General features: G+C 39.9%; 98 protein-coding genes, 2 tRNA genes and 1 riboswitch (1 of these 101 only partly in view). Of the genes, 34 read left to right on the top strand and 66 right to left on the bottom strand.

Translation table 11 applies throughout. The features are described 5' to 3' along the window. Nucleotides 1–226: 226 nt before the first annotated feature. The 4 genes from B4B65_RS17445 to B4B65_RS17460 all read right to left on the bottom strand — a co-directional run bounded on the left by B4B65_RS17445 (nucleotide 227) and on the right by B4B65_RS17460 (nucleotide 5,533). Nucleotides 227–1,729, bottom strand: coding sequence for an alpha-L-fucosidase (locus B4B65_RS17445; protein WP_293917357.1), 1,503 nt, complete (start codon nucleotides 1,727–1,729; stop codon nucleotides 227–229). 8 nt (nucleotides 1,730–1,737) lie between these two features. Further along, nucleotides 1,738–3,345, bottom strand: coding sequence for a beta-N-acetylhexosaminidase (locus tag B4B65_RS17450; RefSeq protein WP_293917360.1), 1,608 nt, complete (start codon nucleotides 3,343–3,345; stop codon nucleotides 1,738–1,740). 214 nt (nucleotides 3,346–3,559) lie between these two features. Next, the gene (locus B4B65_RS17455) at nucleotides 3,560–4,996 is read right to left on the bottom strand and encodes a dicarboxylate/amino acid:cation symporter (RefSeq protein ID WP_293917363.1); all 1,437 of its coding nucleotides are present in this window, start codon (nucleotides 4,994–4,996) and stop codon (nucleotides 3,560–3,562) included. Between the two features lie 186 nt (nucleotides 4,997–5,182). Further along, nucleotides 5,183–5,533 carry a 4Fe-4S dicluster domain-containing protein gene (locus tag B4B65_RS17460; protein WP_201678786.1) on the bottom strand — a complete coding sequence of 117 codons (351 nt, stop codon included), beginning with the start codon at nucleotides 5,531–5,533 and terminating at the stop codon, nucleotides 5,183–5,185. Between the two features lie 161 nt (nucleotides 5,534–5,694). Between B4B65_RS17460 and B4B65_RS17465 the strand changes: the two genes are divergently transcribed. From B4B65_RS17465 to B4B65_RS17505, 9 genes are all read left to right on the top strand, one after another. Beyond that, entirely contained in the window at nucleotides 5,695–6,708 is a 1,014-nt protein-coding gene (locus tag B4B65_RS17465) for an acyl-CoA reductase (protein ID WP_293917368.1), read from the top strand. 62 nt (nucleotides 6,709–6,770) lie between these two features. Beyond that, on the top strand, nucleotides 6,771–6,974 hold the full coding sequence (locus B4B65_RS17470; protein WP_002994039.1) for a hypothetical protein: 204 nt from the start codon (nucleotides 6,771–6,773) through the stop codon (nucleotides 6,972–6,974). Nucleotides 6,975–6,981: 7 nt separating this feature from the next. After that, entirely contained in the window at nucleotides 6,982–7,662 is a 681-nt protein-coding gene (locus tag B4B65_RS17475; RefSeq protein WP_002994038.1) for a cell division ATP-binding protein FtsE, read from the top strand. Between the two features lie 163 nt (nucleotides 7,663–7,825). Then, complete coding sequence (locus tag B4B65_RS17480; protein WP_201678783.1) at nucleotides 7,826–8,371, top strand: nucleotide exchange factor GrpE; 546 nt, start codon at nucleotides 7,826–7,828, stop codon at nucleotides 8,369–8,371. 11 nt (nucleotides 8,372–8,382) lie between these two features. Next, a complete protein-coding gene (gene dnaJ / locus B4B65_RS17485) occupies nucleotides 8,383–9,531 on the top strand; it encodes a molecular chaperone DnaJ (RefSeq protein WP_201678782.1) in 1,149 nt (382 codons plus the stop codon). Between the two features lie 305 nt (nucleotides 9,532–9,836). Then, nucleotides 9,837–12,236 carry an alpha/beta hydrolase family protein gene (locus B4B65_RS17490; RefSeq protein ID WP_293917373.1) on the top strand — a complete coding sequence of 800 codons (2,400 nt, stop codon included), beginning with the start codon at nucleotides 9,837–9,839 and terminating at the stop codon, nucleotides 12,234–12,236. A 127-nt stretch (nucleotides 12,237–12,363) separates the two neighbouring features. Beyond that, nucleotides 12,364–12,588, top strand: a complete 225-nt coding sequence (locus B4B65_RS17495; protein WP_201678780.1) for a DUF2798 domain-containing protein — start codon at nucleotides 12,364–12,366, stop codon at nucleotides 12,586–12,588. Next, nucleotides 12,588–13,247, top strand: coding sequence for a 3,4-dihydroxy-2-butanone-4-phosphate synthase (gene ribB, locus B4B65_RS17500; protein ID WP_293917376.1), 660 nt, complete (start codon nucleotides 12,588–12,590; stop codon nucleotides 13,245–13,247). Before B4B65_RS17495 ends, ribB begins: the two co-directional genes overlap by 1 nt. After that, nucleotides 13,244–13,813 carry a Crp/Fnr family transcriptional regulator gene (locus B4B65_RS17505; RefSeq protein WP_293917378.1) on the top strand — a complete coding sequence of 190 codons (570 nt, stop codon included), beginning with the start codon at nucleotides 13,244–13,246 and terminating at the stop codon, nucleotides 13,811–13,813. Before ribB ends, B4B65_RS17505 begins: the two co-directional genes overlap by 4 nt. Before the next feature lie 13 nt (nucleotides 13,814–13,826). Here the strand turns inward: B4B65_RS17505 and B4B65_RS17510 are convergent, their stop codons facing one another. Together B4B65_RS17510 and B4B65_RS17515 are read right to left on the bottom strand one after the other, a co-directional pair. After that, entirely contained in the window at nucleotides 13,827–14,624 is a 798-nt protein-coding gene (locus tag B4B65_RS17510; RefSeq protein WP_293917381.1) for a hypothetical protein, read from the bottom strand. Between the two features lie 284 nt (nucleotides 14,625–14,908). Next, nucleotides 14,909–16,039: an MBL fold metallo-hydrolase gene (locus B4B65_RS17515; protein WP_293917383.1), complete on the bottom strand. Its 1,131-nt coding sequence runs from the start codon at nucleotides 16,037–16,039 to the stop codon at nucleotides 14,909–14,911. Between the two features lie 366 nt (nucleotides 16,040–16,405). Between B4B65_RS17515 and B4B65_RS17520 the strand changes: the two genes are divergently transcribed. Genes B4B65_RS17520 through B4B65_RS17530 form a run of 3 tightly spaced genes read left to right on the top strand, consistent with a single transcriptional unit; the run spans nucleotide 16,406 to nucleotide 18,582 of the window. After that, nucleotides 16,406–17,263 (top strand): sulfurtransferase, encoded by an 858-nt coding sequence (locus tag B4B65_RS17520; RefSeq protein ID WP_293917385.1) that lies wholly within the window; start codon nucleotides 16,406–16,408, stop codon nucleotides 17,261–17,263. 6 nt (nucleotides 17,264–17,269) lie between these two features. Further along, the gene (locus B4B65_RS17525) at nucleotides 17,270–17,761 is read left to right on the top strand and encodes a GNAT family N-acetyltransferase (RefSeq protein ID WP_293917387.1); all 492 of its coding nucleotides are present in this window, start codon (nucleotides 17,270–17,272) and stop codon (nucleotides 17,759–17,761) included. A 14-nt stretch (nucleotides 17,762–17,775) separates the two neighbouring features. Then, nucleotides 17,776–18,582 carry a class I SAM-dependent methyltransferase gene (locus B4B65_RS17530; protein ID WP_293917389.1) on the top strand — a complete coding sequence of 269 codons (807 nt, stop codon included), beginning with the start codon at nucleotides 17,776–17,778 and terminating at the stop codon, nucleotides 18,580–18,582. 61 nt (nucleotides 18,583–18,643) lie between these two features. On the opposite strand, the gene B4B65_RS17535 is transcribed toward B4B65_RS17530, so the two are convergent. Continuing rightward, nucleotides 18,644–19,882: a PQQ-dependent sugar dehydrogenase gene (locus tag B4B65_RS17535; protein ID WP_293917391.1), complete on the bottom strand. Its 1,239-nt coding sequence runs from the start codon at nucleotides 19,880–19,882 to the stop codon at nucleotides 18,644–18,646. A gap of 211 nt (nucleotides 19,883–20,093) precedes the next feature. On the opposite strand from B4B65_RS17535, the gene B4B65_RS17540 reads away from it, so the two are divergent. Beyond that, nucleotides 20,094–20,279: a hypothetical protein gene (locus B4B65_RS17540; RefSeq protein WP_293917393.1), complete on the top strand. Its 186-nt coding sequence runs from the start codon at nucleotides 20,094–20,096 to the stop codon at nucleotides 20,277–20,279. Here B4B65_RS17540 and B4B65_RS17545 read toward each other — a convergent pair. The 4 genes from B4B65_RS17545 to B4B65_RS17560 form a co-directional block, all read right to left on the bottom strand. Beyond that, nucleotides 20,244–20,319: transfer RNA gene (locus B4B65_RS17545), tRNA-His, on the bottom strand. The genes B4B65_RS17540 and B4B65_RS17545 overlap by 36 nt on opposite strands. 118 nt (nucleotides 20,320–20,437) lie before the next feature. Beyond that, entirely contained in the window at nucleotides 20,438–22,327 is a 1,890-nt protein-coding gene (gene htpG, locus B4B65_RS17550) for a molecular chaperone HtpG (RefSeq protein WP_293917395.1), read from the bottom strand. A 120-nt stretch (nucleotides 22,328–22,447) separates the two neighbouring features. Continuing rightward, a complete protein-coding gene (locus tag B4B65_RS17555; protein ID WP_201678770.1) occupies nucleotides 22,448–24,241 on the bottom strand; it encodes a glycoside hydrolase family 15 protein in 1,794 nt (597 codons plus the stop codon). A gap of 3 nt (nucleotides 24,242–24,244) precedes the next feature. After that, entirely contained in the window at nucleotides 24,245–26,431 is a 2,187-nt protein-coding gene (locus tag B4B65_RS17560; protein ID WP_293917397.1) for a bifunctional alpha,alpha-trehalose-phosphate synthase (UDP-forming)/trehalose-phosphatase, read from the bottom strand. A gap of 288 nt (nucleotides 26,432–26,719) precedes the next feature. Beyond that, nucleotides 26,720–26,813, top strand: a riboswitch (SAM-I-IV-variant riboswitch). A 65-nt stretch (nucleotides 26,814–26,878) separates the two neighbouring features. Between B4B65_RS17560 and B4B65_RS17565 the strand changes: the two genes are divergently transcribed. After that, entirely contained in the window at nucleotides 26,879–27,142 is a 264-nt protein-coding gene (locus B4B65_RS17565; RefSeq protein WP_201678768.1) for a 5-oxoprolinase, read from the top strand. Nucleotides 27,143–27,393: 251 nt separating this feature from the next. On the opposite strand, the gene B4B65_RS17570 is transcribed toward B4B65_RS17565, so the two are convergent. Next, entirely contained in the window at nucleotides 27,394–28,491 is a 1,098-nt protein-coding gene (locus B4B65_RS17570; RefSeq protein ID WP_293917400.1) for a DUF2891 domain-containing protein, read from the bottom strand. A gap of 115 nt (nucleotides 28,492–28,606) precedes the next feature. Here B4B65_RS17570 and B4B65_RS17575 point away from each other — a divergent pair, with 115 nt between their 5' ends. Continuing rightward, the gene (locus B4B65_RS17575; protein WP_293917401.1) at nucleotides 28,607–29,596 is read left to right on the top strand and encodes an aldo/keto reductase; all 990 of its coding nucleotides are present in this window, start codon (nucleotides 28,607–28,609) and stop codon (nucleotides 29,594–29,596) included. Between the two features lie 76 nt (nucleotides 29,597–29,672). Here B4B65_RS17575 and B4B65_RS17580 read toward each other — a convergent pair whose 3' ends face one another. Beyond that, the gene (locus tag B4B65_RS17580) at nucleotides 29,673–30,758 is read right to left on the bottom strand and encodes an L-dopachrome tautomerase-related protein (RefSeq protein ID WP_293917403.1); all 1,086 of its coding nucleotides are present in this window, start codon (nucleotides 30,756–30,758) and stop codon (nucleotides 29,673–29,675) included. A gap of 161 nt (nucleotides 30,759–30,919) precedes the next feature. Between B4B65_RS17580 and B4B65_RS17585 the strand changes: the two genes are divergently transcribed. Next, a complete protein-coding gene (locus tag B4B65_RS17585) occupies nucleotides 30,920–31,522 on the top strand; it encodes a DUF937 domain-containing protein (protein ID WP_293917405.1) in 603 nt (200 codons plus the stop codon). Between the two features lie 77 nt (nucleotides 31,523–31,599). On the opposite strand, the gene B4B65_RS17590 is transcribed toward B4B65_RS17585, so the two are convergent. The 6 genes from B4B65_RS17590 to B4B65_RS17615 form a co-directional block, all read right to left on the bottom strand. Then, a complete protein-coding gene (locus tag B4B65_RS17590; protein WP_293917407.1) occupies nucleotides 31,600–32,319 on the bottom strand; it encodes an HAD family hydrolase in 720 nt (239 codons plus the stop codon). Between the two features lie 70 nt (nucleotides 32,320–32,389). Beyond that, entirely contained in the window at nucleotides 32,390–33,418 is a 1,029-nt protein-coding gene (locus tag B4B65_RS17595) for a lysylphosphatidylglycerol synthase transmembrane domain-containing protein (protein WP_201678758.1), read from the bottom strand. Nucleotides 33,419–33,424: 6 nt separating this feature from the next. After that, entirely contained in the window at nucleotides 33,425–34,372 is a 948-nt protein-coding gene (locus B4B65_RS17600) for a CDP-alcohol phosphatidyltransferase family protein (RefSeq protein ID WP_293917410.1), read from the bottom strand. Next, nucleotides 34,338–35,243, bottom strand: coding sequence for a hypothetical protein (locus B4B65_RS17605; protein WP_201678756.1), 906 nt, complete (start codon nucleotides 35,241–35,243; stop codon nucleotides 34,338–34,340). The genes B4B65_RS17600 and B4B65_RS17605 overlap by 35 nt, the downstream gene beginning before the upstream one ends. Further along, nucleotides 35,236–35,970: a nucleotidyltransferase family protein gene (locus B4B65_RS17610; protein WP_293917412.1), complete on the bottom strand. Its 735-nt coding sequence runs from the start codon at nucleotides 35,968–35,970 to the stop codon at nucleotides 35,236–35,238. The genes B4B65_RS17605 and B4B65_RS17610 overlap by 8 nt, the downstream gene beginning before the upstream one ends. A 91-nt stretch (nucleotides 35,971–36,061) precedes the next feature. Continuing rightward, on the bottom strand, nucleotides 36,062–37,390 hold the full coding sequence (locus B4B65_RS17615) for an inositol-3-phosphate synthase (RefSeq protein WP_201678754.1): 1,329 nt from the start codon (nucleotides 37,388–37,390) through the stop codon (nucleotides 36,062–36,064). Between the two features lie 491 nt (nucleotides 37,391–37,881). On the opposite strand from B4B65_RS17615, the gene B4B65_RS17620 reads away from it, so the two are divergent. The 4 genes from B4B65_RS17620 (at nucleotide 37,882) to gdhA (ending at nucleotide 41,826) form a co-directional block, all read left to right on the top strand. After that, a complete protein-coding gene (locus tag B4B65_RS17620; protein WP_293917415.1) occupies nucleotides 37,882–38,901 on the top strand; it encodes a methionine ABC transporter ATP-binding protein in 1,020 nt (339 codons plus the stop codon). Beyond that, complete coding sequence (gene metI / locus B4B65_RS17625) at nucleotides 38,894–39,547, top strand: methionine ABC transporter permease MetI (RefSeq protein ID WP_201678752.1); 654 nt, start codon at nucleotides 38,894–38,896, stop codon at nucleotides 39,545–39,547. The genes B4B65_RS17620 and metI overlap by 8 nt, the downstream gene beginning before the upstream one ends. Nucleotides 39,548–39,562: 15 nt before the next feature. Continuing rightward, on the top strand, nucleotides 39,563–40,372 hold the full coding sequence (metQ, locus tag B4B65_RS17630; protein ID WP_293917417.1) for a methionine ABC transporter substrate-binding lipoprotein MetQ: 810 nt from the start codon (nucleotides 39,563–39,565) through the stop codon (nucleotides 40,370–40,372). A 122-nt stretch (nucleotides 40,373–40,494) separates the two neighbouring features. Further along, a complete protein-coding gene (gene gdhA, locus B4B65_RS17635; RefSeq protein WP_293917419.1) occupies nucleotides 40,495–41,826 on the top strand; it encodes an NADP-specific glutamate dehydrogenase in 1,332 nt (443 codons plus the stop codon). A 398-nt stretch (nucleotides 41,827–42,224) separates the two neighbouring features. Here gdhA and B4B65_RS17640 read toward each other — a convergent pair whose 3' ends face one another. The 6 genes from B4B65_RS17640 to B4B65_RS17665 all read right to left on the bottom strand — a co-directional run bounded on the left by B4B65_RS17640 (nucleotide 42,225) and on the right by B4B65_RS17665 (nucleotide 51,262). Further along, entirely contained in the window at nucleotides 42,225–44,144 is a 1,920-nt protein-coding gene (locus B4B65_RS17640; RefSeq protein ID WP_293917422.1) for an acetoacetate--CoA ligase, read from the bottom strand. 64 nt (nucleotides 44,145–44,208) lie between these two features. Next, on the bottom strand, nucleotides 44,209–45,255 hold the full coding sequence (locus B4B65_RS17645; RefSeq protein WP_293917425.1) for a ferredoxin--NADP reductase: 1,047 nt from the start codon (nucleotides 45,253–45,255) through the stop codon (nucleotides 44,209–44,211). Nucleotides 45,256–45,474: 219 nt separating this feature from the next. Next, nucleotides 45,475–48,552 carry a translation initiation factor IF-2 gene (infB, locus tag B4B65_RS17650; protein WP_293917427.1) on the bottom strand — a complete coding sequence of 1,026 codons (3,078 nt, stop codon included), beginning with the start codon at nucleotides 48,550–48,552 and terminating at the stop codon, nucleotides 45,475–45,477. Between the two features lie 105 nt (nucleotides 48,553–48,657). After that, the gene (gene nusA / locus B4B65_RS17655) at nucleotides 48,658–49,896 is read right to left on the bottom strand and encodes a transcription termination factor NusA (protein WP_002994057.1); all 1,239 of its coding nucleotides are present in this window, start codon (nucleotides 49,894–49,896) and stop codon (nucleotides 48,658–48,660) included. Between the two features lie 2 nt (nucleotides 49,897–49,898). Then, nucleotides 49,899–50,369, bottom strand: a complete 471-nt coding sequence (gene rimP, locus B4B65_RS17660) for a ribosome assembly cofactor RimP (RefSeq protein ID WP_201678746.1) — start codon at nucleotides 50,367–50,369, stop codon at nucleotides 49,899–49,901. Nucleotides 50,370–50,482: 113 nt separating this feature from the next. Then, nucleotides 50,483–51,262 carry an XRE family transcriptional regulator gene (locus B4B65_RS17665; protein ID WP_201678745.1) on the bottom strand — a complete coding sequence of 260 codons (780 nt, stop codon included), beginning with the start codon at nucleotides 51,260–51,262 and terminating at the stop codon, nucleotides 50,483–50,485. A 114-nt stretch (nucleotides 51,263–51,376) separates the two neighbouring features. On the opposite strand from B4B65_RS17665, the gene B4B65_RS17670 reads away from it, so the two are divergent. Next, nucleotides 51,377–51,709, top strand: a complete 333-nt coding sequence (locus B4B65_RS17670; protein WP_201678744.1) for a hypothetical protein — start codon at nucleotides 51,377–51,379, stop codon at nucleotides 51,707–51,709. A gap of 33 nt (nucleotides 51,710–51,742) precedes the next feature. Here B4B65_RS17670 and B4B65_RS17675 read toward each other — a convergent pair whose 3' ends face one another. Both B4B65_RS17675 and B4B65_RS17680 read right to left on the bottom strand, forming a co-directional pair. After that, the gene (locus B4B65_RS17675) at nucleotides 51,743–54,820 is read right to left on the bottom strand and encodes a DPP IV N-terminal domain-containing protein (protein ID WP_293917433.1); all 3,078 of its coding nucleotides are present in this window, start codon (nucleotides 54,818–54,820) and stop codon (nucleotides 51,743–51,745) included. Nucleotides 54,821–54,932: 112 nt separating this feature from the next. Next, the gene (locus B4B65_RS17680) at nucleotides 54,933–57,290 is read right to left on the bottom strand and encodes a transglycosylase domain-containing protein (protein ID WP_293917435.1); all 2,358 of its coding nucleotides are present in this window, start codon (nucleotides 57,288–57,290) and stop codon (nucleotides 54,933–54,935) included. Between the two features lie 231 nt (nucleotides 57,291–57,521). Here B4B65_RS17680 and rpoN point away from each other — a divergent pair, with 231 nt between their 5' ends. After that, entirely contained in the window at nucleotides 57,522–58,985 is a 1,464-nt protein-coding gene (gene rpoN / locus B4B65_RS17685) for an RNA polymerase factor sigma-54 (protein ID WP_115169077.1), read from the top strand. Nucleotides 58,986–59,067: 82 nt separating this feature from the next. Then, nucleotides 59,068–60,387 (top strand): hemolysin family protein, encoded by a 1,320-nt coding sequence (locus tag B4B65_RS17690; protein ID WP_293917439.1) that lies wholly within the window; start codon nucleotides 59,068–59,070, stop codon nucleotides 60,385–60,387. Between the two features lie 155 nt (nucleotides 60,388–60,542). On the opposite strand, the gene trxA is transcribed toward B4B65_RS17690, so the two are convergent. The 3 genes from trxA to B4B65_RS17705 all read right to left on the bottom strand — a co-directional run bounded on the left by trxA (nucleotide 60,543) and on the right by B4B65_RS17705 (nucleotide 62,487). Then, nucleotides 60,543–60,839, bottom strand: a complete 297-nt coding sequence (gene trxA, locus B4B65_RS17695; protein ID WP_293917441.1) for a thioredoxin — start codon at nucleotides 60,837–60,839, stop codon at nucleotides 60,543–60,545. 11 nt (nucleotides 60,840–60,850) lie between these two features. Continuing rightward, on the bottom strand, nucleotides 60,851–61,546 hold the full coding sequence (locus B4B65_RS17700) for a rhodanese-like domain-containing protein (RefSeq protein WP_293917443.1): 696 nt from the start codon (nucleotides 61,544–61,546) through the stop codon (nucleotides 60,851–60,853). 83 nt (nucleotides 61,547–61,629) lie between these two features. Next, the gene (locus B4B65_RS17705) at nucleotides 61,630–62,487 is read right to left on the bottom strand and encodes a glycoside hydrolase family 25 protein (protein WP_293917445.1); all 858 of its coding nucleotides are present in this window, start codon (nucleotides 62,485–62,487) and stop codon (nucleotides 61,630–61,632) included. A gap of 64 nt (nucleotides 62,488–62,551) precedes the next feature. On the opposite strand from B4B65_RS17705, the gene B4B65_RS17710 reads away from it, so the two are divergent. Together B4B65_RS17710 and B4B65_RS17715 are read left to right on the top strand one after the other, a co-directional pair. Further along, nucleotides 62,552–63,436 (top strand): bestrophin family protein, encoded by an 885-nt coding sequence (locus B4B65_RS17710; RefSeq protein ID WP_201678737.1) that lies wholly within the window; start codon nucleotides 62,552–62,554, stop codon nucleotides 63,434–63,436. A 96-nt stretch (nucleotides 63,437–63,532) separates the two neighbouring features. Then, nucleotides 63,533–63,617: transfer RNA gene (locus B4B65_RS17715), tRNA-Ser, on the top strand. Nucleotides 63,618–63,719: 102 nt separating this feature from the next. On the opposite strand, the gene B4B65_RS17720 is transcribed toward B4B65_RS17715, so the two are convergent. Continuing rightward, complete coding sequence (locus tag B4B65_RS17720) at nucleotides 63,720–64,529, bottom strand: alpha/beta fold hydrolase (protein ID WP_293917448.1); 810 nt, start codon at nucleotides 64,527–64,529, stop codon at nucleotides 63,720–63,722. A gap of 332 nt (nucleotides 64,530–64,861) precedes the next feature. Here B4B65_RS17720 and B4B65_RS17725 point away from each other — a divergent pair, with 332 nt between their 5' ends. The 4 genes from B4B65_RS17725 to B4B65_RS17740 all read left to right on the top strand — a co-directional run bounded on the left by B4B65_RS17725 (nucleotide 64,862) and on the right by B4B65_RS17740 (nucleotide 69,550). Then, nucleotides 64,862–66,007: a TlpA disulfide reductase family protein gene (locus tag B4B65_RS17725; RefSeq protein ID WP_293917450.1), complete on the top strand. Its 1,146-nt coding sequence runs from the start codon at nucleotides 64,862–64,864 to the stop codon at nucleotides 66,005–66,007. Between the two features lie 254 nt (nucleotides 66,008–66,261). Next, entirely contained in the window at nucleotides 66,262–67,290 is a 1,029-nt protein-coding gene (locus B4B65_RS17730; RefSeq protein WP_293917452.1) for a bestrophin family protein, read from the top strand. 66 nt (nucleotides 67,291–67,356) lie between these two features. Then, nucleotides 67,357–68,910: a Na+/H+ antiporter gene (locus B4B65_RS17735; RefSeq protein ID WP_313271043.1), complete on the top strand. Its 1,554-nt coding sequence runs from the start codon at nucleotides 67,357–67,359 to the stop codon at nucleotides 68,908–68,910. 10 nt (nucleotides 68,911–68,920) lie between these two features. Next, nucleotides 68,921–69,550: a hypothetical protein gene (locus B4B65_RS17740; protein ID WP_293917456.1), complete on the top strand. Its 630-nt coding sequence runs from the start codon at nucleotides 68,921–68,923 to the stop codon at nucleotides 69,548–69,550. Nucleotides 69,551–69,651: 101 nt separating this feature from the next. Here B4B65_RS17740 and B4B65_RS17745 read toward each other — a convergent pair whose 3' ends face one another. The 12 genes from B4B65_RS17745 to B4B65_RS17800 form a co-directional block, all read right to left on the bottom strand. Next, complete coding sequence (locus tag B4B65_RS17745) at nucleotides 69,652–70,785, bottom strand: aldo/keto reductase (protein WP_293917458.1); 1,134 nt, start codon at nucleotides 70,783–70,785, stop codon at nucleotides 69,652–69,654. Nucleotides 70,786–71,050: 265 nt separating this feature from the next. Further along, nucleotides 71,051–71,836 carry a YoaK family protein gene (locus B4B65_RS17750; protein WP_201678732.1) on the bottom strand — a complete coding sequence of 262 codons (786 nt, stop codon included), beginning with the start codon at nucleotides 71,834–71,836 and terminating at the stop codon, nucleotides 71,051–71,053. Next, on the bottom strand, nucleotides 71,820–72,356 hold the full coding sequence (locus B4B65_RS17755; protein ID WP_293917462.1) for a hypothetical protein: 537 nt from the start codon (nucleotides 72,354–72,356) through the stop codon (nucleotides 71,820–71,822). The genes B4B65_RS17750 and B4B65_RS17755 overlap by 17 nt, the downstream gene beginning before the upstream one ends. Then, a complete protein-coding gene (locus tag B4B65_RS17760) occupies nucleotides 72,307–72,822 on the bottom strand; it encodes a hypothetical protein (protein WP_201678730.1) in 516 nt (171 codons plus the stop codon). The genes B4B65_RS17755 and B4B65_RS17760 overlap by 50 nt, the downstream gene beginning before the upstream one ends. Nucleotides 72,823–72,949: 127 nt before the next feature. After that, nucleotides 72,950–74,305 (bottom strand): HAMP domain-containing sensor histidine kinase, encoded by a 1,356-nt coding sequence (locus B4B65_RS17765; protein WP_293917465.1) that lies wholly within the window; start codon nucleotides 74,303–74,305, stop codon nucleotides 72,950–72,952. Between the two features lie 8 nt (nucleotides 74,306–74,313). Then, nucleotides 74,314–75,018: a response regulator transcription factor gene (locus B4B65_RS17770; protein ID WP_003001940.1), complete on the bottom strand. Its 705-nt coding sequence runs from the start codon at nucleotides 75,016–75,018 to the stop codon at nucleotides 74,314–74,316. A 163-nt stretch (nucleotides 75,019–75,181) separates the two neighbouring features. Then, on the bottom strand, nucleotides 75,182–76,687 hold the full coding sequence (locus B4B65_RS17775) for a SusD/RagB family nutrient-binding outer membrane lipoprotein (RefSeq protein ID WP_293917470.1): 1,506 nt from the start codon (nucleotides 76,685–76,687) through the stop codon (nucleotides 75,182–75,184). Nucleotides 76,688–76,698: 11 nt separating this feature from the next. Then, nucleotides 76,699–80,055 (bottom strand): SusC/RagA family TonB-linked outer membrane protein, encoded by a 3,357-nt coding sequence (locus B4B65_RS17780; protein WP_293917473.1) that lies wholly within the window; start codon nucleotides 80,053–80,055, stop codon nucleotides 76,699–76,701. Nucleotides 80,056–80,112: 57 nt separating this feature from the next. Beyond that, nucleotides 80,113–81,177, bottom strand: a complete 1,065-nt coding sequence (locus B4B65_RS17785; protein WP_293917475.1) for a FecR family protein — start codon at nucleotides 81,175–81,177, stop codon at nucleotides 80,113–80,115. A 54-nt stretch (nucleotides 81,178–81,231) separates the two neighbouring features. Next, complete coding sequence (locus tag B4B65_RS17790; protein ID WP_201678725.1) at nucleotides 81,232–81,759, bottom strand: sigma-70 family RNA polymerase sigma factor; 528 nt, start codon at nucleotides 81,757–81,759, stop codon at nucleotides 81,232–81,234. 262 nt (nucleotides 81,760–82,021) lie between these two features. Then, entirely contained in the window at nucleotides 82,022–83,758 is a 1,737-nt protein-coding gene (locus B4B65_RS17795) for an ABC transporter ATP-binding protein (protein ID WP_293917477.1), read from the bottom strand. A 78-nt stretch (nucleotides 83,759–83,836) separates the two neighbouring features. Continuing rightward, nucleotides 83,837–85,591: an ABC transporter ATP-binding protein gene (locus B4B65_RS17800; protein ID WP_293917479.1), complete on the bottom strand. Its 1,755-nt coding sequence runs from the start codon at nucleotides 85,589–85,591 to the stop codon at nucleotides 83,837–83,839. Nucleotides 85,592–85,766: 175 nt separating this feature from the next. Between B4B65_RS17800 and B4B65_RS17805 the strand changes: the two genes are divergently transcribed. After that, complete coding sequence (locus B4B65_RS17805) at nucleotides 85,767–86,747, top strand: helix-turn-helix transcriptional regulator (protein WP_293917481.1); 981 nt, start codon at nucleotides 85,767–85,769, stop codon at nucleotides 86,745–86,747. A gap of 86 nt (nucleotides 86,748–86,833) precedes the next feature. Beyond that, the gene (locus B4B65_RS17810) at nucleotides 86,834–87,229 is read left to right on the top strand and encodes a VOC family protein (protein ID WP_293917483.1); all 396 of its coding nucleotides are present in this window, start codon (nucleotides 86,834–86,836) and stop codon (nucleotides 87,227–87,229) included. An 83-nt stretch (nucleotides 87,230–87,312) separates the two neighbouring features. Here the strand turns inward: B4B65_RS17810 and B4B65_RS17815 are convergent, their stop codons facing one another. The 6 genes from B4B65_RS17815 to B4B65_RS17840 form a co-directional block, all read right to left on the bottom strand. Beyond that, complete coding sequence (locus B4B65_RS17815; RefSeq protein ID WP_293917485.1) at nucleotides 87,313–87,528, bottom strand: heavy-metal-associated domain-containing protein; 216 nt, start codon at nucleotides 87,526–87,528, stop codon at nucleotides 87,313–87,315. An 85-nt stretch (nucleotides 87,529–87,613) separates the two neighbouring features. Next, nucleotides 87,614–90,028, bottom strand: coding sequence for a heavy metal translocating P-type ATPase (locus B4B65_RS17820; protein WP_293917487.1), 2,415 nt, complete (start codon nucleotides 90,026–90,028; stop codon nucleotides 87,614–87,616). 216 nt (nucleotides 90,029–90,244) lie between these two features. After that, the gene (locus tag B4B65_RS17825) at nucleotides 90,245–90,769 is read right to left on the bottom strand and encodes a hypothetical protein (protein WP_293917489.1); all 525 of its coding nucleotides are present in this window, start codon (nucleotides 90,767–90,769) and stop codon (nucleotides 90,245–90,247) included. 48 nt (nucleotides 90,770–90,817) lie between these two features. Next, a complete protein-coding gene (locus B4B65_RS17830; protein WP_201678717.1) occupies nucleotides 90,818–91,702 on the bottom strand; it encodes a bifunctional 5,10-methylenetetrahydrofolate dehydrogenase/5,10-methenyltetrahydrofolate cyclohydrolase in 885 nt (294 codons plus the stop codon). A gap of 31 nt (nucleotides 91,703–91,733) precedes the next feature. Further along, a complete protein-coding gene (gene lepA / locus B4B65_RS17835) occupies nucleotides 91,734–93,524 on the bottom strand; it encodes a translation elongation factor 4 (RefSeq protein ID WP_115169131.1) in 1,791 nt (596 codons plus the stop codon). Between the two features lie 127 nt (nucleotides 93,525–93,651). Next, a complete protein-coding gene (locus B4B65_RS17840; RefSeq protein ID WP_293917493.1) occupies nucleotides 93,652–94,644 on the bottom strand; it encodes a cation diffusion facilitator family transporter in 993 nt (330 codons plus the stop codon). Nucleotides 94,645–95,008: 364 nt separating this feature from the next. On the opposite strand from B4B65_RS17840, the gene B4B65_RS17845 reads away from it, so the two are divergent. Then, complete coding sequence (locus tag B4B65_RS17845) at nucleotides 95,009–96,151, top strand: pyridoxal phosphate-dependent aminotransferase (protein WP_201681743.1); 1,143 nt, start codon at nucleotides 95,009–95,011, stop codon at nucleotides 96,149–96,151. A 149-nt stretch (nucleotides 96,152–96,300) separates the two neighbouring features. Here B4B65_RS17845 and B4B65_RS17850 read toward each other — a convergent pair whose 3' ends face one another. From B4B65_RS17850 to B4B65_RS17885, 8 genes are all read right to left on the bottom strand, one after another. Further along, nucleotides 96,301–96,837 (bottom strand): hypothetical protein, encoded by a 537-nt coding sequence (locus B4B65_RS17850; RefSeq protein WP_201678714.1) that lies wholly within the window; start codon nucleotides 96,835–96,837, stop codon nucleotides 96,301–96,303. A gap of 72 nt (nucleotides 96,838–96,909) precedes the next feature. After that, a complete protein-coding gene (locus B4B65_RS17855) occupies nucleotides 96,910–98,181 on the bottom strand; it encodes a glucose-1-phosphate adenylyltransferase (protein WP_293917496.1) in 1,272 nt (423 codons plus the stop codon). Between the two features lie 3 nt (nucleotides 98,182–98,184). Continuing rightward, complete coding sequence (locus B4B65_RS17860; protein WP_293917498.1) at nucleotides 98,185–99,606, bottom strand: glycogen synthase; 1,422 nt, start codon at nucleotides 99,604–99,606, stop codon at nucleotides 98,185–98,187. 21 nt (nucleotides 99,607–99,627) lie between these two features. Next, entirely contained in the window at nucleotides 99,628–101,592 is a 1,965-nt protein-coding gene (glgB, locus tag B4B65_RS17865) for a 1,4-alpha-glucan branching protein GlgB (RefSeq protein ID WP_293917500.1), read from the bottom strand. A 17-nt stretch (nucleotides 101,593–101,609) separates the two neighbouring features. After that, a complete protein-coding gene (locus B4B65_RS17870) occupies nucleotides 101,610–104,066 on the bottom strand; it encodes a glycoside hydrolase family 31 protein (protein WP_293917502.1) in 2,457 nt (818 codons plus the stop codon). 125 nt (nucleotides 104,067–104,191) lie between these two features. Then, nucleotides 104,192–105,112 carry a YARHG domain-containing protein gene (locus tag B4B65_RS17875; RefSeq protein WP_201678709.1) on the bottom strand — a complete coding sequence of 307 codons (921 nt, stop codon included), beginning with the start codon at nucleotides 105,110–105,112 and terminating at the stop codon, nucleotides 104,192–104,194. Nucleotides 105,113–105,165: 53 nt separating this feature from the next. Beyond that, nucleotides 105,166–105,735, bottom strand: a complete 570-nt coding sequence (locus tag B4B65_RS17880; RefSeq protein WP_293917505.1) for a DUF2306 domain-containing protein — start codon at nucleotides 105,733–105,735, stop codon at nucleotides 105,166–105,168. A gap of 124 nt (nucleotides 105,736–105,859) precedes the next feature. Further along, nucleotides 105,860–107,107: an ABC transporter permease gene (locus B4B65_RS17885; RefSeq protein WP_201678707.1), complete on the bottom strand. Its 1,248-nt coding sequence runs from the start codon at nucleotides 107,105–107,107 to the stop codon at nucleotides 105,860–105,862. 182 nt (nucleotides 107,108–107,289) lie between these two features. Between B4B65_RS17885 and queA the strand changes: the two genes are divergently transcribed. Together queA and B4B65_RS17895 are read left to right on the top strand one after the other, a co-directional pair. Then, nucleotides 107,290–108,339, top strand: coding sequence for a tRNA preQ1(34) S-adenosylmethionine ribosyltransferase-isomerase QueA (gene queA, locus B4B65_RS17890; protein WP_003001878.1), 1,050 nt, complete (start codon nucleotides 107,290–107,292; stop codon nucleotides 108,337–108,339). An 87-nt stretch (nucleotides 108,340–108,426) separates the two neighbouring features. After that, nucleotides 108,427–109,134, top strand: a complete 708-nt coding sequence (locus tag B4B65_RS17895; protein ID WP_293917510.1) for a 2-C-methyl-D-erythritol 4-phosphate cytidylyltransferase — start codon at nucleotides 108,427–108,429, stop codon at nucleotides 109,132–109,134. Here the strand turns inward: B4B65_RS17895 and B4B65_RS17900 are convergent. From B4B65_RS17900 to B4B65_RS17940, 9 genes are all read right to left on the bottom strand, one after another. Then, nucleotides 109,131–109,283 (bottom strand): lmo0937 family membrane protein, encoded by a 153-nt coding sequence (locus B4B65_RS17900; RefSeq protein WP_003001870.1) that lies wholly within the window; start codon nucleotides 109,281–109,283, stop codon nucleotides 109,131–109,133. The genes B4B65_RS17895 and B4B65_RS17900 overlap by 4 nt on opposite strands. 99 nt (nucleotides 109,284–109,382) lie before the next feature. Continuing rightward, on the bottom strand, nucleotides 109,383–110,147 hold the full coding sequence (locus B4B65_RS17905) for an MBL fold metallo-hydrolase (RefSeq protein WP_293917513.1): 765 nt from the start codon (nucleotides 110,145–110,147) through the stop codon (nucleotides 109,383–109,385). Then, nucleotides 110,144–110,416, bottom strand: coding sequence for a hypothetical protein (locus tag B4B65_RS17910; protein WP_201678704.1), 273 nt, complete (start codon nucleotides 110,414–110,416; stop codon nucleotides 110,144–110,146). Before B4B65_RS17910 ends, B4B65_RS17905 begins: the two co-directional genes overlap by 4 nt. Before the next feature lie 71 nt (nucleotides 110,417–110,487). Then, a complete protein-coding gene (locus B4B65_RS17915) occupies nucleotides 110,488–111,486 on the bottom strand; it encodes a glycosyltransferase (RefSeq protein ID WP_293917517.1) in 999 nt (332 codons plus the stop codon). Between the two features lie 4 nt (nucleotides 111,487–111,490). After that, nucleotides 111,491–112,441 (bottom strand): glycosyltransferase family 2 protein, encoded by a 951-nt coding sequence (locus B4B65_RS17920; protein ID WP_115169145.1) that lies wholly within the window; start codon nucleotides 112,439–112,441, stop codon nucleotides 111,491–111,493. 34 nt (nucleotides 112,442–112,475) lie between these two features. Then, nucleotides 112,476–113,126, bottom strand: a complete 651-nt coding sequence (locus B4B65_RS17925; RefSeq protein ID WP_293917524.1) for a DUF4199 domain-containing protein — start codon at nucleotides 113,124–113,126, stop codon at nucleotides 112,476–112,478. 3 nt (nucleotides 113,127–113,129) lie between these two features. Then, complete coding sequence (locus tag B4B65_RS17930; RefSeq protein WP_293917526.1) at nucleotides 113,130–113,798, bottom strand: hypothetical protein; 669 nt, start codon at nucleotides 113,796–113,798, stop codon at nucleotides 113,130–113,132. A gap of 6 nt (nucleotides 113,799–113,804) precedes the next feature. Then, nucleotides 113,805–115,070 (bottom strand): dihydroorotase, encoded by a 1,266-nt coding sequence (locus B4B65_RS17935; RefSeq protein WP_293917529.1) that lies wholly within the window; start codon nucleotides 115,068–115,070, stop codon nucleotides 113,805–113,807. Nucleotides 115,071–115,293: 223 nt separating this feature from the next. Beyond that, on the bottom strand, nucleotides 115,294–115,343 hold the 3' end of the coding sequence (locus tag B4B65_RS17940; RefSeq protein ID WP_003001849.1) for a UbiX family flavin prenyltransferase. It continues 517 nt past the right edge of the window; the window shows 50 of its 567 coding nt (coding positions 518–567); its start codon lies beyond the right edge, outside the window; it ends in the stop codon at nucleotides 115,294–115,296.

Consider the following 115,343-nt stretch of genomic DNA (forward strand, 5'->3'; position numbering starts at 1 on the left):
GCAGGGCAGAGAGGTTTGAAGCCAGTAAGATAAAACGAACGAAAGCGTTTGCCGGTGTCCTCACCGGCAACCTATAGAGGCACAAGCAATATGCTTGTGTCAGAAAAAAAGCTAGTAAGTCCTTAGAGAAACCGTCTTATTTCCATAGAAATTTTAAACGAAAGAGCCAGATTTGAACATATTCAAATCTGGCTATCACTATTCAAGAGTTTGGCAAAACGGCCAGTTACATTTTCGCATCCATTAGCTTGTCTGTTTTCACATCGCCCTTTTTAGTGGCAATCTTAATAACAAAAGGCTTCTCTGATTGGAAATCTTTAGGCAGAATAACATCGAAATACGTACTCTTATCTAGATCCAAACCGATATCACTGCGTTTCAATGTTAAAGACTGTCCATTAATTAATAAAGAAGCACTTTCAGGTATTTCTGTAGCTTTCTTATCGATCGCTATGCGCACTATATTATTAACAGGTCTGTTAAACACAGTCAGGTATACTTGGTCATTTTTACGTGTAAAGTATCCATATTTAGATGGTGCAAGTCCTGCATATTTGACACCATAGACCGCTTCAGCATTAATTTTCATCCAATCTCCTAATTCTTTCGCTAATTTATCTTCTCCGGGATGCATTTTACCATTGCCGTCAGGACCAAAGTTTAGCACAAAATTACCGCCCATGGATACAGAATGCATGAGCATATCAATAAGATCATCTGAAGTCTTGGTATATAATCCTGTCCAGTCTTTCATATACCCCCAGCCATTTGGAGGAATGGTCATGACACAATCCCAGTCCCTTCCTTCCAGCCAACTGTATTCTTCAGGCAGTTTCCGCTCCCATCCTTGTTCATAATCACCTAACATATCTCCATTGGAATCAAAATGACGTTTTCCAAATTCATCATTCCGAAAACGGCTTCCGATAATAAGCCCGGGATGTTTTTCACGCAATTCTTTTTCCAGTTTATAAGTAAAATCATAGCTTTTGATCCAGGACTGATCCCATGTACCATCAAACCAGAATCCCTTTATCTGCGGATAGTTTTTCAATAATTCGAGCAATTGATTTTTAGTATAGGTCAGGAACTTCGTATATTTTGCCTTTTCCTCTTCTGTTTTAGGTTCTTTACCCATATAATCAGGGTTATTCCATTCCAGAATAGAAAAATACAGATACACATCAATACCCTCAGCGGTGTAAGCATCCACTACCTGCTTTACAATATCTTTTTTATAAGGTGATTTTGTAATGTTGTAATCCGTATATTTTGTAGGCCATAAGGCAAATCCGTCATGATGTTTGGTAGTGAATATTACATATCGGGCACCCATATCTTTCGCCTGCTTTGCCCATTGTTTGGCGTCAAAGTCTTTCGGATTAAACTGTTTGTAAAGATTATCATATGTATTTCTCCAATCTTTAGGTGCAGTAGTTCCGCTCCATGTGCGTATCCATTCAGAGGCAGCAGCGCCACCTCGTGCACTTACTCCTTCCCATTCATTTCCGGGAATAGCATATAGCCCCCAATGGATAAACTGTCCCAGACCGTACTGACGAAAACGCTCCATATCCTCATCTGTACGATGAGCAGGTGTTAGCGGTCCGTATTTGACTTCGATTCTTTCTTTTGGCTTTTGTTTAGGCCCGGTCCATTGTGCGTGTGCGGAAAGCGTACTAAGCAAACCTGCACCAGCCAGTAAGGCCGTATACAATTTGTTTTTCATATTCATTATTATTCAGGGTTATCGATATAGGCGCGCTGTGTTTTGTAAACAACAGGCTCAGGATTGGTCTTATTAAACGGATCAAAATAATACAGATCTGCGGCTCTGTACAGCCGGAGATGAGCGGGAAGGTAATCGCAAAAGCGTTCAAAATTCTTTACTTTATCTGTACTCCACGCTACTTCAGCCATAGCTGCAAGTCTTGGAAAAATCAAATAATCCAGTCGATTCGTATTGGTTACGGTTTCCGTCCAGAGATTCGCCTGTATTCCCAGTATCTGATCCTTGCGTACTGTCAATGAATCGTATTTGGACGGACGAAAATGATATACATCAGCAAGAGCATTGAAACCTTTTCCCCATTTACGTCCATAACGGTGATTCTCATCCTGTACAAAATCAAAATAAAGCGGAAGACGCGGACATAATATGGTAGGATATCCGTTTTGAAGGACTGTTTTCAACTGGTCCGGTTTGTCATGACGCCACCACATCAGGATAGTCTTATCTTTTGGCAATCCGGCATCAGCCATTTCATCCCATGCTAATACCTTTGCTCCCATATTATAAACGCTATCTGCCATACGGCGCATAAAATAGGTTTCCACCTGTTTATTATCTGTCAGCTGATATTTAGTCTTCAACTCCTTAATTTGTAAATCACTATTCCAGGCTTCACTACCAAAAGAGACCTCATCTCCTCCCAGATGTAACATCCGGGCAGGAAAAAGCACATTTGCTTCTTTGAGGATATGTGTCAGATATCCGTATGTACCCTCCTTACCAGGATGGAATGTAAAATCAGGATGTTTATCATTACCCCCTCCGCTATATTGCGGATAAGCACGGTTAGCCGCTGTGGCATGGCCTGGCATATCTATCTCCGGTATTACTTCAATATTACGGTCTGCCGCATAGCGGACAATCTCTTCTATATCAGACTGTTGATAATACTGAGCAGCAGCAGTAGCATTTGTAAACGACCCTACTCCCCCGACAAGGGTAAGTAAAGGGTAACGCAATATTTCCAGTCGCCATGCAGGTTCATCTGTCAGGTGCCAGTGAAATTTATTCAATTTGTAAAAAGCCATCCAATCGAGTAAGGATTTAACCTTTTGCTTTCCAAAGAAATGCCGGGACTCATCCAGCATAAATCCACGCCAGCCATAAGCAGGCTGATCCTTAATTTCACAATAAGACAATTCCATTGTCTTTGCAGAAGAGGTAAGGATCATCTGAAGTAAACTAACTGCTCCATATAATGCTCCTTTACCTGTAGATGCACGAATTTCTACTTTATCCTTAACAATTCTGATTACATAACCTTCTTCAGATACTTTCGTATCGGACACAAAATGAATAAGTGCTTTATTAGAATCTTCACCTACAAACCAGGTGGCAGATTTATTTTTCAGTACCTCCTGCTGAAGGTACTGCACTGCTCCTGTAAATTGTGTACTTGCCGACCAGATATGTGCAGACTGCTGTAACTTCAAAACACCGTCTCCGATCTCCACGGATTGTGGTTGCGGTATAATCCGTATACTGTTCTTTACCTGTGCAGCACATATGCATGTAAAGCATAAAAGAAAGCTAAGAATCAAATATTTACGCATAGGTACTCACAGTTAGAATTTATAATCAGGTTTAACATTCTTTAAATATATTAATTATGTCCTTGAGTTCGCTTCACACAAACGTTTGCATAATTTCCGAAAACGTTATCGTGTAGCATTTGTTACATTGCTGACAGGTCATTTATTTAAAATATATCCATAAAAAAAGGACTCGTTGTGTACAAGTCCTTCTATATTATCATCAGAATAACGTCTAAAGCGCATCCGGATCATCTGTACGATAAGGTGCTTCTTCATCAAATTCCCCTTCCCACTTTGCAACCACTACGGTAGCCAGACAGTTACCAATCACATTGACAGATGTACGCGCCATATCCATCAACTCATCAATACCTAATATGGCAGCAATGACAAATACCGGAAGACCAAACTGATCAGCTGTAGCAATCAGGATAATCAGTGATGCACGAGGTACTGCTGCTACTCCTTTGGAAGTAATCATCAGGGTAAACGCAATCATCAACTGTTGTCCGAATGATAAGTGCATACCTGCTGCCTGTGCTACGAAAATAGCTGCCAAGGACAGGTAAAGTGAAGTACCATCCAGATTAAAACTATATCCTGTAGGAATGACAAAGGAAACAATACGACGGGGAACCCCAAAACGCTCCATCGCACTCATTGCTTTAGGCAATGCAGCATCTGAACTGGTCGTCGCAAACGCAATAGATACAGGTTCCTTGATCGCATTAATAAACTTAAGAATAGGTATTTTGAGATATAATGCCACTGGAAGTAATACCAAAAGCAGGAAGAATATGAGCGCCAAATACAGTGTTGCCAGCAACATAAACAGATTCTTGAGTATATCGACTCCAAGATGCCCGACAGTATAAGCCATCGCTGCCCCCACTCCAATAGGAGCAAAATACATGATGATATTGGTAAACTTAAACATCGCTTCGGAGAGACTTTCCGTAAAATTGACCAGCGGCTTTCGTTTCTTTTCTTCAACCAGTGCCAGACCTATTCCAAACAGTACCGAGAAAACAACAATCTGTAAAACCTGATTTTCATACACTGACTTTACAATATTTTCCGGAAACAGGTCTCTGAAAAATGCGGTAAACTTAAATACGCCATGTACATTTTCCGGCAAATGATCCAGGGAGTTCTGGTCCGGATTTTCCTTCTTGACGGGAAGTTCTTCATGTGGCATATGCTGTATATCTATACCTACACCTGCATGTGTAATATTGATGGCGGCCAATCCTATAAAAATAGCACAGGTAGTAGCACAAAAGAAATAAAGCATAGATTTCCAGGCCATACGACCTACCTGCTTCAAATCAGAGTGTCCCGCAATTCCGTAGACTAAAGTAGCGAACAGAATAGGACCTACAATTGTTTTCACCAATTTGATAAACCCTTTGCTCAAAGGCTGTAAAGCAATTGCGAAATTAGGGAAATCTATTCCCACAAAAATCCCGAGAATCATACAGGTAAGAATCCATGAAGTGAGATTCTTACGTTGAAAAGCATTAATAACTAAAACAACCCCAACAACCCACCGAACTACCATCATTACATCAGGAGAAATACTCACCCAATTAAACTCGTAAAGAACTGTTAATATAGTGGCTATTGAAAGAACTGCAAAGGTCAAAAGACCCATTTTTGATTTAAACATTCAGTATTTATTAAGGTTATTTAATGAACAAAAATAAAAAATATGGTAGTACCGACAAATTTTATTCGTGGATTATCCTTTTTACCGCACATTGTTTTATCGCAAGTCGATAAAAACAGGACTAAATAAAAAAGGCTTATTCCGTTAGAAACAAGCCTTTTATATACAAATTAGATAAAATCTTTATTATTCGCCGTGAAGCCAGGCTTTCTTAGCCAGTAATTCTTCTTCTGTCTCTCTGATGTCTTCATCATCCACACAACAGTCTACCGGACACACTGCTGCACACTGTGGCTCATCGTGGAAACCTACACATTCTGTACACTTATCAGAGACGATATAATATACCTCATTAGACATGGCATCCTGTGTTTCGTTAGCATCCAATGTAACACCATCTCCAAAATCGATAACTCCGTCCAAAGAAGTTCCTTCCGAAAATTTCCAGCTTACTCCTGCATCATATATTGCATTATTCGGGCACTCCGGTTCACAAGCACCACAATTAATACATTCGTCTGTAATTTTAATTGCCATTTATAACCTCTCAATTATGATAAATAAACTATTTTTGCATTGCAAAGATAATACATTAGATTTTTAATCGTATAGAATTAAAGTAATATTCAGTAAGTGAATCCTTTGCTGCGACAAAGATATGACAATTTGATGTTTTTAACATATAAGAATTAAAGATTTTGACAAAAGAACAACGCATTCATGCATTTGCGGAGCTGGGAAAGCAGCTCCTGCATCCATCTTCAGAATTTACAGAGATAATGACAAGAGCTGAGACCAGAAACCCATGGTATACAGTCTCGAATGTTCAGAATGCGGTGACAGCCCTGGCAAATAATCTGACAACCGAACAACTTAACAACTGGCTCGCTCCTTACCCGGATATTACTTCTGACAAAACGGTGGGTATGGTATTAGCCGGAAATATACCTTTAGTAGGTTTCCATGACATTCTATGTGTACTTATTGCCGGATTCAAAGCTCAGATAAAGGTGTCTTCCGATGATGCCGGACTCACTGCTGCAGTTTTACAACTGCTGACTGCAATCGAGCCCCGTTTCTCCGAAACTGTACATATTGCAGACCGGCTTGCAGACTTCGATCTGGTCATCGCTACAGGAAGTGACAACAGTTCCCGCTATTTTGAGTATTATTTTGGTAAAAAACCACATATTATCCGCAAAAACAGAAACTCAGTAGCCGTAATTTCGGGATCGGAGACGAAAGAGCAGCTGGAAGGTCTGGGACATGACATCTTTGATTATTTCGGATTAGGATGCCGGTCCGTATCTAAGATATTGATCCCGAAAGATTATGATGTAGCACATTTATTTGAAGGAATAGCATCATTTGAAGCTATACAGCATCATTATAAGTATGTAAATAACTATGATTACAACAAATCCTTATATCTCATCAACCGGGATAAACATTATGACAACGGATTTGTTTTGTTGAAGCAAGACCCACGTACGGCCTCGCCTCTTGCAGTTGTTTTCTATGAAGAATATGACAATATTGCAGATGCAGAGAATTATCTGAATCAGCATGCAGAGCAGATTCAATGTGTCACCTCTTCACTTGATCTTCAGATCCATATACCTTTATTCCGGCTAGGTGGAAGTCAGTGTCCTGCTTTGAATGATTATGCTGATGGAGTCAATACGCTGGAGTTTTTATTTGCAAACGCTTAAGTATAGCTTTATTTTAGCATTCATAAGTCAGGTTTATCAAAAAATTCTAACTTTGTATAGATATGTACATCGTTAAAGTAAAAGGAGTCGCTAAAATACCGGATTACGTACAACTCAGAGACGATGAGTTTACGCTGCTGGCTTACTTTAGAGTCGATAGACCCGACAAATCTTTAGAAAAAATTGGTCTTGGGGATAAGGCAGCATATATTATGGAGATTGTGCAGGAGCTTCCCTTTGGTCAGATTAAGAAATTAGAATTATAAGCATAAGATGATAGGAAATACCGTAATTACGCTCAAAAACGTTGATATCTACCAACAAAAACATTTAGTTCTGTCCAATGTCAATCTCAAAATAGATCAGGGGGAATTCCTTTACCTTATCGGTCAGTCCGGTAGTGGTAAAAGTAGTTTGCTGAAGATTATCTACGGAGATCTTTACATTGGCAACGGAGAAGGAATGGTAGCAGGATTCGACCTGAGAAAGCTACATGACAATGATGTACCCTACCTCAGACGTAAATTAGGCATTGTCTTTCAGGATTTTCACCTTCTTAATGATCGTACTATCGAAAAAAATCTGGAATTTGCACTTAAAGCGACTGGCTGGACAGACAAAGGATTGATTCAGGGCAGAATGCTGGATGTACTGGAAAAAGTAGGTCTTCGTTCTAAATTAAAGAAAATGCCGCATGAGCTATCAGGTGGTGAGCAGCAGCGTGTTGTTATTGCAAGAGCACTGCTAAACAATCCTGAGATTATTCTCGCAGATGAGCCTACCGGAAACCTTGACCCAGCTACATCAGAAGAGATTGTGCTCTTATTACGTGACATCGCCTCTTCAGGTACTGCTGTACTGATGGCTACACATGATTACCAGATTATACGCAATATGCCTGCCCGCATCCTTAAGACTTCGGACGGCGCATTGCATGACAATGTGGAAATATAGTCGCACTGACGACATGACATAAAAAGACTGTAATCCGACAGTTTGTTAGTTCATTTTAATTTAAACTGACAAGCTGTCGGATTTTTTTCGTTTGGCAACAACTTTGAGCCAGCATCAGCAGGTATTTTAACAACTTAAAGTATTATTATATTCTATAGCGATCATGAGTGAAAAAGAACATATAAATGGTGAGCAGGAAGCTCCGCAAGAAGAAAATCAACCCATTGAAAACACTTCTGGTGAACAGGCAGAAAACACAGCAAATGAGGTAACATTGGAACAACAGTTAGCAAATGCACAGGATAAATACACTCGTCTGTTTGCTGAATTTGACAACTACAAAAAACGTACTTCAAGAGAGCGTGTAGAACTGATCCAATCAGCAGGTAAAGATGTTATCGCTAAATTACTATCTGTACTGGACGATTTTGACCGTGCACTGAAATCCATGGAAACAGCCCAGGATGTACAATCTGTAAAGGAAGGTATTGAGCTGGTCAATAATAAATTCAGAAAAACACTGGAACAGGAAGGATTAAAAGAGATGGATGTCATCGGACAACCTTTTGATGCAGACCTTCAGGAAGCTATCACATCAATCCCTGCTCCTTCTGCAGACCTCAAAGATAAAGTCGTAGATGTAATTGAGAAAGGTTACTATCTCAACGACAAAGTAATCCGTTATGCAAAAGTGGTAGTAGGAAAATAATAAGGAAGACGATGTCAAAAAGAGATTATTATGATGTATTAGGCGTGGCACGCGGAGCAGATGCTTCGGAGATCAAGTCTGCATACCGTAAACTGGCCATCAAATATCACCCGGATAAAAATCCGGATAATAAAGAGGCGGAAGAAAAATTTAAAGAGGCCGCTGAGGCTTACGAAATATTAAGTAATCCCGAAAAACGTCAACGTTACGACCAATTCGGTCATGCCGGTAATTCGGCTTCCGGATATGGTGGCGGAGGTATGAATATGGATGACATATTCAGCCAGTTTGGTGATATTTTCGGTGGTGGCAACCCTTTTGAAAGTTTCTTCGGAGGTGGTTCACGCGGAGGCGGTGGCAGACGTGTACAGAAAGGTACTAATCTGCGCATCAAAGTAAAACTCACATTGGATGAAATTGCCAAAGGAGTAGAGAAAAAAGTAAAAGTAAACAAACAGGTAAGCTGTACTACATGTAACGGTACGGGAGCTAAAGATAAATCTTCTTATCACACCTGTAATACCTGTGGAGGATCAGGTTCTGTAAGACGTGTCACCAATACAATATTGGGTCAGATGCAGACAACAAGTACCTGTCCGACCTGTAATGGTGAAGGTGTGGAAATTACTGCAAAATGTACAACCTGTAAAGGTGAAGGACTGACAAGAGGTGAAGAAACAATCTCTATCAATATTCCTGCAGGTGTAAGTGAAGGTATGCAGCTTTCCATGAGTGGTAAAGGTAATGCAGCTCCGAGAGGCGGTATACCGGGTGATCTGATTATTCTGGTAGAAGAAGTACCTCATGAGCAACTGAAGCGTGACGGAATAAACGTGATCTATGATCTGTATATCAACTTTGCAGATGCAGCGCTGGGTACATCTGTAGAAATTCCAACTATAGATGGAAAAGCAAAGATCAAAATCGACCCGGGAACACAGGGTGGTAAAATCCTGCGTTTGAAAGGCAAAGGTATTCCTGAAGTAAATTCTTACCACAAAGGAGATCAGCTGATCTACGTCAATGTATGGACTCCAAAGGCAGTCTCTTCAGAAGAAAAAGCACTTTTGGAAAAACTAAGAGAATCGCCGAACTTCAAACCGCAGCCCGGAAGAAGTGAAAAATCATTCTTTGAGCGTATCAAAGAATACTTCGAGTAAGCAGATTACTATATTTTAATTGAAATATAAGAGGGTATCCATTCGGGTATCCTCTTTTTTTGTATGCTCTGACAAAACTATTTCCCTGGCTTTTCTACAGATCCTGATCTGCCAGTAATTCTATTATTTCTTTTTTTTGCAACAATGTTACTTTTATAAATCAAATCAAATCAGTATTTTCGAAGATTACAATAACTCTTTAACTTTTATAATAACCCTTTCACCGGGGATTTTTGAAATACGAACAGATGCGATTCATATCTGCCAGTTGGCGGATAACCATTTGAAAAACAACTTGTATATATATGAAAAAACGTCTTACCTTACTTTTTATAGGCCTGGCGACTTTTAGTTTTGCTCAGGAGAGCATTACTTATCAGAAACCATCCGCTGAAATATTACAGCTTGCTGAATATGACAGACCACCTTCTGTCTCTATGGATAGCAAAAAAGAGTGGATGATCCTCTCCTACCGCCCTACCTATAAAACCCTCGAAGATCTCAGTCAGGAAGAAATGAAACTGGCCGGCCTGCGAGTGAATCCTATTACCAATATCTCGAGTACAGCTGTATATCAATACAATCTGAAGATCAAAAGAATAAAAGACGCAACGGAAACACAAGTACAGGGACTTCCTCAACAGGCAAAAATCACCAATTTATCTTTCTCTCCGGACAGAAAGACAGTAGCCTTTACAAATACCACTGCCAAAGGTGTGGAGCTTTGGATCATCGAACTGGCAACAGCTCAGGCTAAAAAACTGACTTCGGATAATCTCAATGCTAATCTCGGAAGTCCTTACTCCTGGTACAGGGATTCAAAATCGCTGCTAGTAAATGTACTGCCGGCTAACAGACCTGCATTACTGGATGAGAAAAAAGATCTTCCGGCAGGACCTACCGTATCAACAAGTGACGGTAAAGTTTCTCAAAACAGAACCTATCAGGATTTGCTGAAAAACCCTAAAGATGAAACTAATTTTGAAACACTGGCTTCATCAGAACTTTTTAAAGTAGACCTGAATGGCACGACAACCAAATTTAAAAATGCGGCCATCTACACTTCAGCTTCTTTTTCTCCGGATGGCAAATACATCATGCTGACAACGATCAAAAGACCTTACTCCTATATTGTGCCGTTAAATCGCTTTCCTATGGAGAGTATCGTGTATGATATGAACGGTGAGGAAATCAAAAAAGTAAACGATGTACCTCTGACAGAGATCATGCCTAAAGGGTTTTCTTCTGTCCGCACCGGCAAACGTGCAATGGGCTGGAGAGATGATCTGCCCTCAACATTATACTTTGCACAGGCGCTGGATGAAGGAGATCAGGCTAAGAAAGTAGAATATCGTGATCAGGTATTTACCTGGGATGCCCCTTTTACTTCTGAGCCTAAAGCGTTGGCTAAAACAAAAGACAGATATGCTGGTATCCTATGGGGAGATGCTACTCATGCTTTTCTGTATGAAAGCTGGTATGATACCCGTAACCGAAAGACGCATCTGCTGAATCCGCAAACCGGAGAGACGAAACTATTTAATGATCGTAATTTTCAGGATGTGTATAATGATCCGGGAAAAGTACAGACAGAACGCAATCAATATGACAGAAATGTACTTCAGATCAAAGATGGTAAAACCTACTGGATAGGCGACGGATTTACAAAAGAAGGTCAGTTTCCGTTTATAAACGAAATGGATCTTACAAACTTCGCAACAAAACGTTTATATACGTCCAAACTGAAAGATCAGAAAGAAGATATCAACGATATTCTGGATTCAAAAAAAGGCGAAATACTGGTCATGCTCCAGTCTAAAAATGACTATCCGAATTACTTCATCAAAAATATTAAAAACAATAAAGTATCAGCACTGACACAGTTTGCCAATCCTTTTGCGAGTATTAAAGATGTACATAAGGAAGTAATCAACTATAAGCGTAAAGACGGAGTCGATCTTTCAGGTACTCTTTATCTTCCGGCTGGCTACGACAGAACAAAAAAGGAAAAACTGCCTTTACTGATCTGGGCATACCCTGCTGAATATAAAGATAAAAATACAGCAGGTATGAGTACTGCCAACCCCAATGAATTTACATTCCCTTACTATGGATCATTTGTATATTGGGTAACCAAAGGTTATGCTGTTTTGGATGATGCAGCATTCCCGATTATAGGAGAAGGAACGGAAGAACCCAATGACACTTTTATTCCGCAGTTAGTCGCCAATGCAGAGGCAGCTATCGATGCAGTAGACCAACTCGGTTATATAGATCGTAGTCGTGTGGGCGTAGGCGGACACTCTTACGGAGCATTTATGACGGCCAACCTGCTGACTCACTCCAATCTGTTTGCAGTAGGAATAGCACGCAGTGGTGCATACAACAGAACATTGACACCATTCGGATTCCAGAATGAGCAACGCAATTACTGGGACGTACCTCAGGTATACAACGAGATGTCTCCGTTCATGAATGCAAATAAAATGAAAACTCCAATGTTATTGGTGCATGGTGAAGCGGATAACAATCCGGGGACTTTCACCCTTCAAACAGAGCGATACTTCCAGGCATTAAAAAATCTGGGTGCTCCTGTGCGTATGTTGCTGCTTCCGAAAGAATCACACGGATACGCCGCCAAAGAAAACATCCTTCACCTCTTGTGGGAACAGGATCAATTCTTAGAAAAGTATCTTAAAAAATAATCTGATCAACTCCCGGAAGACCTCCGGGAGTTTTTTTATAGCTTCTTTTCATTTATTGACATTTGTCAATGCTTATAAATACAGAGCGCTGCACTTTTGTACCATTCAATATTAAATAATTAACAGAATGAAACAGAAGTATTTTAAATATGTCAACACTTTATTTGTTGTCATTCCAATGACCCTTATTATGGCTATTGTAGGCCTGATGCGAACGTATGGTTTTGGAGAAGAATGGTTTTTCAAATTTTTAAAATCGTGGACAACTATGCTTCCGGTTGCCTACATGGCTGCCTTTATTATTATTCCTAATGCGCGAAAAATTGCTGAAAAACTACTTATTAAAGAATAATGGAGCAAAGAACACTTACCGGTTTTGGAAATAACAGTCAGCAACGGGTAGAGCAGGCACTTACCGATCTTCAAAAAGGAAAAGGTGTGCTGCTTATTGATAATGAAGACAGAGAAAATGAAGGAGACCTTATCTATTCAGCTCAACACATACAACAGGAAGACATGGCTCTGATGATCCGCCATTGCAGCGGAGTCGTTTGTCTGTGTCTGACAGATCATAAAGCAGACGAACTCAATCTCCCTTATATGGTTGCGGAGAATAACAGCCTTTTTCAGACTCCTTTTACCATCAGCATAGAGGCCAGAAAAGGAGTCACGACAGGACTTTCCGCAGCAGATCGTGTTCAAACCATAAAGGCCGCTTCAGCCAGAAATGCAAAACCGGAAGATCTGGCAAGGCCAGGGCATATTTTTCCGTTAAGAGCAAGAAAACGTGGAGTACTGGAACGTAACGGGCATACTGAAGGAAGTATTGATCTTATGCTATTGGCTGGACTAGAACCGCAGGCTGTCCTCTGTGAACTTATGAACGATGATGGTAGCATGGCCAGACTCCCGCAAATCATCCGTTTTGCAATCACTCACGGATTAACGGTCTTATCAATAGAAGATATTATTTTTTACCGTAGTTTTGTCTGTGATTATACAGATAAATGAGAGAACAACTTAGCAGATACATCCAAAATACCATTACTGTAAATACAGACGAACTTCAGACTATATTGTCTTATTTTAAACCCTTAAAACCCAAAAGGAATGAGCTATTGCTTCTTCAGGGTGAGACCAGCCAACGGACATTTTTCGTTGGCAAAGGTTGCTTAAGGATATACTTTATTAATGAAGACGGCCAGGAATCTACCCGCTACTTTGCCTTTGAAGATCAGTTTGCAACAGCACTGACCAGTTTTATTACAGGCGATCCTTCTGATGAATTTATACAGGCGATAGAGCATACTGAGCTTCTTTATATTAATCACAATGACTTCTATCATCTGCTGGACATTATCCCCCAGTGGGAAAAATTCTACCGCAAATACCTGGAGTTTGGATATGTCAACAATACCCGCCGGTTACAGTCTTTTATATCCATGGACGCTTTAGACCGCTACCGTAATCTACTGATCCAAAGCCCGGTGATTGTGCGCCGATTACCTAATAAGATCGTAGCCTCTTACCTCGGTATCTCGCAGGAAACACTAAGCAGACTGAAATCCAAAGTTTAATATCTGGAGTAAACTACCTTTCAGCCAATAGATCCGGAATAATAATATTTTCAGGTTTACCTGCATCATACAGAATATTGATCTCCCCGCTACGCGGAATAAGAGGTAAATCAATAAGACTAATAATCTTCTTGTATGCAGCATGCCGCAACTGACCTTTGGTATCTGTGAAAGAAACCTCAAAGCGTACTTCAGGCTGATCGTTGATCATCAGTCCTGTTTGCCTGACCTGATTAATACGGGCTATAGCCTGTGCTCCTGAATACAACAAATTCCGATCTCCTTTTTTTCCGAATATAAATTTTTTCACCAGTCTTTTATAAAGAAATACCAGCACAAGCATCGAGAATCCTGTCATAACAACGGGATGGGTGAAAGAAACAAAATGCCAGCCGTAACCTTTAGATTCCCGATGGTAGAAATAGATATATAATCCTGCTATATAGGCAATGAAAAGTATCAATATAGCCACCCTGATCAGTATTCCACTTGTATTGTATTGGGTGCGTTGCTCTTCCATAATAAAATAAGGCTCTTTATCAGGCTCATCATTTAAAAGAACTTTAACTTCTTTTCCTTTTTCAAACCGGTATTCATAAGGTTTGGTATCCCAAAACATCTGTTCATCCGATATAGATACTCCATTCCTGTTTTCAAACTGTAGTTTTATGCGCATCAGATTTGACTCCCTTTTATCATCATACTTGACAACAGCACTTTCCGTAACTACAGCTCTTCTCCTGATCCCGGACTGAAAGATTCTGGAAATCTCCTGTTTCGTCCTTACATTTTTGATTAGAAATTGATTCATATAAAAAGAAAGCAGATATATCCATATAACTACCGAAAGGGCCAGAAAAACAGAACTCCACAACACCGAATTACTGGGCAACTGGGAATCATCGTAAATAGCAAGATGCAGACCTATAGGAAAAGGAATACAGAAAAATAACATGTACAGTAGCCAAAAAAGAATCATTCCCTGCTTCATAAGTATATTGTTTTACTTGTAAAATAAGGATTACGGCCTTTTTGTTCTCGGCAAAATGATATTTTTCAAGCTTCAGACCGCATTCTTCTCTGTCAGGCAGTGTATTATTCTACTCCCTCCCACCATTTTTTAAATACCTGATCCGGATCGGTAAGTCTCACCACTTCGCCTATCATCGGTGTTACCAGAGGTATCCCCTTTTCAGCTGCAAGTTTGGACGTACGGGACAAAGGTTCATCCCAGGGGTGCTGTGCCAGCATAAATTTGGATGAATGGACAGGAAACAATCGCTTGGTATGTAGATCTGCGGATGCTTTTATTACTTCTTCCGGCAACATATGAATAGCCTGCCATGCTTTGTTATATTGACCGTTGTCCAGCAACGCCAAGTCTATCTGACCAAATTTATCGCCGATTTCTTTAAAATGTGTATCATAACCACTGTCTCCACCAAGATAAAGGGTCAGACTTGGTGTCTTCAATATAAAAGAGAGCCAAAGCGTATTATTACGTTTGAATCCACGGCCTGAAAAATGCCGGGTTGGCGCTGTATCCAGAGTAAAACCAGGGGCTAAAGAAATATGTTCATACCAATCCTTTTCTATAATGTGATCCACAACGTATCCCCATTTTTCAAAATGAGCGCCGACTCCCAATCCACAGATCACCGTATCCACCTTACCTTTCAATGCAAGTATAGTTTCATAGTCCAGATGATCATAATGGTCATGTGTGATGAGTAAATAATCGATTGCCGGCATATCTTCCGGTTTATAGATATCTGCTCCTTTAAAGGCCGTGTTTGTACCCGGAATAGGCGAAGCATTACCACTGAATACAGGATCTATCAGAAAACGTTTTCCATCCAGCTGGATAAAATAGGAAGAATGACCAAACCAGACTAATACATTGCTATCAGGAGCCAGGGCATGTAGATCTGTCTTAACAGAAGGAAGGCTGTCCACAGGACGTCTTCTTGGAAAGTTCTTAAAGAGCTGGTCACTCATTACGCCAAACATACTGTAGCCTTCAGTCAGTGTAGGGGTATAATGTACATTTTGAAAGGCACCTTCTTTATAATGTGTAGATTTTGTTACTGCCTCAAGGCGTACACCTGAAGGCACCTGTCCGAAAACAGCTTTTTGCATATAAAAATAAACGGCAGCCGATACCAGAGCCACTATTATAATAAAAATAGTCATTGTCTTTTTAATAATTTTAATTGTTCTTTTCATGAAAGGGATTAAAAACCAGCAAGTCCTGTATTTAAGCTGATATGGTGTTAATGTTCATTAGTTTTAATTATCTGTGTCGTTCTATATTGTAATCTGTCATCTAAAAGGAAGACGGTCTACCTGCTGAATTACTTTATCCGGAACCATCTTTTTTTATAATGAGCTTTCTTTATTCATTTCAGGCATTTTTAAGCTCCTTTTTTATCTGGATTATAACTTAAAAAGTCCTTTGAATATTATTTTGAAGGATGAATTAAGGTCATAAAGCTAATGAAAAAAATCACTTTTTGAAATCCGAACATATCCCTTTAAAACTCGTTTATTATTAAAGAATAATACTAATTTAGCGTATCAAACAAAAGCATCATGAAAGTTCCCTTTCCTTTAATCCGTGTTGAAGAATTAAACCAGCTGTATCAGGATAAAAAAGATTTTGTACTGATAGATGCTTCTGCAGGTCCTCAGGCCTTGGATCAATACCGGACCGGACACCTACAGGGAGCACTATTTATGGATCTGGAGACACAACTTGCAGCAGTACCTCAGAATGCAGCTGACGGAGGGCGACATGCTCTGCCAGAACCGAAGATCTTTGCAAATATACTATCAGAATCAGGTATACTCCCTTCACATCGTATTGTGGTATATGATGATAAAAACGGAGCCAATGCTGCTGCCAGACTATGGTGGATGCTCAAAGCAATCGGACATGAACAGGTACAGCTATTGGACGGAGGATTGCAGGCGGCAAAAAATTATGGCATGGCTCTTACCAACAGCTTACCAACTCCGCTACCGGCATCCATATACCCTGCAAGAGACTGGTTGTTACCTATAGCTTCTTTCACTGAAGTACAACAGGCTTCCACAGATGACAGCTATACTATTATAGATGTACGGGATCAGGTACGCTATGATGGTATTTCGGAACCTATAGACCTGATTGCCGGACACATCCCTAACGCGATCAACATTCCGTTCCACTCTAATCTGGATAGTACAGGGATATTTCGTACACCGGAGCAACTGACAGCTCAATATCAGCCTTTACTGGAATCCAAAGGAGCATCTCAACTTATCATTCATTGCGGATCAGGGGTCACGGCTTGTCACAGCCTCCTGGCATTTGCCGCAGCAGGACTGGAAATACCTAAGCTCTATGTAGGCTCGTGGAGCGAATGGTCCAGAAACGATCTGCCCATGATTACTAAAGCCACAAATTAATCTGTTATGCAATTCAGACATGCCATCTTATCTGATCTGATCAGGATCGTTGAAATTTATAACTCTACTGTAGCATCACGTGTCGTCACTGCCGATACCGAACCGGTAAGCACCAATAGCAGAATCCCGTGGTTTGAAAAACATGATCCTGAAAAAAGACCGCTGTGGGTTCTTGAAAATGAAGAAGGTTTTATCATCGGATGGATCAGTTTTCAGTCTTTTTACGGACGTCCGGCTTATCAGGCGACTGTAGAAATCAGCATCTATCTGGATGAAGCTTACCGTGGTCAGGGGCTTGGAAAACTGGCAATTGATTACGCTATACAACAGGCGCCCGCTTATGGCATCAAAACACTTCTCGGATTTATATTCGCACATAATACAGCAAGTCTCCGCCTATTCGAGCACTTCGGCTTTGAAGAATGGGCCATGCTTCCGGATGTTGCTGAACTTGATGGAATAGAACGAAGTCTTAAGATCTTAGGAAAAAAAATCTAATGATTCTCTACAACATGAATAAAGAAAACAACTATATAGAAATAAACAAATCCTCGTGGAATACTAAAACGACGGTACATATCAACTCAGACTTTTATGACGTTGAAAATTTTAAGAAGGGTAAATCTTCTATAAACGATATTGAACTGGAATTGCTAGGCGATATAAAAGGTAAGAAAATACTGCATTTACAGTGTCATTTCGGTCAGGACACACTTTCACTTGCGCGTATGGGTGCAGAGGTCACAGGCATCGATCTGTCAGATAATGCGATACAAGTGGCTCAGGAATTAGCCACCGAATTAGAGCTGACAGCACGCTTTATCTGCAGTGATGTATATGCACTTCCTGAAGTATTAGATGAAGAGTTCGATATCGTATATACCAGCTATGGCACTATTGGTTGGCTTCCGGATCTGGACAAATGGGCTTCTGTCATTTCAAAATTCCTGAAACCTGATGGAAAATTTGTTTTTGTAGAATTCCATCCGTTTATGTGGGTCTGGGATGACGATTTTAAACATGTCCAATATTCTTATTTTAAAGATGGAGCTATTATAGAAAGTATAACGGGCACATATGCTGACCGTGAAGCTGATATTACGCACGAAACAGTATCCTGGAATCATGCGTTAGAAGAAGTTTTCTGCAGCTTAATAGGCCAGCAACTTACTGTTACATCATTTAAGGAATACAAATATTCGCCATATAGCTGTTTTAACAATCTGGTAGAAATAGCTCCTCAGCAATTTCAGGTGAGAGGAATGGAAAATAAAATTCCAATGGTCTATTCTTTAACGGCATCAAAGCCTAAAGTATAAGCATATAAACAGTAAAGCCACGACAAATATCGTGGCTTTGTTATTTCAGATAAGTATCAGCTTATTTTTTAGCAACTTTTACCAGCCATCCGGCATCTGTTACAGCAAAAAGTTCTCCGTTTTTACCTTCAATTACAGCACGGAAACGTTGGCCCTGATCAACCAGCAAACGTTCTTCACCGACTACTTTATTATCTTTGATCACTAATCTGGCGATATGTGTACCACTTAATGCAGCGATAAAGAGATTATTCTTCCATTCCGGAATTGTATTGCTGCTATAGAAGGTGATTCCACTTGGTGAGATCACCGGATCATAATAATATACCGGTTGTTCAAGACCGTCTTTTTGTTGAATAGCCTCTCCTATTTTAGCTCCGCTATACTCCAGTCCGTAGGTAATAGTCGGCCAGCCATAGTTTTTACCCGGCTTCACAATATTTACCTCATCTCCACCCTTCGGTCCGAATTCTGTTTCCCAAAGATCGCCGGTTTCAGGATGCAGCGCCAGCCCCTGTACATTACGATGTCCGTACGAATAGATTTCAGGACGTGCATTCGCATTCCCTTCAAATGGATTGCCAGGAGCGGGCTTACCCTCCGGAGTGATGCGGATAATCTTACCCAGTGCCGATTTCAGATCCTGTGCCTGAGGACGGGTCTCCAAATCAGAACGCTCTCCGGTACTGAAAATAATATTTCCCGTTTTATCAAATAAAATACGTGATCCGTAGTGCAAAGTACCATTATATGCAGGAGTTGCCTGATATATAATCTGTGCATTTTGAATACTTTTTTCGTCATCCGCCAGCTTACCTTTACCCACAGCAGTCAGGTTCTTACCGTCGACTTTATGTGAGAAAGTCCAGTACACCATCCGATTGGAAGAAAAAGACGGATCTAAAGCAATCCCCAAAAGTCCCCCCTGTCCTTTTGCATCTACCGGAGGAAGTCCGGTGATCGGCTCGCTTAGTTTTCCGTCCGCCGTCGCAATACGTAATGTTCCTTCTTTTTCTGTAATCAACAAACGTCCGTCAGGCAAGGAAACAAGACCCCATGGAGATTTCAGATCACGGCTTAATATCTTGACTTCATATGCTGTAGCTGTCTTTACTCCTTTTATACGGGTTTGACCTACAAAAGCAGGTTTATAGTCTGTATTTGCAGGGTTCTTTTCTACAGAAGGATAAGAAGTGGTATCTGTACCGGATACTTCCTCCCCGTTTTTCGCATTCGAATTACAGGATGAGAATAAAGCTATCCCCGAAAGTAAATAAGCTAATGGAAGTTTAGTTTTCATAGTATATGCGTTGTTTAAGTAGTAAATATAAAAATTTTGACGGAAAAACAGGTTTACATCTGTGATGCAGAAATTCCTTTTTGAACGTAACTGATTACTATGTAAACGCAATTCCAACAATTTTGTTTATGCGGAAGGATATTTTGCTACTAGAAGTACCTGAGTGATACCCTAATTGCAACCTCTTAAAGTTAAAAAGGTTTATAGGAAAGTGATTTATCTGCTATTTCTTCAGCAGAAAGATATCCAGCAACCTGTCATTATCGGCTTCATATACAAAAAGACAAGAGTTCAGCGGGAGCAGTTCAGAAAAGTAAAAACTGCATATAACAAAAAAGGCAGAGAATTGATCTCTGCCTTTGGGTGGAATATGGGGCTCGAACCCACGACCTCCTGAACCACAATCAGGCGCTCTAACCGACTGAGCTAAAACCACCGTCTGATTTGATGTCACAAAAGTAGAATAAATAGCGATACTCTCCAAATGTTTTGACAAAAAAAATCCTCATTATTTTCTATCATAATGAGGATTAAGCAATTATTTTTAAATAAATATTATATCAATTCTACGCTTCTTTTCACAAAGGCGGTCAGATCAGCTCCTGTCAGCAATCCTCTTGACAATAATGCCAGATCGAAGGCTTGTTTAGCCAATTGTTCACCTTCTGCTTCAGGAGAAGTAAGAATACGTTTGATCAAAGGATGATTACCATTTACAGTTACTTTATAGTTATCCGGCAGCGTTCCGTAGAATCCCATACCTCCACCAGTCTTTGCCATATCTTTCATACGACGCATAAATTCATCCAGTGTGACAGACACAGGAGCTTCATCAGCAGACATAGCTTCCACTTCAACTTTCATATCCTGACGGCTGATCGCCTTTTCAAATAATCCTGTCGCCTGTTTAGCTTCTTCTTCAGACAAAGCCAATTCCTGTTTTTCATCTTTCTGAATCAGCTTGTCAATTACATCCGCATCTACACGTTTCAATTGTACTTTTTCACCACCTTTTTGTTCCAGATAAGAAACAAAGTGCGTATCCAAAGGACCATCCATCACAAGGACATCATAACCCTTCTGTTTTGCAGCAGAAATAAAACTGTCCTGCTGTGCTTTGTCATGCGTATACAGATAGACGATGTTACCATCTTTGTCTACTTGTATATCTTTTACTTTTTCGTAATATTCCTTGATGGTAAAGTGATCGTTGTCTGTATTTTTCAACAGGCAGAAATCAGCAGCTTTTTCTGCAAATTTCTCATCACTCAGCATACCATATTTGATAAACAGACCGATGTCGTTCCATTTTTCTTCAAAACCTTTACGGTCTGATTTAAATATTTCCTGCAACTTATCCGCAACCTTTTTTGTAATGTAATTATTGATTTTCTTCACATTACCATCTGCCTGCAGGAAAGAGCGCGAAACGTTCAACGGAATATCAGGAGAGTCAATCACGCCATGCAGTAACATCAAAAACTCCGGTACAATATCTTTTACCTCGTCTGTAATAAAGACCTGACGGGAATACAATTTGATTTTGTTACGCTGAATCTCCAGTTCATTTTTGATTTTTGGGAAATACAAAATACCAGTCAGATTGAACGGATAATCTACATTCAGGTGAATCCAGAATAAGGGTTCATCCATAGAATATGGATACAATTCACGGTAAAAAGCAAGGTAATCTTCATCTTTTAATTCCGAAGGTGCTTTTGTCCATGCCGGATGTGTATTATTGATGATATTGTCAACCTCTACAGATTTGTACTTAGGTTTACCTTCTTCATCCTCTCCATCAGCTTCAGAAGAAGTCTTGGTACCGAAACGGATAGGAACCGGTAAGAAACGGCAGTATTTATCCAGAATCTCCTGCAGACGAGCTTTGTTCAGAAACTCAGCTGATTCATCATTGACATGCAGGATAATATCTGTTCCCCTTTCTGTGCGAGTACCCTCAGAGATCTCATACGAAGTACTTCCGTCACACACCCATTTAGCAGGCTCAGCTCCATCCTGAAACGACAGCGTCTGTATTTCTACCGTATCCGCAACCATAAATGCAGAGTAGAATCCTAATCCAAACCGACCAATGATTTCATTTGCATCATTAGCTTCTTTGAATTTTTCCATAAACTCCGTTGCTCCTGAAAAAGCAATCTGGTTAATGTATTTCTTTACTTCCTCGGCAGTCATCCCGATACCTTTATCGGAGATCGTGATTGTCTTTGCAGTCTCGTCAAATTTGACATCCACCGTCAGATCACCTATCTCACCCTGATACTGTCCAAGGGAAGCCAATCTTTTGATCTTTTGAGATGCGTCTACGGCATTGGATACCAGTTCACGCAGAAAGATCTCATTATCTGAATATAAAAACTTCTTAATGACAGGAAAAATATTTTCCGTGTGTATGGAAATGATTCCTTTTTCTGTATTCATATATACTTATTTTTATTTTATCAATTTACAGGAAAGCAACATCAAGGAATATTCCAAAATCAGTTTTTTGACTTCCATAAGACATGTTGACAGTCTCTAATGACAAAATATCCAGAAATACTATTTAAGGAACAAAGGTTCATCCAGTTTGATCGCTATCCTGTAGGCTGCATTCATTAATCCTACATGACTGTAAGCCTGCGGAAAGTTACCCCACTGACTACCGTCTTCTTCATCAATATCTTCACTGAACAACATCAAATGATTACCATACTTCATCAGATTTTCGAAAATCTCCTGAGCCTCCTCAATGCGTCCCACACAAGCCAACGCCTCCACATACCAGAAGGCACAGATCAGAAATGTAGATTTAGGCTTTCCAAAATCATCCTTATGCAGATAGCGATAAAATAATCCCTCTTCCGTTTTTAGTTCCTTTTCCAGTCCCTCCAAATGTTTTTTTGCACGTTCACTGTCCGGATGCAGATAGTGCATCATAATAAGCTGCAATGTACTGGCATCCAGATTTGAACTTCCCCTCGCACTGGTATATACCATACGCTCCTCATCATAACAGCTCTCAATATATTCAGCAGCTTTTGCCATCATCTTTTGCGCTCTTGCCATAATATCCTGATCACCGATCTGTTTGGCAATCTTCAATGCCGCAGCACTGCCGGCCCACTGAAAAAGGTTACTGTAGCAATGATGATTTTCAAAATTTCTAAATTCCCAGATACCCGCATCTTTTTCATCAATTGTCTTTTCAATGCGTTGAAGAAAATAATCCAGCCAGTATCCTACTCCTGCCCGCTCTTTATAGGTAAATCGGTGATCTGTAAATAAGGGAAGTAAAGCAATGATTGCCTGGCCATATACATCATTCTGGATATGTTCATAAGCCTGGTTGCCGATCCTTACCGGCTGATTACCCTGATATCCGGATAAATAATCAAGCGTATGTTCCGTCAGTGTATGCTGACCTAAAATACCATATAACGGCTGAAGTCGCCCCTGATCAGACTGTGTGATGCCCGTAATATAGGAAGCATACTTTTCCATTTCTTCAAAATGTCCGATATACTCCAGCGCATTCAATACATAATAACTATCCCGCAACCAGCAATATCTGTAATCCCAATTACGTCCACTGCCCGGATGTTCAGGCAGACTGGTAGTACTTGAAGCAATAATAGCCCCCGTATCTTCATACTGGTGTATTTTCAGTGCCAAAGCAGAGCGTATTACTTCTTTCTGATAGAAATGAGGAATAGAAGCCTTCTTAATCCAATTGCGCCAGTAGCGTTTGGTATTATGAAAGAAATCCTCAGAAGTCTTGATCAATGGTGCTTCCAGAGAACTGCCATACGTGAGTACCAGATATTTTGTTTCATTGAGCGGCAAAGGCAGATCCGAAAAAAAATGACTGATGGGTACATTTGTCGTCAGTCTTATTTTTTCCTGATCGTTGGTAAATTCTACATGATTGCTTCCCCTGTGGCGCTCAAACATTCCTTTACCATAATCATATACCGGCTGGCAGTTGATTCGCACACGGGGACGCCCCGATATAACCTCCACCTTCCGGATCAGCATCAACGGTTTGTAATACCTGTTGTATTGCTCATAACGGGGAGCAAAATCCGTGACCTGATAAGTACCTTCGTCTGTCGTGATGACGGTCTGTAAAATATTAGTGTTTTCAATATAAGTCTGTACACTTTCAAATGATCCCGCAGCAGGAGTAATCGAGAACTCCCCTCCTTTTTCGCGATCTAATAATCTTCCAAAAACAAACGAATTTTCAAAAGAAGGCCAGCATAGCCAGTCTATATTTGTATCCTTATTAATATGTGCAATAAAAGCACAATTACCTATAATTCCTGTATTGTAAACATGTCTGTTCTGATTCATTCTTTATCTATTTTTGCAGTTCATGATATCATTCAGTAAGGGTAATACCTCCGGTTGTCCCTCTATATAATAACGTGCGGCTGAAGCTTTATTGCCTACCTTAATCGTAAATGTCTCTTCCGGAAGCGCATAAAACATATCTTCATCGGTCATATCATCACCAATAGCCAGAACAAATCCGGGCTCAAAATCCTTATAGATTTCCAGTGCAGCGCGCCCCTTATTGACCTCCGAATTTTTCACTTCTATCACATCATCCCCATCCAATAACTGCACGCCATAGTTAGGGACAATATACCGCAGCCTGTCCATCAACTCCTGAGCCCGCAGCCGTCCAAGTCCTTTCTGTACCTTACGGTAATGCCAGGCTAAAGAATAATTCTTCTCCTCTACAAATGCACCGGGTGTACGATCGGCATACTTCACCATTGTTGTTTTTATAATATCCTTCCAAACAGTAGACAAGCCTTTTTTAGCTTTCCATTCCCCGTCCGGATAATTAGACCAGGCCCCATGTTCGCCCACCAGAATCATATCCCTGTCCAGAAACCATTTTTGCAGAGTCTGATGTTTACGGCCACTGATAATAACGACCAGATTTTTCGGATCTTCACTGATTTGTTCGAGAATCTGATACAGTTCGCTTGTTGGGGTTGCCTTTTCAGCCTCTTTATTAAATCCGACCAGCGTACCGTCATAGTCTAATAAAATAAGACGTTTATCTGCACTTCGGTAATTTTCACACATCTGTTCTTTGATTTTGTCACCTACTTTTCGGGACAATTCCTTAACCTGCAGATCTTTAATCTCACGGAGTCTCTCCAGAAACTGATTTACCCAATGATGGATATTAAACTTACGTACATTTTCCAGCATAGACTCCATCCGCTCAGACTGTTCTTCTTCGGTCATTTCCAATGCCTGCATTAGACTTTGAGCGACACCATAGGCATCATTCGGATTCACAATCAGCGCATCCGGCAGCTCCCGCGCGGCACCTGCCATCTCACTTAATACCAATACCCCATGTTGCTCCGGATGACTGGCAATATATTCCTTACAGACCAGATTCATACCATCCCGTATAGGAGTTACCAGACATACATCTGCTGAAACATACAATGCGGATAACTCTTCCATCGGATAGGAATTGTAGAAGTATGCAATTGGTATCCAGTCTTCTGTACCATACATCGCATTCACTCTACCTACAGAACGGTCCACTTCATCCTTTAGCATCTTATACTGTGGCACCTGATCTCTGGATGGAACGACAAGCATATAGTAGACAACCTCTTTCATATAAGCCGGATATTCCTTCAGCAGATTCTCAAAAGCGTGAATACGTTCCAATATACCCTTACTGTAATCCAGACGATCTACGGACAGAATAATTTTGCGGTGTCTGAAATTATCTCTGATTGTCTCGGCCCGTTCCCGGATACTATTTTCTCTGGCCAGTTTTTCAAACTTACTGTTATCTATACCCATAGGATAAGCTTCTACAAACACTGTCCTGCCGCCGTGTTGCAAACTGTTGTCCTTATTTTTAGTTCCCAGAATGTGCGAACAGGCATCAATAAAATACTGCGAATCATTAAACGTATGAAATCCGATCAGATCCGCTCCCAGTAAACCATTCAGCAGTTCATTTCGCCAGGGAATCAGACGGAAAAGTTCATGGGAAGGAAAAGGAATATGTTGAAAGTAAGCAATGGAAATCTCATTCTTAAAAGCTCTTATCTGACTTGGGAGCAACATCAGCTGATAATCATGAATCCAGACTTCATCATTCTCCTGAATATAGCTTTTGATAATATTTGAAAATTTAACATTTACATTCAGATAAGTTTGCCAATTCGCTTCATCATATACTGCATAACTCGGGCGATAATGACAAATTGGCCATAAAACCTCATTTGAAAAACCTTCATAAAAACCTTCCAGCTCCTCCTGATCAAGAAATACAGCTACAAGATTCAATGTCCGTAACTTTTCCCTGATCTCCTCTTCTTCTGTTTCATTTTCAGGAACGATACCCGGCCATCCTATCCAGATATTTCCACCAGTATTGTAGATAGACCCTAAACCCGTGGCCAATCCTCCTTCGCTGGGCATGAAATTAAGTCCTTGATCGGTACGTTCTATTTTTATAGGAAGTCTGTTAGAAACTATGATAGTTTTACTCATTTTATTTTTTATTTTTTTGAAGCTCAAATACGATTTTGAGCAGATACATAGGTGAGAAGTTTAGGCGTATGCCAGATATACATTAAACAACAAAACCTCATTTTTGTTTATAATAATTGATTTTTAATATCAAAAAGGCCTTTTTTCTATTGGATTGATTCATTAAAAGCTACTCTTGTTCAGTCTCTTGTTTTACTGAAAAAGAATTAAAAAATCAGTTTCCCCGACAAGTCTGAAAAATATTTATGAATAAAAATTTGGATTACTAAAATAAAGTCTATAATTTTGGTAGAGTATTCAGAATTGTTCGAAACAATACCAACCGAGTGGAGTCACCACGGTGGTAAAATAATACGGGTGTCCGCCAAAATAAACGTCAATCACGACTTATTTTAAGCCCAGGTTCTGAATACGATTTATGGTTAAACGTTTTTAATTTTAAATGGTATGTCAACACCGATTCAACTTTATCAGGATTTTTTGGAAATCTTTCAAAAGTACAGCGTACAGGAATTAATAGAAGTCAACAATCAGGATATACAGGCACATGGCCGGCCGGGTTCCAGCGGAGCTTTCCGTACGGCATTATTACACGCATTTTCGTTAAGGGGATTGGATCTTTCCAGAATAGTTTCTAAAGAAGATGGATTTACTTCTATCACTATTTCAGCACTCCGGTTGGAGGATAATGTCCTTATACCTATAAATTAAAGAGAAATCTGACTAAATGTGTAGTTAAGCGCCGGTAAAGCAAAAGATCTGCAATAGCTACACACAGGCTTTAATCATTATGCTATTTACCTTTGAAAAGTACAGAGTCACGCTACTTTGTACCGAAGGTGCGGGCATATAGCAAATGCTGTACAGCGTATTCAGCAATATTTTGTACAGTCACAGCAGATGTCCGCACCTATAGCAAAGACCAGATCCGGACTTAAATCGAACAGTTCTATCTCTCTTCCTTAATCCTGATGTGATAGTGCATAGAGAGCAAATGTACCTAGCCAATGACTGCCCATATAATCATCATTTGAGATATTAGGCAGCGAGAAAGCAAGATGCTCATGTCCTACCTTTTTGAGATGGTGCAACTCAGGCAAGGCCTTTGCAATACCATTAAGACAAGTGGCACGGCTGAAATTCAAACCATCCAGATGAACCAGCTTGCCGTCTGTGCGATCTTTTACGACAGCCGGCTTTAATGAAAAATCCGCTTCAAACAATTGTGGCATAAAAGTCTTTAACCAGGTTTTATACGCGTCCTGAGGCAATATTTTACTCATTACAAGCGCCTCTTCCAGACAGGGAGACAGAAAATCAGAGCCACTTGGCTCATAGGCCAGATCACAATTCTTGTCCTGAGTATATAAGCGTTTTGCATGCTCTGCCAGTATATTTTCAAATTCTTTATTGCCTACAGCTCTTGCATAGTCCAGTGAAAGTGAAAAACCAAATGCAGAATTATCATGCTGTCCCGAACGTATAGGATAGACTAATTTAGGCAGGTAAGTTTGATATCGGTCTACCAATATATCTACTAAGGGCTGCAGATTCTGCGCCCACTGCTTGGCATCCGTATCATTCCAGCTTAGCAGCTCTTCCTGCAATTTGAATAACCAGGCCCAGCCATATGTACGCTCAAAACCGAGGTTATTTTTATCCTGAAAAAAAGCCAGCTCTATCTGTACATTTTCAGGAGTGATATGTTGCTTCAGTAACTGACGAATATGACCATCTTTATCCAGATCAGGATGTGTTTTCAAAATTTTGATAACAGACCAATATCCGTGCACAGAAGAATGCCAGTCAAAGCAGCCATAGAAGACAGGTCTTAATTGCCTAGGTGTTTTGAGATCCTGCTCACTACCTATCACCTGTCCGAGTTTATTCGGATACTCTGTAGTCAGACAGTGGAGAGGAAGATTCAGAATGCGCTGTGCCTGCTGTGCATCCAGCTGAATGCTTTTCACAGAATCCTGAGCAGCATTATTCTTATTTTCAGTTGATTGGCAAGAAAATAGCCCAAACAAAACAGGAAGGATCAAAATAATTCGGTTCATCATTTCAAAATCATAGTTTGGCTAAATATAGTCAAATTAAGCTCATAATAACAAGACAGACTTTTAATTTGAGAAAAGGACTCTTACTTTTAGGGAAAGTAAAAAAACGAACGCTATGAAATATCGGAAAATTGGAAAAAGCGATCTTCAACTATCGACTATTACTTTTGGCGCCTGGGCTGCCGGAGGATGGATGTGGGGAAGTACAGATCGTAATGAGGCTATAAAAGCGATACAAGCTGGCTTGGAAGAAGGGATGACATCTATAGATACAGCACCTATCTATGGGCAGGGCACAAGTGAAGAAATCGTTGGTGAAGCTATTAAAGGATTGTCGCGCGACAAGATTCAAATTCTGACTAAGTTCGGAATGCGCTGGGATACAGATCAGGGTGATCTTGTAGGACCCAGTAAAAACAATCAGGGACAGGATATTACAATCTATAAATACGCAGGTAAGGACAGCGTGATATACGAATGTGAGCAGTCGCTAAAAAGACTGGGAACAGATTATATTGATCTTTACCAGATTCACTGGAATGACAAAACTACAGCAATTGAAGAAACTTTTGAAGCCGTAGCCAGACTTATAGAACAAGGTAAAATAAGATACGCAGGTGTCTGTAATTATGATAAAGGTCAGGTAGCAAGAGCTGCTTCTGTATGTCCAATTATTTCCGATCAGATTCCTTACTCTATGGTCAACAGAGGCATAGAAAAGGAAACCGTTCCCTACTGTATTGCTAACGATATCGGAATACTTGCTTATAGTCCTATGGAAAGAGGTCTCCTTACCGGAAAAATGAAACCCGGACAACAATTCGGAGCGGGAGACCATCGTGCTAATCTTCCGTTTTTTACAGATGACAGTATTGCCAGAACAAATACATTTCTGAAAACGATAGAACCTATTGCAGATAAATACGATGTGACCCTCGGACAACTGGTATTAGGCTGGACAGTGGCTCAGCCCGGTATCACTATTGCACTGGCAGGGGCACGCAATGCATCACAGACTATAAGCAATGCAAGAGCGGGTGATTTGGAAATCGAACAGCAAGATATTGATACAATTACTAAAGAACTTCATACTATGCTTCCATAGCCTTCGTACAGGAAGCAAAAAAATCCAGACGATATACTACATTCGTCTGGATTTTTTTATTTGATATCTGCCGGTTTTAAGAAGTTGGCGGTAATTTAACACGATAAATACGGTACGGAAAAGAAGTTTTATCTGTACCTCCGTTCCATTGCGGTAATCTGTTGACCTGAGCACAGGAGAAATACAGGTATCCGTCTGTACCTATACCTAAGGAATCCGGCCAGATCAACCGTGGATCCTGCACAAGCGTGATCAGTTTGCCGGCAGGTGTGAAATATTTGATACTGTAATCCAGAGAGGAAGTGATATAAATATTGCCGGCTACATCCGCTTCCATACCGTGGCATACAGCAGTCTCACCCATCTCCTCCACATAAGAACTGAGTTGCTGTTGAGAAAGCTTATCATCCGCCAGATATTTAGTTTCTATACGATATAAATGAAGACCATTAATAGGTCTGTAATAAAAGTATCTTAAATCTTTGGTAAGTGCTATTCCATTTACATTGGACCTGAACATATTTCCAGACTTGTCCTCCATTTTTTTACCCTCATAAGTTAGCAACATACCGGAATCTGCCAAAGTCGAAAAATGATGCTGCAAGACAACCCGGCTCTTCCCGCTTATAAGATCCAGAATCACAATGGCAGCTTGCCCCGGATCCGAAAGGTAGGCCAGTTTTTTATCCGTATCCACACGTACATCATTCAGACCGGATTTGCTCTTATCCAAATCATCAAAATTAAAGACATGGAGAACCGAATCGGTATGCAAATCGATTTGCAACAGTTTAAATTGTCCGTTTTTCTTCTCACCGGATCCGTCATTTCCGAATACCGAATTCTGAGGTGCAGGTTTAGAGTCCAGTACCCACAGATGATCGTTGCCATCTACATATATATCCTGTACATTGACAAATACTTCGTCCTCATTTCCTTCTTTGCGGTTCCATTCTACATTTGGATAAGCTGTCCGCTTTCCATTCTTTACTTCTGCCAATCCCATTTCATAAGGCTCCCGCTTAGGAAAAGAAACAAAAACACGATTATCAGATGATACCGATACACCGATCGGCTGAGATTGTCCGAAGGCTGCCACAACCTCTAAGCGGTCATCTTCCGGAAGTGTACCCTGGCCCCGAGCAGGCGTTAGTGAATTCATTGTAATAGCTAAAAATATAAACGTTAAACTTCTCATTATTAATCAAACAAAGCAGTTGCAGAAATTGTTTAATTTAAAAACCGACATTTAACAAACATCAGAATCTTTGGAATAGATTTTGCCAAAATCATATAAAACACTAATACTATAAAATTATGGGAATGATTGATTTAATTACAGGCGGCATTGGCACAAAAGTCATTACTGCACTGGCTGGAAAACTGGGTATCAGCGAGACCAAAGCTAAGTGGATGGTTGCGATTGCAGTACCCTTGATGATTGCAGCACTAAAATACAATTCCAGCAAAAAATCGGAACAAGCAGAAAGCCTGAACAATGCATTGGATAACAAACATACAGGAGATGCATTGGATCGTGTAGATCAGATTGTAGAAGATGGCCCCAGCGAGGATGATGACAAAATTATCAATCATATGTTTGGTAAAAACTCCGATCAGGTAAAAAATGAAATTGCTTCCAAGACCGGAATAAGTTCAGAAACAGTTGGTACAGTACTTTCAACTCTCGCTCCTATTGTGATGGCTTATGTAGGTAAAGAAAAAGCAGCCCAAAGTAATTCCGGCGGAATCGGAGACTTGCTGGGTGGATTGCTAAACGGGGGAGGAAATGATAATACATCGGCTGACACTCAACAACAGCAGTCATCAGGTGGTGGTCTTGCAGATCTGGTCAGCGGATTCTTTGATAAGAATAAAGACGGAAATTTTCTGGACGATATTGCCGGAATGTTTACAAAGAAATAAAGTAAAAATGCCCCGCTTAGCGGGGCATTTTCAGTAGTATCGAAAGGCATACTCTATAAGCCTTTCTCTGGAATGTTTTATAAGGATTCCCAGTTTGTAATAATACGTTCCAGATCTCCTATATCATAAAAAGTATAATCTGCATCTTTCGTTTCCCCTTCATCATCCCCCTTCCAGCCTTCGCCTTTCAGCCAAAGCGTCTGACAACCACAGGCCTTTGCAGGTACCATGTCTTTACTGTAAGAGTCTCCTATCACCAGACAATCTGCCGCTGGCAGTCCGATCACATCCACCCCTAAAGCATAAATTGCAGGGTCTGGCTTACGCACACCTACTACTGAGGATTCTATAATCTTGTCAAAACAATTGTAAATTCCAAAATCCCGTAATACAGATGTAAGATTACCATAAAAATTTGAAACCATCACCACAGGATACTTTTCATGCAGACGATTCAGGCTCTCCGTAACACGTAGCACATTATCTTTAGCCAGTTCATATCCATCATTTGCAATAAGATCTGCCAGTTGATTATCAAGTCTGATATCCTGAGAAGCCAGATACTCAAATTGTACATTTAATTTAGCCTGAAGTACCTGAAGAAAATTAAAATCTTCCGTGATAATAGGATGAGTGGCCATTTTACGCTCCGCATATACATAAGCCTGATCAAACTGTTCCCTTGAAATTCCGGCTTCATATTTCTGATAGGATGACCAAAGCACGGCAGCCCAGTGCTGCCCGTTAGAATCTAATGTCCCTCCGTAGTCAAATATTAACCCTTCTATTTTTTTCATGTATTTAGCATTGTTTTATGTACCGGATTTCTAATTAATATGAGTCTCCATATCAGTTCTTCCGGTTCATTTAATTTCCTGATTCATTTAACTGTGCTTCTCTCTTGGTTTTGCTCCTCTTGGCAAAGCTCATCATAAGAAGACCTATAGCAATCCAGACCAGCTCACGGATACGGGTTGCAATACCGATAAACACACCTACTGAAGCCTGATATCCTACACTGGCGACAGCCATAGCCATCCCCCCTTCCCGTGTGCCTAATTGCATAGGGAAAAAGAAAATCAGATTGGCAAACAGAGATGATCCGGAACTTACAATCAGACATTCGATATAAGTCATCGGAAGTCCCAATGCGTGGGCTATAAAATAAATTTCAGCACATCCAACTACACGGGCAAAAAACTCCCAGCATAAAGAGGTGTAGAAATTTCTCTTACGGTCTACATATAACGACCTCACCTGATTATCTACATCTGTCAAAAGTTCGTGATGCTCCTGCTCATACAGCGCTATTTTCTTTCCTACAAAAGGCAGTTTACTAAGAGACTTCATCAGACTCACTGTAATTCCCTTTTTGTATCCTTTTGAAAACCACCACACCCCCAGCACAGCCATCAGAATAATAGTCACACACGCGATTACGACAATTTTACTTGCAGGTACAAACCAGAGAATAAGGCCTACCGATGCTACCCAGAATACAAGATGAGAAAGGATATGCATCATCGTGTACAGCAAAATAGAGGATCCGGCTTTAGAACTCCCTACATAGGGCTTCAGTTCCATAATACGGTATGGCTCTCCTCCTAATGCCACAAAAGGTGTGATATAATTGATAGAAAAACCGGTAACAATCAATTGAAAGATTTTACCAAATGGCAGTCGTGTCTTAGGGTTATCCTTTTCCAGAAGAATATCTCTCAAAGCCATAGCATTCATCAGGTAGATGACCAGCCAGCTCAGCAGAACCGGTACAAACCACCACCCCGTCTTTTGTATATTTTCCCATATTACTTCCGGACCAAGGGAATAGACCATATAGCCCAAAGTACCAAGACCCAGAATAAAGAAAATAATTTTATAGATTTTACTCGCCATTCGAGTCTAACTTTTGAGTTTATTTACAAAGTATCCGCTAACCTTTTCCTGTCTGTTGATCATATAGATCAGAATAGGATTTAATACAAACATATCAAAGAAAAAGTATAACCACACCTCTCCTATGAAAAGCCATAAAAATAAAAAGATAACACGGGTATTGAATTGAACAATATTAGTATACTTCATTAGTGGTTTGTTCATGGTTCTGAACTCTGACACCAATGCTTGCGGTAAACTGTCAACATACTTCGCTTTGATTAAGCCCAAAAGTTGCTGAAGGTTGGGAGATAAACGCTCCTGCATACGGGTATACCCCAGGTAACCATTCAATACAAATTTGCTGAATGCTTGTTTACTCCAGCTCATCTGATCAAATTCTGCCTGCAGATCGCGACTGTTATCCAGTTCGCTACCTGCTTTTCCTTTGATAAAGTATAAGTGTACATTACGGTAATAGTCAGCCATTGCAGATTGGAAAACATGCGATACCCCGGCTAATACGCCCGGAACCCATACCCATGCAGACCATCCTTCATTCATCAGTCGCAGACATAGTGCAATATGAATGGAAGCAAACCAAAAATCACCCGCAAATCCATCTAAAATACGTCCAAAACGACTTTTATTGTCTGTCATCCTGGCCAACTGGCCATCTGCCGAATCCAGTGAATTGGCAAAAACCAGTAATAACATCCCAATCACATTAATCCAAAGTGATGGATAATAAAATAAAATACCGGCTCCTACACCAAAGAAAATACTGATAATAGTAACCGCATTAGGAGTGATTCCGATCTTGGCACAGACCTGTGCTATTCTGAATCCGATCGGTCTGTAAAACCAAATGTCAATTCGTTCTTCTGTATCATTGGATTTGAGAGATTGTTCAAATGCCGTTTCTTGTTCTTCGGGAGTATTAGGATTGTTGTATACCGATGTCTCTCTTTGCATGTTGTTGAGTTGTAAAGACGTTAACGAGTAGACTACAGATAGCATCTGCAGCCTCAGCCCTGCATGGGGCAAAACTTGGCCAGTCATTGAGGTCAATAATGTGAAAATTGCCATCCGGTCCGATGATAATATCCCCACCATAGACATGAACACCCAGAATCGTAGCCGCACGGTCAGCGATTAGTTTTAATTTTTCTTCATCAAAAGGGTAATGAACCGTCTCCCCATTGATCTGCTCATATACAGCATACTTGTGGTGATTATGTTCATACGGATAGAAATAGTGAAAGAATCCGGTGTCTTTTACAGCATAGAATTTCAGAAGATCGCCTACCAGATGCTCAGAGATCACTGCTTCTTTAATCCCTCTCAGTGCGTATTCATTGAGAATGTATTTTGCCTCTTCAGCAGAGGACGCAAATGTCACGTCTTCCTTATGAATAGCATGAAAATCTCCTCTTTTTATCCAGACACCTTTCCCCTTTAAAGAGTTAAAAACTTCTGTAATATCAGAAGTTGTAGAGACCACATGGCTCGCCGGATAAGGAATCCCTCCTTCCAGCAATACATTGGTCATATTTTTGCGAAAACAGTTTTCTATTCCCCATCCGGAATTGATAACTGTCTTTCCTTCTTTTTCTAATTTTTGCAACCTTTTTACCAAGGTTTTGGTACGAGCCATTGTGACAATAAAATCCTGCGATACAGATTCTTTTTCCATGAATTCATCTTCATTACAAATCTCTATATCGGCACCTGTTAAAGTCAGCTTTTCACATACTTCATTAAATATGGCAGCATCATTACCAATATGATTTGGCGAGAAACGGCTCTTTCTCGTCACTCCCAAAATCTTAATCTTTTCAGCCATTTTTCGCACTAACTAAATGTGTTTTTTCTAAAAGGAATGCTTCAGCCATTTCCTTGTCTTTGAGATGATCGACATCTACGACCTTCCCAAAAATATGCCCTTTCACATTTAAATGATTAAGCAATAAATCTCTTTGATAATTACGCATCCGTGTATTCCCTTCCTCGACAGAGCGTTTCACTAACTCAATAGCATTCTTTCTCAACCCGTAAATACCACCGGATACATATTGAATATCTTCCGTATGCTGATCTTGAAAGCTCAGGATATTCTGATGCTGATCAGTTTTTACATATAACGGACTTTCATCATCTATAAAAGGAGTGATTCCCATATAAGCATCTGCATGTACTGCTGCACGGAATCCATGCAAATAAGATGCAAAGTCTTCTTCTTTAAAAATAGTATCAGTAGTCGTCAGGCAGCAGGCTTCCCAATCCGGATTTGCCTCAATAAGCGCATGAAAACTATGAAGAGAGCTGGGTGTATCTTTTATAATCAGGCTAATGGGCACATCAAAGTTTTCTTCCGTAAGGTAAGCTTTAAGCTCAGGAGAATGATTATTGATAATAATGTGAACGACCGGAGCACCCTGATCAGCAAAAATACGGATTAATCTTGCGATCATAGGAACACCGTTAAGTGTCAATAATGGTTTTGGAAGATCGACCCCCTCCTCTTTAAGACGGGATCCTTCTCCGGCAGCTATAATAGCAAAGTGTATCATCTTCATTATTAAAAATTACCATCACCGGAAAAGTAATGGTAAGAAAGGGAGACAAATCGCCTCCCTTTGAAAAATTATATTGTCAAAATCATTATTGGATGCTGTCTACCAACTCCTGGTAGTAATCCAATCCCAAATGAGTAATCAAATCTTCACCCATCATATGACGCAATGTATTCTGCAATTTCATAAGTTGTTTGAAGATATCATGTTCCGGAGGTAATCCAGGTGCTGTCTGAGGTGATTTCAGGTAGAATGACAACCATTCCTGAATACCGGACATACCCGCACGCTGAGCAAGATCAATAAATAAAGCAAGATCTAATGCAACTGGTGCTGCAAGAATCGAGTCTCTACACAGGAAGTTAATTTTGATCTGCATCTTGTACCCCATCCATCCGAAGATATCGATATTATCCCATGACTCTTTGTTGTCACCATGTGGAGGATAGTAATTGATTCTTACTTTATGGTAAAGATCACCATATAATTCAGGGTTTTTCTTAGCATCAAGAATCTCTTCCAACACCGATAATTTAGAAACTTCTTTTGTTTTAAAGTTTTCAGGATCATCCAGTACCAGACCGTCACGGTTACCTAGGATATTTGTTGAGAACCAACCTTCTACACCTAATGCTCTAGCCTGCAAACCAGGGGCAACGATTGTTTTCATCAACGTTTGTCCTGTTTTAAAATCTTTACCGGCAATAGCAACACCGTTTGTCTGCGCCAGCTCTTCAATAGCTGGTACATCACAAGTCAGGTTTGGTGCACCATTTACATAAGGTACTCCTTCCATCAATGCTGCATAACAATAAATCATACTTGGCGGGATGCGCTTGTCGTCATTATCCAATGCTTCTTCCAGTTTTGCAACAGTAGAAAATGCATCATTAGTTTCGATATATCTTTCTGTAGAACCACACCATACGATCACAACGCGGTCAAGGCCATTCTGCTCTTTGAAATCACGGATATCCTTACGTGCAGCATCAGCCAGTTCACGACGGGTAGTTTCAGTTTTAATATGTGTCCCATCCAGGTTTTTGACAAAGTTTTTGTCAAAAACAGCTTTCATAGGTTTAATATTCTCCAAGACCTCTTTTACCTGATCCAACTGACCTTGCTCCAATACTTTTGCTTTAGAAGCAGCAACATACACATTGTCTTCGTAAACATCCCAACCACCAAAAACGATATCTTCCAATTTTGCCAATGGAACGAAATCTTTGATTAATGGATTTCTGTCTTCTGTACGTTTGCCCAGACGAATACGGCTCAATTGAGAAACTGAACCAATAGGCAACGATAATCCTTTGTTAATAGCGGCTACACCGGCAATCAAAGTAGTAGCAACAGCCCCCAGGCCCGGAATTAAAATCCCCAACTTACCGTTGGCCTCTTTAACCTGATTTTCCATATTATTTAATAATCTATTGTTTTGTTTGTAATATTGATAACATTGTAACTAAACTTTAGGCAAGTTAAGCATTTTAGGTAATATTTTATTTATACAAATATAATATTTGACAGTTTTACCAAAAAAATAAAAAAGTCAATTTTTTGATTATTCCCTTCCTTCAAAAATCACATTTAATAATTCATTGATAACAAAAGAAATATCCCTTATTACAGGTCGTTATTATACACTATTCTCGACAAAACTAATAGTCTTTTATATTGCCAAAATCTGACAATTCCAAATACCTATAAAAGGAGCACTATTGAAACATTCCGGTACAAATAAGAATGTTGATCCCTATTGCAGCTATTCTCACAGACCAGACAGCGAATTTGCTTTGAAAAAAAAGAAAGATTTGATACCTTTGGCGCATATAACACCTATTAAGTATAAGCCTTTCAGTATGTAATGAAAGGTTTTTTTGTACGAAATGTTATTAATATAGTTAAATGGTAGAGTTAGTCAATATTTCAAAAACATTTAAGAGTAAAGGCATTTCTACAAATGCACTGGCAGATGTTTCGATAAAGATCAGCGAAGGAGAGATTTATGGAGTTATTGGAAGCTCCGGAGCAGGAAAAAGTACACTTATACGCTGTGTCAATCTACTGGAGCGCCCGGATAATGGTGCAATAGTGATTAATGGTCAAAACATTATGACTCTTCCACAACAGCAACTTACCGTCAAAAGAAGAGAAATAGGTATGATCTTCCAACATTTTAATTTATTCTCTTCCCGTACCGTATTTGAAAATATAGCTTTTCCACTCGAATTGACAGGTAAGCCCAAAATATGGATCAAGGAACGGGTAAACGAATTATTACAACTTGTTGGTCTGGAATCCAAAGCAAACGATTACCCTGCAAATCTGTCCGGAGGACAAAAACAACGTGTAGCCATCGCGCGTGCACTGGCCAATAACCCTTCTATTCTGTTGTGTGATGAGGCCACAAGTGCACTTGATCCGCATACGACTAAGTCTATCCTGCAATTATTAAGATCCATCAATAAAAAATTGAATCTGACAATATTGCTGATCACACACGAAATGGAAGTCATAAAGACAATTTGTGATCGTGTGGCGGTCTTAGATCATGGCAGACTCATCGAACAGGGAACCGTAGAACAGATATTCACCACTCCCAAAGAAGAGGTTACAAAACAATTCATCGCTTCATCTTTTAACGCCGAACTTCCGCAAGCAATTCAGCATAAATTGAAAGAGACAGGAAACCCGGTTGTTAAATTATTTATTACAGGTAACGAACAACAGTCTCTGCTGATTTCCGATCTGCAACGATTGTATCATACGGATGCCAAACTGATAAGTGCACAAATCGAATACATTGGTCAATCCAATTTTGGGTTGATGTTTCTGGAACTTGGCGGAGAATCTCAGGCTATACAAGAAAGCCTGACCTATCTGAAAACTAATTATTCATCTTTTGAAATTATAGGATATGTCTGATACCATAGTTAAGCTATTATTAGAGGGGACCTGGCAAACTCTGGTCATGACATTTGCCTCCGGTTTCTTTGGTTTTTTATTAGGACTTCCTACGGGAATTCTTCTCTTTGTCACACGCAAAGGACAGATAATGGAAAATAGAGTTATACACCAGGTAACTTCTGTAATAGTCAATATTTTCAGATCCATTCCTTTTATTATTCTGATCGTCTGGATGATTCCCTTTACCAGAGAATTGGTAGGTACATCTATTGGTGTATCAGCAGCATTAGTTCCGCTGAGCATTGGGGCAGCTCCTTTTGTTGCCCGTCTTGTAGAAAACAGTCTGTTGGAAATTCCTGCCGGACTTATTGAAGCTGCCAGAGCAATGGGAGCGACTCATAAACAAATAATACTAAAAGTATTGTTGCCGGAAAGCCTACCCTCCATGGTCAATAATGCAACCATAACGCTGATCACTTTAGTAGGATATTCAGCCATGGGCGGAGCAGTAGGCGCTGGAGGATTAGGGCAAATAGGTTATCAGTATGGCTATATAGGATATGATGCTTTTATTATGAATGCAGTATTGATCCTCCTGATACTGATCGTATTTATACTGCAGTTTACCGGAGATTTTATTGCAAAGAAAACAAATCACAGATAATACAAATATTAAGATATGAACATACGCACAAAACACATATGTATTCTTGTTGCAGCAGTACTGACACTCAGTGCGTGTAACGGCAATAAAAAAGACAGTCAGACATTGAAAATCGGCATTGTGGCTGGTCCCGAGAAGGAAATCGCAGAGACAGCTGCAAAGGTCGCCAAAGAAAAGTACAATCTGGATGTGGAGCTGGTGACGTTCAACGACTATGTTGTGCCAAACGAGGCCCTGAATCAGGGAGATTTAGATGCAAATGCTTTTCAGCATCAGCCCTATCTGGACGAACAGTCTAAGCAGCGGGGATATAAGCTTGTTCCGGTAGCCAAGACATTTGTATATCCTATCGTAGCCTATTCCAAAAAGATCAAAAATATAAGTGAACTGCTTCCGGGACAGACTATCGTTATTCCTAACGATCCGACCAATGGAGGCAGATCTTTACTGCTTCTCCAAAAGCAAGGTCTTATCAAATTAAAAGAGAATACAGGTATTCTGCCTAAGGTCACAGATATTCTTGAAAATCCGAAACAAATCAAATTCCTGGAGCTTGAAGCACCTCAGTTACCAAGAGTATTGGATGATAAAGAAGTCTATGTCGCTATTATCAACAACACATTTGCATCTCAGGCCGGACTTGATCCGGAAAAAGACGGATTATTTGCTGAAGATAAGGAGTCTCCTTATGTCAACCTGATCGTAACCCGTACAGATAATAAAGATGATGAACGTATAAAGAAATTTGTACAGGCTTATCAGTCTCCGGAAGTGGAAGAAGTTGCCCGTAAAATATTTAAAGGAAATGCGGTAAAAGGCTGGTAAGAATAAGCCTGCTATATATTAAAAAATAACAAATTAACGCTGCTGCAATTGTGAAAATATTAACAATTGCAGCATTTTTTTTATATATTAGCAACTATATTTAATAAACTTCCTAATACCTTATGTCTAAAGTATATAATACATTTATTGATTACATCGAAAAACGCAACCCTAACGAACCCGAATTCTTACAAGCTGTGACGGAGGTTGCGGAAGATCTGATCCCTTATATTGAACAACATCAACCTCAACTGTTAAAGATGAAAGTTCTGGAACGCTTAGCTGAACCTGAGCGTGTGATCTCTTTCCGTGTAACCTGGTTAAACGATAAAAACGAAATTGAGGTGAACCGGGGTTACCGTGTACAAATGAACAGTGCGATAGGTCCTTACAAAGGAGGATTACGGTTTGCACCAAATGTCAATCTGAGTATACTTAAGTTTCTGGCTTTCGAACAGGTCTTTAAAAACAGTCTGACCAGTCTTCCTATAGGAGGTGGTAAAGGAGGTTCTGATTTCAACCCGAAAGGTAAATCGGACACGGAGATTATGAAATTCTGTCAAAGCTTTATTTCAGAACTTTACCGTCATATCGGAGCGGAAACTGATGTTCCTGCCGGAGATATAGGTGTAGGAGAACGCGAAATCGGCTATATGTTCGGACAGTACAAGCGTCTTCAAAACAACTTTACAGGGGTACTTACAGGTAAAGGCGCCAACTGGGGTGGCTCTTATATCAGACCGGAAGCTACAGGATATGGATTGCTATATTTTGTATCCTGCATCTATGATTATCGCAGTGAAGAACTGAAAGATAAGATTGTAGCCATTTCAGGAGCAGGAAATGTAGCGTTCTATGCTGCAGAAAAAGCAATACAGCTCGGAGCTAAAGTAATTACATTATCCAATAGTCAGGGCGTATTGTATGACGAACAGGGAATTACTGCAGAGAAACTGGCATTCGTTGCCACTATAGGTCGTGATCTGGATAAATATATTTCAAAATATCCGGATGCAAAATATTATGAAGGTAAAAAACCATGGGAATTCAAGTGTGACATTGCATTACCTTGTGCTACCCAAAATGAACTGGATGGAGAAGATGCTCAAAAACTAATAGCTAACGGTTGTACCTGTGTAGCTGAAGGAGCAAATATGCCTTCCACCGCTGAAGCCATCAAACTCTTTCACAAAGCACGGCTTATCTTTGCTCCGGGTAAGGCAGCCAACGCCGGAGGTGTAGCTGTATCGGGATTAGAGATGTCTCAAAACTCGATCAGAGAGCAATGGACTAAAGAGAAAGTAGACAAAAAATTGCATGGTATTATGGAAAATATCCATAGAACCTGCGTGAAATACGGTCATGAGGACAACTATATTAATTACCTGAAAGGTGCTAATATAGGCGGGTTTCTAAAAGTAGCTAAAGCAATGATTGCACAGGGGGTCGTATAATATAACCTCTGTGCGGAAAATATATAAACGTAAGCAGTTGGCGGGGACGCCAACTGACGCGTTTAAGAGTTAACAAGAATACCTTCTGACGACTCATTCAAGAATTAAAAGATACAGCACTCCCCCCATTGCGTTTTCCTCACCGGCAATATCTACTACACTTTATCGTTCTTAGCAAGAAGATCCACTGATAACACATTCAGAATAACAGCTATGTAATTATTCCTCGCGTTTGCTGCGTGTCCTCACCAGCAATATCTACTACACTTTATCCGTCTCTAAGTAAGAATATCAACTAATGACGCATTCAGGATAACAGATAGGTAATGAGCCATGGCGTTTGCTGCTGTCCTCACCAGCAATATTTACTACACTTTATCCGTCTTCCTATATATTAATTATACTTTTTTACGGAGATCTATCCAATAATTGAGAGAATCGGGATTTTTCACCACATCTATACTAACAGCCCGGTCTATGGGTACGCCCATCATTAGTTTCTTAACAGGAATCTCCAGCTTCTTTCCACTCATTGTATAAGGGATATCCGGTACTGCCAGGATTTCATCAGGTACGTGTCTTGGACTATAAGTACTTCGTAGTTGTTTTTTGATTTCCGTCCGAAGTTCATCCGTAAGTTCCACTCCCGCTTTCATCTTGATATACAATGGCATAACAGAATCCCCGTTATCCAGGTCAATACAGATCACAAGACTGTCTTCCACATCTTCAAACGTATTCAGGACATTATATACCTCTGCTGTACCTATACGCACTCCTCCCCTGTTTAAAGTGGCATCAGATCTGCCATACATAATGATACCGTTATTATTCCGGGTTATTTTGATCCAGTCTCCATGACACCAGACGCCGGGATATTTGTCAAAATAACTTTCCAGATATTTAGCATTATCCTTATCCTTCCAAAAGTAAAGCGGCATAGAAGGCATAGGTACTTCGATCACCAGTTCTCCCACTTCATCGTATACCGCCACACCATCTTCATTATAGGCTTCTATTTTTGAACCCAACGTACGGCACTGGATTTCACCGGCAAAGACGGGCAATAATGTACTACCGGAAAGAAAAGCACTGCAGACATCCGTACCGCCACTTAAAGAAACAATTTGTACATCCTTCAGCTGGCCTTGCAACCATTGAAAAGTATCCGGAGGCAAAGGAGAACCTGTGGAACCGATGGTTTTGAGTTTAATATTAAGTTCTGATAATGACAGATCCTGACAGGATGTAAAGTAGGCTGCCCCGGCACCAAGATGATCTACATGATGATCAGCAACAAAATTCCAGATAGATTTCCGCTCCGGAAAGATAGGAGAACCATCATAGATACACAAAGTAGCTCCAACCAGAAGAGATGAAACAGCATAATTCCACATCATCCAACCTGTAGTCGTATACCACATAAAGCGATCTCCCTCCTGTACATTTTGGTGTAAAGCCAGCGCTTTATAATGTTCAATCAAATTACCGCCCGAACTATGTGTGATTGCCTTAGGTTTTCCGGTTGTACCTGAAGAATACAGTATCCATATAGGATGATCAAATGAAACTGCCTGAAATGTGAGAGGCTGTGCATGATCAGCTTCCTGCATTATTAAATCCCAATCTGCCCCATTTACCATGACAAGATCGGTAATAGAAGAAATCTGGTCTTTAATGGTTACCGCAGTTTCCTGCTTATCATATTTCTTTCCGTTATAATTATATCCTGAATCTGCAAAAAGAATCCTGGGTTCAATCAAAGTAAAGCGTTCGACAATACTTGCACTTCCGAAATCAGTTGAACAACAGGACCATATAGCTCCAATAGCATTCACCGCCAAGAATATAGCAATGGTTTCTGTTGTATTATTGAGTATACCCGCTACCCGATCTCCTTCTTTAATACCCTTTCTGATCAAAAACTGTTGTATAGCACGTACCTGATCTTTCAACTGAGACCAGGATACTTCTTTAACAGGCGTCTGTTCAGCCTGATAGAGAATAGCCGGACGTTTATCTGTCTCATTGCGAAAGACATGTTCAGCATAATTGAGTGTCGCACCCCGAAACCATTCTGTACCGATAAATCCCTGTCTGGAGTATGTAACAACAGCATCAAACGGAGAATGGGATTTAAGATCGAAATACTGAAATACAGAATGCCAAAAATCTTCAGGTTCAGAAACAGACCATTTCCACAACGTTTCATAATCTCTAAAAGAAAGCTGATAACGCTCTTCAACAAAGGTTTTAAAATCGAATAATGCAGAATTTTTCTGATAATCAGCAGAAGGTGTCCAGATCAGCTCACTCATAAATATATTACACTTGGTTATGTCTCAAATGTAATGAAAAGTAACGCCAGTACAAAGTTTTTACCTATACGACATCAATTACAGTTCCATCTTCGGTCGGATGACCGGTACATAATAAAATACGTCCGTTAGCGACTTCCCTGTCTGTCAATACTTCGTTATAATCCATTCGCACATTTCCGGATGAACATTGTGAAATACAGGTACTGCACATACCGGATTTACAGGAATAAGGCAGTTTGATTTTATTCTCTAACCCTACATCAAGAATTGTTTTGTTATAAGGTACAGACAGTTGGTGACGTTGGCCGAGAAAGTTAAGCGTAATGGAATAAGTTGTTTTATCTACTTCCTTTTCTGTTTCATCATCGTCATCTTCTTCATTTTCCGGCAACAGAAATGTCTCTCTTTTGATTTGACTGTCTGCATAGCCCATACCCAATAAAGTAAAACGGCAAAGATCCATATAAATAACAGGTCCGCAAGTATAGAAAAGGGTATCCGTTTTGAGTTCTTCTACATATTGTTTCAGAATATCATAGATAAAATCTCTGTTGAGACGGGCTTTCATGAGGTTTTTGCTGTTTGAAAAAATCCATATGATATGAAAACGGTCCGGATAGTTTTTCTGCCAACTGTCAAGTTCTTCCAGAAAAGGTGTCTGTTCCGGAGAACTATTGCTGTATACTAATACGATTTTGGATTTCCGTTCTCTTATTAAAGCTGTCTTCAGAATGGAAAATAATGGAGTAATGCCAATACCTGCAGCAAACAAAAATACAGTCCTTCTCGTATCAGGTACGGGTTCATATATAAATAAACCCTGGGGATCCAGCACTTCAATCTCTTCTCCGACTGTAATTTTATGATGTAAAAAACGGGAAATCTCACCGTTATCTACTCTTTTCACAGCAATACTTAAAGGTTCGTCTACATCTGGTGAACTTTTAAAGGAATAAGAGCGACGGACTTCGCGGTCTCCGAAAGTGAAAATCAGGGTTAGAAACTGCCCGGCTTTATACACAGGATAAGGCCCCGATACCGGTTCAAAATCTATAGAAATGTTATTATTCGCCTCTGGAGTTAATGCGGAAATCCGAAGTTTATGCATGTTTCAAAGATAAGATGCTTTTGAAATCCAAGCAAGTAATAAATAGGATTATAGATTCAAAAAGTCTGTTTTGGTATAAATTCATTTAGATTCTATACCCTCTCACGTTGTATTACAGATTTAACCGAAATAGCTGTTTTCGGATTCGATTATAAAAAGAATCCCCTTTCATTTTGCAATGAAAGGGGATTCTTTATACTTGTTATTCTTTTCAGTCTTTTACAACTTACGTTTAACTTCGACTTGTTCGAAGGCTTCCACGATATCTCCGACATGAATATCATTGTATCCCTGAATATTAAGACCACATTCGTAACCTTGAGATACTTCTTTCACATCGTCTTTGAAACGTTTCAGTGAGGCAAGCTTTCCGGTGAATACAACCACACCGTCACGTACGATACGGATATCACTGTTTCGGTTGATCTTACCGTCTAATACCATACATCCGGCAATAGTACCCACTTTCGAAATTTTGAAAGTCTCTCTGATCTCGACATTCGCCACGATCTTCTCTTCCAGTTTCGGAGCTAGCATACCCTCCATCGCAGATTTAAGTTCTTCAATAGCATCGTAGATGATAGAGTAAAGGCGGATGTCAATCTGCTCCTGCTCTGCAATCTTACGTGCATTCTGAGAAGGTCTTACCTGGAAACCGATGATGATCGCATCTGATGCAGAAGCCAGCAATACGTCTGATTCGGAAATCTGACCTACTGATTTGTGGATTACATTTACCTGAATCTCATCTGTAGATAAGTTCAATAATGAATCTGATAATGCTTCGATAGAACCATCCACGTCACCTTTCACAATTACATTCAGCTCTTTGAAGTTTCCGATAGCCAAACGGCGACCGATCTCTGCTAACGTAATATGTTTCTGAGCACGCATACCTTGCTCACGCTGTAACTGCAGACGTTTGTTAGCCACCTGACGTGCTTCTGACTCACTTTCCAATACATAGAATTTGTCACCCGCTGTAGGCGCTCCTGCCATACCTAATATCTGTACCGGCGTAGAAGGACCAACCTCTTTCACGCGCTCTCCGCGTTCATTGGTCAATGCTTTTACTTTACCACTATGTGATCCGGCCAGGATTGGATCTCCGACACGAAGTGTACCTCCCTGTATCAATACTGTAGTAACAATACCACGTCCTTTATCCAGAGCAGCTTCAATAACAGATCCTACAGCACGTTTTTTAGGATCGGCTTTAAGATCCAGCATTTCTGCTTCCAGCAATACTTTTTCCAGTAATAAATCTACATTGAGACCTGTCTTACCTGAAATTTCCTGACATTGGTATTTTCCTCCCCAATCTTCAACAAGGATATTCATTGCTGATAATTGTTCACGGATACGATCAGAGTTTGCTCCCGGCTTATCTACCTTGGTGAAGGCAAATACAATCGGTACTCCTGCAGCCTGTGCATGGTTGATAGCCTCTTTGGTCTGCGGCATCACACTATCGTCTGCTGCAATTACGATGATCGCAATATCTGTGATTTTAGCACCACGGGCACGCATTGCTGTAAAGGCTTCGTGACCCGGTGTATCTAAGAATGTTATTTTTCTTCCGTCTTCCAGTTTTACGGCATATGCACCGATGTGCTGCGTAATACCTCCGGCCTCACCACCTGTTACGTTCGCTTTACGAATGTAATCCAGAAGGGATGTTTTACCGTGATCGACGTGACCCATTACCGTTACGATAGGAGCACGCATAATCAGATTATCCGGATTATCGACTTCCTCTAATTCTGCAACTTCCTCATCTTCCGGTTTGATAAATTCAATCTGGTATCCAAATTCATCTGCTACAATTGCTAATGTCTCTGCATCCAGACGTTGGTTGATAGACACGAACAATCCCAGACTCATACACGTAGCGATAATTTGCGTTACGGATACGTTCATCAGGTTTGCCAACTCATTTGCAGTAACAAACTCTGTTACTTTCAATACATTGGCCATCATTTCCTGTTCCAATGCAGCTTCTTCAGCATGGTGAGCGACTTCGTCACGTTTCTGACGACGTAATTTCGCACGTTGAGCAAACTTACCAGACTTACCTGCACCACTCAAACGAGCCAGTGTAGCTTTGATTTGATCCTGGATTTCTTTTTCCGATGGTTCTTCCTTGTTTTCTACAGGTTTATTTCTACCCTTGAAATCAGGTCTGTTACCACCCGGACCTCTGTTACCCTGATAATTTCCGGGACCTCTGTTGCCCTGGTTGTTACCCGGACCTCTGTTCCCCTGATTATTACCGGGACGGTTTTGGTTATTACCTGGTCCTCTGTTACCTTGGTTGTTGCCACCCTGACCGCCTTGTTGGTTTCCACCTTGCTGGTTTCCGCCTCTATTCTGATCCTGGTTGTTTCCACCGGTATTCGGACCGTTATTAGTACGCTTACGCTTACGTTTCTGATCGTTCGCATTACCTGTTGCATTGGAAGAAGATGCTACCGGTCTGTCACGGTGTGACGGTCTTGCCGTAGGCAATTCGATCTTACCGATAACTTTCGGTCCGCTTAAGCTTTCAGCACGCGCACGGATGACATCATCCTGAGGTGCTGCCGGTTTAGCGGGCTCTGCAGGTTTAACCTCTTCTTTTTTGACAGCCTGAACTTCCGGTTTCACTTCTTCCACCTTTGGTTTAGCAGGTTCCACTGGCTTCTGCGCCTGGGGAACAACAGTTTCTTTTGGAGCTTCTACTTTTTCAGCAACAACAGGCTGAACAGGCTCTACGGGTTTTTCCACGATCTTTGGAGTTTCCACTTTTACCTCTACCTTCACAGGTTCTTCTATTTTAGGAGCAACTTCGCTCTTTTCTTCTTTTTTAGGCTTTCCTTTGCCTATGCTGTCCAGATCAATCTTCCCGACGATCTTCATACCTGAAAGATGAGGATGATCCTCAGCAGGTTTCTTCTCTTCTGGCACATCAGCCTTTACCGGAGTTGGTTCTGCTGGAGCATTCTTTATCAGGATCTCCTTTACCTCTGCTGTATCTTCATTCTCCGAGACAGATTCTTTAGGCGCAGCATTGCTACTTCCAGCAGGCGACTCATCACGACGAATTTTACCAATTACGATTTGCTTTGCCTCGTCCTTAACAATTTTGTCTCCCTGAAATTCGCTCAAAAGAACATTGTACATCTCGCCCGATAATTTAGTATTAGGTTTAGATTCAACATCAAATCCCTTTTTTACTAAATAATCCACAGCGGTAGCTATACCAATATTTAGTTCTTTTGCTGCTTTTAGTAAGTTTATGCTTTTACCTTCTGTCATTTATTGTGTCCTGTAATTATAAAGTATATACAAAAATATGTTTTTTTTACATGTTACTAACAATTTATTCGAAATTGCTGAGATAATAAATTGTTAAACCGGGTTCTATTCAAACTCGGACTGTAAAACGCGAACAATTTCCTGAATGGTATCTTCTTCAAGATCTGTACGTCTTACCAACTCTTCTTCCGTCAGTGAAAGAACAGATTTAGCGGTATCCAGACCTACACGTTTCAATTCGTCAATAACCCATCCTTCGATTTCGTCGCTGAATTCTTCGATGTCCACATCCTCATCAAATTCGTCATTCTCACGATACACATCGATTTCGTAACCTGTCAGTTTACCTGCCAGTTTAATATTGTGTCCTCCACGGCCAATCGCCAGAGATACCTGATCTGATTTCAGATACACAGCTGCCGTCTTGTTGTCTTCATCAATTTTGATAGAGCTGATACGCGCCGGGCTAAGTGCACGGGTGATATATAAGGAATGGTTTGTTGTAAAGTTGATAACATCAATGTTTTCATTTCTCAACTCACGAACAATACCGTGGATACGCGATCCTTTCATACCAACACACGCTCCTACCGGATCGATACGGTCATCATAAGATTCTACGGCCACCTTAGCACGCTCTCCCGGTTCACGAACAATCTTCTTGATGGTAATCAATCCGTCAAAGATCTCCGGTACTTCCAGTTCAAACAAACGCTGTAAAAATGCAGGTGCTGTACGAGAGATAATAATCTTAGGATTGTTGTTCATCATATCTACCTTATGTACTACCGCACGGATGCTATCTCCTTTTTTGAAATAATCCGCAGGAATCTGTTCAGTCTTAGGCAGAATCAATTCATTACCGTCATCATCAAGGACCAGAATTTCTTTTTTCCAGATCTGATACACCTCACCGATCACTAACTCTCCTTCACGATCTTTATATTTTTTGAAAACTTCGTCTTTCTCAAGTTCCAGAATTTTAGAAACCAATGTCTGACGTGCAGCCAGAATAGCTCTGCGTCCGAAGCTTTCCAATGTGATCTGCTCAATATAATCATCACCTACTTCAAGATCTGCATCATGCTTAACTGCCTCTGCCAACTCGATCTCCAGATCATCATCTTCTGAAAATTCATCTTCCACGACTACACGTGTTCTCCAGATCTCTAAGTCACCATTATCAGGGTTGACAATTACGTCCACATTTTCATCTGTACCAAACCGTTTGCGGATCATGCTACGGAATACTTCTTCCAACACAGAGATTACCGTAGGACGGTCAATGTTTTTAAACTCTTTAAACTCCTGAAAAGAGTCAATCAAATTGATATTGCTGCTCATTTTTACTTAAATGAAATTAACACCTTAGTTTCCTTTATTTGTTCAAATGGAATCACCGACTCAACCGGAACGGCTTTCTTCCCTTTTTCTTTTTTACTTTCCTCGATTGTAATGTCGTTTTCTGTCACATTCAGAAGCTTTCCTTCTCTCTTCTCTCCCTCGTGATTCTTGACCCGGACATTACGTCCTATATTCTTCTCATACTGACGATTCAGTACCAGAGGACTGTCAATACCCGGAGAAGAAACTTCAAGACGGTAAGCAGTTTCTATTACATTCTCTTCTTCCAGATGAAAACCAACATGACGGCTTATCTTTACACAATCATCAATCGCAATTCCGGAGTCCCCGTCAACAAGAATTTCAAGTACGCCATTGCCCTGCATTTTTATACTGACAATAAACAAATCCTCACGGTCTCCTATTTTTTCCAGAACTAACTCTTCAACCCGCTGTTCTACCTTTGTCTTCATCTATTACTGTTATTTTAAATCAATAAAGAATTAAAAAAGGGGGCATATGATGCCCCCTTCCTTTCAGATAGTACAAAAGTACAAAATATTTTTAAAAATCCAAAACATCTTTTTTATGCCTTATTATTATCGACTACTGCACTGATGGTTTTTTGCATTTGTGCCATCATCGAGGTCAGTGTTTCCATAGTAGGTTCGGGACTTGGCTCCGGCAGCTCAGTACTTATAAACGCCTTTGCTTTCCAGACTTCCAGAATATCATCTGAACCAACCCAGTATGCTTCATATGTCTTGTTATCGGATACCAGCTTCAATCCTTTTTCTTCTTTATATTTAAAGGCAATACGCTTATACACGACACCTTCTTCTTTTGAGACAATTATATAAGTCTGTCCGGGCTTGATGTCATGCCAGTTTTCTACATACTCTCCTATTATTACAGAGCCCGATGGCAAGGGCAACATAGAATCTCCCTTTATTTCAAAAGCACGGTATGTTCCCTGATTAAACATTGGAAGTGAAAATTTAGGCAATTCGGCTACATATTCCGGATCACCATATCCATTCAGATATCCTGCACTCGCCTTGACAGGTACCAATTCAATATTTTCACGATCCTTTTGATCTACCGTTACACTAAGAACACGCAGATTGGATGCGTTACTCCGTGGAGTAGGCTTCCACTTATCATCTATAATATCATTTGCCAGTTCATCCATCGTCAGATCAAAATATTCAGCTATTTTTTTTAGCAACTCGTATTTAGGCTCTGCTCTATCCTCTTCATACGCCCCCACTGAAGCGCGTTTAATTTCCATTAAATCAGCAAATTGCTGTTGTGTCAATCCTTTTTTCTTTCTGATGTATTTCAGATTGGAGGCGATGTTAGACATAATAATTTTTTAAATAAAATTTGTAAATACTAAAATTGTTAGTATAATTGTACTATCAAAATTAGCAAATAGATTTAGAAAAACCAAATTTATTAGCCAAAACAAGGAGAAAACATGAAAAAATACTGCATTTACATCGCCTCAGACAGCAATCGTCATCATCTTGAAGTCAATCTGACACAAGATGTACAGTCGACATATCAGGAAATGAGAACTGTTCACGCTTCTTTATTCAATCAGGTTATCAAATTAAGCAGTATTGTTTATCTTGAATATGTCGACACTTTCGAGCAGGCCGAGAAACGCAGAAAAGAACTTACCTCTCTTCCCCGCATTGTGAAAGAAAGAATGGTCAGAAAACAAAATCCAAACTGGAAAAATCTTTGTTCCCTGCATATGCCCTTAACTATCCTACATAACAAAAAAGCCGTTGCTTATCTCTCATAGATAATGCAACGGCTCCCTTTTGATTAAAACACACTACCAACCCGGAGTGAAATTCACTCCGAACGTCCCGGATTTAGAATTTGTCTTGACGAAAGGAAAAGCATAGTATGGTTCCAGAATCATAGCTCCGAACAAATTGATTCGTAGTGAAACCCCGGCACTCATAACCGGAATCTTATAATTAGGATCATATCCCATCTCCGGAAGATTTGTATCCGGATTCACAATCACATTTCCCTTACCATCCTTTAAAGGCACAATAGGTCTGTCATCCGAAGACCACACCACCTTGTTCCCTTTTGACCAGGCCAGTCCTGCATCAAAAAACAGATTTAAGTCCGAGAACAAGAATCCGGATTTCACAGCAGCCAGTTTTTCCGGCCCTGTAAACGGCAGCCTTACTTCAAAATTAAATACCGCAGTACGGGATCCCATAAGATCTGATATTCTTACTTTGCCATTTCTGTCAAAATCACCACTTTCATATCCGCGGATCAGATACGGATATCCGATATAAAAAGGATAAAGTGCATTTTCATTACTGCCAAAACGCGAATAAGAATACAGTCTCGCGGCTATAGTGACAGGCTTGTAGCGGTTATATTTTCTCAGGTCAATATTGACTGCAGAAAAAGTGTAATCACCAAAATACTGCTCTACTCCCAGACGATAGCGATACCCTTGTAAAGGAGCTGCAATACCGAATACAGAATTATCTCCTACCAAAGCAGTATTGACCTGTTGTACTACAAAAGGTTTCAGATTGCCAAATCCTAATTGTGAAGCCTCTTCATTACTTAGCTTACGGCGATCACCATATCCGGAATAGTAGCTCTGACGCCATTTGTCCACACGGTAATTATATCTTACAACAGCTGCTCCGAGCTCCACTCTGTGATGCCTGTTAAACGGATAGGCAACAAAAACATCAGCCTGTTGTTGAAAAGTACGTACTAAATAGGTGTTGTATGACAATTCATCTCCATATCCAAAATCTTCAAATTCATTTGTATTGTATCCCGAAATATATGGAATATGTGACAACGAGGCTCCCCAATTGAAGCGTCCCTTCTGATTAATATAAGCGATCTGCCCTCCGAAGTCCTGAATTTCACCATTCACATTTAAGGCTGCAAAAATCTGATTATAACCAAGAATATCCGAGAACATCCCCTGAATACCACTGGATATTCCGGCTCCGTAGCGGCTTCCAACGGAAACCCCAACTCCACTGTTGGCGAGATAATCGAGTTTAAACTTAGGTTTATAAGCAATCGTATTGATCTGATCATCTCCGATACGTTCAAAAGCATTGAAATTACGCAGATTGGTATTGACCACATTCACACCGCGACTTACCGGAGGAGGAAGCATAGCTGCATCAAAATTAACAGCCCCTGCATCTACAACAGTCCCTGTAAAATCTGAACTCTTTGCATAATATACACTGTAAGCATTATTTTTAAAATACGAATAGACGATCTCATCTGTAGCCGAGATACTCATCGCAGGAGAATACTCGGTGATCCCACTGATACCTGTAAAATAGTCTGTCAGCTTCTCCACCTGAGCAGATGCGACGGTGTAACGGTACATATTACGATATCCATCCCCGTTGGACAGAAAATAGATTTGCTCTCCGTTAGAGGAAAAGTGTGGATTAAGATTATTTGCTCCCGGAAAAATATCCAGGTTTTGAATATTTTTTGTCCGGATGTCTACTACAGCCAGATTCATAGGAATATCTACCGACCTGCTATCTGAAGCCAGCGCTACCCGATCGGTACTGAATACAATAAATTTTCCGTCTCTGGAGAAACTGGGTTGAAAGTCAGAATATACATCATTTGTCAGCTGATCTAGTTTTTTGGTTTTCAGATTATAAATGTAAATATCACTATGGCCGTTTTTCAGACCGGAAAAAGCAACATGATCTCCATCTGCAGCCCAGGTAATATTTGTAAACTCCGTAATATCTCCCATTGCCTCTACTGAAAGTGTTTTACCGGTCAACACATCCACTGTCATTAATTTATTTTTACCTGCACTAAATACCGAAAACGCAAACTTGCGGCTGTCAGGAGAGAAAGTACCTGCAGATTCCAAAAAACTAAACTCGTCTATATCTTTATTGGTGAGCCGGCTGCCAAGCTTCCGTATGACTTTGCCCGTGTGGGCATCTGCAAGGAAGAGGTCGATGCTGAACATATCTTTTTCAGATAGAAATGCTACATATTTGCCGTCCGGTGAAATTGCAGGTGAAACATTCATCCGACCGGAGTTGCCGGTATGGAGTATCGCTGTTCCGACTGGTCTTGAAACTGTATCTTTACCGGAGTTCTTATACATATTCTCCATACTGTTTTTCCACAGATTCGACATGGTCTGTGCATCATAGCCAAATACCCGCTTCATAGCAACCTCATAACCATATTTAGCCGTTTCGATAAATAACGGCATAATCACAGTATCCCCGTAGGTAGATCCGACATAAGACCAGAATGCCTGACCGTATCGGTAAGGAAAGTATTTGTAAGACTGTTCTGTCATCTGCTTAAGCGACGGAATATCTTTATTCAGATAAGCATCACGCATCCACATGGAGGTAAAGGCGTCCTTTTTCCCTATAGAAAAATATTCGGCCATCCCTTCTACCATCCATAGAGGCAGATTCATAATATTCTCCAGACGGGTAGAATCGCTACCATCAATAAGTACCCTATATTGAAAGGCATGCACCAGCTCATGCCCCAGTACGTGACGTGTTTGCTGATTGATCTGCATGACCGGCATCACCACTCTCTGCTTGAATGCTTCTGTTACACCGCCGGTACCGACGCTGATCTCTCCCTGAATAGCTGTAGTTTGTTGAAATTCGGGATGATTACTGTATACAATAACAGGATTCTTCCGTAAGAAAGTATCCTGGAATACCTGCTGATGTAATTCGTACCAAACTTCGCTTTCTTTAGCCAGCCACCTGACCATACTGTCATTTTTCAGATAGTAATAGAGATCAAAATGCGGAGTTTCATAAACCTTAAAATTCAGCTTTTTGTAGCGCATCTTGTTCTGACCAAAATATTGAGCCTGACTTATGTTGGGCAACATAAAACAAAATGCAATTAAAGCGAACAGTAGCCTAGCACTGTTCGACAAATGACTACATAACGTACTTTTCATGAAGTTAAATTAATAAAAAAACAGATACCCTGACTACGTATTAATTTAGGGTCGAGTCCGTATCCAAAGCAGGTGGCTGAGGCGCAGTTACCGGCTGTTCACCGTTTTGCTCCCCTCCTTCACCTTCTAAGATTTCCCCTTCCGGAAGATCTACCGCTGTACTATCAGCACTTTCTGTCCGCTCAGGTAATCTTGGACTTTCACATTTATATTTTTTGGTTATCTCGACTGTAGGATCAGGGAATTTACCAAATGTATATCCGAGCTCCGGACGTTTGTATAATTCTTCCAGAAACATACCGAAAATTGGTAATGCAGTCTTAGAACCTTCTCCGGTGTGAGAGTTTTTGAAATGGATGCTTTGCTCATCACAACCGACCCATACACCTGTCACCAGATCTTTTGTCACGCCCATATACCAACCATCTACATAATCCGAAGATGTACCAGTCTTTCCACCAATCTGATTTTCTTTTTTAAAGAGATCCCAGTCCCAAAGAGCCTGAGAAGTTCCTCCCGGTTCCTCCATACCTCCGCGGAGCATATAGGTCATCAACCAGGCATTTTCTTTCGTCAGGGCTTCTTTTTCTTTCTTTTTGAATTCAGCAATTACATTTCCGTCAAAATCAACAATCTTGGATACCAGGATCGGATCCAGTCGCTTCCCTTCATTCATAAATGTAGCATATGCTCTTACCATTTCAAACACGGATACATCATTGGATCCCAGACTGACTGAAGGCACAGATTTCAGATGACTGTCTATACCACATCTATGCGCGGCTTCTACAACTTTATCCCAGCCTACTTCTTCCGTAATCTGAGCAGTAATAGAATTGACTGAACGTGCCATAGCCCAACGTAGAGACATTTCTCTGTAGCTAAAATTCCAGTCTGCATTTTTTGGCTCCCAATACTCTTCTACTCCATCCTTAAGGCCGGCGTAAATCCGTACAGGCTTGTCGGTATACTTATCACAAGGTGATTTTCCAGACTCCAGTGCAGCCAGATAAGCAAAAGGCTTAAAGGTAGAACCTGCCTGCCGTTTGGATTGATTGACATGGTCAAATTTATAATACTTGTGGTTGATACCTCCTACCCAAACTTTGATTTCTCCTGTTTTTGGCTCCATAGACATCATTCCGGCATTTAGCATTACGACATAATGTCTGATAGAATCCATCGTGGACAGCTCTTTCTTCTGATTACCATTCCACGTAAAAATCTCCATCTCTTTTGGTTTATTGAGATAGTAATTCACGCTATCCATGTTATTCGGATATTTTTTAACCAGCGCAGCGTAATAAGGGGTTTTCTTAGCGAGATTCTCAATAAAATTCGGGATTACATTTCCTTCTTTATCTCTCCAGGGATCTTCACTTCCCCAGGCATTCTTCAACCGCTGCTGCAAAAATTTCATCTGTTTACCCACCATTTCTTCTGCAATCTTTTGCATGCGGGAGTCAATAGTGGTATAGATTTTCAATCCGTCTTTATAGATATCAATATCATTTTCCTTGCTCCAGTCTTCCAGCCAGCGTTGCACTGCGGCTCTCAGATAAGAATCATTGGCATCCTGACGATCGACATTGTTTGTATTGAGATTCAGATCCTGCACAGAATAGGTATCTACCTGTTGTTTGGTCAGATAGCCTGCTTTTTGCATTTGAGCAAGTACTACATTTCGTCGCTGAAGCGCATTCTTAGGATTTCGCAATGGGTTATATAAAGTCGTTCCTTTCAGCATTCCGATCAGCATAGCTGATTCGTTAACGCTTAACTGACTTGGCATTTTATTAAAATATCGCAGAGAGGCCGACTTAATCCCGTAAGCATTATTACTAAAGGAGACGGTATTAAGATACATCGTAATAATTTCTTCCTTACCATATTTGCTCTCCAGTTTATAAGCCGTCATCCATTCTTTAAATTTATTAACGATCAGCCCTACTCCGGGTACCTTACCTAAAATACCGGCTGAGGTATTGTAACGGGTACGGTAGAGATTTTTGGCCAGCTGCTGAGTAATGGTACTGGCTCCTCGCTTGTCGCCAGTAAGTGTAGACACTATACCGGAAGCAAGTCCAAGAAAATCTATCCCATTATGCTTATAAAAACGGATATCTTCTGTAGCCACCAGGGCATTCAGAACATTGGGTGAAATACTATCATGAGGCACCGGGTCACGGTCTTCTTCAAAATATCGTCCGATAAGAACAGAATCGGCAGTATAAAGCTCTGTAGAAATATTAAGGGATGGCATGACAATATCCTTTTTTGTCGGGGAATAGCCAAATAGCCAAAGAAAGTTAATCTGTACGGCACAAACAATCAGTACAATAGAATAGGCAGCGATAATAAAGTAACGCAAAAATTTATTTTTGATACCTCTAAACATGATGTAAATATGAAGAATAGTTTTGGTAAAACTGTAGTCAGACGCAATTAATTAGTAATAGTGCTTAAAAAATTAACGAATTTTAACATTTATACCAGGTAGCTTTTGAATCAAGAAGATTGGAGTTTTTTTCTCCTCAAAAAGTATACCTAAAGATGATATTTAGCAGAATAATGTTAACATTTAAATATTTATTCTCTACTTTTACAGTCAATTTAGTGACCAGAAAACATGTTGAAGCAAACTTTACAACAGAAACTTTTACAAAAACTTTCGCCACAGCAGATTCAGTTTATTAAGCTGTTGCAGGTACCTACTGTTTCATTAGATGCCCGTATCAAAGAAGAACTTGAAGAAAACCCGGCATTAGAAGACGGGAGTTTGATCAACATGAACGAACCTGTACAGGAATATCCGGATAAAGATCCTGATGAACAGTACGAAGGTGAAGATAATTCGTTCGATGAAGAGTTCAGTGTGGACGAATATATTCAGGATGATGATTTCAATGATTATGGTAATTCTTACGGAGGAGACGACGAAGAAGATCGCAAAGAAATGCCTATTGCTATTCAAAGTTCATTCTTTGAAAGTCTTCAGAACCAACTGGACTTATTGGCTTTAGATGATAAGAATTTTCTGATTGGTCAGCAGATTATTGGCAGTCTTGATGACGACGGATATCTTCGCAGACCTATTCTATCGCTTATCGATGATCTTGCCTTTTCGCAGAATGTGATTGCTGAAGAAGAGGAAGTACTCGAAATGCTGAAAATCGTACAGGATTTTGAACCTGCCGGCATTGGAGCGAGAGATCTTCAGGAGTGCCTTCTTATACAATTAAAAAAGAAAAACAACGATAATGAAGCTGTTAAAAAAGCTATTCTTGTTGTTCAGAATTACCTGGAAGAGTTCACAAAGAAACACTATGATAAGCTTGAAAAAGCATTGGGTCTTAACTCAGAAGAGCTTAAAAATATCATTCAGGAGATCCTTAAATTAAATCCTAAACCGGGAGATTCAGGAGCTGCAGCCGGAAAACAGCTTCACATTATCCCCGACTTTCATATCAGCAATAATGATGGTGTTCTTCACCTGACCTTAAACGGCCGGAATGCACCGGAATTACGGGTTTCCAGATCTTATCAGGAGATGTTTGAACATTACGAGAAAGTCGAAAAAACGGATAAGAAGATGAAGGAAGCAGTACAGTTTGTGAAACAAAAACTGGATTCGGCAAAGTGGTTTATCGATGCTATTAAACAGCGTCAGCAGACATTGTTAAAAACAATGAATGCGATTATGGAATATCAGTACGAATATTTCCTGACGGGCGATGATCGCATGCTTAAACCTATGATCCTTAAAGATATAGCAGATCGTATAGAAATGGATATTTCAACTGTTTCGCGTGTCGCTAATTCCAAATATGTACAGACAGAATTCGGCACTTTTTTACTTAAATCGTTTTTCTCTGAAGCTATACAAACCGATTCAGGTGAAGAGGTTTCCAATAAAGAAGTCAAGAAAATTCTGGAAGAATGTATATCAAATGAAGATAAACGAAAACCTTTAGCAGATGAAAAACTGACTGATATTCTAAAAGAAAAAGGTTATTCTATCGCCCGCCGTACAGTAGCCAAATACAGGGAAGCATTAAATATACCTGTCGCAAGATTAAGAAAGGAGTTGTAATCAACTCCTTTTTTCTTTTTATCACTTCGTTCTTCCTCAAATCTGATATTTTCAGTAAATTGGGGTAATTTTCAAATCTTCTATGCTAACAGAAATTATAGTAATACTTATCCTGATCCTTCTAAACGGTATTTTATCTGCCTCCGAAATAGCTATTGTATCGAGCAGAAAAGCTCGCCTACAAGCAGAGAGTGACAAGAAAAACCCGGCTGCAAAAATCGCACTAGACCTCAAAGAACACCCCAATCAATTTCTATCTACTGTACAGATCGGTATTACTCTTATCGGTATTCTGACAGGTTTTTTCAGTGGAGGAACGATTTCTACATTTATAGACACCAAGCTTCAACTGATCCCGTTTTTTGCACCTTATAGCCAGCAACTGTCTGTCATAGTCGTCGTTATCATTATCACTTATCTTTCATTGGTCATTGGTGAATTGGTTCCTAAACGGATCGGAATGGCCATACCGGAGCGCTATGCGACGCTGATCGCTTTCCCTATGCACTTTCTGAGTAAGATCATGAAGCCTTTCGTTTGGTTTTTAAGTATTTCTACAGATTTCCTGGTCAGATTACTGAACATTAAAGTCAGCAAAAATGCCGTTACTGAGGAAGAAATAAAAGCACTGGTAGATGAGGGTGTCGATAGTGGTATTATCGACAATATAGAACATGATATCGTAGACCGCCTTCTTGCCATCGGTGATAAAAAAGCAATCAACCTGATGGTTCACCGAAGTAAGATCGATTATCTGGATCTTCAGGATTCTTTTGAAGAGAACAAGAAAGTAATTACTGCTACTCAACATACCGTATATCCTGTCTGTGATGGTAATTTTGACCAGATAAAAGGTGTAGTACATGTCAAAACATTACTTCAGCAGTATCTTAATAATGAAGAAACTGACCTATCCGCTCTTATCACTCCTATTCCATATATCAATGAAAATAGCGGTGCACTCTCTGTGCTTGAATCATTTAGAAATTCAAAAGCTGCTCAGGCCATCGTGATTGACGAATATGGTATTCCTCAGGGAATTATCACTTTAAAAGACATCTTAACGGGTCTTATAGGAGATTTTGAGGATTTGAATAATATTGAAAACAGCAAAATCCGCAAACGTGAAGATGGTTCATTTCTTATTGACGGACGCTATCAGCTGGACGATTTCATGGAAAGTCTGGAAGTAGGACTATCTGAAAAAGATGAAGAAGAAATCCGCAATATTACTACTGTTGCAGGTCTGGTATTCTTTTTACTAGATCGTGTACCCGAAGAAGGTGATAAGGTCGTTTATAAAAATCTTGAATTTGAAGTACTGGATATGGACGGTAACCGGATTGACAAACTTCTTGTCACCAGACTTCCTTTGTCTTCCGATCAGGATTATGAAGATTAAAAATATCTGAAAGACCCGGACCGATCTTTAATATTAAAGTCATTTATACTTTAGACAAAAAGGATCAGATTTGAAAATTATATTCAATCAAATCTGATCCTTTTTTAATGCTTCGCTTCACGGATATTTTCGAAAAATCCTGTCAATCTGTACTGCTAACGATATTGATCAATGACTTGCACAAGATTGTTTTTCATGAGTAGTCCGGATTGTCTCCACACCTGCTCTCCATCTTTAAAAAGTATAAGTGTGGGAACTCCCTGCACTTTATAATTCGAGGCAAGTGACTGATTTTTATCCACATCAATTTTGATTATGGAAAGATCTTCCCCATAATGTTTTTTGACGTCTTCCAAAATAGGAGCCAATTGCTGACAAGGACCGCACCAGGTCGCTGAAAAATCGATCAGCGCCAGCTTGTGCTTTTGTAATATTTCATTAAATGTTGCCATATACCTAAATCTTATTTCTGTTCTGTATCCTTCACCGCAGAAACAGCTCTGTAACCGCCTTCTACATTGAGAACATTATGTATACCCTTAGCGTACAATAATGATGCCGCCAGACTACTTCTGTAGCCGGACTGACATTGTAGCAGATAGATTTTTTGCGGATCTGTATCCACCTGAAAATCCGATGTATTTAAAGGAATATGAAGTGACGTTTCTACATGGCCTTTCGCGTATTCAGGAGCTGTCCGTACATCTATATATACATACTCCGTTTTCCGCATATGCTCCAGCGCCTGAGCAGCAGTCACACTGCCAATCCGTTCAACCGGTTTATGCGCTTCTGTCCATGATTCTAATCCTCCTTTAAGATAGCCTATGACATTCGTATATCCAAGGGCATGTAGTTTATCTACAATCAGTTTCTCCTGCCCTACCTCTGCAATAAGAAGAAGCTTTGTATCCTTATTGGCTACAACTTTAGTCATCCAGCTATCGAATGGCCCTTCCCAACCAATATTAATACTTTTAGAAACAAAGCCCTTCAGAAAATCATCCGCCTTCCGGGTATCGATGATCAGATGTTGATCCGCTGCTCTCGCAAATTGCTCAACAGATAATGCCATACTGTCCTGCTGAGCAGCATCTGCTATACTGCTATAACTGAATATGGACATCAGAAACATGAATAGGAGTGTTATTTTTTTCATTGGTAAGTGAAGTTTAAAAACCAAGATGGTTTGATTGTTTGAAAATTTTAAAACCAGATAGCATAGTTTTAGTTATGGAGGTATCAGTTGCGGTACGGTATAGTCAGTGCTTCCAGGTTTTCGATATCGCCATTATAGATATTTAAATCTACATTACCTTTTATGCCCCGAACGGATCCCTTTTCAGAAAATTGCCAAAAATCCCAGTGATCCTTCAGATCATCTATCCAGAAGTTATAATTTGCAATCCAGATGACATGATCTGAAAATTCCTTCTCCAGAAAGTCTGTAAAAAACTTATCCCCGGAATACAGAATAGGCTTGATTCCGTAATGAGCTTCTACAAATCCAAGCCAGCGCTTCAATCCTGTACGCAGACTGTCCATAGACTGATTGACAGGCATCTCCTCAATATCCAGCACCGGCGGCAGATCCCCTGCTTTCAGGTGAACTGTCTTCACAAAATTCCGGGCTTGTTTTAATGAATTTTCATTTGGTCTGAAATAATGATAAGCCCCTCTGATCTTGGCTCTGGAATTTGCTCTTTTCCAGTTTGTTTTAAATTTAGAATCCACCCCGGATTCTCCCATAGTCGCCCGGATAAAAATAAAATCTACTGGAAATTTGTCATTGATTGTATTGACTTGTACCCAATCTATATCACCCTGATATTGACTGATATCTATCCCAAATATCTTATCATCATGCTTACTCATGAGTTCGACATTACGAATGTCGTATTTCGCATCTTTCCATCCATTCTGCTCCTTACCAGAAACAACTTCCCTGATATAATAACGGATTCCTGAACGATAATGCCAACTTACAGCAAGCAACACAATGATAACAGGAATGACGATACTCCATATAAGATATACTTTTCTGTCATCCTTTACCACCTTTTTGGATGGTGCTACCCTCTTCACAGCCTTTTTCGCCATGCCCTGAAATTAATGCATTACACGGATACTTTCAAATTAAATTTGAACAAATTATATTTGTCCAATGCAAGTGTATAATCCTAAAGAATGGTTCAAAGCCACCTTTTACCTCCACAAGTCGGACACCGTCCGCAAACTCCTGCCCTACCTGCTTTTAGCTGCTGTTTTTTCAGGAGGTATTGCTTATCTGGAACTTGAATATCTCAGGTTGTCGGATAAGAGCTGGATCAAAAATATTACGATTGTACACAGTTTATTGGGTTTTGCATTATCGTTGCTTCTCGTGTTCCGCACGAATACGGCTTACGATAGATGGTGGGAAGCCCGTAAACAATGGGGCACATTAACAAATATAAGCCGTACGCTGGCCTATAAAATGAACGCATTCCTGCCGGAAGATGACCATATAAACCGCTCATTCTTCAGAAAAGCGATCCCTCTCTACGCTGAACTGACACAATCTTTCCTGCGATCGGATTACACAACATATATGCTGGATGATAAGGAACATCCGGAACTGGGAAATCTGGACCTGAAAAAACATGCGCCAAATCAACTGGCTGCATTGATTTTCAAAAAAGTAACTAATCTCTATAAATCAGGCATCCTGTCCGGTGAACAATTTATTATCCTGAATGACGAACTCCAATCGCTGACGAATATCTGCGGGGCCTGTGAACGGATTAAAAATACGCCTATTCCGCAATCATATAGCTCATTTATCAAGAAGTTTATTGTATTCTATGTATTTACACTCCCTGTAGGCTATGTGTTTTCTATAGGTTACTTTGTTATTGCAGCGGTTCCTTTTGTATTCTACGTACTGGCTTCGCTGGAATTGATTGCTGAATCTATTGAAGATCCATTCGGAATTGATTCAGATGACTTGCCTCTGGAGAAACTAGCAGCCAATATTAAGAAGCATTCACATGAAATTTTACATCCTTAAGCCCCTTTAAAGGCACTTAAATAAAATATTAAGCTCATTTTCAAGGGTATAAAAAATAAGTTTTGCAGAACAAATGAATATTTCTACTTTTGTCGCGGAGAGTTGGCAGAGTGGTCGAATGCGGCAGTCTTGAAAACTGTTGACTGTCACAGGTCCGGGGGTTCGAATCCCTCACTCTCCGCAGAAACCTTCATCTTTCGATGAAGGTTTTTTTATGCAGTATCCTTCCTATTTTGATCCAAAAATATAGAAAGCAATTACAGACAGAACTGAAATCGTTCCCCTACTGTAAAAAACTATTCAAATAGCTTAATATTGTTTGTGTTTGCATCATCAGGCTTCTGTGCCCCTGCGAAGGTACAATCGCCAATTGTGATGGGGGTAATTCTCCAAAATCAGCACAGACAGCTCCGCCCAGCAGTTGATAAGTTTTTACCAATTCAATCTTATCCAGCCCATCATTGTCACCCGCAATCAGTAAGACGGGAGAAGTTATTTTCGCAATATTATCGTCGCCCAAATCGTAAGGTTCTCTTGCTGAAGCCATCATCTGTTCCAAAAATTTTGTCCATTTTGTTTTGTCCGGTGCTACTGCTTCATATGCAGTTTGCATAGGCGAATTTGTAAATAATTCGGGTTTCAAACCTTTAAATGCATTAGTCACTTCCGGCATCCAGCCACTGCTTTTATAAGTAGAAGAGATAATTACTAATTTTTTAAGTCGTTTCGGGCTTTGTATGGCAAACTGATAAGCTACCGAACCCCCAAAACTGTAACCTACGACATCCGCACTTTCAATCTTAAGGTAATCCAATATTCCTTCCACATCGCTTGCTAATGCAGCACGGGATAAAATTCTATCTGAAAACGGGGTATGACCATGTCCCTGCAATTCAAGAGCAATGACTTTTCTTGTCCTGGAAAGCTCCGGAATTAATTGACCCCAATTCGAATCAATAGTCATATAGGCGCCATGAAGCAAAATTACAGGTCTGCCCTCGCCATATATTTCATAATATACTTTAGTTCCGTTGGCAGCGGCATAATTACTGTCTGTTGGTTTAATTTGTTGTCCGTGTGATGAAGATGCCATAGTCATAATGATTGTGATTAGGTATATTACAATAAGGTTTCTTTCGTAAAGTAAATTTATCATAACCTTTTCAAGTTTAGTCTTACTATTTAGTAACAATACAAAATTGGGAAACATTTTCAAATGCTATAGTATGTAAAAACGACAACATGAGGGGTAGATTCCGACAAAAAAGTTCTTTTATTTACTTTATCTAATACTATGGATAATAAAATACGTATATTATATTGTCTAAAAATTCATGCAATCAATATAAATTATAACCTGCTTAGCAAAAAACTATACAGGCTACTAAAACTTAAATATAACTACCATTTTCAAACAATACTGATATGAAACAATTATATAAATTATTGACTATCTTCTTATTTATTGTTTGCTATATATCGGTTTACGGACAAGGAACATTTACAATTACGGGTTACGGTCAAAAAATAAGAGAAGGCGACTCCCTGTTTCTCTCGTACAAGGAAAATGGCAAATTTATACAGAAGAGTACAACTGCATCGCGTCACAAATTCACGTTTACAGGCTCTGTTAAATATCCGACAAAAGCATACATTTCCAGAAATCAAAATCCTGCTTATGCTTATTTTATCACGGAAAGCATACATTTATTTTTAGAGCCGGGGAAGATTGAAATAAATAGTCCGGATACCCTCACAGGAGCTGTAGTCAGCGGAACAACATTAAACGAAACATTACAACAATTTCAAAATCAACAAGCACAACTGAAACAAAAAAAGAGACTCATAAAGGATCCGGATCAATTTACCGAATCAGAGAAAAAAGATACTGCATTGGTCAATTACAATAAAAGAGAACTTGAAAAACTATATTACGAAGAGGCAGATAATAAACTGGATTTTGCTAAAATGAATCCGAACTCATACGTAAGCGTTGATATGCTTTATGACTTATCACGAATTAACACCTACATTTTTAAAGTAGAAGAAGCCTATAATATCCTGAGTGACAACTTAAAACAGACAGAATATGCTGCAATAATTCGAGAACGGATTAAAGCAAAAAAGAAGTTAGTACCTGGAATGAAAGCATTTGATTTTTCCATGAAAGACGTAAATGGTAATACAATCACGTTATCAGAATTCAAGGGAAAATACGTTCTTTTAGATTTTTGGGCTTCTTGGTGCGGACCTTGCAGAGATGAGCATCCTAGTCTTCTCCGCATTTATGAACACTATAAAACTCGCAATTTTACTATTCTAAGTGTATCCATTGATACAGACAAACAAAAATGGACAGAAGCAATTGCTAAAGATAAACTTCTATGGACGCAGGTATCGGATTTAAATGGAAATAATAGCGAAGTGTATCAGAAATACGGTATAACTTCCATCCCTGCAAATTTTCTGATTGCTCCTGACGGAATCGTAATCGCCAAAGATCTGAAAGGAGATTTTCTAACACAAGAACTGTCAAAGATCTTCTTTAAAGAGCCTCTTTCAAATCAATAATTCACAAAAATCTCTTTTTTCTTCGGCATTGATTATACTTATCTGTACCTCTTATCAACCAGTCAGAAATTCATATAACAATTTATAGGTTTACCCCTATTCAATATCATTTTTCGTACTTCTAACCATATGTTAGCTAAGTAGATCGATAAAATAAAATCTCTCCTTACATTCTTCCTTTATATCTTAACCGCCGGTTTACACAAATAATTCATGAAATATTTTATATTTGGATATAAATCACACTTAAATTCATGATTGTAAGAAAAACGCTTAGTCTTACCGCTATTTTCAAATTCGCAGGTCATCACCTCTGGTGGCTGGTGAGTTATATGGTTCTGATATCCATTCTTTATAAAGTAGCCGGATGGCACTGGATTTCTATTCCCTGGTTGCCTGTATCATTAGTCGGTACCGCACTGGCCTTTTATATAGGTTTCAAAAACAACCAGTCTTACGACCGGGTGTGGGAAGCGCGAAAAATATGGGGTGCAATCGTCAACAGCAGCAGAAGCTGGGGAACTATGGTAAATGCTTTTGTATGCAACAGTACAGATGCACAGTTTACACCGAATGAGATCAGTCAGCTAAAAAAACAGCTTATCTATCGGCATATTGCATGGCTGTATACTCTTCGGGAGCAATTACTCGTTCCAACCCAATGGGAACATGTAAGCCTTCGGGGACATTTTGGTAAAATAGCCCGGAAACGTCAGGAAAGTGGCGGAGTTGGTTTGTACAAGGATTATCTGAACGAAACACAGAAACAAAATTATTTTTTTGATGATCAGGAACTCCATACTGCCGCAAACAAAGCAACCCAGCTTATCAACCTGCAATCGCAGCAACTGGCAGTATTGGAAGAACAGTCGGTCTTGCATATGCGTAAACAACTGGATCTGCAGAAAGTGCTTGCTGACTTTTACGATCATCAGGGAAGAGCTGAACGAATTAAAAAATTTCCTATACCCAGACAATATGCCAATCTGAGCTTTATTTTCAACTGTATTTTTATTCTGCTCCTGCCCTTGGGGATCGTAGCAGAATTTTCAAAACTGGGAGATGCAGGAGTCTGGTTGATGATACCTTTCGGAACAATTGTAGGCTGGATCTATGTGCTGATGGAATTGATTGGGGACTATTCCGAAAATCCCTTTGAAGGTTTAGGTACGGATATCCCCATGCTTTCTATCTGCAGAACTATAGAAATTGATATGTTGCAGATGCTCGGAGAAATGGATATTCCAAAACCTATACAGCCCATCAATGATGTACTGATGTAAAAATATTTCAACTTAAAAAAGAAGCCAACGAATCCAATGCATACTTTCTTCCCTCTTATTTTGGCTATGATAGCCATCATTGTATTACTGAATATGTGGGCTGCCAGACTTAAAATTGCTTACCCCATACTTCTGGTTATTGGCGGACTACTGATCAGTTTTATACCGGGATTACCGGTAGTAAGAATTAATCCCGATCTTATTTTCTTTATATTCCTCCCCCCGCTCCTGTTTGAAGCCTCGTGGTCTATATCATTTAAAGAAATGAAAAAATGGTGGCGCATCATTGGCAGCTTTGCTTTTCTTGTTGTCTTTTTCACCGCACTGTCTGTAGCATTAGCTGCTAATTACTTTATTCCCGGCTTCACGATTGCGCTTGGATTTCTGTTAGGTGGTATCGTATCACCTCCTGATGCTGTGAGCACAGGAGCTATCACAAAATTTGTAAAGATTCCCAAATCAACATCCGCAGTATTGGAAGGAGAAAGTTTGCTGAATGATGCTTCTTCATTAATTATATTCCGCTTTGCATTAGTTACAGTCGGTACCGGACAATTTATATGGCAGCAAGCAACGCTTAGTTTTCTATGGATGGTAGTTGGCGGTGCAGGTATAGGACTCTTACTGGGCTGGCTATTTGTAAAGGCGCACAAACTCCTTCCAACTGACGCCGCATCGGACATCACTCTTACCCTCATAGAGCCCTATATAATGTATTGGATAGCTGAGCAGGTACACAGTTCGGGAGTGATGGCTGTCGTATGTGGCGGATTGTTTATGTCTGCCAGAAGGCTGATATTCCTCAACAGCACCAGTCGTATCAGAGGTTACAGCGTATGGGAAAGCTTTGTGTTTATCCTCAATGGTATTGTGTTCTTTATTATAGGTCTTGAACTTCCTGAGATCGTAGAAGGTTTACGCTCCAAAGGAATCCCTTTAAGTACAGCTATCGGATATGGAGTATTGGTAACACTTGTACTTGTTGCCGCACGCATCATTAGTGCTTATGCAGCTATGATGGCAACTTATATATTTCGCCGCAATGTCGTTCCCCGTGCATCTTCCAGAAAAAGACAGTTACTGATGCCGTTATTATTAGGATGGACAGGAATGCGTGGTGTAGTATCCCTGGCAGCAGCATTGTCCATACCTGTTGCTTTTGACAACGGTGAAGCATTCCCCTATCGTAATCTGATCCTATTTATTACGTTCGTAGTTATATTGCTTACTCTCGTAGTTCAAGGACTTACTCTTCCGTACTTTATAGAAAGAACCGGGGCATTCGGAGGATTTATAAATGAGGAAAAAGAAATTTCAACCAGGCAAAAAATGAAGCAGGATCTTAAACAACATACCTATCAGTTTCTAAAGCACAAATATGATAATGAATTGAAAGGGCATGCAGGTATGGATCTCATTATGAAACATTGGGAAGAAAAGACGAAAGCCGCTGACGACAGCTGGATGAATGAAAGGACAAAAGCCATTTTCTACGAACTGCTCGAAAGTCAGCGTCAGTTTCTTACGGAATTAAATAAAGATCCGGCAGTAAATGAAGAGATCATCCGTCAGCAACTGTATCAGATCGATCTGGAAGAAGAACGATTAAGAGTTATTTAAAACATAAGATATGTCACCAAAGCAATATGTATCGGTATATATGACATCAGGATATCAACTGTTTCTCTTTGTTTTAAGTATTTGTTGTGTGAGCTGTTCCTTTGATAATGCAGAACATAAGCAGAGCAGCATTATTTCAAAAATAAAATATAAGAGTGGTTCTTCGGAAGCGGATACACTATGGGTATCACAGCAGGATACAGCTGTTTTCAGAAGAGAAGAGATTATGACACATCGTCCCTGCAGCAACCCGGAATTAGAAGAGCGATTTGAATTGAGAACCCCGGTAAATGGTGCTTACTATTATATTTACGACGATCACCAGCAATTACTAATGGAAGGAAAGTATACTTCTGAATCCACTGTAGAGGGTAGTACAGTAAAAGAAGGAAACTTTTATAATTCGAAAACTTATTCTTACAAAACGAACGGAGACCTGAAGGCAATACATTACAGGGAAGATGGCAGGGATGTCAAAACAGAATCTTTTGATGGAAACAAAAGATTAAAAGAAATCTTGTACAGAAATAAAAAATCAGGAAATATCCAGAAAGTAGAAATTTACAGAAACGGAAAACTAAAAGAAACAAGGGTGTATAAAAGTTTTGATACTTATACTACCCTCTTGGCTGACCAGTAAATAACAATTTAGTACGCAGCAATGAAAAAGGAATGCAGCACTTCTGCATTCCATAGCCAATACGGAAAATCTATATTATCAGTTTATTTCTAATCCCGGCACTAATTACTTACCTGTGATGCAGCTTGTCCTGTGTAACGCTCTCCGACAATCCGGATTTCAGATGCGGCCTTCGAAAATCTGTTAAGTTCATCCGGTGTAAAGAGAATCTCTACAGCACCAATATTTTCCTGTAAATGTGCTGATTTAGTTGTTCCGGGTATAGGAACAATAAAGGGTTTCTGTGCCAGCAACCATCCCAGAGCTACCTGAGAAGCAGTCAATCCTCTTTGATTTCCAAATGTTGTCAGTAAGTCTATCATAGCCCAGTTCGCTTTGATTGCTTCGGGACTATACCGAGGTAAAGTCGCTCTGTTATCATTGCTTGCAATAAATTTAGTTCTCTCATTGATAAAACCCGAAAGATATCCTCTACACAACGGACTATACGGTACAAACCCAATACCCAGTTCTTCACATACTGCCAGAATATCTTCTTCAGGATTTCTCCACATGAGAGAATATTCACTTTGTAAAGCTGTCACAGGCTGTATAGCATGTGCTTTACGAAGATGAGATACATTCGCTTCACTCAGACCAAAATTTTTGACTTTTCCTTCCCTGATAAGGTCTTTGACAGTACCGGCAACTTCTTCTATCGGCACCTGCGGATCGACTCTATGCTGATACAGTAGATCTATATGATCGGTTCTCAGCCTTTTTAAGGATTCTTCAACAACCTTGCGGATATGAGCAGGTCTGCTATTCAGTCCTGCCATGGTACCATTCTCTATATTAAAACCAAATTTGCTGCAAATAAGAACATCATTACGCAACGGAGCCAACGCTTCACCTACAAGTTCTTCGTTGATATAAGGTCCGTAGACCTCAGCCGTATCAAATAAGGTAATACCCGATTCTACAGCTTTACGAAGCAAAGAAATCATAGCCTTTCGGTCAGGCACAAAACTACGGTGATAATTCATTCCCATACAGCCCAGTCCTATGGAAGATACTTTAAGACTATGTGCGCCTGAACCCAGCATCCTCTGTTTAATAAGAGATGAGGGAATTGTTGCAGGACGCGGATTTAAATTATTTGCAGTATTGCCCATGCTGAAAGCCGAAGTCGCAAACAGAGATGTGCCCAACGCTGCACCTGTTTTTAGAAAATTTCTTCTATCCTGATTTTTCATATGTTCTGTAATTTTAACCTATTCAAAGATCCTGTTTACAGATTCCGATCCTTGTATACAGATTACGGAATTATATACCAAAATCACTGATCAGTAAGGAAATATCTATATATAAAGCAAAAGTTGACTGATTTGCAAATGAAATCAGCCAACTTATAAGCACCGGATTACCCTGAAAAACTAAAAACTCAATTATGAATATTTTAGACGATTTTTATAGCACACTCCTGTCAGAGTGATCGACATTTTTTGTTCTGTTCCTGAATTATACCTCCATCTGTTCAGGCATCATATTTTTTGCTTCCATTTTCTCTCTCTTACGATGTCTTCTTTCGTAATGGTACCTGATCATTTTCAATTTATAGTAATCATAAAAAGCAATAACCAGCAATACAAAACAAACAACATAAAAGGCCTTATTTCCGATATAGTTGTAAACCAGTCCACTGGTCAATCCACCAATAATATAGGCGAATAATATCGTGAGCAACAGGTGGAATTTTTGTACTAATGCCTTATTTCGACGGTTTTCTCTTTTAGCAAACATCGAAACCAGAATGGCGAGATCCGTAGACAGACCTGTAAGGTGTGTCGTCTTGATTACAGAGTTGGAAATACTTGCTGTAAGACCATTTTGAAGTCCCATAGCAAACAATAACGCACCTACTAAAAATTCTGTTTCCTGTAAAGTCTCCTGATAGAAAAATTCCAGGTAGATTCCTACGCCCAGTATACTGATAATCTCCAGCATGATGGGCACGGCATGCGATACGTATTGGCTCCACCTTCCTTTTCCGTGAATAATCAGACTATTGGAAACCAAACTTCCGATAAAGAAAAGTAAGATCCATAATAGTACAACCGCACCCTGATACCAATTACCCTTGGATACTTCCTGTGAAAAAACAGCATAATACCCCGTAATATTAGAGGTAAAGGAGAAAAAGACAATCACCGACACGACATTAGTCATGCCCGCCGAGAAGGCTGTCAAGCCACCCAGCCACATGTTGTCCTGTTGTGTTCTATGATTACTATACTTTCTTAGCATAATTATTTTCTAATTCTTTTCTTTTTAAAACTATTTTTACAACTCCTTTTACTTGCAGATCCAGATTAAAATGTAACTCCATTTTATCTCTTGTCAGATTTTGAATCTGAAAACTCTCAATTTTTCTCCCGTCCTTACGGAGTTCGAGAATATGACCCCGACCTTTGATATACCATTGCAGGCTATCTGCATCCTGTTCGGAAAGAATATTTCCATCCTCTGCAAAATGCCATACATTCATATGATACGGCACCACCTGATCAAAGATTTCCAATTTCATCTGTTCATTGATATAACCGCTTTGACTACTGGTTTTATTATTGTAATCGGACTTTTCAAAATACCATCCCACTTCTTCCCATTCCCCCTGAATAAGTTTTTCAGGGCTTCTGGAAAACAAAACTCCTGTCAATGCAATCATCAACAAGGAAATAATCAATACATAATTGACCTTCGTTAATGTAGATTTACTAATACGTAACATCATATTGACTTCTAAAAAATAAATCAGCAATTTCATTCTGTTCAGCATGCTGCTTCTCTGAAAGTGAAGAGTCAGACAGTACGGATAAAAATGGTGCAGATTTCATCAAAGGACGATGAAGGTCCAGATAATGTTTATGCGTACAAGTACTGTAATGCTCTTCGTGTAATATGACTTCGTGAATATGATTTCCTTTGAGGTAGTTTCGGATATAGTTTGGATTATCGGAAGTAAGCACATCTGCATACAGGCCGCTCACCTTCTCGCCGAAACGATTTTCTATCATCTGACATCCTTTTATAAACTCTTCAGATTGTACCTTTTGCAGATACTCTTCTTTCGAGAAAATAAACAGTTCTGTCATAAGTGAACTGGAACGCATCCCATATGCGAGTACAACTTCTACCGGAGTAGCTTGCTGCTCTTCTAATACGGTAATCAGAAACTGTAAAGAATGGATGCTGAAATCCGTCGGTATCAATATTCTTTTTGCCTTTGCCATAGTACTTACAAAAGTATTACAGCATTATTGCAGCAGCATTAACCGCACATTAGAAGTTCATTAGACTTTTAAGGCAGAAATTAAAATGAGATTAAAATGCTTAAAACAGATTAAAACCGGATTAAAATCAGACAAAAAGAGAAGGCAATTCGATCGTAACAGTAGTTCCCTGTCCTTCTACCGAGCTCACCCGCAGCTGACCGTTGTGCATATGTATAATGTTACGGGCAAGTGGTAAACCTATTCCGTAGCCAGAATAATTGAGCGTATTTGAGGCTCTGAAATATGGATCATAGATATGTTTTAACTCTTTCTCAGGAATACCGATCCCATTGTCTTTGATGACAATAACAACCTTATCCTTTGAAGCTCCCAAAGCGATATATGCAGTCTGGTCTGCAGAATACTTGCAGGCATTGGAGATAATATTAGAAAAGGCCAGATGCAACAAGGGAAGCACACCATTTACTTTCAGACGCATGGAATCTTCCGGCAGCAAACTGAAATCTGTTTTAATCCTGAACTTATTGTTTATTTGCTTGACCATTAATTCAGCATCCATTACGGCCTGATCGACACGCGTTGGTTTGAAATTGATTTTATTTCCTTCATAGCCCGTACGTGCCAGTAACAACAGAGCGTGCGTTTTTTTCTCGAGATGTCCGGCCGCATCCATTATTCGTGTAAGTGCCGTTCTGTATTCTTCATCTGTTCTCTGCTTGGAAAGAGCGAGATCAGCTGTTACGATGATAGACGTAAGTGGTGTATTTAATTCATGCGAAGCATTACTTATAAAATTCTTCTGGGTTTCGAAAGAAGTTTCTATCCTGTTGAGCATACTGTTGAATGTGGCCGCCAGTTTATTAAGTACACTCTTATCCTTTGATTCATTCAGTCGGAGATAAAGACTCTCTGAGCCTATAATCTCTACTTCCTTGATGATCTTATGAATAGGTTTCAGAAAAGAACGTTTCACAATCATTGAAATAACGATGATAAGCAAACAGGCAAAAAGAAGACTGATAAACAACAAATTACGAAGGTAAGCCAAATGGTGCGTATAGAAATAATTTTCAGCAGATACGCCGATCAGATAATTACGACCGTCCTTTTGGTAAATATTAGTAGAATAGAAGATTTTGCCGTCTTTAAAATTGCTGGGGCCATTTTTGCTGATCTGGCCGGACAGATCGGTCGGAAACTCTACAATAGAACGAAAATTACCCTGCTTATCAATCTCAGCCATAAACTCCTTTTGATTAAACAGATTCTCAATGTATTCTGTCTGAAGGTGCTGCTGATCTCCACTGTGATCCGTATTTAACAAACGTTCGGCAGCAAGTTTGCGCCGGAGTTCCAGCCGTTTATAGAAATCACTGAATGCAAAATTAGAAATAGAATAAAATATGAATGTGACAAACAGAACGGTATAAACAATCAGGATGCCAATAGAAAAGTAAAGTGTTTTGTTGTAACTGCGCATAAATTTATTTATTCATCTCCTTTGAGAACATATCCCATACCGATTACCGTATGGATCAGTTTCATGGGGCTGTGTTTTTCTATTTTACGGCGCAGGTAGTTGACATATACATCGACAACATTTGAGCCTATATCAAAATTAATCCCCCATACTTCATCCAGCAATTCGCTTCGCATAAAGACTTTTTTGGGTGATCGCATAAAAAGCTGTAAAAGACGATATTCAGTAGAAGTTAGATTGAGTTCCTCGTCATTACAGTAAGCTACTTTTTGATAATCATCAAGTTTTAATACACTATAACGATATACTTCATTTTTCATCTGGCTTTGCACAGATTTTGAAATCTCGGACTTACGGCGCAACAGCGTTCTTATTCTTGCCTTTAACTCGATAAGTTTAAAAGGTTTTGACATATAATCATCTGCACCATTATCCAATCCAAGCACTACATTTTCGGGACTTCCAAGAGCAGTCAGCATCAGCACGGGAAGATCCGTATATCCCGAATCACGGATAGCTTTACACACATCGAGCCCGTTCATCTGAGGTAATAAAATATCCAGAATAACCAGATCAACAGCCTTTGTGCGCACTATTTCTAATGCCTTAAGACCATCCATCGCATGAATGACTTTATATCCGTCCTCTTCTAATCCCTGAATAACCAATTCAGCGACATTTTGTTCATCCTCTACTAACAGTATTTCGTTCATTTCTTAGCTTCTTCTCTATTATTATATCTTCAACAGATACCCCAAGCTATAAAAATAATTATTTAACACTGATTTACCAATTATCCCTAACTTTTCTTTATTCTGTAAAATAAAACATAAAAAAAGGGGCTTTTAACAAAGCCCCTCAATCTACTATTTTATCTTATTTCTTATCCCACCATACTTTGGACAGGAATGAATCTCCGTTAGACATCCGCTCCACTGCAGCTTTATAGTTTGCTTCATTAAGCTGAGCCTCTTCTGAAGAATATATCGCTCTACGCGGAATCTTACCATTTGTAGAGCCTTGCATAGGTCCCGGAGTCAACACAGGATAACCTGTTCTTCTCCATTCTGCAAAAGCTTCAAAATTACGACCAAACAAGTGTATCCATTTTTGGGTCTGGATTTTTTCTAACCGCTGATCTGTAGATAAACCGTTAAAAGATAAAACCTGATCGATATAAGTTTGCGGAACAGTAGCTATATTGTAGGGTGACACGGCAAAAGCTGCCTTTACGGCATCCTGAAATGTTTTTTCTGCGTCTACCTGATCCCAACCTAATAAAGCTGCTTCTGCTCTGAAAAAAGCAACTTCAGAATAAGTAAGAGCATAACTCGGAATCGGCGCAAAAGAGATGCTAAACCAGGTTTTTGTAGAGGCGGTAGAATAATTAGCACGAATTATCTGTGCTAACTGGTTATCTGTAAGAGCCACCCCTATTCCTTCATACTTATCTGTCCCTGTACCGGCAGAGCTGGCTGTAGGAGCTGCTATCAAAGGTAATCGGGTATCATTGTAATTTTTAAGTGTGGTAACCAGGGTATTAGCCAGATAACGAATATCCGAACTACCCGTAATAAACTGACGCAACATTGGATTGTAGTTTTCGGCCTGTGCATTATTAAAAGTCGGAACCGCAGCATTATCCGCATTTGAAGTCAACAACCCATAGGGAGATGCAATAGCTTCCGTAACCGTCTTCTGTGCCAGTTGAGCATTGGCATACCGTATACGCATACCCAGTTTCAGTTTAAGAGAGTTCCCAAACTTTGCCCATTTCGCCACATTACCTCCATAGAAAAAATCAGCCGTTCCGTACGAATTATCTGCAGCATTTAATCTGGCAAGAGCTGCATCCAGTTGCTGAATAAGCACCGGATAGATATCCTCCTGTTTGTCAAATGCCGGAGTTCGCTGTATCGCTCCTGCATCCTGAGTCACTGCAGAAAAAGGTATATCTCCGAATAAATCTGTCATACGTTGCCAGATATAGATTTCATAGATTCGCGCTATCGCCAGTTTACTGCGTCCTTCCGGCAAATCTTCTTTACCTTTTAATTCCTGACGGATCTGCATCAGATTTTTCAGCAAATCATAGTGCTGTGACCAGATTGCATTCTCAGGAGCTTCAATATATCTTGATGTAGGTACAATCGGACCTCCGGCCCAATGCTGTACCCATGATCCAAACTTATTATTTGGCAATTCACCGGACTCATAAAAACTGCCATCCCGAAGGGAACGCGACAACAGAAGAGCCGGATCTATCGTTGTGACAGAGGTCGGCGGTTTATTGATCTGTTCAAAATCTTTTGTACAACTGTTTAATAGGACAGAACCGATAAATAGTCCCAAACTTATTTTATATATGTTACTACGTTTCATTTTTCCGGATATTAAAAGTTTACTGATAAATTGATTCCAATATTACGCATCATCGGTAAAGATGTAGACTCTATACCGATCGAAGAGTTATTGGTATTGAATGAAGCCGATTCAGGAGAAAATCCATCTGTTTTACGCTGAAAATAGAATAGATTGCGTCCATATACTCCGACTTTAGCGCCTTGTATATATTTCGGCGGCAGTATACCTTTTGGCAGACTGTAGGACAAGCTGATTTCGCGCATAGCAATATAACTTCCGTCATTAAGCATTTCTTCGGATACCATAACTTCCTTTTCTCCGGCCACTACATTCCAGTAATCCTGAGCACGTACCTGCATCGTATTCTGTACGCCTGAGTTTTTCCAGGTATTATCCGGCTGTAAAGTACCAAGATATCCCGATGCTACATAGGTACCATCACGGCCTTCGACTGTCTTATTAGATACACCGTAGATAATTTGCTCCCGGTTAGATTGAGAGAAGATCAGGCCTCCCTGACGGATATCCACCAGTGCATATAAGGCTATACCTTTGTATCGGAATGTATTGGAGAATCCGCCCAGCCATTTGGGTTGCGCATTACCCAGATCAGTAGTGACACGCCCTGCTGTACGAAGTGGCAGACCTGTATTAGGATCAATCAGTCTGTTTCCGTTTTCATCTTTGATCCAGGCAAACTGAGTACCTATAAGCTGTCCGAAAGGTTTACCTACTTCAGCTACAACATTGATCCCCCTGTCCGATCCCAGCAGAAAAACATCTACACCTGGAGCCAATGATTTAACCATATTGCGGTTGCGGTTGAAGTTGAAAGATGTTTCCCACTGAAACCCTCCTGCTGTTTTTACCGGAGTACCACCCAATACAAATTCTATCCCTTTATTCGAGATTTCTCCGGCATTGATACGATTTACCTTAAACATACTTGAAGGCGCAATCGGAATATCTAAGATCTGATTCTTCGTATTGGCATTGTAATAGGTAAATGAAAAATTCATACGGTTATTCAGAAAACGCATGTCAGCACCAAATTCGACAGAAGTGGTCAGTTCATTTTTCAGATCAGGATCAGGAATTACTTCTGTAAAAGTAGCCAGCGGAATACCGCCGTGTGTATACTGATTCAGACTATAAGCTCCTGTAAGCTGATAAGGGTTACCTGAACTACCGGCTTGTGCCCATGAAGCTCTGACTTTCAGAAATGAAAGTGCTTTTGGATTGAATTTCCATATATCCGACAGAATCAAACTACCACTGACGGAAGGATAGAAAAAGGAATTATTATTCTTCGACAAAGTAGAAGACCAATCGTTACGTGCTGAAAAATCCAGAAAAGCATAATCTTTATAGCTGATCTGTCCCGATCCGTAAACTGAATTAATCTCTGACTCAATAAGATTAAAGATATATGAATTTGTAGTGGTATTATTGATCACGTACAGATCCGGAACAATAAACTGATTACCTGTGTTTCCGGTATTTCTCATAAACCGGCTGAGATGACTGGCTCCGGCATTCAGTGAGATCTTGATATCCTCCGTCGCACTAAAACTGGAACTTAGTAATGCATCCAGGTTATTTTCTCTGGACCGGATAATTTCCTCCCGGATATCGCCTTTACGATTCAAACTCTGATATGTTCCGATCGGACGGTAACGGAAACGCTGATCCGTATACAAATCCGTACCTCCGGTAGCTGTCAGTCGTAACCAGGGTGCAAACTCATACGACAGTCTTAACAAACCTATCAAACGATCACGTCTGTCTGTATTTCTGTTTTCATGTATCGTCCAGTACGGATTGGCGGTAGAACTATTCGTTGCATAGGTTTTCTCCAGTCCCTCAAATAAGTTGGAAAATCCAAGCTGATTATCAATATCATGCTTCGTCCATTTATAATCGGCCAGTACATCCATTCCCATACTTCTTGGTTGAGAAATCAGTAGATAAGCCGGATTGTCCGATGCATCAGATAATGTAGGCCGGTTAACGCCTTCCTGCATAATATAATTTGCTTTCACATCTATACTGAATTTATCTGTGATATTGGCTTGTGTACGTAGGTTCAGACTGTTTCTGTTTATAGTATTAGTCGGCACATATCCTTTAATATTTGTATTGGCATATGAGAAACGGTAGTTGATCTTTTCATTACCACCGTCTACACTCAGATCGTTTACAAATTGCTTCTCTGTGTCAAAAAAGTCGCCATAGGTATTCGGTTTTGGAGTAAAACTTAAAACATTTCCAAACTGATCCTCATACTGCTGTCCCTCCATTTTCGCTCCCCATGAAGATCTCATCAGCCTGTCCCGGCCGGCACTCATTTTGGGCATACCCGTGTAATTGTTGGCAATAGCATCGGCCATTGTCACAATCGTACCATCGGTCTTTCTGAAATGCGTAAAATTACCATTTAAACCCTGCCCGTACACATTCTGAAAATCCGGGAGTACAAGAGCCGTACCTATAGAAAAATCACTGTTGAAATTGATATTTAAACCTCTGCCTGCTTTTCCTGTTTTAGTTGTGATAAGAATAACACCATTTGAACCCCGCTGTCCATATAATGCCGCCGCATTAGGACCTTTCAGAACCGATATCGTTTCGATATCCTCCGGATTAATGTTACTGATACCATCGCCGTAATCTGTACCTCCGGAACTCCCTGCAGCACCGTAATTCTGATTATCAATTGGTACACCATCCACGACATACAAAGGCTGACTATTGCCGATCAATGAATTATTACCACGGATAATTACTTTCGATGAACCACCTGCTCCTGATGCTGCACGGCTCACCTGTACACCCGCGACCTTACCCGACAACGCATTAGCCACATTAGCCTCTTTCCCCTGTGTCAGTTCATTTCCTTTTAATTCGGCCACAGTATATCCCAAAGCTTTTTTCTCCCGTTTGATACCCAAAGCTGTTACCACGACCTCCTCCAGCACATCATTCCTTGATTCCAGTGTAACACTTATTGCAAGTTTGTCATTACTTTTGATGGCATAGCCTGTAAGCTCTTTTCTACTGTAACCCAATGAACTGATTACAAAAGTGTACCCTTCACCAGCAGGAATTCCTTCAAATACAAATACCCCTTCAGCATCTGTTGTACTGCTTTTACGAAAAGCCGTCAACTTGTTCTCTATCGTAATAGTAGCACCGGATATTTTCATACCCTGCTCATCACGCACCAGACCGGATACGGATGCATTCGTCTGTGCTTCCGCCATCGATACTCCGATCAGCATAGACATAGCCAAAGCACAAGACAGCTTTGGATTTAAGGATGGCCGCTTTATCCATAAGTGAAAGGTAAGCCCCATCACAGGCATAAAAAGTCTGTTTTTTTTCATAATCTGAATCAATAAAGTTGTTACTGTAAATGTTATCGCTTATACATGAATGTTCTCTTATTCGGATTTATTTATTTCTTGTTTCAATTGTGCTCCCTTCCCGTTATCATCAATCTTCAGACTCAGATGATGTAAAACAGCAATATCATTCAGAATGACCCGGTAATTGTCCGAATTCCGGTCATACTTTCCTGAAAAATGGAGTTTTTCTATACCTGCTATTGTCCAGCGTGTATCGGTACCATAGGCTCTGTCTATTTCTCTGAATACTTCCGTCAGCTTCTTATTCTTAAAGGCAAGTCCCTCCGGTTTTGCCTCCATACCAGCCCCATTTTTATCCTGCACAGGAGCTTTCGTAGGTGCTTCAGCCAACAGAGAAAGCGTAGACAGCCGAATATTTACTTCTTCTCCAGGTTTGAGTATCTGACTTATATATTGACCATTTTTATTTTTCTCATAATCTTCCACACGAATAGAGCCTTCTATCAATCGTATAGCCACCTGCTTACCTTGCCGTGGAGCATCTACGATAAACTGTGTTCCGAGTGCTGTAGTAACAAGCCGGTCCGAATACACCATAAATGGCTTTGTTTTATCTTTATGAACAGAAAATTTTGCTTTTCCAATCAGCCATACCTCCCGTTTGTTTTTCCATTTAAAATTTTCGGCATAGCGCAGCTCTGCATTCGGATAAAGTAATACCGAACTGCTGTCACTCATCACTATATTCATAGGTTCATTACTCGCATTTATACGATACAGGGTAGGAACTTCTCTCTGAATTCCGGTTATAAGAGGAGACTGATCATGCCGGGTAGCACGTTCTCCCAGTGCACAGACAAGAAGCAATACGGCAGCAGCAGCCACCCTGTACAAAAATGACAAATACAGACGTGGTTGCGTCTCTTCCTCCTGTAACTGCTGAACAATCAGTTGAAAGAGATCTTCCTGCCGTGACTCATCATACGATTTATCTTCTGACCATTCTTCCCACTCTTCTTCCGGAAAAAACGCTGAGGCTTCATCACTATGCTCTGCCAGATACGTTTGTACAAAAGCATGCTCTTCAGGTGTACACTGGCCTTTTAAAAATTTATTGATTAGTTCTTTACTGATGTTCATCTGATAGGTATACGATGCCAGTACGCATACCCCCTAGTCTACAGATAAAAAAAATTAAAAAAAGAATAGCAGAAAGAATAAAGTCTTTTTGAGCACCTTCAGCGCAGAAGCAATATGATTCTCTACTGTACGAACAGAGATTTGCAGACGTTCTGCGATTTGAGCATAACTCTGATGTTCAAATCGACTCAACCGGAATACAGTCTGACGTATAGGAGGCATACGATCCACTTCCTGTCTTAATCGTTCCATATTCTCGCGGTCTTCGACTTCCGTCTGATAGTGATAATCCGGAGATCCTTCCCACAAACTATCATTACGGCTGTACCGGGCAGATTGCCGCATATAATCAATCATTACCGAACGGGTAATACAGAATAATTGAGCTTCCCACTTGATATGTTTCAGATCGTATTGGCTGTTCTTCCATATTTTGATAAATACAAGTTGAACAACCTCTTCTGCCACAAAAGTTGAGCCCGTTTTTTTGAGCACATAGGCATACACACGGGTATTCCATGCCTTGTAAAGCGATTCAAAAGTGGTAAAATCAGAGGTCTGATCAGTAAAATCAGCCGACATAACTAAATATTAACGTGTGAACTGTGGCTAAAAATAGGTTTATCATTTTACCGCAATGTAAAGCGTATATTAACATTGCACTTTGCAAACATTCGAATACAGCTATGCGGCTGATATAAAGATAGAAATGATTTTTTAATTTTCCGATATTATCACCGACTACCGAATAGTAAAAGCCAGATCATATACTGATCTGGCTTTATATACTAAAATTCACAAAATACAGAAAATGGCTTATCACAGTCCATCTTCATAATATTTATCAGACAGGGACACTGTTCTTTACTTTCCAGCCCCCTGATTGTTGCTGAATATTCCAAAGCTTCTCATATTTTCCTTTCTTGCAGATAAGCTCTTCATGTATTCCTCTTTCCAGTATAGTCCCATTCTCGAGTACAAGTATCTGTTGCGCTTTCTGAATAGTGGCCAGCTTGTGCGCAATGACAATAACGGTCCTGGATTTAACAAGTTCCTGAATAGCCTGCTGAATATAGATTTCATTTTCAGGATCCAGACTTGCCGTAGCTTCGTCCAGCAGTACAATAGGTGCATCTTTCAGCAAAGCTCTTGCAATACTGATACGTTGTTTTTGTCCACCGGAAAGCATACAGCCTTTCTCTCCTACACGCGTATACATACCATTTGGAAGTTCCCATGCAAAATCCAGCACCATTGCTTTTTCAGCAGCCTCAATAATCTCTTCTGAACTGGCATGCGGCTTTCCTATCTTTATATTATTATAAATCGTATCATCAAACAAGTAAACCTCCTGAAACACCTCACTGATCAGCGAATAAAATCTATCCTGATTAATATGCCGGATATCTACACCTCCTATTTTTATTGATCCGCTATTGACATCCCAGAATCGTGCGATCAATGAGGCTACAGTCGTCTTACCGGACCCCGAATGACCGACCAATGCAAGCATGGACTGCTCCGGAACATCAAATGTGAGATCATGTACGGTCATACGATCCTGATAACCGAAACTTACCTGATCAAATTCGATATCAAAACTCGTCGGAAACTCATCCCTGTCCGTTTCCATAGTAGGCTCTTCCAGTACATTGATAATACGGCCAAGACTCTCATTCATATACCGCAAAGTGAGGTAATCCACCATTAATACCTTCAAAGGATTATACAAATTATAGCCCATAATCAGAAAAGTGATTAATACAGGAATACTAATGCTGCCCTGCGAAAGATAATACAATCCCAAACCTAACATAACGACAAATCCGACCTCAAAAAATACGGAAGCGATAACAAGGAAAGGTCCGGGAACAGCTTCCAGCCGTATACTTCTTTTTCTAAGTTCATCAAAAGCATTTTCAAGATTCTTATTCTTATCTCCTACCAAACCATAAGATTTGAGATGAAGAATGCCCTGTACATATTCCAGAAATTTAGACCCGACACTATTCCGTGCCGCAATCTGTTTTTTTCCTAAGGAAGAAACAAGACGATTGGAAATCAGTAATACAGGGTAAATCAGGGGTATTACAGCAAGCAGGCAAAGTGCCAGACGCCAGTCGTAGGCAAACAGAAAGACAGATAAAACAGTTGTTCCGAAAACGGCGGATGCCAGATTGCCGACACTGTGTCCGAAAATTCCTTCAAAATTAGCAACATCCTGTAAAACAATACCGGCAATTTCTCCCGGATCTTTCTGTTTAAAAAATCCCAAAGAAAACTTCTGAAGACGATTACCAAGCCTGATACGCAACTGATTGGCAAGTCCGTATACCAGCAGATTAGAACCTACCATCGTCTTCGAAGCAATAAAAAACTGGGTGATCAGCATTATACTCATCAGGGTGACAGCACCTATTACTCTGGTCATATCCGGTTGCTTAGAGAACAGCTCCCAGATAACGATCAGCAAAACACCCGAAGGTGCAGCTACAAAAATGCTGTGCACAATCTCCCAAAAAATCATTTTGCGCGTTCCTACGGGATTCAGAGCAGTCACATATCTCAAATGTTGTATCATATTATTTATACTTATATTCTATGTATTATGGAATTAAAAAACCTGACAATCATGTCCTGAAATAGAACATGCTATCGATTACATTACAAATTCTCTGGCCCGGGTATGTGCACTCCACATCCGCTGATAAAGCTGACTTTCCTGCAGCAATACTTCATGAGTACCCTCTGCTGTCAGGTTGCCTTTATCAAATACCAGTATCGAATCCACATCCGTAATTGTACTGAGCCGGTGTGCGATTATCAAAACCGTTTTATCTTTAATCAGCTCACTGAAAGCTTGTTGTATCTTATACTCACTTTCGGGATCTGCAAAAGCTGTTGCCTCATCCAGAATCAGAACCGGTGCATTTTTAAGAATAGCCCGTGCCAGTTGTATCCGTTGCTGTTCACCTCCGCTAAGGTGTACCCCATCCTGCCCGAATAAGGTATCATAACCTTCAGGAAGGGACAATATTTCTTCATGAATCTGGGCTGCCTTTGCAGCCTGCATAACTTCTTCACGAGTCTTATCCATCCCCATACGAATATTTTCATACATAGACTGCTGAAACATAAAACTATCCTGAAAAACAAAAGAGACTAACTCCATTAACTGTGTTGTAGGATATTCCTTGATATTTATTCCTCCGATACGGATACTGCCACTATGGATATCCCAAAACCGGGCTATAAGCTGTCCTACTGTACTCTTACCTGCACCTGAGGGTCCAACGAGAGCTACAACAGCATTTTCAGGAATTTTAAAACTGATATCTTTTAAAACCGGAATCTTATTATCATATGCAAAGGAAACATGCTCAAATTCCAGATCAAATGTTTGCGGACTTTGTTTAACATCATTTTCAGGAAGTCCGTCTTCGTCCAGCAATTCATCCAGCTGCTCTACCCCACGGTTAATAACAGACAATTGCATTCCCATATTATTCAAGACAAACAATGGCTTGATATATCCGGTACCCAGTATCAAAAAAAGCAAAAGAGTCGCTAAAGTAACCCCATGATTGAAATAGAGATACAGTCCTGCAATCAGGACGGGCAACATCGCATTACTCACAAAACTTATAAAAACAGCAAAAGCCGGTGTACTGCTTTTAATCCATTCACCAACAAAAGCATTAAAGCGACGAACCGTATTCCCGTATTTCTCAAAAGTCTCTGCAGATGTTCCGAATATCTTCATCACCGGAATAGCACCTACATACTCAACTATACCCGCATTCATATCTTCCAACGATTGATGATAATTGCGGATAAGTTCTTTGTTCTGACCGCCATATGCTCGGGGAATCCATATTGCCAGTATAATTAGCGGAATAAAGCTAACGAGAGCCAATCTCCAGTCCTGCGTAAACAAGAAGAAAATAGTAACAACCGGTAATGTTACGCCTTTTACAAAATCAGGGATCTGATGTGCTATAAATGTCTCTATACGTTCCACATCATCAGCCAGTATTTTACGTAAAGCACCCGAACTTCGGTTAAAAAGATAACCAATCGGAAGTTTTCCGATCTTAGCAATCATGAATTTTCTTAATTCAAAAAGAATATTAAAGGCCGCAAGATGAGAGATGATAACGGAAATATATAGAACGGCCATACTCAGCACAGCTGTAAGAATAGCATAACGTATATACTGACCAGAAGATCCAAAATCTACTGTATCTTTTGTAAGTTCCCGCACAATATAAAAAACAAGCACATAGGGCACCAGACTCAATAGTGCATGTAAAATGGCCAACAGACCCGAAATAATCAATAGCTTCTTTTCTTTGCCCGCTATCTCCAGCAACCGGACAATTCCCTTTTTTTTCGCTTTTGCAGCTGTATCCATGTTTGATTTAATTTTTATATAACTAATCCGCCTTAGTTTATTTAGATAGATTCTAAATAATTTTATACCTTTGCAAAGGTATTATTTCAGGTTATCCTGTTCATTACGCATCAGGGAGTAAAAATGCCGTATGACGGATTAATTTGCCGATTAGTACATTTTTTATACAAACAATATGGTCCTAAACCTCTATGCAGATGACATTCCGGATCTTGTACTACACAAGGACTATCCCAATGCACATCACGCCTCAGACCCACATATGAAAGAAGAGTGTCTGTATATTGATAATCTTTTTGGAAAAGGTTTTTATAAAGAAGTGTATTTTGATGGTATTCATATCGGATACGGAGATATTGCGCTCGCAAAAAAAACCAGAATCCATTTTGAAAGTGATTTTGAAACAGTCGAGATGCACTTTACATTAAGTGGTGACAGTATCACTTCTTCAGAAGATATTCAGCATCATCTTAATTTCAGCAGCAATCAGCATAATATTATTTACGCCAATAATATATCCGGTCAGATTCAATGGGAACAACAGAATTTAAAGGTATTTGAAATCAACCTTCATCCTTCCTTTTTCAAACGTTACTTACCTGAAGAAGGCTCCCTGTTCAATTACTTTCATAATGCCATTGCAACCGGGCGTTCTACATTTTTCCATAAACATAATAACCTCATCAATCTGGAGATGTTACAGATCATTCAGGAAATCATCAACTGTGACCGCAAAGGAATTTTTAAGCGAATGTTTCTCGAGGCAAAAGTCATCGAACTCCTGCTTTTACAGCTGGAACAGATGAATTCAGGCAATTCTTCACATTCCTCACTCAAAAAGTCAGATATTGAAAAAATATATGCTGTTAGAGAATTTATTCTGCAACACATGGATCAGACCTATAGTCTCACAGACCTGGCAAGGATAGTAGGTACAAATGATTTTTTATTAAAAAAAGGATTTAAGGAATTATTTGGCACGACAGTTTTTGGCTTTTGGAATGATACCAAGATGGAAGAGGCACGTAAAATGATCCGGGATCAACATATGAACATCGGTGAAGTTGCTGACGCTGTCGGCTACAAAAATCCTCAACACTTTACAGTTGCATTCAAACGAAGATTCGGAATTGCCCCAAGCCAGTTAAAGAGGTAATATCTTTTAGCTGTTTCACACAATGTTCCGGTAGTTTTAGATTTTATTATCTAATTTTAAGGTTCATTTATTTTGAGTAATTCCATATGGTAAAATTAGGTTATACAATACTTTACGTATCTGACGTTACAAAATCAATTCAGTTTTATGAAAAAGCTTTTGGACTGGAACGAAAATTCATTACTCCTCAGCATGATTACGCAGAACTGCTTACCGGAGAAACAACCTTGTCTTTCGCTTCCAGAGAATTAGCTAACTCCAATCTTCCTGAAGGGTTTATCGAAGCGAATATGCAAGCAAAACCTTTTGGTATCGAAATAGGGTTTATTACGAACGAAATCGAAGAAATACTTGAAAAGGCAATCTCTGCCGGTGCTACTGTGGTCTCTCCCCTTACATCCAAACCATGGGGACAACAGGTGGTGTATCTGAGAGATCCAGATGGTTTTCTGATTGAACTTTGTACAACAGTTCCACATTAAACAGACAAAAGCCTTATAAAAAAAGTATGGAGAATGTTTTTTTAAAACACCTCCATACGATTCAACAAACCACCGGAATTTTTTTAGGAGACGGACTCGATTTTAAAACCTGACTTTTCAACTGCGTTTTTAATTTCAGTTTCGGTCATACCATTTGTTTCTACTGTAAGTATCTTATCTGCTGTAGAAGTATCCACCTGCCACTGCTTTATACCTTTCTCTGCATCTAAAAATGGAGTCACCTTAGCAACACAGCTATTACATTTGATATTGGTTTTGAATTTTAATGTATCGTTCATGAGTATTTTAATTTATTCTTGTACTACAAATTTCGCAACTATTTATGTATTCTGATGTACATCATTATGGTAATGATGTATAATATTATTTTTTCATTTTCAGCAGAAGACTGTTACTTACCACACTCACACTGCTGAGTGCCATTGCAGCTCCTGCAATCATCGGGTTGAGTAAAAAGCCGTTTACAGGATATAACACGCCCGCTGCCAATGGGATACCGATAACGTTGTAGATAAATGCCCAAAACAAATTCTGACGGATTGTAGCCACCGTTTGTCTGGAAAGACGGATCGCTTCCGGGATCTTGGTAAGATCTGAAGATATAATGGTCATCTTAGCCACATCCATTGCGATATCACTTCCTTTACCCATCGCTATACTGACATCTGCCTGAGCGAGTGCTGTACTATCATTAATTCCATCACCCACCATAGCGACGATCTTACCCTGTTGCTGAAGCTGCTTTACAAATTCAGCTTTTTCATGCGGAAGTACCTCCGCTTTATATGAAGTAATAGCTGTAGCTGCTGCAATAGCCTTAGCTGTCGCCTCGTTGTCTCCGGTGAGCATATACACGGCTATACCAGCCTGTTTCAACTCCTGAATAGCTTGAATGGATGTTTCCTTGATCTGATCTGCGATTGCAAAGAGTCCCAGGATACGTTGCTCATCCGAAAACCAAATCACCGTTTTCGATTCCTTACTCCATTTATCTGCAGTTTCAGCAATATCTTCCGGGATAAGGATTCCTTTCTCCTGCATCAGTTTACGATTACCTACATAGTAAGCCATACGCTGGTAGCTCGCTTTAGCTCCTTTCCCGGTTATACTGTCGAAATCCGAGATTGTCAACGTAGTCGTATCTGCAAGATGCTTGACGACAGCATCTGCCAACGGATGTTCAGATTGTTTTTCTATGCTAAGCAACACTTGTCTGATATGCTGATCTTCGGTATACCAAAGACTGTCAGTGACTACAGGTTTACCCTCAGTGATTGTACCCGTTTTATCCAACACCACAGCGGTTACTTTTTTAGCCAGTTCAAGGCTTACAGCATCCTTAATCAATATCCCTTTTTCGGCGCCCTTGCCTATTCCCACCATAATAGCTGTAGGTGTCGCTAAACCCAGTGCACAAGGACATGCAATCACCAACACCGTAGCTAAGGCGATTAGTCCCTGTGAAAAACCGTTATCTCCACCGACAAGAATCCAGGTGATGAACGCAATAATAGCGATCGTAATTACAATCGGGACAAAGATCCCTGCGATATTATCCACCAGTTTTTGTACCGGAGCTTTACTACCCTGTGCTTCCTGTACCATACGGATGATCTGCGCCAGCATCGTTTCCGAACCAACTTTCTCTGCTTTAAACTGAAAGCTACCTTTCTGGTTAATTGTTCCGGCAAATACAGGTTCATTTTCCTGTTTATTTACAGGAACAGGTTCTCCGCTCAGCATGCTTTCATCTACATAAGACTGTCCGCTGATCACCAGTCCGTCTACAGCAACCTGTTCACCCGGTTTGACGAGCAGAATATTACCTACCTGTACATTGGCGATTGGAGTTACTTCTTGCTCTCCGTTTTCCCGGATTATAGTGACGGTCTTAGGTTGCAAACCCATTAGCTTCTTAATAGCGGACGAGGTATTACCCTTAGCTTTCTCTTCCAGTAATCTTCCCAGCAGAATAAAAGTCACAATGACGGCTGCCGCTTCAAAATAGACATGACCATGAATGCCTTTATCTGTCCAAAAGGATGGGAATACAGTATTAAATACACTGAAAATGTAAGCAATTCCTGACCCCAGGGCAACCAGAGTATCCATATTGGCAGAACGATGCTTCGCTTGTTTCCAGGCATTAATGAAAAAATCTTTGCCATACCACAGGACGACCGGAGTAGAAAGAAGCCACATAATCGGATTAGCATGAGGCATATCCATATAAAACATACCGATAATGACTACAGGCAGAGTTATAATAGCTGCTCCTATCGTTTTCCCTTTTAATTTTTTAAACTTTTCCTGGTGAATCTCCTCAAGCGTTTCTGCCTGATTGTCCTCCTCTTCTATCAAAAGATCATACCCTCCTGCCTGAACAGTTTTTTGTATTTGTTCGGGGTTAGTCATATTGGGAAAATACTCAACTGCCACAGAAGTGGTCGCAAAATTTACATCTGCACGGACTATACCGGGCAGGTATTTCAATAAACTTTCCACACTGGAGGCACATGATGCACAGGTCATTTCCAGTACAGGATATGTTTTACGTGTAGTGATTACCTCATATCCGAGGTCCCGGATAGCCGAAACAGACTTATTTACAATATCAGGGTTATTGGCTGTAATTACAGCCCGTTGATTATTTAATTCTACCTTGTGCGTTTGTACACCGGAAATTTTATCGAGTTCCTTATCTATGATAAGTGCGCCATGGTCACTTTCCACATCTGCAAGTGGAATATAAATCGGAGTTTTAGTATCTGCTGTCATGTATATTAATCTTTACGACTTGAACACTGCAAATTTCAAAAATATGCGCATTAGTTCTGTTATATAGTTGTAGCGTATATGTATATTATTCTATGAAATTATTGAAAAAATGTCCATTAAATCAGGTACAGCCGGGATTTATTCCACAAAAAAGCGTTTGATCGAAAGATCAAACGCTCCAATTAAAATTAATAATCAATATGATCTATACTGATTTTAGTTTTTTAAGGCTTCACCTACTTTTTTAGCTTTGTTTTCTACATCGCTGGCTGCTTTTTTAGTTGCATCTCCAACTTTTTCAGCAGCTTCTTTTGTTTCAGCTATTGCTTTATTGGCACCATCTTTAGTAGCTTCAACAGCATTACTTGTTGCTTTTCCTGTAGCATCTGCCGCTTTGTCTAATCCTTCTTTAATATCCTGACCAGCATCTTTCAGTGCTGTTTTAGTTTTTTCCCAAGCTGTATTTGCTTCTTCAGATGCTTTACGAGCAGCTTCTTCAGCTTTTTTGTCTCCGCGGGCAATAGCATCATCTAAATCCTTTTTAGCCTGCTCAGCTTTTGCTTTTGCATCAGCTTCAGCTTTTTGCAAATCTGCAATTGCAGCATCTACATGGTCTCCTGCAGTTATGGAATCGTGATCTGCGTGATCATGTCCAGCATGCTGATTTGATGAATTATTACAAGATGCCATAGTCAGGGCTGTAGCAACTACTGCTAAAAGTGCAATTTTTTTCATATTCAATTTAATTTAGTTTAAAGACTAAATTGAACAATTTCTGTACCAAAAATTTTACTTTTGGTAGATATTACCCTTTGCAGCCTCTAATGTATTTTTCAGTAATCCGACGATAGTCATCAATCCTACTCCGCCCGGTACCGGAGTGATCCAGGAAGATTTAGGTGCTACATGTTCAAAATCCACATCACCAAACAGTTTAAAACCAGATTTTGTCTCCGTAGAATCTTCACGGTTAATACCTACATCTATCACTACAGCTCCTTCTTTAACCATATCGGCTGTCACAAAATTCTTCTTCCCGATAGCCGCAACGATAATATCAGCACGAAGCACCTCCGCTTTAAGATCTTTGGTACGGCTATGTGTCAATGTTACTGTACAATTTCCCGGATTAGCATTGCGAGCAAGTAAGATACTCATTGGAGAACCGACAATATTACTGCGTCCTACAACCACAGCATGTTTACCCGCTGTTTCGATTTTATAATAATCGAGCATCAGCATAATACCATACGGAGTAGCAGGAATAAAACAAGGTAAATTGCGCTGCATACGTCCCAGATTGATGGGGTGGAAACCATCCACATCTTTACGATAATCTATAGCTTCAGTGATTTTGTCCGGATCAATATGCTTTGGCAAAGGTAATTGAACAATCAGTCCGTCAATTGTATCATCCGAATTGATCTCCTGAATTTTGGCAATCAGTTCAGCTTCTGTAATATCGACATCGTATCGGATATTCGTCGAATCAAAACCAACAAGTTCACAATTGCGCATTTTACTTGCCACATAGGTTTCACTACCGCCGTCATTACCAACGAGAATAGCCACCAGATGAGGTTTACGCCCCGCCTGAGCTGTAAAAGCTGCAGCATCGGCTTTAATGTCTTCTTTAATTTTTGCAGAAACGAGTTTTCCGTCTAAAATATTCATGTTATAATAGGAATAGGATTTTATGATGCTATTAATCTAATTTCAACACCGCCATAAATGCAGATTGCGGAATTTCGACATTCCCTACCTGACGCATGCGTTTCTTACCTTTTTTCTGTTTCTCCAAAAGTTTACGTTTACGGGAAATATCCCCTCCGTAACATTTGGCAGTAACGTCTTTACGTAAGGCACTGATGGTCTCACGTGCAATAATTTTTGCTCCGATAGAAGCCTGAATTCGAATTTCAAATTGCTGACGTGGTAACAATTCTTTCAGTTTCTCACAGATTTTCTTACCAAAATCGTATGCGTTTGATCTGTGAATCAATGAAGAAAGAGCATCCACCGGCTCATCATTCAGACGGATATCCAACTTGACCAGATCCGAAGTACGGTACCCGATCTGAGTATAATCAAATGAAGCGTATCCTTTAGAAATAGTTTTCAGTTTATCGTAAAAATCAAATACAATCTCACCCATCGGCATCTCAAATATTAATTCGACACGATCAGACGTCAGGTAAGACTGATTTACAATGACACCTCTTTTTTGAATACAAAGTGACATAATGGGTCCGACAAACTCTGCCTTTGTAATGATGTTAGCTTTGATATAAGGCTCTTCAATAGCATCCAGTTTACTTGGATCAGGCAGATCTGAAGGATTATGAACGAGTACTTCTTCATTATCTTTAGTCAGATAGGCTTTATACGATACGTTTGGTACTGTCGTGATAACAGTCATATCGAATTCGCGTTCCAGACGTTCTTGTATAATCTCCATATGCAGCATTCCGAGGAAACCACAACGGAAACCAAAACCAAGTGCTGCAGAAGATTCCGGTTCAAATACCAGAGAAGCATCATTTAACTGCAAACGGTGCATAGATTCGCGTAACTCTTCGTAGTCTTCTGTATCTACAGGGTAAATACCGGCAAAAACCATTGGTTTAACCTCTTCAAATCCCTGAATGGCATTCGGACTCGGACGATCTCTGTGTGTGATCGTATCCCCCACCTTCACCTCGCGGGCTTCTTTGATACCTGAAATAATATAGCCTACATCACCTGTTTTGATGACATCCTTAGGAACCTGATTCAATTTTAATGTCCCGATTTCATCCGCAAAATATTCTTTGCCGGTAGCGATAAACTTAACACGGTCACCCTTACGGATCTCTCCGTTTTCCACTTTAAAGTAGGCCATGATACCACGGAAAGAGTTGAATACCGAGTCAAAGATTAATGCCTGTAAAGGTCCGTCCGGATCTCCAACCGGAGCAGGTACACGTTTTACGATAGCTTCTAAAATATCAGGAACTCCCAATCCGGTTTTTCCGGATGCAGGAATAATATCCTCTCTGTTTCCTCCGATCAGATCAATGATCTGGTCTTTAACTTCCTCAGGCATAGCACCCGGTAAGTCCATTTTATTTAAGATAGGAATGATTTCCAGATCATGTTCCAATGCTAGGTAAAGATTGGAAATGGTCTGTGCCTGAATACCCTGAGAAGCATCTACGATCAGTAATGCACCTTCGCAGGCTGCTATCGATCGGGAAACTTCATAGGAAAAATCGACGTGTCCGGGAGTATCAATTAAGTTTAGAATATACTCCTCACCGTCTTTTTTATAATTCATCTGAATCGCATGACTCTTGATGGTAATCCCACGCTCACGCTCAAGATCCATATTATCAAGCAATTGTGCTTGCGCCTCACGTTGACTAATGGTGTTTGTAAACTCCAGTAATCGATCTGCCAATGTACTCTTACCATGGTCAATGTGGGCAATAATACAGAAATTACGAATATGCTTCATATAAGATTTTAAAATCGCTTTTTAAACAGCAAAGATACTTTTTTCACAGCATATTTAGCTCCCAAAAGATCGTGTATAATAAGATTTTTTTACAATAGCCTGCTTTTACCCGCCCTACAAGTGATTTTTATGAAGGGGTTATGCTCTCAAAATGCTTTTTATTTCGGGTTACATTTTGAATATCCCATTGTATATCATGGGCAAATGCAACTGATCGTACAGGGCAATCTGCTATTGAGCAATAGCTGCAACATTCAGGAAGACAAGGATCTGCATGTACAAAAAATTCTGTCCGGGTAGATAATTTAGCATTTACGATGGTGTCCAGAGCTGAAATCTCGTCGTGTACCCTATCCAGTTTATAATATCGGGGCAGTGTCAGGTGACAGTCCACATGCAGCTCATTTCCATAACGCTGTACCCTCAGGTTGTGAATATCTATCCATTCTGTACGCCTGACGGCATTCAATGTATCTACGACCTCATTGACCAGTTCAAGATCCGATTCATCCATCAAGCCGCCAATTGACTTTCGTAACAACCGGTAACCGTTAAATAAAATAAATCCACCTAATAATAAAGAGATGACACTGTCTAACCAGGCCATGTGAGTCCAGGTGATAAGCAAAAGACCAACAAGGAGACCAAATGTGCTGTATGCATCGACCTGCAGATGTTTTCCGTCCGCCTCAATAGTCAGGGATTTGAGCAATCGTCCTCTTTTAACAAGGTAAAGACCTACAATAAAATTGACCAGGCCAGTTACTGCGATCAATCCAATACCTTCCGAAAGATTGAGCAATTCATTGGGAAAGAAAAGATTGTAAACAGCCTTAACAAGAATTATGAGCCCCGCAATAAAGATGAGTCCGCCTTCAACAAAGACGGAGAAGAACTCTACTTTTCCATGTCCGTAAGGATGGTTTTCGTCTCTGGGCCTTGCAGACAGATAGATACTGTAAAATGCAAAGCCCGATGCGACCACATTCACGATACTTTCTGCAGCATCTGTAAATATTGCATTCGAATCTGTAATTAGATAAGCGGTAAACTTTATCAGCATCAGCACAAGACCTGTCAGCAAGGACAGAAGTACTAATCTCTTTTCTCTGGACATCATTTAAGATTTTTTATTAAAAATCACCTTATCGGCATACGCAGCTTTGGATTATATAATATTAGTACATCTTCTAATCCGCATATTTTAAATTGCAGGATTATCGATTAAAGAATCTGTGCTAAATTTACAGAAAATCAGCTGTCCTGATTCTCATTTTTGAGTAAACAAAACTACGGGTTATTTTATATTTCTTAAGTTTCAGCTCATAATTATAGATTTTGATAAAATTTCCTGAATTTGTTTTTCTTTTTTCAAGAAATTAACCCATTATTTGCATTCTATATAATATCTTTGTGATACCATGAGTACAACATCAATTTTATCAGATAGGATTAATAATTTATCCGAATCAGCTACGCTAAAAATGACAAAACTTGGTCGTGAATTAGCTGCAAAAGGAGTCAATGTCATCAGTTTAAGTGTTGGAGAACCGGATTTCAATACGCCAGACAATGTTAAAGAAGCTGCTAAAAAAGCTCTTGACGAAAACTATACACGTTATTCTCCTGTTCCGGGATATCCCGAACTAAGACAAGCAATTGTCAATAAATTGAAAAATGAGAACAACCTGGATTATGATATTTCGCAGATTGTAGTTTCTACAGGGGCTAAACAATCTCTATCAAATGTATTACTGACGTTGATCAATCCGGGCGATGAGGTGATCATCCCTACTCCATATTGGGTTTCTTACTCTGAAATGGTTGTATTAGCTGAAGGAAAATCCGTATTTATAGATACTGAAATTGATCAGGATTTCAAGATTACGCCTGCCCAGTTAGAAGCAGCAATCACTCCTAAATCAAAAGTATTTATGTTCTCTTCTCCATGTAACCCGACTGGTTCAGTATACAGCAAAGAAGAGCTGGCAGGTTTGGTAGCGGTATTTGAAAAACATCCTGAAATCTACATTATATCAGATGAAATCTACGAGCATATCAATTTTGTTGATCAGCACGAATCTATAGCGCAATTTGAGAGCATTAAAGACAGAGTAATCGTAGTTAATGGTTTTTCAAAAGCATTTGCGATGACCGGATGGCGTCTTGGATATATAGCCGCAAACAAAGAGATAGCTGCAGCTAATGATAAAATGCAGGGACAGACCACTTCAGGTACTTGTTCTATTTCACAACGTGCAGGTATCGCCGCTTACGAAGGTGGGCTGGAAAGTGTAAATAAGATGAAAGAAGCGTTTGCGCGCAGACGTCAGCTAGTGTATGACCTGTTGAATGATATTCCGGGAGTAAAAACAAATCTTCCTCAGGGTGCATTTTACTTCTTCCCTGAAATCAGTTCTTTCTTTGGAAAAAAAGACGGTAACGGGAATGTTATTCAAAATTCTGCAGATCTGGCATTGTATCTTTTAAATGAAGGACATGTCGCTACAGTAGGTGGTGATTCATTCGGAAACAATAATTATATCCGTCTTTCATATGCTGCTTCAGATGAAAACCTGAAAGAAGCTCTGAGAAGAATTAAGGAAGCTTTATCTAAACTTAGCTAAAAACAAAAAAGGTACTGAAAAGTACCTGTTATAACTTTTCGCCATCTCGGCCTGCGGAACAGTTTACTAAAATAAGACGCATATTTTAGCATTCTTTCCCGGTTGAAATGGCGTTTTTTTTGTCCTGTCAAAAACAGAAGCTGCTGAGCCTATTGTTGTCCCTGATCTGCAGATGGCAATGGTGGCGGCATTGATTCCTGAGGCTGATTGGCGGCAAGTTTTCCACATATACGCCTGATTATTTCAGAGAAATACGGGTAATATATCGCTCCCCAAATCTGAGTTCCTCTGAAGTGAACAGGCTGCTTATATTTTTTAAGATAAGCTACCGGAACTTCAAAAGCAGAGAAATGTGCATTAGGGTCAGCCATACAATATGCCGCTCCATCTTGTGTTATCTCATCACCAACCAGAATAGCTATAGCGCCAACTCCGGACTGTAATCCTCTGGGCCAGCCTTTATTATTATGAATAGCATAATCATAACATGCCTTTGCAAAGGATCTCATCATCAGTTGCGTCATAGTACCATTCACTTCTGCAATAAATACAAAAGTATTCAGCTGTGTAGCCATCCATCGCCAGCGGAATCTTTTGACATATCCGATATGACAAGGAATGTTGCAGATGATTTCTTTAGCGAAATACATCTGCTCTTCCTTTAATATTTTTTCAGCATCTATCATAGGTAGTATTTAATTATAAATGTTTATGTATAAAAAAGTTATGCTTACTTCAGGATAATCTCCCCAGTTACCTTATCCTATTTTAAAACCGTGAGGAATTATTGCATTTTTCTTTACCACTACAATCCCGTCACGAATAGTATAGGTATCAAAATCTCCATCCGGTAAATGCGTACCTCCTTTTATATAAACATCATTTCCTATCCTACAGTTTTTATCAAGAATAGCTTTTTCAATATGGCAGTTCTCACCAACTCCTACTGGTGGTGGCGCCTGGGTGTTTGTCAACTCAATAACCTCGGTCAGATGTTCATAATAATCACAGCCCATCATATAGGTCGAATGTAACCTGGTTCCTTTTCCTATTCTGGAACGTATGCCGATAACAGATTTCTCCAGACTTTCAGCGACTATTATGCATCCGTCTGCTACGATACTATTGATCACCGTAGTACCCGAAATCTTGGAAGGAGGTAACATCCGCGCTCTTGAAAAAATTGTGTTCTTGTCAAAGAGGTTAAATAAAGGAATGTCATCTGTCAATCCGATATTAGCTTCGAAGAAAGAATCAATTGTACCGATATCTGTCCAGTATCCGTCGTACTGATAGCTTAAAACATTTTTCTGTCCAATGGCGTCTGGAATAATTTCCTTACCGAAGTCCATTCCCGGGTTTTCATTCAGCAACTGATTTAGAATTCCTTTTGAAAACACATAAATACCCATAGAAGCCAGATAATTACGCCCTTGCGCTTTCATATTATCACTCACTTCAGAAGTCCAGCTCGGAAGTAATTCAGTACTTGGTTTTTCAATAAAAGAAGTAATTTCATTCCGCTCATTTGCTTTCAGTATACCAAAACCCGGAGCATCTTTTTTGGATACCGGAATGGTAGCAAGAGTAACCTCTCCTTTGTTTTGAATGTGAAAATCAATGAGCTCCGAAAAATCCATTTGGTAAAGCTGATCTCCGGAAAGAATAAGCACATAATCGTAATCTACATTTTGCAAATACTTGCGCGATCGTCTTACGGCATCGGCAGTACCTTCGTACCAGCGATCACCTTCATTTGTTTGCTCTGCAGCCAGGATATCTACAAAACCTTTGCTAAAGCCGCTAAAAATGTATGTGTTCTTGATATGCTTATTCAGCGAAGCCGAATTAAACTGGGTCAATACGAAAATTCGTATAAACCCTGAATTCAGACAGTTCGAAATAGGAATATCTACCAGGCGATATTTGCCGGCAATCGGAACAGCTGGTTTGGACCGTTCATCGGTCAGGGGAAAAAGACGCGTACCACGTCCTCCGCCCAATACTATGGATACGACTTTTGGCAACATAATCTATTTATTTATCTGGTTATATAAATGAATGTATTTTTTAGCCGATGAGTCCCATGAAAAATCAAGGGACATTATTTTCTTCCTGTTCTTATCGAACCGGGCTTTGTCTTCCGCAAAAAGGATAGCACGTTCTATACCCTCTATTGCACTTTCTACTGTTGCCTCATCGAATGAAATACCATAACCTTCCTCAGCGGTAATATCAACGACAGTATCCTTGAGTCCGCCAATTGCCCTCACTACTGGCACAGTACCGTACCGCAGTGAATATAACTGATTAAGTCCGCAAGGTTCAACACGCGATGGCATAAGCAACAAATCGGCTGATGCATAGACCCAATGTGCAAGAGATTCATCATAACCGAAAAACGCGGCAAAACGTCCTTCATAATGACCTGTTAATCCTTCTAACGATGCTCTGATTTCCTGATCGCCGGAACCTAAAATAAATATACTTAATTTTTCGTTTTTAACCTCAAATAAATTAACAATAATCTCATTTAATAAATCTGCACCCTTTTCGGTTGCAAACCTGCCTATAAACACCAGTAAAGGCACTTTAGGATCTAATCCATAGGCTTTACAAAAGGATTCTTTATTTGCCTTTTTCCCGGAGGTTACATTTCTGGCCTGAAAATGAACTTTAACAGCCGGATCCGTTTGCGGATCCCAGATTTCGGTATCAATTCCATTGACAATGCCATATCCTTTACCAGATTCATCTGCAAATAGTGACTGCAGGCCATTGGCATCTGTATAGAGTTCACGGAGATATCCCTCAGAAACAGTCGTGAATGCTGTACAGCATTTGATAGCTGCAGCCAAAGGATTAATAACTCCATCCCAATCCAGAAGCCCCCATTTCCATGTATCAAAAGCCGGTAAAAGAATACCTTTATTCCAATTCATCCATCCCTGATATTGTCCGTTATGCACAGTAACGACTGTTTTGACTTCGCGTAAACGTTCAAAATCATTACCCCACTGCATCAAAAATGGAATAAGACCTACATGATGATCATGGCAATGCACTACATCCGGAGTCTGACCAGATTGAATCAACCAGTCCAGAAAGGCATGTTGAAAGGCAATAAACTGTTCTCCCTCATCAGCATATCCGTACACATCTGCACGGTCCAGATATCCCGGTATCCGAATCATATAAAGTTCATACCCCAACACCTGGTCCTGTTCTTTCCAAATCTCATAGGCTATCTTTGCAGATCCCATTGCGAACATACCAGTCGCAATCACAGCAAAAGAGTGTTGCAGAATAAAGGGTTTATCATACCATGGCATGACCACAGACGCATGGATACCTAACCGGTTCTGGTATTTGGGCAATGCTCCCACCACATCTGCCAGCCCTCCTACTTTGGCCACAGGATAGCACTCAACACTCAGGTGAATAACATTCATCATAATCTTTAGAAATTAAAAAAATCAAACAACCGGACTTCTTGAAGACAACATTTTAGCTATTGGAGCATCTTTGACAACAGTTTTTCTTTTCAGCGCTACTCCGCATAAAGGAGGAAGATCCACCGTAATAGAATACAACTGTCCCATCCAGGAAAGGTGCTCCGAAGCTGTTGTATGCACGGAAGCTCCGCTTCCAAAATATTTAAGGTCGTCCGAATTGAGAACAACTTCCCATTCTCCGGCCAATGGCACACCTATACGGAATGCCGGTCTGACCACTGGTGTCAGATTCAGGACAACAAGGATCTGATCTTCCTCGTCATAACCCTTACGAGCATATACAAAGACAGACTGATCTGCATCCCCTAATTCTATCCAATGAAATCCGGAATGCTCAAAACTTCGTTGATACAAGGCGGAATGATTTTTATAAAAGGCGTTCAGGTCTGCTACAAATGATTTCATTCCCTTATGTGGAGCATAATCCAACAGATGCCAGTCCAGCGACTGCTCTACATTCCATTCCTGCGTCTGTGCAAACTCATCTCCCATGAACAGGAGCTTGGTACCACTGAATGTGAACATGTACAGATATAATGCACGTAGATTGGCAAATTTCTGCCATTCATCACCTGGCATTTTATAAATCAGAGACTGCTTGCCATGCACTACTTCATCATGTGAAAGTGGCAACATAAAATTTTCATGATAAGCATATACTGTAGCAAATGTCATCTTATGGTGATGATATTTTCGGTTTACAGGATCTTCTTTAAAATAACTCAGAGTATCATGCATCCACCCCATCATCCATTTCATCCCAAACCCCAGACCTCCGGTATACGTAGGTCTGCTGACACCTGGCCAGGAGGTAGATTCTTCAGCAATGGTCTGCACATCAGGAAAGTGGCTGTAAACAGCCTCATTAAATTCTTTCAGAAAATCTACGGCTTCCAGATTTTCCCTTCCGCCAAATTCATTCGGTATCCACTCCCCTTCTTCTCTCGAATAATCCAGGTAAAGCATAGAAGCTACAGCATCCACACGTATACCATCAATATGAAACCGTTCCAGCCAGTAAATCGCATTACTGATCAGAAATGCCCGTACTTCATTTCGGCCGTAATTAAAAATATGAGACTTCCAGTCCGGATGGAATCCTTTACGCGGATCTTCATGCTCATACAAATGTGTTCCATCAAAACGGTGTAGTCCGTGACTATCTCCCGGATAATGGGAAGGCACCCAGTCCATAATAACCCCGATACCGCTTTTATGCAACTGCTCAATCAGGTACATCAAATCCTGCGAACTTCCGTATCTCGATGAAGCAGCATAATAACCGGTGATCTGATACCCCCATGAAGGGTAATACGGATGCTCCATGACAGGAAGAAATTCGACATGGGTAAATCCCAATTCTGTAATGTATGGAACCAGCTTATCAGCAATCTCTCTGTAATTCAGCAAACGAGCCGGATCTTCAGGATCTCGCATCCAGGATCCTAAATGCATTTCGTATACCGAAAAAGGCTGATTAAGTCCGTTATTTACATATCGTTTCTGCATCCAGTCCTCATCATCCCACTCATACCAGTTAGTCGATACAACAGAAGCTGTACTTGGCGGTATTTCCCATTGTAAAGCATAGGGATCACCTTTTTCGAGGATTTCTCCGGAATTTGCTTCTATATGATATTTATAAACCTCACCGTTTCCTATTTTGGGAATAAAACCTTCCCATATTCCGCTGCCGTCCCAACGCACAAATAAGCTGTGGCTATGGGGATTCCAGCCGTTAAAGTTTCCGATAACGGATACCTTACGGGCATTTGGAGCCCAGACGGAAAAATACACACCCTCTACATGACTTACCGTAAGTACATGGGATCCGAATTTTTCATAGAGCTTATATAGCTTTCCTGCACGAAACAGGCTGACATCATAGTTCGTAAACAGCGAATAAACTTCTACCGGTTGGCTCATAATCAGTTTGGATTACATTATTGAATAATCAATTTTCTAAATTCTTTTTCAACTATTACAAAAAGACGGTTTTCACTGTCCCTTTGTATTTTGATCTCCAGTCCATCCTGAATAACTGATACGGGCTCCTGAGGTAATCCTATTAAATAGATGTGAAAATCATCGAACCGTTCAGAGTGTAATCCTTCTACATGTTGTGTAATGGTCAGCAAAGATTGTGTACCGTCAACTATAAAATGTTTTTCAGAATAAATATTCTGCTCATAAGCGAAAGTATCACCATGATCCGCATAGATATAAGAATCTTCTTCTCCTGCTGTATAATAGACATTCAGTTGAAGGTGTTCGAGTTTTTTCTCTCCTGTATACTGCATCACAGGATATTCGGGGATCACACTTCCTGCTTTGATAAATACCGGCATTTCATCAAGCGGAGTCTCAATATTATACTCCTGTCCTCCTGCAAATCCAGTGTTATCAAAATAATAGTACCAGTTTCCTTCCGGCAGATAGACGATTTTTTCTTTCTGACCGGGATGGAGAACCGGAGAAACCAGAATCTTATCCCCAAAAGCAAATTCCTCCTGACGTTGCAGATTTTTAGGAATATGCTGTTCCAGCATCGATACCGGTCTCAGTATTGGAAGACCATACTTATGCTGTTCCCAAAACACGGAATATATATAAGGCAATAACTTATATCTTAATTCAATAAATTTCTTATTGATCTTTTCCCAGTCTTCACCGAAACTCCAGGGCTCACGGTCGCGCGTATCACCGGCAGAGTGTACCCTCATAAAAGGAGAAAATACACCAAACTGCATCCAGCGGGTATACAGTTCGCCATCAGGCTCTCCTGTAAATCCACCGATATCCGTTCCGCAGAAAGAAAGTCCCGATACGGACAGACGCTGCAATTGCAGTGTTCCTATCTTAAGATGTTCCCAGGTCGCAATATTATCTCCGGTCCATACAGATGAATACCGCTGTGTACCTGAGTACGCCGCACGTGTAATCGTGAACGGGCGTTTGTTCTGATAAAGTTTTTTGAGTCCGTCATATGTTGCACGAACCATTTGCATTCCATAGATATTATGAGCTTTACGATGTGATCCGCGATGTCCCTCATAATAATGACGTACATCATCCGGGAATGTACCTCTTCCGAATACTGCAGGCTCATTCATATCGTTCCAGAATCCGGCTACTCCATCCTCTACCAGACCTTTATAAAGTCCTCCCCACCACTCGCGTACACTTGGATTTGTAAAATCAGGAAACTGACAACGTCCCGGCCACACAAAACCCTCCATAAAATAGTCATCACCTCTGCGGCAGAAGTATTTTTTCTCTTGTCCCTCTTTAAATACCCAATAGCTATCATCCACCTTGATACCCGGATCAATCATCACAACAGTCTTAAAACCATTAGAAGCCAGATCTGAAATCATTTTCTTCGGATTTGGAAAGTAATGTTTATTCCAGGTAAAACAACGGTAACCATCCATATAATCTATATCAAGATAGATTGCATCACACGGAATATTTCGTTGTCTGAATTGTTTTGCAACTTCTCTCACCATATTTTCAGGATAATAGCTCCATCTACACTGGTGATAACCTATTGCCCAAAGTGGGGGCATATAATGCGTACCGGTAATACTATGATACCGCTTTACGACATCCATCATATGAGGACCATGGATATAATAATACTGCAGTTCACCTCCCTCAGACCAGAAACTGGTTCTTTCCTGATGTTCGGCTGCAAAATCAAAATATGTCTTGAATGTATTGTCGAAGAAAATACCATATGCATCCCCATCATTCACACCGATATAAAACGGAATCGTTTTATATAAAGGATCCTGATTAAAAGCATAAGAGTAGGTGTCCGAATTCCAGTTTTGTATCCGTCTGCCACGCAGATTAAGGTTTGTAGCCTTATCTCCTGCTCCGAAAAATACCTCCTGATCAAAAGCATGTTTGGTACAGTAGACATAGTACCCTCCAAAATCTGCATTCTCTTCCCAGTGCATGGAAGAATAATCTGCATTAACGATTTTACTGTTGTGATCTTCAAAAGAAATCAAAAAGTCTTTCTTCTGAATCTTACAACGGACCATATTTGTTTTGACGCAGTAAAAATTTTCATCTTCTTCAATATCGAAAAGCGCTGAGTGCTGATTGATATCTGAGATTGCGTATGAAAAGTCTTCCAGAAAAGATCCTTTTGGTGCCAGTCTGACACGAATGATCTCATCACTGACAACTTTTATCTCCACTTTTGCACTACCATCTGTAAAGACGTACCCGTCTTTCTGCTTCACATAAGATGTAGCTGCTCCCAGATATTTTTTTTCAATATGCGGTAAATCCAATACCGGATTATTAACATGATGAACATTTTCGTCCAGCGATGTTTCTGTGGCGGGACTTACCTCCAGTTCTTGTGGTATTTGATCTTCTTCCATGTATATGACAAACTATTATTAAAAATTGCTGTAAAAAAAATGCTGTTATTAAGATACGAGTAATTTCCTTAATAACAGCCACATTAACAATAAAATAATTTAACTCTGCATAATTGCTTCAGTCTTTACCGACCGAAGCTATCGTAGTTATCTTCTGCATATTTTTCAAACTTTTTCAACATCTGGATATTATCCTTTTCCAAAGATGACAGTTGAGAAGAGACATCATTCGAAACAGGAACATACCATTCTACAGGGTCAAAAAACTGACGTACACCTACTTTTGTAAATGCATACCCATGTCTGGCAAATATCGTATTGCGGATAATTTCCAGATCTAATTTTTTGAGATTTTTCAATTTAGCTTCCGTTAGCTTTTCTTTGGAGGCATTGATCTTATATACGACTGGTGAAGCTGCTCTATATAAAGTAGTGACATAGGAATAAGTGGTATCTCCGTCTAATTCCGTAATCTTCTCTTGTTTTGAATTACGCCAATCCACCAACTCCATCTCGTCAGGAAGCATCAGATTAGGGTTGTATGCAAATTGCTTTTTGAGCAACTTAAAGTTTCTCTTTTTTACTTTCACCGAATTATCAAATGCTTTCCAGCTTCCGATCAGAGTATCCCCTTTTACTTTAAATTCAAATCTTCCGTCAGATTTGTTATCTCCAGGCTCATCCAGTATAAAAGAAATATTTCCTCCATTATCTTCTATTTTCCCTATTACCGGACGCATATTACCTCTTACTATATTCTGTCCGAGTACAGTATCCGCTGTGATACGCTTAATAGTCAGGTTGATTTTAGGCAGATTATCCAATGATCGCAACAACTCTTCGTCCCCGGCTATCTGTGCAAATACATCATCATCGATCACAAAATCTCCAACCCAATTGCCATACAACTCTTTATGTATTTCTTCTGCCATCTTCACACTATCTTTACTTAATGATGAAGAAGTATCATTCTGGTTCTTTTTCTTGTCTTTACAGGATGCCATGACCAGCAATCCTACACAAGCGATCAACATTATTCTTTTCATAATTATATAGATTGAATTCATTTTTATTCAGGCAATGTGTGCTACCTGATATTTCATAATTTGTTAAATTTTCTGTAAATAAACCACTCCATTATCAACAAGTTTGGCACCCAGCCCAACCAGGCGATAATCTGATATACATCCATAGGATTGGGTTGAAAAAAATACACAATCACTACTTTCCAGTACCGCAATGTCAATGCTGAACAAGTGAGTGCAAAACTCCTGTACATAAATTTCTGATGACTGTGGACATTCCCTTTTCTAATGGTCAGTACAGCCATTAAGGTAAAGTAAAACCATAACAGTCCTAACAAAACAAATGCCACCTGTGCAGTAATGCCTCCGTTTGCATGCAAACCGATTAATATTCCGGAAGGAGCAGCCAGAAGTAAAATAATACTAACATACAGGTACCCCACAATCCTGTGAATCCTCGGGTAACGTAATAAAAAACGGGAATTGAATTGTGTAAAACCTGCAGGAAGGACCAAAATAGCAGAACATACATGCGTATAAAAGATATACTTATACCAGGAAACATGCTGAATTTCGGTTTGTTTGATTTGCAAAAAAGCAGCATCAAGTTCAAAAAAACGATATCTCCAGGTAATTTCTGCCATCAGATAGCAGCTATAACCAAATATGAATAGCCAAAATAACTGGATCGTCAGATTTTTATAGGATGTTTCCACTTCCTAAAAATAAGATTTTATCCAATTAAAAATGAATCAGGAAACTATTTTATTATTTACTTCGGATTGCCTCCACTGGATCCATATTGGCTGCCATAAACGCTGGAATCATACCTGATATCAATCCGATAAATGTGGAAAGAAAACAGGTAATAATAACCATCTTGAGACTCACCAGCACAGCAAAACCTGTAGCTAATTTAACCACAAATGCAATTCCATAGACCATGACAAGCCCCACAGCTCCACCAATAAGACAGAGTAAAATGGATTCGAAAAGAAACTGTGTAAGGATAAAATATTTTTTTGCTCCGAGCGCTTTTTGGATTCCGATCAGGTTGGTGCGCTCTTTGACACTTACGAACATGATATTGGCAATACCAAAACCTCCTACAAGGATTGAAAATATACCGATACAAAATCCGGCCAGATTGATTACGGTAAACATCTGATCCAGCTGGGCCGTAATCAGGGTTGTTTTATTAAGTGAAAAATCGTCTTCGCGTTGAGGAGCAATACGACGAATAGAGCGCATCAGGCCCTTCAACTCGCTTTCTCCTTCGTCCAGTGTGTAGGTTGGCTTGACTGTAATGACAATACTGGGATTATACTGCTCATAATTGGCAAGATTACGTCCCAGACTGAAAGGTATAAATGCAATATCGTCAGAGGAAGTATTGATCAGCATTCCGCTTCCTTCCTTTTTCAAAACACCTACCACAGTCAACTTACGTCCTAACAGGGAAATCTTCTGTCCCAACGCATTTCCGGAAGGAAACAACCCTTCGGCAATGGTTGCACCAAGCACCACGACCATCGAACCCACATTAGATTCTGTTTCTGTAAAATAGCGTCCTTCAATTATTTCAGCACTCTGTGTCTGATAATATTCATGTGTTGCAGCATTTACCGTAATATTAGTTGCACTGTTACTTTTGAATTTAGCTACGCTGTTACCGATATTAAAAACATAAGCAATATGTTCTGCGGTAGTCATTCTGCTCTTGAGCGCCAGATAATCATTATATTTCGGCTCCGGGCGATTGATATATTTCCACCAGGGAAAATCAGGACCTCCGTCCCATGGCCATTTGTCAACATATAATGTGCTGCTTCCTATTTTCCGAACGGATTCTTCAAGATTATTGCGAAGAGTATCTACGGCTGAAAAAACACCTATAATCGTCATAATACCTATAGTTACCCCCAGAAGGGATAAAAATGTCCGCGTCTTATTATCTTTAAGAGCGGAAATTGCAAAACCAAAACTTTCTTTAAGAAGTCTGAAAACGGTTATCATGTATGGCGTTAAAATCTATTCCGTAAATATAAACGAATAATTCCTGTAAAGGGGAATAATAATGTTGAAATATAATATTTTTAGTTCAGAAATGCTTAACTTTGTATGCTTTTTTAAATCCTTCTTTAAACGGAGCGGATTTGATGGCAAATCGTTATTTATTAAAATTTCAACAATAAAAAATGAAATTATCTCAATTTAAGTTCAATCTTCCAGAATCTTTGTTAGCATCTGAGCCTTCGGAACAACGTGACGAAGCACGCCTGATGGTACTTCACCGTGATAGCGGAAAAATAGAGCACAAAATTTTTAAAGATGTTTTAGATTATTTTGATGACAAAGATGTCATGATCTTAAACAATACAAAAGTATTCCCTGCTCGCATGTATGGTAACAAAGAGAAAACAGGGGCTACTATAGAGGTATTCTTACTTCGCGAGCTCAATAAGGAGTTGCGCTTATGGGATGTACTGGTAGATCCGGCTCGTAAGATCCGTGTGGGTAACAAATTGTACTTTGGTGATGATGATTTGTTGGTTGCTGAGGTCGTAGATAATACGACATCCAGAGGTCGTACTATCCGATTCCTGTTTGACGGTACAGATGAAGAATTCAGACGTAATATTGAGATTTTAGGAGAAACTCCTCTTCCGAAATACATCAAACGTAAAGCTACACCTGAAGACAAATACAGATACCAGACCATCTATGCAAAGAATGAAGGTGCTGTAGCTGCTCCAACTGCGGGTCTGCACTTTTCCAGAGAACTGATGAAACGTCTTGAATTGAAAGGTGTTGATTTTGCAGAAGTAACATTACACGTAGGTCTTGGTACTTTCCGTACTGTAGAAGTGGAGGATCTGACTAAACACAAAATGGATTCAGAGCAGTTTATCATTACGGAAGAAGCTGCACGTATCGTAAATAAAGGAATTGATAACAAAAGACGTGTATGTGCCGTAGGTACTACTTCTATGCGTGCGATCGAGTCTTCCGTATCTGCTGACAGACACCTGAAAGCTGCTTCTGACTGGACCAGTAAATTTATCTATCCTCCATACGATTTCAGCATTGCGAATTCTATGATCACAAACTTCCATACTCCGGAGTCTACATTACTGGTAATGATCGCTGCATTTGCGGGTTATGAAAATGTAATGAATGCTTATGAAGTAGCTGTAAAAGAAAAATACAGATTCTACAGTTACGGAGATGCGATGCTGATTATCTAATCGCATAAAATAATCTTATTCTGAAGCGCGAACAATATCAAACTGTTGTTCGCGTTTTTTATTTTTGTAGGAACAAAGTGTAGAAACATGGCTCAGCAATATGTTATAATAGTGGCAGGAGGTACAGGTAGCAGAATGAATCAGCTTTTACCAAAGCAATACCTGATTCTGGAGGATAAGCCTGTGCTTATGCATACTATTCAGGCTTTTTATACTTGTAAAACCAAGCCGCATATTGTGCTTGTCATCCATCCTGATATGGAGAGCTTATGGAAAGACCTGTGCAGGGACTACCATTTTGACATTCCTCATGATATTGTATACGGAGGGAGCACACGTTTCCAGAGTGTTCGTAATGGCCTTACTTATATCTGTACCCGTACGACACAACCTTCCGAACATCTTATTGCCGTACATGATGCGGCACGCCCCCTGATCCGTCCGGATATCATCGATCACGCTTATGAACTGGCTGCACTTAAACAGGCGGTAGTTGTAGCGGTAAAAAGCACAAATTCTATACGTTTGGAAAAAGAAAAAGATGGAAAACTGATCAATTCAGCCTATGACCGTGATCAGGTGTGGATGGTTCAAACGCCTCAGACGTTTAATGCGGAGCTACTTTTCAAGGCGTACCAGCAAAAGGAAAATGCTTTATTTACTGATGACGCTTCTGTGGTAGAACAATCAGGCCATCCGGTTACCTTACTGGAAGGACACCATTCAAATTTGAAGATAACCTATCCTGAGGACATCCAGATCGCCCAATTGTATCTTAATAATCTAAGGGGTTAAGCATTTCCTCTAATTATTCTCAATAAAATAACAATGATAGCTATCACCAGTAATGCGTGAATAATACCACCTGTATAATATCCTCCTATAAAGCTAATCGCCCAGATAATAACTAAAATGACCGCGATTAAATACAAAATGTTACCCATAATATTCTCCTTTAATTTTAAAATTTACATAAATAGACGTTTGTAATATTAAAACGCCACGATGTCAAAAAGGTTTGAATATGATGTTAAAAAATCCTGTTAAAGCTTAATAGAAAGCCCGTCGTAAGCCAATTGAATATGATCAGGGAGTTCTTTGGAAACCTCTTCATGAAGTCCCAGGCGATGACTGATATGCGTCAGATAGGTTTGTTTTGCATTTACTTTATTCGCAAATCCAATGGCTTCTTCCAATGTAAAATGAGAGATATGAGGTTCTTTTTGCAGGGCATTGATCACTAAATAATCGACCCCTTTCAATTTTTCAACCGATTCATCTGACACTGTTTTGGCATCCGTAATGTAGGCAAAATTATCTATACGATATCCAAGCACAGGCATTTTGAAGTGCATGACTTCTATCGGAATAATTTCTTTACCATACAAATGAAAGGATTGGCTGCCGTCAATTTCCCGAAGCTCTAATTGCGGAACTCCGGGATATTTGATATCGGAGAAAGCATAATAGAATTCACGTTTCAGGGCTTCGTGCAGCGCCTGAGTACCGTATATGGGAATAGACTGTTTCTGTTGATAATTAAATGCTCTCACATCATCCAGACCTGCAATATGATCTTTATGAGAGTGTGTCATCAAAATAGCATCGAGATGATTAACCTCTTCTCTCAGCATCTGATATCTGAAATCAGGTCCGGTATCGATTACAATATTATTTCCTTCAAATTCGATCATCACCGAAGAGCGCAACCGTTTATTGTGAGGATCAGCAGACTGACACACCTCACAATGGCACGCAATAACAGGGACACCCTGTGAAGTTCCGGTTCCTAAAAAAGTAATTTTCAAATCGATAATTTTGTTTGCCTGATTGCCTGATAAAGCGTCCGTTGCTTCTCATCTAATACAGCCTCATCTGCCGGAATTTCATGAAGAATCTGGATCAGAGACTGAATTTTGACCTCCAGATTTGAAAATTTGTTGACCACAATAACTTTCGAATGCTGAAGCACACAGGCTCCGGTACGAAAATTACCTTTTTCATAACGCAGTTTAAATCCAAACTCTTTAAACAATGCTTCTATCTTATCTAAACTATTTTGTGTAAAAGGCAGCAAAATGTACTGTTTTAAATGAACAAACCAAGTTAATAACCTTAAAGAAGAATTCAAAACGGAATCCCAACTTTCTATTTACGAACCAGTATGACTTCCCGGATATAGCTGTCAATAAATCCGCTTCCGTATGCTATCAATTGAGTAAATGCAGCAATCACACTTAAAAAGGCAACCTGCAGGCTTCTGGTGATATACAAGGCATGAAAAAAGAGAAGCAATGTATACAATCCCAATCCCCAATTGCCGATGGATGTGAGGAATAGAATAAGTCCTAATTTACCTACCAGCACAACATTCAGCAGATTCAGCAACACTAAAACGACTAAACCAACGACGAATAATGCAGGTAAAGCATGAACAGGTTTTAATTCTTTGGGGAATAATTTATAGATATCTATCCTCCCCTTTCCAAAGAAATTTGTCTGCTTGAAAAATTGCGAAAAGCTGGTTCTTCTTTTATGATAGACGTACGCTTCAGGAATCAGTCCTACCTTGAATCCCTGTTCAATCATACGGATACTGAATTCTATATCCTCTGATCTTCTGGCCAGTTTAAACCCACCTGTACGCACCCATACTTCACGTGAGATGCCCATATTGAAACTTCTCGGATTGAACTGACCGATGTGCTTTTTATTTCCGCGTATACCTCCGGTTGTAAAAGGACTGGTCATGGAATAACTGATGGCTTTCTGAACTGGGGTAAAAGATTCATGTGCGGCATCGGGCCCGCCAAAAGCATCGAAATGATCCCTTTGCAAACCAATGATCACCTCATGGAGATAATCGGAAGGTACAATAACATCGGAATCAAAAATGATAAAATAATCGCCCCTGGCTCGTTCAAAACCATAATTACGGGCAAATCCTTGCCCCTCATTAGGTTTGAAGTAATAATGTACATCCAGCTTATCCTGATAGCGTTCTACAATAGCTTTGGCATCCTTCTGCGAACCGTCTTCTACAATAATGACTTCAAAATGCTTATAACGCTGCCTTAGCAGCGAGTCGAGCAATTCGTCAATCTCTTGCGGACGATTGTATAAGGGAATGATAATGGAAAAGAACATGAGATTAGATTACCCGGTCTATCTGATATTTATTTCGTTCACTACCATTACGGGATACCAACTCAGCAATAAATCCGGTCAGGAATAACTGTGTACCGATTAAGATAGCGACCAACGATAAAAAGAACAAAGGCTGATCGGTAACATTGCGATACGGGGAATGATTCGCAATACTCATCAGTTTGTCCACGATAAGGTAAAAAGTAATAAAAATACCGATCAGAAAGCTGATCACTCCTATTGAACCAAAGAAGTGCATAGGTCTTTTACCGAATTTACCTACAAAATAGATGGATAACAGATCAAGAAAACCTTTGACAAACCTTCCAGGGCCGAATTTCGTGGTACCGTATTTACGGGGATAATGTTGTACAACCTGCTCTTGTATAGCTGAAAATCCAGCCCATTTTGCCAATACCGGAATGTAACGATGCATTTCACCGTACACTTCGATACTCTTAACAACATCTTTTTTATAAGCCTTTAATCCGCAATTGAAATCATGTAAATTGTCAATACCTGACATTTTGCGTGTTACGGCATTAAATAGTTTTGTAGGAACTGTTTTCGTCAGCGGATCATATCGTTTTTGTTTCCACCCGGACACAAGATCTGCATCCTGACGCATAATACGGTCATAAAGTTCCGGAATTTCGTCCGGACTGTCCTGCAGATCGGCATCCATAGTGATGACAACATCACCCTGAGCAGCGGCGAAACCTACATTCAATGCTGCAGATTTACCGTAATTCCTCCGAAACTTTACCCCTATGATATTATCGCTTCCTTCTTTAAGCCGCTCAATCACTTTCCAGGAGCTGTCATTACTCCCGTCATCAACCAGAATAATTTCATATGAAAAATTATTGGCCTGCATAACCCGATCGATCCAGGCGGTAAGCTCTGGCAACGATTCTTCTTCATTAAATAGTGGAACGACTACCGAAATATCCATTTTCTATGCTAAATATCTTAACTTTTTTATCGTATTAGTTGGGATTGTTCTGATCCGGCCATGCACCGTAATTTGCATTCGGATCGGTATTAGGGTCTACGTTAGGATGTTGCTGAAAAAAAGGTTTTTCTTTCTTTAAAATAGCAGCCAGAATCAGAGCCAAGACAAAATAGAAGATCATCATGATAGCTAATCCTTTGAAAACTTGCCAGAACGATATTGTTGAAATTCCAGCTTTCAGTTCATCCAGTTTTGCAATAGCTTCGTCTATCTGCGTTTCTGTGGCACCTGATTTCTCCATCATTTCGATAGTCAGGTTACTGGTATTATTGATTACTTCTTCCTGAAGAGTAGGTTCGACAAATTTTGTAAAGGCAAAAGAACCAACTGAAGAAATAAGAGCAGCAACAGCAAACATAATGAAGATCTTTTTCAAGGCTTCAGAAAATGACCAGTATCCGCCTATACTCTTTCTGATACTCAGTGAAAATAGCACTGCTACAACAACAATAATTAATGATTGCAATACTGCAGAAACGCCATACAGCACCACTAAGGAAGTCGTACTTTTAGAAATGTACATAATTACAATACCCAGCACAAAAGCAATAATACCCAAGTATAATCCATAGGTTATGCTCTGCTTTTTACTATCTGGTTCTTGAAGTGAAAGTTGGTCGGTCATAATTTATTTGTTATAGTTAATAATAATCTGATAAAGAGCTGAATCAAGCGATTTGTTTAAAGCAGCACTTTGATATTCTTCCCATTGTTTTTCAGACGGATTTGCTTCGGAAAAGAAACTCATCATAGGGTAAAATACTTCGTACAATTCGTCCTGATTATCTACTGTTTCGGCAATTTTTGCAATCTCAGCATAACTGCTGTCCACCAGGATCTGATTAGCAATCACCTTTTCATAAATACGATGCTCATCCTGAAATTCATCTTCATCTACAAGAAGGAATTCTTTTAAATAATCCTCCAATTCCGGCTCAATTTCATCATCAGCACACTCACGAAGATAAAGAAAAATATTAAGTAATTCAGTTCCTCTGTCGATGGTCTGATCTTCTATACTTTCCCATTCCGGCGAATCCAGATAATCTTCTTCCAGCTTCTGTACATCTTCAGAGAAGAAGTTCATCAGCAACAGATCGAAGCAGACTTCTCTCAATTCATCAAAACGCATATGATCGTCAAAAGCAGCATCCAACAGATCTACTTTTTCCAGAAAAGGTTTCTGGGCATCAAAAGCCAGATGAAGCTGGCTCAACAATTCCTGATGATCATGACCTTCGTTGGCAGCATAGGTCTCCAGACCTTGCGTCACTGCACGAGCTATTTTAACATTCATAATTGATTAATTTTTAAATATTTTACCATTATTCAATACCAGTAATACTTTACCTGTCATTTCCTGTCCGAGGAAAGGAGAATTGTCAGATTTGGATTTATTTTGTACGGTATCAAATGTCCATTTTTGTTTTGTATCAAACAATACGATGTTCGCTACCTCTCCCTCTTGCAGTACAGGAACAGCCAGACCTAAAACCTCACGCGGACCTATTGCCAGTTTATCAACAATAACCTCCTCGTCTAATCCAGCCTGTACAAGTAATGGCAGAACGGTTTGCAAACCTATAATACCATTTTTAGCGATATGGAATTCTACTTTTTTATATTCGACCTCCTGAGGTGTATGTTGAGATACAACAGCATTGATTACGCCATCTTTCAGTCCTTTTAGTAACGCTTTAATATCCTGTTTGGTACGTAGCGGAGGGTTTACCTTATAGTTACTGTCAAATCCTTCCACTTCCTTATCCGATAACACAAGATGATGTGCAGCTACATCACAAGTCACTTGCTGCCCTTTTGCTTTTGCCTTCTTAATGAGGTCAACTGCTTCAGCAGTACTGATTGTAGAGAAATGTATCGGCGATTCATTATACTCAGCAAGATAAAGATCACGGGACAGCATCAATGATTCTGCGAGATTAGGAATTCCTTTCATACCCAGATAGGTACTTACTATTCCTTCATTCATCTGATTTCCGCCTGCCATAGATTCGTCTTCCGGATGTGATATGATCAAGCCGTTGAATCCTTTAGAATACAACAGAGCACGACTCATCAGACCAGCTTGTTGTACGCTTCTGTTGCCGTCACTAAAAGCTATTGCACCAGTTTGTTGCATATCATACAATTCTGCAAGCTCTTTACCTTCACGTTTCTTACTGATAGCTCCCACCGGATATACATCTACCAGATTTCCTTTTGCAGCATTGATTACCAGCGCTACTTCAGAACGGCTCTGTATAGCAGGTTCTGTATTGGGCTGAACAGCCACTCCTGTAAATCCTCCGGCAGCAGCAGCAGCTGTACCGGTCTGTATATCTTCTTTGGTTTCCAGTCCGGGTTCTCCGAAATTAACGTTAAGGTCAAAAAAACCAGGTGCTAAAAATGCTCCTTTTGCATCTACTACCGTAGCTGCAGCATCCGGTTTCTTTATTTTTTTCCCGATCTGTACGATCTTACCATTCTCAATCAATACATCCACCTCTTTGCGGTGATGCTCGTTTCCTGGCAAAATAACAGTTGCAGAAGTGATTAATAATGTACTCATGAAATTAAAATCTATTTGCTTGATGAAGTCCTGTTAAACATACAACACCTGACCTGAACATCATTTGTTTTAAACAACCATACATAAAATAAAAAATGGATTTTTCTTTTGAAAAATAAAAGAAAGGAAGATAACAAACAGTTGTAGCGAGGTGCTGCGTCATTTAGAAAACAAATGTACAAAATACTATTAAAAGAGCTACTATTGCAGGAATATTATCTGCTTATTTTTTTGTCCCCCACTGATAAGATTCCACAACGATTCCGGCCAGAG

The organism is Sphingobacterium sp. UBA5789 (genome assembly GCF_002418355.1).
In the GTDB taxonomy this organism is placed as follows: Bacteria; Bacteroidota; Bacteroidia; order Sphingobacteriales; family Sphingobacteriaceae; genus Sphingobacterium.

Bases quoted from the DNA above. Each gene is read 5' to 3' on its own strand.
- B4B65_RS17445 (WP_293917357.1), bottom strand. From the start codon at position 1,729: ATGAAAAACAAATTGTATACGGCCTTACTGGCTGGTGCAGGTTTGCTT.
- B4B65_RS17450 (WP_293917360.1), bottom strand. From the start codon at position 3,345: ATGCGTAAATATTTGATTCTTAGCTTTCTTTTATGCTTTACATGCATA.
- B4B65_RS17455 (WP_293917363.1), bottom strand. From the start codon at position 4,996: ATGTTTAAATCAAAAATGGGTCTTTTGACCTTTGCAGTTCTTTCAATA.
- B4B65_RS17460 (WP_201678786.1), bottom strand. From the start codon at position 5,533: ATGGCAATTAAAATTACAGACGAATGTATTAATTGTGGTGCTTGTGAA.
- B4B65_RS17470 (WP_002994039.1), top strand. From the start codon at position 6,771: ATGTACATCGTTAAAGTAAAAGGAGTCGCTAAAATACCGGATTACGTA.
- B4B65_RS17475 (WP_002994038.1), top strand. From the start codon at position 6,982: ATGATAGGAAATACCGTAATTACGCTCAAAAACGTTGATATCTACCAA.
- B4B65_RS17480 (WP_201678783.1), top strand. From the start codon at position 7,826: ATGAGTGAAAAAGAACATATAAATGGTGAGCAGGAAGCTCCGCAAGAA.
- dnaJ (WP_201678782.1), top strand. From the start codon at position 8,383: ATGTCAAAAAGAGATTATTATGATGTATTAGGCGTGGCACGCGGAGCA.
- B4B65_RS17490 (WP_293917373.1), top strand. From the start codon at position 9,837: ATGAAAAAACGTCTTACCTTACTTTTTATAGGCCTGGCGACTTTTAGT.
- B4B65_RS17495 (WP_201678780.1), top strand. From the start codon at position 12,364: ATGAAACAGAAGTATTTTAAATATGTCAACACTTTATTTGTTGTCATT.
- ribB (WP_293917376.1), top strand. From the start codon at position 12,588: ATGGAGCAAAGAACACTTACCGGTTTTGGAAATAACAGTCAGCAACGG.
- B4B65_RS17505 (WP_293917378.1), top strand. From the start codon at position 13,244: ATGAGAGAACAACTTAGCAGATACATCCAAAATACCATTACTGTAAAT.
- B4B65_RS17510 (WP_293917381.1), bottom strand. From the start codon at position 14,624: ATGAATCAATTTCTAATCAAAAATGTAAGGACGAAACAGGAGATTTCC.
- B4B65_RS17515 (WP_293917383.1), bottom strand. From the start codon at position 16,039: ATGAAAAGAACAATTAAAATTATTAAAAAGACAATGACTATTTTTATT.
- B4B65_RS17520 (WP_293917385.1), top strand. From the start codon at position 16,406: ATGAAAGTTCCCTTTCCTTTAATCCGTGTTGAAGAATTAAACCAGCTG.
- B4B65_RS17525 (WP_293917387.1), top strand. From the start codon at position 17,270: ATGCAATTCAGACATGCCATCTTATCTGATCTGATCAGGATCGTTGAA.
- B4B65_RS17530 (WP_293917389.1), top strand. From the start codon at position 17,776: ATGAATAAAGAAAACAACTATATAGAAATAAACAAATCCTCGTGGAAT.
- B4B65_RS17535 (WP_293917391.1), bottom strand. From the start codon at position 19,882: ATGAAAACTAAACTTCCATTAGCTTATTTACTTTCGGGGATAGCTTTA.
- htpG (WP_293917395.1), bottom strand. From the start codon at position 22,327: ATGAATACAGAAAAAGGAATCATTTCCATACACACGGAAAATATTTTT.
- B4B65_RS17555 (WP_201678770.1), bottom strand. From the start codon at position 24,241: ATGAATCAGAACAGACATGTTTACAATACAGGAATTATAGGTAATTGT.
- B4B65_RS17560 (WP_293917397.1), bottom strand. From the start codon at position 26,431: ATGAGTAAAACTATCATAGTTTCTAACAGACTTCCTATAAAAATAGAA.
- B4B65_RS17565 (WP_201678768.1), top strand. From the start codon at position 26,879: ATGTCAACACCGATTCAACTTTATCAGGATTTTTTGGAAATCTTTCAA.
- B4B65_RS17570 (WP_293917400.1), bottom strand. From the start codon at position 28,491: ATGAACCGAATTATTTTGATCCTTCCTGTTTTGTTTGGGCTATTTTCT.
- B4B65_RS17575 (WP_293917401.1), top strand. From the start codon at position 28,607: ATGAAATATCGGAAAATTGGAAAAAGCGATCTTCAACTATCGACTATT.
- B4B65_RS17580 (WP_293917403.1), bottom strand. From the start codon at position 30,758: ATGAATTCACTAACGCCTGCTCGGGGCCAGGGTACACTTCCGGAAGAT.
- B4B65_RS17585 (WP_293917405.1), top strand. From the start codon at position 30,920: ATGATTGATTTAATTACAGGCGGCATTGGCACAAAAGTCATTACTGCA.
- B4B65_RS17590 (WP_293917407.1), bottom strand. From the start codon at position 32,319: ATGAAAAAAATAGAAGGGTTAATATTTGACTACGGAGGGACATTAGAT.
- B4B65_RS17595 (WP_201678758.1), bottom strand. From the start codon at position 33,418: ATGGCGAGTAAAATCTATAAAATTATTTTCTTTATTCTGGGTCTTGGT.
- B4B65_RS17600 (WP_293917410.1), bottom strand. From the start codon at position 34,372: ATGCAAAGAGAGACATCGGTATACAACAATCCTAATACTCCCGAAGAA.
- B4B65_RS17605 (WP_201678756.1), bottom strand. From the start codon at position 35,243: ATGGCTGAAAAGATTAAGATTTTGGGAGTGACGAGAAAGAGCCGTTTC.
- B4B65_RS17610 (WP_293917412.1), bottom strand. From the start codon at position 35,970: ATGATACACTTTGCTATTATAGCTGCCGGAGAAGGATCCCGTCTTAAA.
- B4B65_RS17615 (WP_201678754.1), bottom strand. From the start codon at position 37,390: ATGGAAAATCAGGTTAAAGAGGCCAACGGTAAGTTGGGGATTTTAATT.
- B4B65_RS17620 (WP_293917415.1), top strand. From the start codon at position 37,882: ATGGTAGAGTTAGTCAATATTTCAAAAACATTTAAGAGTAAAGGCATT.
- metI (WP_201678752.1), top strand. From the start codon at position 38,894: ATGTCTGATACCATAGTTAAGCTATTATTAGAGGGGACCTGGCAAACT.
- metQ (WP_293917417.1), top strand. From the start codon at position 39,563: ATGAACATACGCACAAAACACATATGTATTCTTGTTGCAGCAGTACTG.
- gdhA (WP_293917419.1), top strand. From the start codon at position 40,495: ATGTCTAAAGTATATAATACATTTATTGATTACATCGAAAAACGCAAC.
- B4B65_RS17640 (WP_293917422.1), bottom strand. From the start codon at position 44,144: ATGAGTGAGCTGATCTGGACACCTTCTGCTGATTATCAGAAAAATTCT.
- B4B65_RS17645 (WP_293917425.1), bottom strand. From the start codon at position 45,255: ATGCATAAACTTCGGATTTCCGCATTAACTCCAGAGGCGAATAATAAC.
- infB (WP_293917427.1), bottom strand. From the start codon at position 48,552: ATGACAGAAGGTAAAAGCATAAACTTACTAAAAGCAGCAAAAGAACTA.
- nusA (WP_002994057.1), bottom strand. From the start codon at position 49,896: ATGAGCAGCAATATCAATTTGATTGACTCTTTTCAGGAGTTTAAAGAG.
- rimP (WP_201678746.1), bottom strand. From the start codon at position 50,369: ATGAAGACAAAGGTAGAACAGCGGGTTGAAGAGTTAGTTCTGGAAAAA.
- B4B65_RS17665 (WP_201678745.1), bottom strand. From the start codon at position 51,262: ATGTCTAACATCGCCTCCAATCTGAAATACATCAGAAAGAAAAAAGGA.
- B4B65_RS17670 (WP_201678744.1), top strand. From the start codon at position 51,377: ATGAAAAAATACTGCATTTACATCGCCTCAGACAGCAATCGTCATCAT.
- B4B65_RS17675 (WP_293917433.1), bottom strand. From the start codon at position 54,820: ATGTTGCCCAACATAAGTCAGGCTCAATATTTTGGTCAGAACAAGATG.
- B4B65_RS17680 (WP_293917435.1), bottom strand. From the start codon at position 57,290: ATGTTTAGAGGTATCAAAAATAAATTTTTGCGTTACTTTATTATCGCT.
- rpoN (WP_115169077.1), top strand. From the start codon at position 57,522: ATGTTGAAGCAAACTTTACAACAGAAACTTTTACAAAAACTTTCGCCA.
- B4B65_RS17690 (WP_293917439.1), top strand. From the start codon at position 59,068: ATGCTAACAGAAATTATAGTAATACTTATCCTGATCCTTCTAAACGGT.
- trxA (WP_293917441.1), bottom strand. From the start codon at position 60,839: ATGGCAACATTTAATGAAATATTACAAAAGCACAAGCTGGCGCTGATC.
- B4B65_RS17700 (WP_293917443.1), bottom strand. From the start codon at position 61,546: ATGAAAAAAATAACACTCCTATTCATGTTTCTGATGTCCATATTCAGT.
- B4B65_RS17705 (WP_293917445.1), bottom strand. From the start codon at position 62,487: ATGGCGAAAAAGGCTGTGAAGAGGGTAGCACCATCCAAAAAGGTGGTA.
- B4B65_RS17710 (WP_201678737.1), top strand. From the start codon at position 62,552: ATGCAAGTGTATAATCCTAAAGAATGGTTCAAAGCCACCTTTTACCTC.
- B4B65_RS17720 (WP_293917448.1), bottom strand. From the start codon at position 64,529: ATGGCATCTTCATCACACGGACAACAAATTAAACCAACAGACAGTAAT.
- B4B65_RS17725 (WP_293917450.1), top strand. From the start codon at position 64,862: ATGAAACAATTATATAAATTATTGACTATCTTCTTATTTATTGTTTGC.
- B4B65_RS17730 (WP_293917452.1), top strand. From the start codon at position 66,262: ATGATTGTAAGAAAAACGCTTAGTCTTACCGCTATTTTCAAATTCGCA.
- B4B65_RS17735 (WP_313271043.1), top strand. From the start codon at position 67,357: ATGATAGCCATCATTGTATTACTGAATATGTGGGCTGCCAGACTTAAA.
- B4B65_RS17740 (WP_293917456.1), top strand. From the start codon at position 68,921: ATGTCACCAAAGCAATATGTATCGGTATATATGACATCAGGATATCAA.
- B4B65_RS17745 (WP_293917458.1), bottom strand. From the start codon at position 70,785: ATGAAAAATCAGGATAGAAGAAATTTTCTAAAAACAGGTGCAGCGTTG.
- B4B65_RS17750 (WP_201678732.1), bottom strand. From the start codon at position 71,836: ATGCTAAGAAAGTATAGTAATCATAGAACACAACAGGACAACATGTGG.
- B4B65_RS17755 (WP_293917462.1), bottom strand. From the start codon at position 72,356: ATGAAATTGCTGATTTATTTTTTAGAAGTCAATATGATGTTACGTATT.
- B4B65_RS17760 (WP_201678730.1), bottom strand. From the start codon at position 72,822: ATGGCAAAGGCAAAAAGAATATTGATACCGACGGATTTCAGCATCCAT.
- B4B65_RS17765 (WP_293917465.1), bottom strand. From the start codon at position 74,305: ATGCGCAGTTACAACAAAACACTTTACTTTTCTATTGGCATCCTGATT.
- B4B65_RS17770 (WP_003001940.1), bottom strand. From the start codon at position 75,018: ATGAACGAAATACTGTTAGTAGAGGATGAACAAAATGTCGCTGAATTG.
- B4B65_RS17775 (WP_293917470.1), bottom strand. From the start codon at position 76,687: ATGAAACGTAGTAACATATATAAAATAAGTTTGGGACTATTTATCGGT.
- B4B65_RS17780 (WP_293917473.1), bottom strand. From the start codon at position 80,055: ATGAAAAAAAACAGACTTTTTATGCCTGTGATGGGGCTTACCTTTCAC.
- B4B65_RS17785 (WP_293917475.1), bottom strand. From the start codon at position 81,177: ATGAACATCAGTAAAGAACTAATCAATAAATTTTTAAAAGGCCAGTGT.
- B4B65_RS17790 (WP_201678725.1), bottom strand. From the start codon at position 81,759: ATGTCGGCTGATTTTACTGATCAGACCTCTGATTTTACCACTTTTGAA.
- B4B65_RS17795 (WP_293917477.1), bottom strand. From the start codon at position 83,758: ATGATACAACATTTGAGATATGTGACTGCTCTGAATCCCGTAGGAACG.
- B4B65_RS17800 (WP_293917479.1), bottom strand. From the start codon at position 85,591: ATGGATACAGCTGCAAAAGCGAAAAAAAAGGGAATTGTCCGGTTGCTG.
- B4B65_RS17805 (WP_293917481.1), top strand. From the start codon at position 85,767: ATGGTCCTAAACCTCTATGCAGATGACATTCCGGATCTTGTACTACAC.
- B4B65_RS17810 (WP_293917483.1), top strand. From the start codon at position 86,834: ATGGTAAAATTAGGTTATACAATACTTTACGTATCTGACGTTACAAAA.
- B4B65_RS17815 (WP_293917485.1), bottom strand. From the start codon at position 87,528: ATGAACGATACATTAAAATTCAAAACCAATATCAAATGTAATAGCTGT.
- B4B65_RS17820 (WP_293917487.1), bottom strand. From the start codon at position 90,028: ATGACAGCAGATACTAAAACTCCGATTTATATTCCACTTGCAGATGTG.
- B4B65_RS17830 (WP_201678717.1), bottom strand. From the start codon at position 91,702: ATGAATATTTTAGACGGAAAACTCGTTTCTGCAAAAATTAAAGAAGAC.
- lepA (WP_115169131.1), bottom strand. From the start codon at position 93,524: ATGAAGCATATTCGTAATTTCTGTATTATTGCCCACATTGACCATGGT.
- B4B65_RS17840 (WP_293917493.1), bottom strand. From the start codon at position 94,644: ATGATGTCCAGAGAAAAGAGATTAGTACTTCTGTCCTTGCTGACAGGT.
- B4B65_RS17845 (WP_201681743.1), top strand. From the start codon at position 95,009: ATGACAAAACTTGGTCGTGAATTAGCTGCAAAAGGAGTCAATGTCATC.
- B4B65_RS17850 (WP_201678714.1), bottom strand. From the start codon at position 96,837: ATGATAGATGCTGAAAAAATATTAAAGGAAGAGCAGATGTATTTCGCT.
- B4B65_RS17855 (WP_293917496.1), bottom strand. From the start codon at position 98,181: ATGTTGCCAAAAGTCGTATCCATAGTATTGGGCGGAGGACGTGGTACG.
- B4B65_RS17860 (WP_293917498.1), bottom strand. From the start codon at position 99,606: ATGATGAATGTTATTCACCTGAGTGTTGAGTGCTATCCTGTGGCCAAA.
- glgB (WP_293917500.1), bottom strand. From the start codon at position 101,592: ATGAGCCAACCGGTAGAAGTTTATTCGCTGTTTACGAACTATGATGTC.
- B4B65_RS17870 (WP_293917502.1), bottom strand. From the start codon at position 104,066: ATGGAAGAAGATCAAATACCACAAGAACTGGAGGTAAGTCCCGCCACA.
- B4B65_RS17875 (WP_201678709.1), bottom strand. From the start codon at position 105,112: ATGAAAAGAATAATGTTGATCGCTTGTGTAGGATTGCTGGTCATGGCA.
- B4B65_RS17880 (WP_293917505.1), bottom strand. From the start codon at position 105,735: ATGGCAGAAATTACCTGGAGATATCGTTTTTTTGAACTTGATGCTGCT.
- B4B65_RS17885 (WP_201678707.1), bottom strand. From the start codon at position 107,107: ATGATAACCGTTTTCAGACTTCTTAAAGAAAGTTTTGGTTTTGCAATT.
- queA (WP_003001878.1), top strand. From the start codon at position 107,290: ATGAAATTATCTCAATTTAAGTTCAATCTTCCAGAATCTTTGTTAGCA.
- B4B65_RS17895 (WP_293917510.1), top strand. From the start codon at position 108,427: ATGGCTCAGCAATATGTTATAATAGTGGCAGGAGGTACAGGTAGCAGA.
- B4B65_RS17900 (WP_003001870.1), bottom strand. From the start codon at position 109,283: ATGGGTAACATTTTGTATTTAATCGCGGTCATTTTAGTTATTATCTGG.
- B4B65_RS17915 (WP_293917517.1), bottom strand. From the start codon at position 111,486: ATGTTCTTTTCCATTATCATTCCCTTATACAATCGTCCGCAAGAGATT.
- B4B65_RS17920 (WP_115169145.1), bottom strand. From the start codon at position 112,441: ATGGATATTTCGGTAGTCGTTCCACTATTTAATGAAGAAGAATCGTTG.
- B4B65_RS17925 (WP_293917524.1), bottom strand. From the start codon at position 113,126: ATGACCGACCAACTTTCACTTCAAGAACCAGATAGTAAAAAGCAGAGC.
- B4B65_RS17930 (WP_293917526.1), bottom strand. From the start codon at position 113,798: ATGAATGTTAAAATAGCTCGTGCAGTGACGCAAGGTCTGGAGACCTAT.
- B4B65_RS17935 (WP_293917529.1), bottom strand. From the start codon at position 115,070: ATGAGTACATTATTAATCACTTCTGCAACTGTTATTTTGCCAGGAAAC.